This is a genomic window from Gracilibacillus halotolerans (assembly GCF_014206945.1).
GTDB lineage: Bacteria > Bacillota > Bacilli > Bacillales > Amphibacillaceae > Gracilibacillus > Gracilibacillus halotolerans.
Genome location: NZ_JACHON010000012.1, coordinates 1 through 83289, shown reverse-complemented (window position 1 = coordinate 83289; position 83289 = coordinate 1). Strand labels below are relative to the sequence as shown.

The 83289-nt window shown below is 35.7% G+C and carries 81 protein-coding genes, 2 pseudogenes and 2 riboswitches; of the genes and pseudogenes, 63 read left to right on the top strand and 20 right to left on the bottom strand.

Going from position 1 to position 83289, the window contains the following annotated elements; genetic code table 11:
• Positions 1-199 precede the first annotated feature (199 nt).
• Positions 200-598, top strand: coding sequence for a nuclear transport factor 2-like protein (locus GGQ92_RS11445; protein WP_184248797.1), 399 nt, complete (start codon positions 200-202; stop codon positions 596-598).
• A gap of 79 nt (positions 599-677) precedes the next feature.
• Positions 678-1580 (top strand): TIGR01777 family oxidoreductase, encoded by a 903-nt coding sequence (locus GGQ92_RS11440; protein WP_184248794.1) that lies wholly within the window; start codon positions 678-680, stop codon positions 1578-1580.
• Positions 1581-1730: 150 nt separating this feature from the next.
• On the opposite strand, the gene GGQ92_RS11435 is transcribed toward GGQ92_RS11440, so the two are convergent.
• The 3 genes and pseudogenes from GGQ92_RS11435 to GGQ92_RS11425 form a co-directional block, all read right to left on the bottom strand.
• Positions 1731-2930, bottom strand: a complete 1200-nt coding sequence (locus GGQ92_RS11435) for a Ger(x)C family spore germination protein (RefSeq protein ID WP_184248791.1) — start codon at positions 2928-2930, stop codon at positions 1731-1733.
• On the bottom strand, positions 2927-3784 hold the full coding sequence (locus GGQ92_RS11430) for a GerAB/ArcD/ProY family transporter (RefSeq protein WP_184248788.1): 858 nt from the start codon (positions 3782-3784) through the stop codon (positions 2927-2929). The genes GGQ92_RS11435 and GGQ92_RS11430 overlap by 4 nt, the downstream gene beginning before the upstream one ends.
• Positions 3768-5176: pseudogene (locus tag GGQ92_RS11425) on the bottom strand (spore germination protein). The gene GGQ92_RS11430 and the pseudogene GGQ92_RS11425 overlap by 17 nt, the downstream one beginning before the upstream one ends.
• 307 nt (positions 5177-5483) lie before the next feature.
• On the opposite strand from GGQ92_RS11425, the gene GGQ92_RS11420 reads away from it, so the two are divergent.
• On the top strand, positions 5484-6200 hold the full coding sequence (locus tag GGQ92_RS11420; RefSeq protein ID WP_184248785.1) for a dihydropteridine reductase: 717 nt from the start codon (positions 5484-5486) through the stop codon (positions 6198-6200).
• 424 nt (positions 6201-6624) lie between these two features.
• The gene (locus tag GGQ92_RS11415) at positions 6625-7026 is read left to right on the top strand and encodes a phage holin family protein (protein WP_184248782.1); all 402 of its coding nucleotides are present in this window, start codon (positions 6625-6627) and stop codon (positions 7024-7026) included.
• Between the two features lie 115 nt (positions 7027-7141).
• Here the strand turns inward: GGQ92_RS11415 and GGQ92_RS11410 are convergent, their stop codons facing one another.
• Entirely contained in the window at positions 7142-7648 is a 507-nt protein-coding gene (locus GGQ92_RS11410) for a spore coat protein (protein WP_184248779.1), read from the bottom strand.
• Positions 7649-7873: 225 nt separating this feature from the next.
• Between GGQ92_RS11410 and GGQ92_RS11405 the strand changes: the two genes are divergently transcribed.
• The 20 genes from GGQ92_RS11405 (at position 7874) to GGQ92_RS11315 (ending at position 23954) form a co-directional block, all read left to right on the top strand.
• Positions 7874-8854: a tRNA dihydrouridine synthase gene (locus tag GGQ92_RS11405; protein ID WP_184248776.1), complete on the top strand. Its 981-nt coding sequence runs from the start codon at positions 7874-7876 to the stop codon at positions 8852-8854.
• A gap of 30 nt (positions 8855-8884) precedes the next feature.
• The gene (locus GGQ92_RS11400; protein WP_184248773.1) at positions 8885-9235 is read left to right on the top strand and encodes a DUF2200 domain-containing protein; all 351 of its coding nucleotides are present in this window, start codon (positions 8885-8887) and stop codon (positions 9233-9235) included.
• A gap of 121 nt (positions 9236-9356) precedes the next feature.
• Positions 9357-9977, top strand: coding sequence for an NUDIX hydrolase (locus GGQ92_RS11395; RefSeq protein ID WP_184248770.1), 621 nt, complete (start codon positions 9357-9359; stop codon positions 9975-9977).
• Between the two features lie 123 nt (positions 9978-10100).
• A riboswitch (SAM riboswitch) is annotated at positions 10101-10205 on the top strand.
• Between the two features lie 225 nt (positions 10206-10430).
• The gene (locus GGQ92_RS11390; protein ID WP_184248767.1) at positions 10431-11606 is read left to right on the top strand and encodes an acyl-CoA dehydrogenase family protein; all 1176 of its coding nucleotides are present in this window, start codon (positions 10431-10433) and stop codon (positions 11604-11606) included.
• Between the two features lie 149 nt (positions 11607-11755).
• Positions 11756-12544: a methionine ABC transporter ATP-binding protein gene (locus GGQ92_RS11385; RefSeq protein WP_184248764.1), complete on the top strand. Its 789-nt coding sequence runs from the start codon at positions 11756-11758 to the stop codon at positions 12542-12544.
• A complete protein-coding gene (locus tag GGQ92_RS11380; protein WP_184248810.1) occupies positions 12534-13199 on the top strand; it encodes a methionine ABC transporter permease in 666 nt (221 codons plus the stop codon). Before GGQ92_RS11385 ends, GGQ92_RS11380 begins: the two co-directional genes overlap by 11 nt.
• A 42-nt stretch (positions 13200-13241) precedes the next feature.
• A complete protein-coding gene (locus GGQ92_RS11375) occupies positions 13242-14612 on the top strand; it encodes an LLM class flavin-dependent oxidoreductase (protein ID WP_184248760.1) in 1371 nt (456 codons plus the stop codon).
• A 33-nt stretch (positions 14613-14645) separates the two neighbouring features.
• On the top strand, positions 14646-15443 hold the full coding sequence (locus GGQ92_RS11370) for a MetQ/NlpA family ABC transporter substrate-binding protein (RefSeq protein WP_184248758.1): 798 nt from the start codon (positions 14646-14648) through the stop codon (positions 15441-15443).
• 241 nt (positions 15444-15684) lie between these two features.
• Complete coding sequence (locus GGQ92_RS11365; protein WP_184248755.1) at positions 15685-16482, top strand: MetQ/NlpA family ABC transporter substrate-binding protein; 798 nt, start codon at positions 15685-15687, stop codon at positions 16480-16482.
• A 343-nt stretch (positions 16483-16825) separates the two neighbouring features.
• Positions 16826-17194, top strand: coding sequence for a DUF1801 domain-containing protein (locus tag GGQ92_RS11360; protein WP_184248752.1), 369 nt, complete (start codon positions 16826-16828; stop codon positions 17192-17194).
• Positions 17195-17228: 34 nt separating this feature from the next.
• On the top strand, positions 17229-18104 hold the full coding sequence (gene ant(6) / locus GGQ92_RS11355; protein WP_184248806.1) for an aminoglycoside 6-adenylyltransferase: 876 nt from the start codon (positions 17229-17231) through the stop codon (positions 18102-18104).
• 102 nt (positions 18105-18206) lie between these two features.
• A complete protein-coding gene (locus GGQ92_RS11350; RefSeq protein ID WP_184248749.1) occupies positions 18207-18755 on the top strand; it encodes an NADPH-dependent FMN reductase in 549 nt (182 codons plus the stop codon).
• Between the two features lie 184 nt (positions 18756-18939).
• A complete protein-coding gene (locus GGQ92_RS11345) occupies positions 18940-19440 on the top strand; it encodes a hypothetical protein (protein WP_184248746.1) in 501 nt (166 codons plus the stop codon).
• Between the two features lie 263 nt (positions 19441-19703).
• A complete protein-coding gene (locus GGQ92_RS11340) occupies positions 19704-19886 on the top strand; it encodes a hypothetical protein (RefSeq protein ID WP_184248743.1) in 183 nt (60 codons plus the stop codon).
• Positions 19887-20014: 128 nt separating this feature from the next.
• The gene (locus GGQ92_RS16525; RefSeq protein ID WP_281380459.1) at positions 20015-20140 is read left to right on the top strand and encodes a hypothetical protein; all 126 of its coding nucleotides are present in this window, start codon (positions 20015-20017) and stop codon (positions 20138-20140) included.
• Between the two features lie 319 nt (positions 20141-20459).
• On the top strand, positions 20460-21206 hold the full coding sequence (locus tag GGQ92_RS11335; protein WP_184248740.1) for a hypothetical protein: 747 nt from the start codon (positions 20460-20462) through the stop codon (positions 21204-21206).
• A gap of 506 nt (positions 21207-21712) precedes the next feature.
• A complete protein-coding gene (locus GGQ92_RS16605) occupies positions 21713-22174 on the top strand; it encodes a PH domain-containing protein (protein ID WP_184248737.1) in 462 nt (153 codons plus the stop codon).
• A 24-nt stretch (positions 22175-22198) separates the two neighbouring features.
• A complete protein-coding gene (locus tag GGQ92_RS11325; protein WP_184248803.1) occupies positions 22199-22972 on the top strand; it encodes an HAD-IIB family hydrolase in 774 nt (257 codons plus the stop codon).
• Between the two features lie 181 nt (positions 22973-23153).
• Positions 23154-23471 (top strand): DUF6442 family protein, encoded by a 318-nt coding sequence (locus GGQ92_RS11320; RefSeq protein WP_184248734.1) that lies wholly within the window; start codon positions 23154-23156, stop codon positions 23469-23471.
• Positions 23472-23552: 81 nt separating this feature from the next.
• Entirely contained in the window at positions 23553-23954 is a 402-nt protein-coding gene (locus GGQ92_RS11315) for a hypothetical protein (RefSeq protein WP_246384383.1), read from the top strand.
• Between the two features lie 143 nt (positions 23955-24097).
• On the opposite strand, the gene GGQ92_RS11310 is transcribed toward GGQ92_RS11315, so the two are convergent.
• Entirely contained in the window at positions 24098-26167 is a 2070-nt protein-coding gene (locus GGQ92_RS11310) for a catalase (RefSeq protein ID WP_184248728.1), read from the bottom strand.
• A gap of 435 nt (positions 26168-26602) precedes the next feature.
• Between GGQ92_RS11310 and GGQ92_RS11305 the strand changes: the two genes are divergently transcribed.
• The 4 genes from GGQ92_RS11305 (at position 26603) to GGQ92_RS11290 (ending at position 28741) form a co-directional block, all read left to right on the top strand.
• Entirely contained in the window at positions 26603-27595 is a 993-nt protein-coding gene (locus GGQ92_RS11305; RefSeq protein WP_184248725.1) for a zinc-dependent alcohol dehydrogenase family protein, read from the top strand.
• Positions 27596-27690: 95 nt separating this feature from the next.
• On the top strand, positions 27691-28005 hold the full coding sequence (locus GGQ92_RS11300; RefSeq protein ID WP_184248722.1) for a YolC/YozM family protein: 315 nt from the start codon (positions 27691-27693) through the stop codon (positions 28003-28005).
• 122 nt (positions 28006-28127) lie between these two features.
• Positions 28128-28364 carry a hypothetical protein gene (locus GGQ92_RS11295; RefSeq protein WP_184248719.1) on the top strand — a complete coding sequence of 79 codons (237 nt, stop codon included), beginning with the start codon at positions 28128-28130 and terminating at the stop codon, positions 28362-28364.
• 146 nt (positions 28365-28510) lie between these two features.
• Entirely contained in the window at positions 28511-28741 is a 231-nt protein-coding gene (locus GGQ92_RS11290; protein WP_184248716.1) for a hypothetical protein, read from the top strand.
• Positions 28742-28849: 108 nt separating this feature from the next.
• On the opposite strand, the gene GGQ92_RS11285 is transcribed toward GGQ92_RS11290, so the two are convergent.
• Entirely contained in the window at positions 28850-30199 is a 1350-nt protein-coding gene (locus tag GGQ92_RS11285) for a hypothetical protein (protein ID WP_184248713.1), read from the bottom strand.
• Between the two features lie 308 nt (positions 30200-30507).
• Here GGQ92_RS11285 and GGQ92_RS16600 point away from each other — a divergent pair, with 308 nt between their 5' ends.
• Positions 30508-31263, top strand: coding sequence for a GNAT family N-acetyltransferase (locus GGQ92_RS16600; RefSeq protein WP_184248711.1), 756 nt, complete (start codon positions 30508-30510; stop codon positions 31261-31263).
• A gap of 93 nt (positions 31264-31356) precedes the next feature.
• Here GGQ92_RS16600 and GGQ92_RS11275 read toward each other — a convergent pair whose 3' ends face one another.
• Genes GGQ92_RS11275 through GGQ92_RS11265 form a run of 3 tightly spaced genes read right to left on the bottom strand, consistent with a single transcriptional unit; the run spans position 31357 to position 33872 of the window.
• Positions 31357-32160, bottom strand: a complete 804-nt coding sequence (locus GGQ92_RS11275) for a MetQ/NlpA family ABC transporter substrate-binding protein (RefSeq protein WP_184248708.1) — start codon at positions 32158-32160, stop codon at positions 31357-31359.
• Between the two features lie 16 nt (positions 32161-32176).
• Positions 32177-32854, bottom strand: a complete 678-nt coding sequence (locus tag GGQ92_RS11270; protein WP_184248705.1) for a methionine ABC transporter permease — start codon at positions 32852-32854, stop codon at positions 32177-32179.
• A complete protein-coding gene (locus GGQ92_RS11265; protein WP_184248702.1) occupies positions 32847-33872 on the bottom strand; it encodes a methionine ABC transporter ATP-binding protein in 1026 nt (341 codons plus the stop codon). Before GGQ92_RS11265 ends, GGQ92_RS11270 begins: the two co-directional genes overlap by 8 nt.
• Positions 33873-34012: 140 nt before the next feature.
• A riboswitch (SAM riboswitch) is annotated at positions 34013-34124 on the bottom strand.
• A gap of 296 nt (positions 34125-34420) precedes the next feature.
• Here GGQ92_RS11265 and GGQ92_RS11260 point away from each other — a divergent pair.
• The gene (locus GGQ92_RS11260) at positions 34421-36112 is read left to right on the top strand and encodes a methyl-accepting chemotaxis protein (RefSeq protein ID WP_184248699.1); all 1692 of its coding nucleotides are present in this window, start codon (positions 34421-34423) and stop codon (positions 36110-36112) included.
• A 54-nt stretch (positions 36113-36166) separates the two neighbouring features.
• Here the strand turns inward: GGQ92_RS11260 and GGQ92_RS11255 are convergent, their stop codons facing one another.
• Positions 36167-36484, bottom strand: a complete 318-nt coding sequence (locus GGQ92_RS11255) for a winged helix-turn-helix transcriptional regulator (protein ID WP_184248696.1) — start codon at positions 36482-36484, stop codon at positions 36167-36169.
• A gap of 150 nt (positions 36485-36634) precedes the next feature.
• Here GGQ92_RS11255 and GGQ92_RS11250 point away from each other — a divergent pair, with 150 nt between their 5' ends.
• The 7 genes from GGQ92_RS11250 (at position 36635) to GGQ92_RS11220 (ending at position 42273) form a co-directional block, all read left to right on the top strand.
• Positions 36635-37480, top strand: a complete 846-nt coding sequence (locus GGQ92_RS11250) for a VOC family protein (RefSeq protein WP_184248693.1) — start codon at positions 36635-36637, stop codon at positions 37478-37480.
• A gap of 16 nt (positions 37481-37496) precedes the next feature.
• On the top strand, positions 37497-38564 hold the full coding sequence (locus GGQ92_RS11245) for an LLM class flavin-dependent oxidoreductase (protein ID WP_184248690.1): 1068 nt from the start codon (positions 37497-37499) through the stop codon (positions 38562-38564).
• 14 nt (positions 38565-38578) lie between these two features.
• Positions 38579-39166 (top strand): NADPH-dependent FMN reductase, encoded by a 588-nt coding sequence (locus GGQ92_RS11240; RefSeq protein ID WP_184248688.1) that lies wholly within the window; start codon positions 38579-38581, stop codon positions 39164-39166.
• 195 nt (positions 39167-39361) lie between these two features.
• Positions 39362-40000: a DUF1349 domain-containing protein gene (locus tag GGQ92_RS11235; RefSeq protein WP_184248685.1), complete on the top strand. Its 639-nt coding sequence runs from the start codon at positions 39362-39364 to the stop codon at positions 39998-40000.
• Positions 40001-40187: 187 nt separating this feature from the next.
• A complete protein-coding gene (locus GGQ92_RS11230; protein ID WP_184248682.1) occupies positions 40188-40628 on the top strand; it encodes a cell wall hydrolase in 441 nt (146 codons plus the stop codon).
• Between the two features lie 229 nt (positions 40629-40857).
• Positions 40858-41637: a creatininase family protein gene (locus tag GGQ92_RS11225; RefSeq protein WP_184248679.1), complete on the top strand. Its 780-nt coding sequence runs from the start codon at positions 40858-40860 to the stop codon at positions 41635-41637.
• A gap of 75 nt (positions 41638-41712) precedes the next feature.
• Positions 41713-42273, top strand: coding sequence for a DUF4256 domain-containing protein (locus GGQ92_RS11220; protein WP_184248676.1), 561 nt, complete (start codon positions 41713-41715; stop codon positions 42271-42273).
• A gap of 46 nt (positions 42274-42319) precedes the next feature.
• Here the strand turns inward: GGQ92_RS11220 and GGQ92_RS11215 are convergent, their stop codons facing one another.
• Entirely contained in the window at positions 42320-42817 is a 498-nt protein-coding gene (locus tag GGQ92_RS11215; RefSeq protein WP_184248674.1) for a small multi-drug export protein, read from the bottom strand.
• Positions 42818-43269: 452 nt separating this feature from the next.
• Positions 43270-43485, bottom strand: a complete 216-nt coding sequence (locus tag GGQ92_RS11210) for a helix-turn-helix transcriptional regulator (RefSeq protein WP_184248671.1) — start codon at positions 43483-43485, stop codon at positions 43270-43272.
• Between the two features lie 181 nt (positions 43486-43666).
• On the opposite strand from GGQ92_RS11210, the gene GGQ92_RS11205 reads away from it, so the two are divergent.
• Positions 43667-44407, top strand: coding sequence for a pirin family protein (locus GGQ92_RS11205; protein WP_184248668.1), 741 nt, complete (start codon positions 43667-43669; stop codon positions 44405-44407).
• 51 nt (positions 44408-44458) lie between these two features.
• Here the strand turns inward: GGQ92_RS11205 and GGQ92_RS11200 are convergent, their stop codons facing one another.
• Positions 44459-45358, bottom strand: a complete 900-nt coding sequence (locus GGQ92_RS11200; RefSeq protein WP_184248665.1) for a 3-hydroxyacyl-CoA dehydrogenase — start codon at positions 45356-45358, stop codon at positions 44459-44461.
• Between the two features lie 234 nt (positions 45359-45592).
• Between GGQ92_RS11200 and GGQ92_RS11195 the strand changes: the two genes are divergently transcribed.
• The 11 genes from GGQ92_RS11195 to GGQ92_RS11145 all read left to right on the top strand — a co-directional run bounded on the left by GGQ92_RS11195 (position 45593) and on the right by GGQ92_RS11145 (position 57407).
• Positions 45593-46114: an RNA polymerase sigma factor gene (locus GGQ92_RS11195; RefSeq protein WP_184248662.1), complete on the top strand. Its 522-nt coding sequence runs from the start codon at positions 45593-45595 to the stop codon at positions 46112-46114.
• On the top strand, positions 46107-46934 hold the full coding sequence (locus GGQ92_RS11190; RefSeq protein ID WP_184248659.1) for a hypothetical protein: 828 nt from the start codon (positions 46107-46109) through the stop codon (positions 46932-46934). The genes GGQ92_RS11195 and GGQ92_RS11190 overlap by 8 nt, the downstream gene beginning before the upstream one ends.
• 80 nt (positions 46935-47014) lie before the next feature.
• Positions 47015-47386: a VOC family protein gene (locus GGQ92_RS11185; RefSeq protein ID WP_184248656.1), complete on the top strand. Its 372-nt coding sequence runs from the start codon at positions 47015-47017 to the stop codon at positions 47384-47386.
• 151 nt (positions 47387-47537) lie between these two features.
• A complete protein-coding gene (locus GGQ92_RS11180) occupies positions 47538-47906 on the top strand; it encodes an ArsR/SmtB family transcription factor (RefSeq protein WP_184248653.1) in 369 nt (122 codons plus the stop codon).
• Positions 47899-50013, top strand: a complete 2115-nt coding sequence (locus tag GGQ92_RS11175) for a heavy metal translocating P-type ATPase (protein WP_184248650.1) — start codon at positions 47899-47901, stop codon at positions 50011-50013. The genes GGQ92_RS11180 and GGQ92_RS11175 overlap by 8 nt, the downstream gene beginning before the upstream one ends.
• Before the next feature lie 335 nt (positions 50014-50348).
• Entirely contained in the window at positions 50349-51947 is a 1599-nt protein-coding gene (locus GGQ92_RS11170) for a xylulokinase (protein ID WP_184248647.1), read from the top strand.
• Positions 51948-52333: 386 nt separating this feature from the next.
• The gene (locus GGQ92_RS11165; RefSeq protein WP_184248644.1) at positions 52334-53437 is read left to right on the top strand and encodes an ABC transporter ATP-binding protein; all 1104 of its coding nucleotides are present in this window, start codon (positions 52334-52336) and stop codon (positions 53435-53437) included.
• Complete coding sequence (locus GGQ92_RS11160) at positions 53434-54372, top strand: carbohydrate ABC transporter permease (RefSeq protein WP_184248641.1); 939 nt, start codon at positions 53434-53436, stop codon at positions 54370-54372. Before GGQ92_RS11165 ends, GGQ92_RS11160 begins: the two co-directional genes overlap by 4 nt.
• Positions 54373-54374: 2 nt before the next feature.
• Positions 54375-55187, top strand: a complete 813-nt coding sequence (locus tag GGQ92_RS11155; protein ID WP_184248800.1) for a carbohydrate ABC transporter permease — start codon at positions 54375-54377, stop codon at positions 55185-55187.
• Between the two features lie 20 nt (positions 55188-55207).
• The gene (locus GGQ92_RS11150; protein WP_184248638.1) at positions 55208-56590 is read left to right on the top strand and encodes an ABC transporter substrate-binding protein; all 1383 of its coding nucleotides are present in this window, start codon (positions 55208-55210) and stop codon (positions 56588-56590) included.
• A gap of 61 nt (positions 56591-56651) precedes the next feature.
• On the top strand, positions 56652-57407 hold the full coding sequence (locus GGQ92_RS11145; protein ID WP_184248635.1) for a glycerophosphodiester phosphodiesterase: 756 nt from the start codon (positions 56652-56654) through the stop codon (positions 57405-57407).
• 15 nt (positions 57408-57422) lie between these two features.
• Here GGQ92_RS11145 and GGQ92_RS11140 read toward each other — a convergent pair whose 3' ends face one another.
• The gene (locus tag GGQ92_RS11140; RefSeq protein WP_184248632.1) at positions 57423-57881 is read right to left on the bottom strand and encodes a DUF3278 domain-containing protein; all 459 of its coding nucleotides are present in this window, start codon (positions 57879-57881) and stop codon (positions 57423-57425) included.
• Positions 57878-58078 carry a helix-turn-helix transcriptional regulator gene (locus tag GGQ92_RS11135; RefSeq protein ID WP_184248629.1) on the bottom strand — a complete coding sequence of 67 codons (201 nt, stop codon included), beginning with the start codon at positions 58076-58078 and terminating at the stop codon, positions 57878-57880. The genes GGQ92_RS11140 and GGQ92_RS11135 overlap by 4 nt, the downstream gene beginning before the upstream one ends.
• 136 nt (positions 58079-58214) lie before the next feature.
• Here GGQ92_RS11135 and GGQ92_RS11130 point away from each other — a divergent pair, with 136 nt between their 5' ends.
• From GGQ92_RS11130 to GGQ92_RS11115, 4 genes are all read left to right on the top strand, one after another.
• The gene (locus GGQ92_RS11130) at positions 58215-58379 is read left to right on the top strand and encodes a hypothetical protein (RefSeq protein ID WP_184248814.1); all 165 of its coding nucleotides are present in this window, start codon (positions 58215-58217) and stop codon (positions 58377-58379) included.
• Positions 58380-58621: 242 nt separating this feature from the next.
• The gene (licT, locus tag GGQ92_RS11125; RefSeq protein WP_184248626.1) at positions 58622-59485 is read left to right on the top strand and encodes a BglG family transcription antiterminator LicT; all 864 of its coding nucleotides are present in this window, start codon (positions 58622-58624) and stop codon (positions 59483-59485) included.
• 228 nt (positions 59486-59713) lie between these two features.
• Complete coding sequence (locus GGQ92_RS11120) at positions 59714-61666, top strand: beta-glucoside-specific PTS transporter subunit IIABC (RefSeq protein ID WP_184248623.1); 1953 nt, start codon at positions 59714-59716, stop codon at positions 61664-61666.
• A 74-nt stretch (positions 61667-61740) separates the two neighbouring features.
• Complete coding sequence (locus GGQ92_RS11115; protein ID WP_184248620.1) at positions 61741-63171, top strand: glycoside hydrolase family 1 protein; 1431 nt, start codon at positions 61741-61743, stop codon at positions 63169-63171.
• Positions 63172-63322: 151 nt separating this feature from the next.
• On the opposite strand, the gene GGQ92_RS11110 is transcribed toward GGQ92_RS11115, so the two are convergent.
• Positions 63323-63796, bottom strand: coding sequence for a DinB family protein (locus tag GGQ92_RS11110; protein WP_184248617.1), 474 nt, complete (start codon positions 63794-63796; stop codon positions 63323-63325).
• A 184-nt stretch (positions 63797-63980) separates the two neighbouring features.
• Here GGQ92_RS11110 and GGQ92_RS11105 point away from each other — a divergent pair, with 184 nt between their 5' ends.
• The 3 genes and pseudogenes from GGQ92_RS11105 (at position 63981) to tnpA (ending at position 67806) form a co-directional block, all read left to right on the top strand.
• Positions 63981-64784: a hypothetical protein gene (locus tag GGQ92_RS11105; protein WP_184248614.1), complete on the top strand. Its 804-nt coding sequence runs from the start codon at positions 63981-63983 to the stop codon at positions 64782-64784.
• Positions 64785-64872: 88 nt separating this feature from the next.
• Positions 64873-66939 carry a catalase gene (locus GGQ92_RS11100; RefSeq protein ID WP_184248610.1) on the top strand — a complete coding sequence of 689 codons (2067 nt, stop codon included), beginning with the start codon at positions 64873-64875 and terminating at the stop codon, positions 66937-66939.
• Positions 66940-67327: 388 nt separating this feature from the next.
• Positions 67328-67806 (top strand): annotated as a pseudogene (gene tnpA, locus GGQ92_RS11095) (IS200/IS605 family transposase).
• Positions 67807-68133: 327 nt separating this feature from the next.
• Here tnpA and GGQ92_RS11090 read toward each other — a convergent pair.
• Positions 68134-68934 (bottom strand): VLRF1 family aeRF1-type release factor, encoded by an 801-nt coding sequence (locus GGQ92_RS11090; RefSeq protein ID WP_184248607.1) that lies wholly within the window; start codon positions 68932-68934, stop codon positions 68134-68136.
• Between the two features lie 160 nt (positions 68935-69094).
• Between GGQ92_RS11090 and GGQ92_RS11085 the strand changes: the two genes are divergently transcribed.
• Positions 69095-69787 carry a YecA family protein gene (locus GGQ92_RS11085; protein ID WP_184248604.1) on the top strand — a complete coding sequence of 231 codons (693 nt, stop codon included), beginning with the start codon at positions 69095-69097 and terminating at the stop codon, positions 69785-69787.
• A gap of 211 nt (positions 69788-69998) precedes the next feature.
• Here the strand turns inward: GGQ92_RS11085 and GGQ92_RS11080 are convergent, their stop codons facing one another.
• A complete protein-coding gene (locus tag GGQ92_RS11080) occupies positions 69999-71459 on the bottom strand; it encodes a protein adenylyltransferase SelO (protein ID WP_184248601.1) in 1461 nt (486 codons plus the stop codon).
• A gap of 280 nt (positions 71460-71739) precedes the next feature.
• On the opposite strand from GGQ92_RS11080, the gene rlmD reads away from it, so the two are divergent.
• Entirely contained in the window at positions 71740-73131 is a 1392-nt protein-coding gene (gene rlmD, locus GGQ92_RS11075; RefSeq protein ID WP_184248598.1) for a 23S rRNA (uracil(1939)-C(5))-methyltransferase RlmD, read from the top strand.
• 202 nt (positions 73132-73333) lie between these two features.
• Here the strand turns inward: rlmD and GGQ92_RS11070 are convergent, their stop codons facing one another.
• Together GGQ92_RS11070 and GGQ92_RS11065 are read right to left on the bottom strand one after the other, a co-directional pair.
• Positions 73334-74152 (bottom strand): hypothetical protein, encoded by an 819-nt coding sequence (locus GGQ92_RS11070; protein WP_184248595.1) that lies wholly within the window; start codon positions 74150-74152, stop codon positions 73334-73336.
• 54 nt (positions 74153-74206) lie between these two features.
• Positions 74207-75106 (bottom strand): hypothetical protein, encoded by a 900-nt coding sequence (locus tag GGQ92_RS11065; protein WP_184248592.1) that lies wholly within the window; start codon positions 75104-75106, stop codon positions 74207-74209.
• Between the two features lie 1172 nt (positions 75107-76278).
• On the opposite strand from GGQ92_RS11065, the gene GGQ92_RS11060 reads away from it, so the two are divergent.
• The 5 genes from GGQ92_RS11060 (at position 76279) to GGQ92_RS11040 (ending at position 83130) form a co-directional block, all read left to right on the top strand.
• On the top strand, positions 76279-77250 hold the full coding sequence (locus tag GGQ92_RS11060; RefSeq protein WP_184248589.1) for a WG repeat-containing protein: 972 nt from the start codon (positions 76279-76281) through the stop codon (positions 77248-77250).
• A 247-nt stretch (positions 77251-77497) separates the two neighbouring features.
• A complete protein-coding gene (locus tag GGQ92_RS11055; protein WP_184248586.1) occupies positions 77498-78853 on the top strand; it encodes a PD-(D/E)XK nuclease family protein in 1356 nt (451 codons plus the stop codon).
• Positions 78854-79057: 204 nt separating this feature from the next.
• Positions 79058-80134 (top strand): helix-turn-helix transcriptional regulator, encoded by a 1077-nt coding sequence (locus GGQ92_RS11050; protein ID WP_184248583.1) that lies wholly within the window; start codon positions 79058-79060, stop codon positions 80132-80134.
• Positions 80135-80521: 387 nt separating this feature from the next.
• Entirely contained in the window at positions 80522-80845 is a 324-nt protein-coding gene (locus GGQ92_RS11045; protein WP_184248580.1) for a hypothetical protein, read from the top strand.
• 284 nt (positions 80846-81129) lie between these two features.
• On the top strand, positions 81130-83130 hold the full coding sequence (locus GGQ92_RS11040; protein ID WP_184248577.1) for a DUF2779 domain-containing protein: 2001 nt from the start codon (positions 81130-81132) through the stop codon (positions 83128-83130).
• The last annotated feature ends 159 nt before the right edge of the window (positions 83131-83289 follow it).

The following is an 83289-nucleotide window of genomic DNA, read 5'->3' as shown; positions in this document are numbered from 1 at the left end:
ACGCACTATTTTCCATCTGAGAGCTAAAATTTTGAGCGCTATAAATAAGTTTGTTTACCTTTAAAAAATTGTTCAGTTTAGTGTTGACATACCAATTTTTATGGAAAATATGGAAGATAACATATATAGTGAATGAAAGGATAGCGAGTTATCTATTATTTGTTAATGGGAGACTACGAGTAGGAGGAGGAAATGCTAAATGGATGCAGATGCTCATGAAATTAAAATTATAAGCTCTAAAGACTGTGGAAATGCGCCTAAAAAAAGAGTTTTACAAGATTTCATTGTTGCTTGCGCTAAAAAGGATGCCGATAAAATTATTCCTTTTACATCAGAAAAAATAAAATGGACGATAGTAAATGATTCTACAGTTCAAGGTAGAGATAGTTTTATCCATACATTAGAAGGCAAAATTCCTAAGGGAGTCCTTGAATTAGAGTTGCTGAATGTTATTACACATGGTCATACAGCAGCTGTTAATGGTACTTTAAAATTTAAAGACGGTACTATATATTCCTTCTGTAACGTCTATCGATTTGTTAGCGCAGGTAAAAATGTACTAAAAGAAATAACCTCTTATGTCTTGAAAAATGATTAATAGGGAAATGTAAGTTTAATTAGTTCAGCCTTGCATTCACATAGACTACTAATCATGAATTTTTAATTGGGGTGAAAGAATGCGAATTGTCATCGCGGGTGGCTCAGGCTTTATTGGGGAAAAGTTATCTAACCTTCTCGTCAAAGAAGGACATAAAGTTATTATTCTCACTAGAAAAGAAAGAGATAAATCTGAAGGTATCACGTATGTAAGATGGCTTAGTGAAGGAACAACACCAGAGAAGGAATTAGAAAACATCGATGCGATTATTAACTTAGCAGGTGTCTCCATTAACGATGGAAGATGGACAGAAAAACATAAAGAGAAAATCGTTCAAAGTAGGATGATCGCTACAGATGAGTTAATAAGAATAGTAGAGCGATTACCTCATAAGCCTTCTATATTTATGAACGCTAGCGCAATTGGGATATATCCTGTATCTCTAGAAGCTACTTATACGGAAGCATCAAAAGTTAAACCGAATGACTTTCTTGGTAGAACGGTACTAGAGTGGGAAAGAAAAGCGGAACAACTAAGTGACAAGTATAACATTCGTACTACCTTTATGAGATTCGGTGTAGTACTTGGTAAGGAAGGTGGTGCCTTACCATTAATGACCTTGCCATATAAATTACTCGCTGGTGGCACAATCGGCTCAGGTAAACAGTGGGTTTCTTGGATTCATGTAGAGGATGTTGTCCGAGCTATATCTTTTGTTATTAAAAACAATGGTATGCACGGTCCTATTAATGTAACTGCTCCTTCTCCAGTAAGAATGAAAGCCTTCGGTAAAACAATCGGCACTGTATTAGGACGACCACATTGGTTTCCTGTGCCATCATTCGCAATGAGATTAGCACTTGGAGAAAAGAGCAAACTCGTGCTTGAGGGACAAAAAGTCGTACCATTCGTACTGTTAGAAAACAAATTTGAGTTCTTATATCCAAAACTTGATTTGGCTTTAAAAGATTTATTGAAATAGTTCGAATTACATCTTAACAAATCAATTCCTCGAGCCTTCTTCTAGTAATAAAGCCTGCGACTGTGATTTATAGAAAATAGTAGCCCTATAAGCAAATGAGCCATTTGAAGGCTTAAGTTTATAGGGCTGAATGTTATCTTGCAAGTTACTTTACTCCCACTCCATTCCTGTTCTTTTAATATTTACAGTAAAATCAACCGTAATATCCATATCTTTATATACTTCTCTCCATTTCTCTATTGTTTGTATCTGTTCATTCCAATAATTTCTGTGTTTTGAGCGAATTTTGGCACCTAGTCCAAATATATCCGATTCCTCGTCTTGTAATTTTTTAATTAATTGTTCCCCTAAATCTTTTGCCTTCTTTTCTGCTTCTTTCTCTACATCCTCTACCTTATGTTTATCCAAGTTTTTCACTTTAGTTTCTTCCTCAATTGCTGCATTCACCTCCATATGAAGCTCAGCAATCGGCTTACCGTCTACTACTTTTACACTAATACCCCCTTTTTTGCTTTCTGGTTTCACCATATATACCCCCTCTTCATCTGGGAGCTTTACAGCATAGGTATATCCCCCTGGTGATCTGTCCTTCATAGACATATAAATGCCAACTTCTACTGGTGAAAATTTCCCTGCCATACTATTTCCATGAAAATATGACATACCATCTACTAAAATACGGTCATTATCTTTTACTTTAACAGAAGGAAGTGCTGCGTCGATGCCATCTGTTGTTAGATCGATCCAAAATTTCCCTAAGTATTCGGGTGGTAATTTACCGAATCGTACCGCATTATTTAAAGTTTCAGACAGATACAAAGATGGTACTGTCTCTACAGGTGGTGATGCTTCTAATACTTTTTTTGCATCTCCTTCATTCACTACCATCCACGAGGTTCTCCTTACCTCTGGATTCCGTCTAAAGAAATCATTAATTTCGGATAAATCTTTTTTTGCAATTTCTTCAGATATGATGATAATTTGAACATGACCTAAATACAGTCTTTCTGCTAATTGCTGTTGTAAGTTTGCCATCGTATCATTCACCGTATAGCCCACCGTTTCAATTGTCCATGCATTTTTAGAAGAGCTTTCTCCTTCCCCACCCTCTGGACCGAGCTTTATTTTACCAGGGAGTGCAATTTGTGCAGTTACTTTAATTAGTTCCTTCTCATCCGTATCTGGAAATTCCCCTTTTTTGTGTGTGACAGGAGTAACGTCCTCCATATCTTCTTCATCCGCTACATCAATCGCAATCCCCAAAATGTTTGCACGATCTTCTAATTCGTATTGATCCCAACAACCTGTTAGAAACACTATGAATAAAGCTAGAAATGTAATTTTTTTCATGTAATAGCTCCCTTTTTCTTACGAATAACCGCGATGAGAAGAAGAATGTACGGATATGCCAGTAGGGGAACAATACCGTACCTTGAAAACCAAAGTATGTAATCATACATCGTGTAGATATCATCAGGTAATATGGAAATAAGGTAAATAATAGGGGCGGCCAATATAGATATCTTCCGGTAATGCTCGACTTGAAACACCTCGCTAAATCCTCTTACCATAAAAAAATAATAGGAAAGGAGAGTAGTAAATACCCCATAAATCCAAGAAATGATAAGAATAGCATCTATTCTAGACAAAACATCTGCAGGAATATTAACCATACGTCCTAGATTTAAAAATGGCCAGTACATATTTTTAACCTCATTTTCTCCAAACACTCCTACCGTAACAGTGGTAAGAGAAATCACAACTAAGCCTCCAACCAACAATCCCCATAGAGCTCCCTTAATTGCTTTTTTAGGTTTTTGCATGAAAGGGATTATCATTGTTATGACAAGGATGTTTCCAATTGCTTGCGCAACAACAACTGCTCCTTTCATGAATCCTCCCCATGTTGGATGGTTACCAAGAATCGGGGTGAAATTGTATAATCTCATATCTTGGAACGAGGGAATTAAGATGACTAAAATAGGTGATAGAATAAACGGTGTATAGAAAAAATGAATATACGCAAAAGTATCTACTCGCTGGAAACTGGTAGATAAGCATAACAAAAGAATTAATATGATTGAAGCATGAATAGGTGTGTTCGGTAAGACAGAACCTTGTATAGTTTCAGCGTAATGCCTCGCCTCTAAACCGATAAAAACTAGAAACACAGTTGCGATAACGAAACTAGTTATTTTTTCCAATAGCTTGCCTAAAATACCGTATTTTATCCTTAGGTTTTAGCTCAAGGGGTCTGCTTGTTAGCAATCGTAAAGGTAAGCGGATAATCGTATCCTTCCATCCTTCTTTAATCCAGGGAGTCACAGGAATAAAATAAGGAAGGCCAAACGAACGCAGAGATAGCATATGATTCGTGATGAACAGAAGTCCAGTTGCTAAGCCAAGCAAGCCAAAGATTCCAGAAAGAAGGATTAAAGGAAATTTCAACAACGAAAAGTCACGGTCGCGTTATACGACGGTGTTACAAAGGAACCAATCGTGGCTAGTGCAATAATAACTACAGTAATAGGACTAACAAATCCTGCTGATACTGCTGCTTCTCCAATGACCAACACACCAACTATTGATAAGGCCCCACCGACTTGTTGAGGCATTCGAATTGTTGCTTCTCGAAGTATCTCCATAGCTATCTCCATTAAAATAACCTCTATCACAACAGGAAATGGCACCCCGGCCCTTCCACTAGAAGCAGCTACCAAAAATTGAGTAGGAATCATCTCGGGATGGAAAGAGAGCACCGTTAAATACAAGGAAGAAATCGTAAGAGAGAATACTAGTGCCAAATATCTTATGATCCGGATAGCACTAGAAATAATGGGATTCTGATTGTAATCCTCACTTGCATGATAAAACATATTGAACGTTGCCGGAGCAATAAGAGCGATCGGAGAGCCATCGACTAGGACTATTACTCTTCCTTCAAGAATATTTCCAACGGCTTTATCTGGACGTTCTGTAACCTGTATTTGTGGGAAAGGAGAACGTGGATTGTCCTGAATCAGTTCTTCAACGTATCCCGAATCCAAAATACGATCTAACTTAATATCTTCTATTCTTTTAGTAACTTCAGCTACTAAATCCTCATTTGCGATATTTTCTAAGTAACAAACAGAAACAGCTGTCTTTGTTTTCTCACCGATTTCTAAAGCTTTGATTCGAAACTCTGAAACAGGAAGTCGATTACGTAATAAAGCAATGTTGCTATGAATTTGTTCAATGAATCCATCTCTCGGCCCACGAACTGCTCTTTCAGCTTCTGGTTGTTCTATACTTCGTTTTTCTGGCTTGTAGGTAGCCATACCTAAAGCTACTTCCATACCATTAACTAATAAAACTGTTTTGCCTCGAAGAATTCCATCTACTAATGTTGCTTGATCTTTGATTATTGTGGTATTTGTATCAGGAAGTATATTGTTGGTTAAATATAGCTCTATCGGTATAGAAGTATCATTAGAAATAGACGCTTGTTGTAAAGGTTTAATAATTTCTCGAGCTACTTTATCACCATCTACTAATGTTGTCAGGAACAATAGAACTGCTGGAGTTTTTCCATTAATAAGAAGTCTTCTCTCCATGAAATCCTTGTCTTCCTTAAAAATCTGTTTCACGTCACTAATCGTCTCTTCCATATTAGAACCTATTAGAACTTCTTTCTTATCTTCTTGTGTTCTATTTAAGTTACTAGTTTGGTTTTTCTTACGTGTTCTTGAGATTCTCTTATTTTTTTTGAAGAAAGACATAGTATGTACCCACCAATACTTATAGTTACGTTCGCTAGTATATGGAGTTTTGCAACTTTCATACATTCATACAAGTTTAATTGAGAATTGTTATCAATTATGGTATACTTGTAAATAACGAATGTATGAAGGAGAGTATTTAATGAAAATATACTGGACGAAAATAAACAAGATAGTAGAAGAAACGTCCGAAATAAAAACATATTTCCTAGACTGTCCTGAGGATTTCACTTGGGAAGAAGGATCACATACTCATTTAGGATTAAAAGGTTTCAATGCAGGGGATAAACCAAATCGTAGCCTAGTTCGCCATATGTCCATTTCTACGATGCCATACGAAAATACAATCGGTATTACAACACGAATTAGAGAAAAGTGCTCCGAATTTAAAACGGTCTTAAGAAATCTGGATGTCGGTGATGAGGTAGCGATCTTTAAAACTCACTCGAATGTTCCTCTAAAAAGAGAGGGTAAAAATGTTTACTTACTTTCATCGGGTGTCGGCCTAGCAACGTTTAGACCGCTCGTACTCGATTATTTAGAGCAAGCAGATAACGTGAAGCAAATTCATTCCTTGAATGTTGATTCGACCAGAGACTTCTTATTCCCTGATATTTTTAAAACCGTTGCTGAAAAGAATTTCACAGCTGAGTTCGTTGATAATCGTAAAGATTATTACGAAGAAGTAAAAAGCCTTGCACAAGATAAGGAAGGGCTTTTCTATATCGTTGGGAGTGACGAATTTCTTGTAGAGAATATAGAAGTCTTGCAGGAGCTAGGCATCAAGCCTGAACAAATAATGCTTGATAAACGCGAAAACCAATTAAGCAACTTCTTTAAGGAGAATCTCACAGTCTAAGTAGTCATATAATTTAAAATGAATTTTACAATACGCTCCCTCGAAGTAATGGGATTTTTCGAAAATCTGTTACTACTAGGGAGCTTATTGTTTTTTGATTTAAAAAGATTCTTCTATACATACATCAAAATTTCCTCCCATAAATATCTACCTCTCATCAAAAATTCTCTTTCAAATCACTGCTCGTCTATTTATCATCTATTTTTAATACTTGACCACACACTATTCATAAACTGAATATAATGGATAATAAAGATAAATAGAGAATGTAAGAAATAATTCTGCTGGTCAGGAAAAATATAGTCCAAGCTAGATGAAAAATGAAATGGTCACTTAAAAAGTAGTATCCAATGATGTTCAGAAAAAATAATAAACACCTTCAGAATCTCTTTTTTTATTCTCTAAAGAGAGAGGTGAGGCTCTTATGGATAAAGTAATTCAAGGTATTGTAGGAATAGGAGGTGCGATTACTAGCTTTCTATTTGGGGGGTGGCCAGCGTTGTTAAATATTTTATTAGCATTCGTAGTTATAGATTATATAACAGGTCTGATTGCTTCTGGCATACAAGGTAAATTAAGTAGTCAGGTTGGCTGGAAAGGTATCGCAAAAAAAGTAGTAATTTTTCTTATTGTAGGTGTAGCTCATTTAGTAGATGTAGCTCTTGGTGGACAAACAAATATGTTTAGAGATACTGTGATTTTCTTTTATTTAGCGAATGAATTGTTGAGTATCATTGAAAATGCTGGTCGTATAGGTATTCCAATTCCTCGAATATTAATGAATGCAGTAGAAGCCTTAAAAGGGAAAGGGAATAAAAAATTATAATATAAAGATAAAAGGAAGGCGTCTAGTTTGTGAATGTAGGTGCCTTCCCAATTAGAATTGTATGATAAGGGAAGCGGTGGATAAAATAAAAAAGAAACTAGATAAAATCCAGTCTCTAATAAGGTGCAGATAAAGCTTTTGCAGCTAAATTCATATCGTTTTTTAATAAGCGATTTAAATCATAGGAAGGATACAAACTATTTTGGTACATATAATTATACACCGTCGCATGTAAGTCGATAGCTGCCATCAACTGCTTTTTCAATACATCTCTAAGTTGAGGTGTAGCTGTTTCTGTTATTGCAATGGCGTAGTTTCGAATCGATGTTTTAGTCAGGCTTAAAAGGTCACCCGCATAAAAAGGTAAATTATCTTGCCGATCTTCTATGTCTCGATCTGGGTGTGCTGCAATGGAGTAGAACCTAAGTAGCTCTTCGATATTCTTGCTCAATGCGGTAATTGCTTGTTGATAAATAACTTTTAATGTAGGATCTTTAATTTTTGGATGAGTTTGTTTTAATTTCATCAAACCAACCGATTGAAAGACAACCAATTCGTGTAATTCTAGTGTTTCGTGCCAAGCTAAGTGACGTTGAGTTGCTGGTGTTTTCATTTTATCCATACGCTTTTCCCCCTAAAATAAAGTCCTTAATACAATATTCAAGTCAGCCTATTGTGTGAATGCCTAATTAATATTGGGGAAATTTAACGCAAACTACGGAATCAACCATTCCTCTTCATTTGAAAAAATCCACTGTTGCTGATATAAGATAAAAGTAGCAATGACAGGAACGTGTTATAATAGTAACGTTCTAAGGTTACCATAACGAGAGGATTGAGTATCAAAATGACAGACAATTTTTGGCATGATTTACCACGGCCATTTTTTATATTAGCACCAATGGAAGATGTTACGGATGTAGTATTTCGTCACGTAGTAAGCGAGGCAGGAAGACCAGATGTGTTCTTTACTGAATTCACCAACTCAGAGAGCTATTGTCATCCAGAAGCAAGTTTTAGTGTGCGTGGACGCTTAACGTTTACAGAGGATGAACAACCGATAGTTGCTCATATATGGGGAGACAAGCCGGAACATTTTCGAGAAATGAGCATTGGAATGGCGGAAAGAGGCTTTAAAGGCGTTGATATCAATATGGGGTGTCCAGTAGCAAACGTGGCAGGTAATGGAAAAGGGTGTGGACTTATCCGTCGGCCAGAAGTTGCAGCCGAACTAATTCAAGCCGCAAAAGCAGGAGGACTACCTGTTAGTGTAAAGACAAGACTCGGCTACACAAAAGTTGAGGAATGGAGAGATTGGTTAACACACATATTAAAGCAAGACATTGTGAATTTATCCATTCACTTACGTACGAAAAAAGAAATGAGTCAAGTGCCTGCGCATTGGGAATTAATCCCGGAAATTAAAGCACTTCGGGATGAAATTGCACCACAAACTTTATTAACCATTAATGGTGACATACCAGATAGACAAACTGGTTTGGAGCTTGTAGAAAAATATGGTGTTGATGGTATTATGATTGGACGAGGAGTTTTTACAAATCCATTTGCGTTTGAAAAAGAAGCAAAAGAACATACGAGCAAAGAAATGCTTGATTTATTAAGATTACATTTGGATTTGTTTGATAAATATTCAGCTGTCGAACCTCGTCTATTTAAACCGCTGCGTCGCTTCTTTAAAATCTATGTTCGTGGTTTTCGTGGTGCGGGTGGACTGCGAAACGAATTAATGGATACAGAGTCGACAGATGATGTGCGTCAATTGCTGGCAGCTTTCGAGCGTGAAAATGCAGATGTTATGGCTGAATAAGGTAGTTTAGGAATGAAAGTAGGGTGAATAATGACGAAACATAAAATATATACAATGAGTTTTGCTAGTGTTTATCCTCATTACGTTAATAAAGCAGAGAAAAAAGGGCGAACAAAGGAAGAAGTAGACGAAATCCTTCGTTGGCTGACAGGATATAGCCAGGATGAGTTAGAAGAAGTGTTAGAAAAACAAATCGATTTTGAGACATTTTTTGCACAGGCTCCGCAAATGAATCCTTCTCGTTCTTTAATCAAAGGTGTTATTTGTGGTGTTCGAGTTGAAGAGATTGAAGAACCATTAATGCAGGAAATTCGTTATTTAGATAAGTTAATTGATGAATTAGCAAAAGGTAAAGCTATGGAAAAAATCTTACGTAAATAATTCGGATACAATCAATTAGGTGCTCTCTTCCCAAAAGAAGGAGTGCCTTTTCATATGTCGAACTGAAGTAAGTAGTCTATACTATAATGAACGTAAGATCTATAAAATAAGGGGTACATAGATGACAGATGAATTATTAAAAATTTTTGACGAGAATAGAAAGGAACTAGGTGTAGCTCCGCGTAGTGATGTTCACAGATTTGGCTATTGGCATGATACGTTTCATTGCTGGTTTACCACCCGAATCGAAGATGTTGTTTATATCTATTTGCAGCTACGAAGTGAGAATAAGGAAGACTACCCAAATCTTTTAGATATTACAGCCGCTGGTCATTTGACGAATGACGAAACAGTGGAAGATGGTATCAGAGAAATTGAAGAAGAAGTAGGTATACCAGTTTCTTATACAGATTTAGAAAAATTAACAACAATAAAATATAGTGTAGAAAAAAACGAATTTATTGATAATGAATTCGCGCATGTTTATCTATATCACTGCACACAAAATTTAGATGATTTTAGCGTTCAAGAGGATGAAGTTGCAGGTATTGTCCTCGCTAATTTTGAGGAATTCAGTCAATTATGGTTTGGCGAACGAGAATCACTTAACATAAAAGGATTCAAGATGAATAAATATGGTAACAGAGAAAGTTATGATGAGATTGTTGGTAAGGAGAAATTTGTTCCTCATCCGATCTCTTTTTATGAAGAAGTAATACGAAGAATTAAACGTAAAATCTAAGGCTATGGTCGGTTATACGATACTTCAAGAAACAATTCTAAAACTTTTTCAAAAATAATGGTTGACATTGTAAGACTATTCTGATAAATTTTATTTACTGAAAATTCCACAATTAAATAAATATTCTTATCAAGAGAAGTGGAGGGACTGGCCCTTTGAAGCTTCGGCAACAGACCTATATGGGTACTGTGCTAAATCCTGCAAGCTTGCAAGCTTGATAGATAAGAAGAGATTAGTGATTATGTGCATTCAGCCTCTTCTTATTTTGAGAAGAGGTTTTTATATTTTAAATAATTCTATAGTTATTGCTTGCTGATTAGACGACTAAAGGCAGCTTTTCTCCATTATTAATATGGCGAAGGCTGTCTTTTTATTTTTGTGGGGAGGTGCAGGTAGCGAGTTTCCAATAGTTAATCAAGAAATCACAAAATAATCGAAATGGAGTGTGGTGACATGGCTACAAGATTAGAAGTTAATCGAACTATTTCTTCTGAGGATTTCGATCAGCTACTAAATGACATTAAAGCAGATTTTCAAGAACGAAGTACGAAGGAACGTCGACAACATCCTTATAAGGCAATTCAACTATTAAAAGAATATCAAATACCTTCCATTCAAATACCTAGTGGAAAGCAGGGAAAAGGAGCATCATTAGAGGAACTATTTACAGCTGTAATTAAAATAGCAGAAGCTGATCCCGATGTCGCTCATATATTACGCGCACATTTCATGACCGTTCATAGTTTGTTGGAGGCTCCACCTACACGACTTCGTGAACGACTGTTAAAAGAAATTCAAAATGGTGCAATTATAGGTAATGCATACACAGAAAATTCAAAACACAAAGCAGGAGATAGGCAATATGATACAACGCTGCGGAAAGAAGGTGAACAGTATATCTTATACGGAGAAAAATATTTTACTACAGGAACGTACTATGCGGATTATACATTCGTAACAGCGATGTTGGATGACGATGACGTAAACGTAGTTATCCCAGTTACAAGAGAAGGAGTAAAAGTACTCGATGATTGGGATGGGATTGGTCAACAATTGACAGGAAGTGGAACAACCATTTTTGATCATGTATCTGTAGATGCTGATGAAATTTTTATTCAACAAGAAAATACGTATGCACCTTTACCACATCTATATTTACAAGCAATTATTGCAGGGATTCTAAAAAATGTAGTTACCGATGCCATTCAGTTAATTCATACAAGAAAAAGAAGTTTTTCACATGGTAATACAGAGGATTTGAAGAAGGATGTGCAGCTTCAACAAGTGGTAGGTCAACTATCAAGCTTTTCGTTTGCAGCAGAAGCTATGGTATTGGATGCTGCAAGGAGTTTGGATGAGGCTTCTCTAGATAAAACGGATCCTACTAAAGAGCATACGGCAGCATTAAAAGGTTCTCAAGCAAAAGTTGCTATAGAAGAATTAGCCTTTAAGGCAGCAACATTGCTATTCGAAGTAGGAGGCGCATCTGCAACGAAGCAATCTGCTAACCTAGATCGCCATTGGCGCAATATACGTACACTAGCTTCCCATAATCCAACCTTGTATAAAGCAAGAGCCATAGGTAACTACTTTATTAATGGTGAAAGATTACCGACACCATACTTTTAACAAAAAGAAAGGAAGTTTGGGTATGTGTGTAGACCTTGTGATAACTAAATATATGTTGACTGGATAACCAGAGACAATTTATTTCAAGTTAGGAAAATTAGCTTGAGAAATATTGTCTCTTTTTTAATTTTACTGGAGGTGTTGAACGAATGATAAATATAAACGATGTTAGTAAGAAGTTTCAGACAGCCGATGGCGAATTTAATGCAGTCTCTTCCGTTAGTTTAAATATAGAGGAAGGTGATATATTCGGCATTATTGGCTTTAGTGGTGCAGGGAAATCTACTTTAATGCGGATGATCAATTTATTAGAACGCCCTGATTCCGGAGCTATCACGGTGGATGGGGAGAATATACTGTCATTGTCCCGTAAAGAGTTGCTAAAAAAACGTAAAACAATTGGTATGATATTTCAACACTTTAATTTATTAACGAATCGAACGGTTTTTGACAATGTAGCATTGCCATTAGAATTAGCTGGTGTGAGTAGAAAGGAGAGAAAAGCAAGGGTATTAGAATGCTTGGAAACAGTAGACTTACTCGAAAAAGCGAAAGAATATCCTGCCAAGCTTAGTGGTGGCCAAAAACAGCGAGTTGCGATTGCTAGAGCGATTACGACACAACCAAAGGTGCTTCTATGCGATGAGCCAACATCAGCTGTTGATCCTCAGACGAAAGAAATCATACTAGATTACCTAAAAAGAATCAGAGAAGAATTGGGAATTACCATTGTCATCGTAACGCATGAAATGAATGTGGTTACAAGAATTTGCAATAAAGTTGCAGTGATGGAGCATGGAAAAGTGGTCGAGAGCTTCCCATTAGAAGAGATTCCAAAGATCGAACCAAAATCAGCAATTTCTAAAATTCTATTCAATGAATCGAATAGCGTGAGCGAGGAACCGAAAGAGGAGGGTGAGTTTGTCTATGTGGGATAGAATTTCACCAATATTACCAGAAATGCAACTAGCATTGTGGCAAACATTTTACATGGTGGCAGTGTCGGTTACGATAGGGGTTATTTTAGGAACCCTTGTTGGAACCTTACTGTATATAACACGGCCTGGCTCTCTATTAAAGATGCCTGCCACCAACGCTGTTTTAAATGTATTTGTTAACATTTTTCGTTCGATTCCCTTTTTGCTTTTAACGATTGCGATTATTCCATTTACGAGATTAATTGTTGGCACTGCAATTGGAACAACAGCTGCGATTGTGCCGATGACAATTAGTTGTATTCCATATTTCGCTAGACTAATAGAGTCAACATTATTAGAAGTGAATCGTGGTGTGATTGAGGCTGCAGAATCAATGGGTGCGAATCGGTTTCAATTAGTTTGGAAGATTTTATATTCAGAGGCAAGAGCTGGCTTTGCTAACAATATTACAATCCTTACGGTTAGCTTTATTTCCTACTCCACAATTGTAGGAATAGTAGGGGGTGGAGGTATAGGAGACTTTGCCATTCGATATGGCTATAACCGATATGATACAGAAATTATGATGATAACGATTGTTCTAATTATTGTTATTGTCCAGGTTATACAATCTGTCGGGAATCTCATTGTAAAACGATTAGATAAGAGAATATAAATCTAGCTAGAAAAAATTAAAATACGAAGGAGTCGAAATGTAATGACAAAAGCACTTTCTTTTTCAGCGTTTGTAATGAATACAGCTTCACATATTCTCCATGGTTTATGGAGAGATGAGGAAGGACATCAAATAGATTTTAATGATGTAAATCTTTGGGTGGATTTAGCTAAGAAATTGGATAAGGGAGGATTTGATGTTCTATTTTTTGCAGATGTTGTTGGTCTATATGCTGACCATAAGGGTGGATGGGAATACCATGCGGAAAATGGTCTGCAAATTCCAAGTAACGATCCAATGGTTCTTATTTCCGCACTTGCTGTGAATACGAAAAACCTCGGATTTGCGATTACAGCAGCCCCACTACAAGAACCGCCATTTAATTTTGCTCGACGTATATCTACACTCGATCACATCACGAAAGGGCGAATTGCATGGAATATCGTGACAAGTGGTCAAGATAATGCGTATCGAAATTTCGGTTATGAAAAAATGGTAGCTCACGATGATAGATATGCTTGGGCAGATGAATATGTAGATGTCTTATATAAATTATGGGAAGGTTCATGGGATGAGGGTGCACTATTAAAAGATCGAGAAAGTGGAGTGTATGCTGACCCATCTAAAGTCCATAAGATTCATCACGAGAGCAAGCGTTATAAAGTAGAAGGACCACATCTTGTTTCTCCAAGTCCACAGCGCACACCAGTCCTTTTCCAAGCAGGCTCCTCTACTGCTGGGCGTGATTTTGCATCACGGAATGCAGAGGCAGTATTTATTATTGCGCCTGACCCAGAGTCAGCTCGTAAAGTTATTCATGATACTCGGCAATTAGCAGTGGAAAAAGGAAGAAATCCTGACGATATAAAGTTTTTCCAAGGATTATCTTTTGTTGTGGGTGAAACAGAGGAAGAGGCACAACGAAAGGATGCAGAGTTAGACAGTAAAATAGATTTGGACATGATGGTGGCGCATATATCAAACAGCTTTGGGAAGGATTTAGGATATTTACCATTAGATACACCATTGGAAGAGGTTCAAACTGAAAGTGTTCGGAGTATAGCAGAATGGGTACGTCAAAGTACTCCTGGAAGAACGCCAACTGTCGCTGATCTAGCAAGATTTCAAAGTAAAATTACTAGAATTAGCGGGACGCCTGAAAAGATTGCTGATGAATTGACCAAATGGAGTGAAGCAGGAGTGGATGGAATAAATGTTATAAATGCCACGATTCCAGGGACGTATGAGGAATTTATTGAGCTTGTACTTCCAGAGCTTCGTAAACGAGGCCTAGCACGCGAGCTAAGTGATACACCTGGTACTTTACGTGATCGCTTATTTGGAGAAAGTCGTCTAAATGATCGACATGCAGCTACAAAATATAGAGGAGCTTTCTCTTCGGTTAAGGCATAAATAGAGAATGAGATTTGGGAGGCAAGTAGAAGGATGAAAAAACTAGTAACTTTACTCATTTTAATAATAGTTATTTTAGCAGGATGTGGAACTTCAGAAAGTAGTTCGAGTGGAGATAAAACAGTGAAAATTGCTATCACAGACTCAGAACTATATAACACGATTATTAAACATGTACAGGAAAAGGTAGAAAAAGAAGGTGTGGAACTTGATATTGTTTATATGAGTGATTGGAATATTTTTAATCAAGCATTGGCTAATAAGGAAATTGATTTAAACTTTTACCAAACGAGACAATTTTTAAAGAATGCTAATGAAGTAAATGGATGGGACCTTGTTCCAATAGCAGCGACTTATGATAATAATAGAGGTTATTTTTCTACTAAGTATAAAACATTAGAAGAATTACCTGATGGAGCAACTGTTACGATACCAACAGATCCAGTAAATAATGGGCATGCTTTATATGTACTACAAGAAGGAGGGTTAATTAAATTAAAAGAAGGAGTAGGGTTTCAAGGATCGCAACGAGATATTATTGAGAACAAAAAGAATCTAAATCTAGTGGAAGTAGATTTTCAAATGATACCCAACATGATCGAAGATTCAGATTTAAGCTTTTTGTCAGGGTACTATATTGTTCAAGCTGGGTTTACTCTTGATGATGCACTAGTCTTAGGAGGACACCATGAGGAATTTATTATGATATTGGCTGCAAGAGAAGACAACAAAGATGACGAGATTATACAAAAAGTTGCTGAAGCTTTTGAATCTGAAGATACAAAGAAGTTAATGAGAGAAAAATATCCAATCGAAATCACTTGGCCATGACATATTAAGTATGTCTTACGAAACGTAGGGCATACTTTAATTTCTGTCTAGAAAAAAGAAATAAAAACTTAAAGTATTGCGGATTGTGTTGGATCAACATAAGTAACTTTATATGGGGATGTCAGCTAATAAACGACACGTAGTTGCGAGATAAAGAGCAGCCCTCTCCCATATAGAGCATAGCTATTTAATCCAAGATTCATCATTAAGCGAATATTAGATTTTGGAGGTAGCATAGAGAATGAAAAAAATAGTTAGCTTACTCATCTTAATGATTATCATATTAGCTGCTTGTGGAAGTGCAGAGGGTAATACGAGTAAGAATAGAACAGTAACCATAGCAATACAGGATTCAGAATTGTATGAAACAATTGTTGAGCATGTTAAGAAAAAAGTAGAAGACGAGGGAATTGATTTAGAAATTGTCTATATGAGTGATTGGAATATTTTCAATCAAGCATTGGCCAATGCAGAAATTGACTTAAATTTTTATCAAACTAGACAATTTTTACAGAATGCTAATGAGACGAATGGTTGGAATCTTGTTCCAATAGCTGACACTTATTTTAATAATCAAGGTTATTTTTCTTCAAAATACAAAACACTGGAGGAATTACCTGAAGGAGCAACGGTCATAATCCCGAGTGATCCGGTAAATAATGGACACGCTCTACATGTGCTTCAGCAAGGAGGACTAATTAAATTAAAGGAAGGAGTGGGATTCCAAGGATCACAAAGTGATATTATTGAAAACAAAAAGGGTTTGAATCTGGTCGAGGTGGATTTTAATATGATTCCTAATATGATAGAGGATTCTGATTTAAGTTATTTGGCTACTCGCACCATTATTCAAGCAGGATTTGTATTGGAAGATGCACTAATCTTGGGAGATTACCATGAAGAATTTATAATGGTTTTAGCTGCGAGGGAAGACAACAAGGATGAAGAGGTTATTCAAATAATTGCTGAAGCATTTGAGTCAGAGGACACTAAAAATATTACGATAGAGAAACATCCAATCGAAATCGTATGGCATTAATTTCATATCTATTATCTATTATGTCCTTTGTTAGAGATAACGTTAGGGCATTTTTTATTTTGCTAGTTTTCTAATAACTCTTTGAATTTAAAAAGTAGGTTATGACACTTATACGAAGTAGGACAATTCAATCTGATACTATATAATAAAAATACCAATAATTTATATCTCCAAAGTAGTTATGTATACTGAAGCAAAACATATGATAGCGCCTTATTATCCTAGGAATATGAAAAGATGACAAGGTGGATTGAAGGATAAGAGATGCTGATTAATGACCGGTTAAAGCGTTATGCCAGACTTTTTATGAAACTAAACCAAGAGATATGGAAGGAGCTATAGTATGGAGAATGACGTTAGAAAAAATAACGAAGTGAGTCAGTACATCGAACGTTTGCCGGATGATATTCAATCTATTACGAATTCTGTACGAGAACTAATTCTTGAGAATTTTCCAGAACTTAAAGAAGAGTATAAATGGTCTATGCCTAACTATTCGTATAAAGGACTAGTATGTTATCTTCAAGCTAGTAAAAAACATCTGAATGTTGGTTTTCATAAAGGTAATGAACTTGAAGTTTTAGATAAGAACAAGCTACTACAAGGATCTGGTAAAACGATGCGTCATATTCGGATTAAGAAGCAAGAAGAGATTAAAACCGAGGTTCTTATTCCATTGATTCAAGCAGCTATAAAACTCAATGAGAAATAATTGTATAAATCTTCTATAACAGGGGTGAGGAATGTTGAGAACAGAAGATGAAATGATGGATATGATGATGCAATTTGCTGAGAATGATAAACGAGTTCGTTTAGTTACATTAGAAGGCTCACGAACCAACAAAAACGTACCAAAAGACCTGTTCCAAGATTATGATATTTCCTTTTTTGTGACAGAGATGGACTCCTTTAAAGAGAACGATCACTGGTTAGATGTCTTTGGAGAACGCATCTTTATGCAAAAACCCGAAGATATGGAGCTGTTCCCACCAGAGTTAGGAAATTGGTTTTCTTATTTGATGCTATTTTCAGATGGAAATCGAATCGATTTAACACTTATACCATTGAATGAAGTAGAAGATTATTTTAGAGAGAGTGATGGTCTAGTAGAGATATTGCTTGATAAGGATAATAGGATTAAAGAAAAAGTGATACCAATAGATCAAAAATATTGGATTCAAAAGCCTAGCGATAGGAAATTTGATGATTGTTGTAATGAGTTTTGGTGGGTTTCTACATATGTGGTGAAAGGATTAGCTAGAAAAGAAATCTTATTTGCACTAGATCACCTTAATGAGATAGTTAGACCGAATTTGTTAAGAATGATGTCATGGCAAATTGGAATAGAGCGGGGTTTTACATTTAGTCTTGGGAAAAATTATAAATATATTGAAAAGTATTTACCAAAGGATGATTGGGTAAGTTTACTTTCTACTTTTTCATTGAGTGATTATAAAGATGTGTGGGAGTCGTTATTTACGTGCTATAAACTTTTTCGAAAGTATTCAATATCTGTTTCAGACCAGCTAGGATATCCCTATCCAAATTATGATGATGCAATCACTAAATATACACAAGACATCTATAAGTCCTTAATACAGAGTACAAATCCTAAAGTCTGAAAGTTAAAGTACTCTTTAGTATACTAAAGGTGTAGTAATAATTTCCTGACAATTAGGAATAATGAAAAAGAAGGAAAATAATGAAAGGGATGATGATGAAGAATGACTAAAGTTGGTATTGTTGTAGGTAGTTTAAGAAAAGAATCTTATTCTAAAAAAATTGCTCATAATGTAGCTTCTCTATTCCCAGAAGGATATGAAACAGAGTTTATTGAAATCGGAAATCTTCCGTTATATAACGAAGAGTATGATGCAGACTCACCAGCAGAATATACGACATTTCGTAATACTGTAAAAGGTGCAGATGCAATTTTATTCGTAACACCAGAATATAACCGCTCCGTTCCTGGAGTTTTAAAAAATGCTTTAGATGTTGGTTCTAGACCTTATGGTGAGAGCGTGTGGGATGGCAAGCCAGCAGCTATCATCAGCCAATCTATCAGTAATTTAAGCGGCTTTGGAGCAAACCATCATTTACGTCAATCATTAACCTTTTTGAATATGCCAGTTGTTCAGCAACCAGAGGTGTATCTAGCTAATTCACAAGATTTATTAGACGATAACGGCAAATTCAAGAGTGACGATACAGTCCAATTCTTGCAAGGATTTGTTGATACGTTTGTAGGTTTAATTAATAAGTATCAAGGATAATAATTAGAAGAACTGCGGTAATATAGAAGGAATTCTATATACCGCAGTTTTTTATTTAGTTTAAAACCTTCTTTCTATAAGCCGCAAGCAGGAGCCTCCATTTTTTTGTTGAATATAATATAGAGAGTCTTTTATCTATCGAGTTAGATAAAAGTTTTTCTGGCGTGTAAAGAAGGAGAAAAGAATGAAAAGATTAATAGTGATTTTAGGTATAGCTATTTTATTCATAATTACGTTTGCTGTATGGTTTACCTTCCCAAAACAACATAATAAAGTGTTAGAAGGAATACACTATCAATTAGGGAACGATGAAGAAATTTACGAAGTGACGGTTGGTATCGATGGAGAAATACGACGTAATTTGATTGGGACGAAAACTTTTGAAGGTATTCTAGATATAGAAGATGAGGAGCTCCCAGTACCTAAAGATGAAAGAAATGTAACTATTAAATTTGATGAGTACAATCGAGGCGTTATTGTATATACTGGGTTCAGAAACGGAGTCCCATATACTCATAGTTATGGTAGTATCTTCGTAAATCATGATTTCACAAAAATAACGATACAGAAAGGCTCTTGGGATGGAGAAGAAGGATATATGATCACAGCTCCTGCTAAAGATTATTTTGATGCTAAAACCATCTCAAACGAGTTAATGGAAAAGTTTATACAAGAACCACTTTGATTTTAAAGACTAAGTAGCAAAAATATTAAAAACGGCAAAATACCATATTGAAGTTATTTTTCTGTTTTCGACAAAAGGTGCTTTAAAAATTGTTACTCGTACTACAGTTTTGAAAATGAAAAGGTGTGAGGAAATGCAACACTACGTTAGGAAAATTGAATATCGAATGTATTACCGAAAGCGTGTTTACAGCGGTTGATTGGATACTTAAGGATTAAATACAAAAGGCCGTTAAAGGTTACTTAATAAAGGGAGGTCTAAATATGTCTAAAGACGTTATCACTATAGTAATTTTATTATCTGTCGTAATATGGTTTGCGGTATCCCGTGAAGCTTTAAAACCTTCAAGTGAAATAAAGTGGCGTAAAATGATAGTCTTACTGTCTGCAGGATCTTTATCGACATTAATGATAACTATTTCGCTCTTTCAAAGCCTGCCATTTTAAAGGTTGGTTATCCAAAACAATTAGTCCCAATAGTTAATTTTAACGCATTCATGGACAGTAGAGTGGGCTTTAAGGAAAAACTGTTGCTTGACGAGGGGTGGAAAATTAGAAGAAATGAGGCTAATAATATGGAAATTATCATAACGATTGGAATTATAATAATAGCTATTACTTGTTTATCAATCGAAGGGAAATTAAAGAAAACGAGCGAACAAAACAAAGAAATTATAGAATTATTAAAACAAGGAAAATAAATATTAGTCAAGCTAACAGTTAGTTCTAATTATGGAAAAAAGTAATCCATTTTCGTATTTAGGGTTATGCCATAACGTAAAAAGTGGTCTGAAATGGGCAGGCTGGATTGCCTTAGTTTTATTAACTTATTTTGAAGGAAATTATCGAGATTGTTGGTTGATGGAGTATCGAAAATGAACTAATTACATTCCAGTAAGTAACAGTAAATTTCCCGAAAAAAGGAAACTCCCCCTTTTTGTCGAAATATAAAATAAGAGCTATTTAAGATTAGGATTAATTAAAGTATTAGGGAATTTCTGTATTTAAGGAGTATGTCATATGGAAACAAGCAAGGGAAGCTTCTTTTTAAGGAAAATAACTGCCACTTTTATTACTACAGCTTTTATATCAATATTATTCATTATTATTATTTTTAATGAAGGGTTTGAATTTGAATATAATCCTGGAAACCAATTTATTGGCTGGTTTTTAGTTTATGCAATGTATGCGGGTGTTATTGTATTAATTTATGGGAACGTTGTATCAATTGCGGTAGAGTATTTGCAAAGAAAAATGTTTCAACAAAATGACTGGCTGTATGTACTAATTCTTGGATTCTTTGGTCTCGGTATAGGTTTGATATTTCAAGAAATAACCGCTGCAATATATGGAATGATAGCTGCAATAATATATGGATTTTTTGACAAATGGATCTATAGAAGAAATAAACAAGGAAAGAAAATTAAATTATTTTGGCTTATACCAATAGCTTCAATAGTATTGAGTTGGGGTTATTTAGAGCTAACATCGCCACCGATGCCTCCATTTACAAAAGAAGATGCTCTTTCTCGCGCAAATTCATCCACAAACGGGTTTCCTGATACTGTTGGACAATTGGAAGGGACAATAGGAGATTACCAAGTTATAAGAGAAACGAGTGTAGAAGAAATAGAAGAGGAAGTTTATGTCGTGACCTTCACGGAACATCGGACGAAAGATATGGAAACCGATACTGCGAAATTATCATATAAAGTAGATCGACATAGTCTTATTCTAAATAGCAACGATAAAGATGTTAATCCATAGGAAAAGAACCTAGTGGATAAAGGTATTTATTCTCGGAATAACTTGTGTGTGTAAACTCGATAAAGGTCTTTGACGAAATATATTAAAATGGTAGCTTAGAAGTGCTATAAAGGAGGTATTCTTTGAAAAGGTTAAATGGAAAACATATGGGCTGGAGTTTATTATTTTGTCTTTCATTACCGGTCTTAATACCAAGTACTTTTCACAGTGAAGGGATGGGAGGTATACGTATGGCTTCCCGTTTGATTTTTTAACGATATATCAAAGAGAAGCTAACAGTGTATGGTTTTTCGATAACTTCTTCAATGGTAATGCTGGAATGGCGTTACATCCGCTATCCTTCGTATTAAATGTCTTTATCAGCTATGTAATTATCAGATTCATAGCAAATAAACATATGAAGAGAAAAGACTTAGAGTTTAACATATAATACCAATCACTTATTTTACACTATCGAGTGCGAAGGATTAAGAAAATACGAATCAAATTTCAAGGAGTGAACTTTAGTGTATTTCCCATCCAAGAAAGATACTTGGTTGGCAATTGTAATTTGGGGACCAATAATTTTATTTTTTCTAATTTATATTATTGCTGGAGAACCGATTGACTGGAAAGTCCCTGTTTATAAAATTGTACTAGGTTTTTTTATGACTTTACTAATAATAGGTTTACCTTTATGGATGTGGTTTGGAACAGGATATAAGATTGAAGACGGACTTATAAAAATAAAATCCGGACCTTTTAAAAGTACAGTTAGAATAAAAGAAATTGAAAAGTTGAGTGCAACGAGAAATCCTCTTTCAGCACCTGCTTTGTCGATAGATAGGATAGAGATTCTTCACGGTATGTATAATATAGCCATTGTATCCCCTAATAATAAAACTGAGTTTATTAGGATTTTAGTAAATGAGAATTCCAATATTCATGTCGATGAAAATCTTATAAATCACGTACGAGATAAGAGATAACTTTATTTGAAAGAAGTGAGATATTTGAAATTTGTTTTTGATTTAGATGGAACAGTTTGTTTTAGAGGACAGCCAATATGTGAGAAAATACTTCAGTCATTGTCTGAGTTACAATCTGTTGGAATTGAAGTCATTTTTGCATCTGCCAGACCTATTCGTGACATGTTGCCAGTTATAGATGAAGCATTTCATCATTATACAATGATTGGTGGTAATGGTTCATTAATTGCAAAAGACGGAAAAGTAATCAAGAGCCATTCATTTTCAATTAATGAAATAAACGAAATAAATAACCTAATTGATCAATATAATAGTACTTACTTAATAGATGGAGAATGGGATTATGCCTATACTGGGCCAGATAATCATTCAATATTAAAGAATTTAGACCCTGCAAACTTAGCGAACAATGTAAGTTTGGAATTTCTTAATTCAGTTGTAAAAGTACTAATCCTAACATCTGATAATATGGATGAACTAGCAGGGAAACTTTTAAAATTAGATGTATATGTAAACAAACACAGCAATGAGGATGTCCTTGATATTAGCCCGGGTGGAATAAACAAATGGAGTGCATTAAAATCTCTTGGAATAAAGGAAAATACCTATATTGCATTTGGAAACGATGCAAATGATATTACGATGTTTGAAAATGCACTGCATACCATTATGATTGGTTATCATGATCAACTTGCTTTATTAGCAAAAGAAAATATATCACTTGATGGAGATTACGAACAGAAAATTGCAACAAGGATTAGTAAACTTTCAGAGAAGTACAGACTGTTACAGATATAATTTATTTAGGTGGCTAGGTGCGTTTCTAAAGAAATAGAGACGTATTTTTTATGTAGTTTAGCTCAAGAACAAGTTTATCTGAAACGGATATATAAATAATTGCGTCTATACAGTAAATTGGTGCTTGGTAGACGGTCTCTTGATTTTTAACGCTACAAGCTTTAAACATAGGGGGAGTAATATGAATAGTAAAGACACACTAAAAAAAGCACAGCAAGATAAAAAGGATGAACGAGAAGAACAGATTAAGACAAAAGCCCTCAATATTGGTTGGTTGACGGTTACTGTAGTACTGTTACTCCTCATTATTCTTCGGCATTATTTTAACGAGCAATCAATGGATCTTATGATGATTCTCATGGCACAAAGCGCTTCCTATTCTTTTTATTTACATTTTAAGTTAAGGAAACAAAATGGATATTTAGCAGTAGGAATCATTAGTACCGTTGCTTTCTTTCTATCATTGGCTGCTTTACTTAGTCAATATGAAGTGTATTGAAAGGTGAATAATCCCATATAAAATCGTTTTGAAGTAGGATGAGTGGAAGTGAGCGACTAGTATCGCGAAAGGATGGATGATTTGAAGAAAACTATATTTTTTATACCCCTCTTATTTTTATTAATAGGGTGTGGCCAAAGTAATAGTGAACATAATAAAGACTTAGAGAACTCTATTTTTTCTATTGTAGAAGATGAAGACAATAGCAAGATAGAGATAGATTCATTGACGAGTTTCAATTGGGATAAAGCATTCCTCTTTACACCGTACAGCCCACAAGAACACATAGAAGAGGAATTAGGTACCGACTTCAAAGATCCTAGCAATATCAGTATGAGAGATGATATATACCTATTAGTTTTCCTAGAAGGGGATAAAGCAGTTCAGTATGTTGAAATGGAACGTCAAGGAGCTGACTTCTCAACAGAAGAAAAGGGTCACCTTACTCCGTCAAATGATGTTATACATATTAAAAGGTATTAAAACTTACTTGTTAAAGCTATGGGTTAAATAGTCTGAAAAGATGCCAAAAAAGGAGCTTGATATGATAATCAAACTCCCTTTCAAAGTGTTCTTTTCAATTTGTTTAGTTACCTACTTCGTGATCTAGAAAGTAATCTATTTGTTTATTTTCGATCCCAGAAACGAGCTTTACCAATTGCGGTAACAAATTCATTCGCAAAGTCTTTGCTGTCTCTAGCAAAGACTACCCCAATCATATTTTCTTTGCTCATGGATTCTACATAGTGATCTCCAGTAGTTGCTAACCCGATTGGCTTAAAGTATTTATAGTGACTATTCAAGAATTCCTTAACATGATTATCAAACATTTCTTGATTCTTACTCTTTCCACCGACAACGTATAAGCTGTCAAATAATGTTGGATGTGTCGTTAAGAATGTATCTGTTACTTGAACTTTCATTCCTTTTTTACCAGTTACTTCGCCAAGTTTTTCACTAACGAGGTGAACAAATACTCCTTTTTCTTTCAGCATCGTTATAACAGTTTCTACTTCTTTATCATCGAATTCATTGCCGATTACTACAGCAACTTTCTTTGTATATGGAGAAGTTGGCATATTTTTATCGATGCTAACCGCATCGGAGCTTTCTTCCACCGATACGTGAGACCCTTTTGGCGGTTCAACACCAATGTTTTCGGCAAGAGCTGTCGCAAATTCTTTATCAACATTAACAAACATGTCAACGTTTTGCTGACGTACTGACTTGGACTGCACTTTCTGTAAATGGAATGATAGAGTCTCGAGAAGGTCTCTTTGCTCCACTGTTGTTAAGCTGTTCCAATACATTCTTGGCTGAGAGAAATAATCTTCGAACGAATTGCTTGGAACTTCTGTTGTCTTTTCTCCTTCCACATTCTCTGGATAATATTTATATCCACCTTCTTGATCGGTTGCCTCACGTGGTGTGTTTTCAGCAAGTGAGTTATGATTAAATCGCACTTCATCTTGATTAATTGCGTGTCGCTGGTAGCTGTTTTGCTGCTTCGTATTTGTTTCGTTAATCGGTCTATTTACAGGTAGATCGTTTATATTAGCGGAATTTTGACGGTATAATTCTGTATCCCGATAAGCAAATGAACGACCTTGCAGTACCGGATCATTAGAGAAAGCAATACCAGGTACAACGCTAGAAGGATCAAATGCCGATTGCTCTGTTTCCGAGAAGTAATCGTCCACCAGTCGGTTTAGCGTCATTTTACCAATGATTTTAACTGGTACTTTTTCTTCTGGCCAGAACTTCGTATCATCAAGAATATCAAAATCGTATTTGAATTCGTCTTCCTCATCAATTAACTGTACGCCAAGTTCATACTCAGGGTATGCACCCATTTTAATTGATTGAATTATATCATTGCGATGGAAGTCTGGGTCAATTCCACCGATTATATTTGCTTCGTCAAGCAACAGGGATTGAACACCGAGCTTTGGTTGCCATTTAAAACGAACGAACGTAGATTTTCCTTTATCATTAATAAAGCGGAATGTATTAATTGGCCATCCTGCCATTGTTCGCCAGCTTCTCGGTCGACCGCGCATTGACATTAGCCACATAACCATATGTGCCGATTCCTGGTTATTAGCAACATAATCCCAGAAATTGTCGTGACCTGTTGTTGCTTGTGGTATATCGCTAGCTGGATTTGGCTTTGCGGCATGCACGACATCAGCAAACTTCATCGCATCCGACACGATAAATACAGGGAATTGTAAGGATAGCGAGTCATAGTTGCCTTCTTCGGTATAAAATTTAACTGCAAAGCCACGAATATCCACCGCAGTATCTTTTGAACCTTTATTACCTTGGAAGGTAGAAAAGCGTGTAAATACAGGTGTCTTCTGTCCTTTTTTCTGTAAGAAGTGTGCTTTTGTGAGATGACTCAATGATTCATACGTTTCAAATTCACCATACACTCCAAACCCGCGAGCATGTACGACTTTCTCTGGAATACGTTCGCGGTTGAATGCAGTTTGTTTTCTATAGAAATGAAAATCCTCAAACAATAAAGGACCGCGGTTACCAGCTCGTAAGGATGTCGCTGTGTTCGTGACCTTTACTCCGTTGTCATCTGTTAAGATACGGTCATCGCCACCGTCCACATGTCGATCTTTTTCTAGTTGTTCGTCTTTCTTATCAGTCAGATTTTCATGATGTTTGTTATCTTTTTTTGCCATGTACCTTCACATCCTTTAGTTTAAGTATTTTAGAGATTTCATCATCAGTTGGTTCATTCCCGCCTTTGTCATTTATCAAACGGGATTAGTCGGTTAATATAGAATAGAGCATTGATAAAAGGCATACACGGCAGGGAACCAGTTTTGTTGTAGAATAGATAAAAGAATAGAGGGAGAAAGAATTTCTAAAGATGAATGAGGAAAGAGGAAAATAGTATTACTATTATTTGTTGAATGATGTTAGAATAAATACAATTTAGGTTTAGATAAGGGAAGCGTTATTGGCTAATATACGTTCTTATTTAACTATGGGGTTCCGTTAATTCTAAAAAAAGGATTAGCTCAGTTTTTGTAGAACTTATTGTAGTGACGGGGAAGTCTAGTTAAAGATGGTGCAATCTAAAGAGTTGACTGATACAAAGGAGACTAATGATTTTGGATGGAAAATGTATTAAGTTCTACGAATTCGGTAATCCCAGAGAAGTTTTAAAAATCGAATATAAAGGCATAGAACCTCCAAAAGATAATGAAGTCCTTGTTCGAATGTTAGCTCGCCCTATTAATCCTTCTGACTTAATTCCGATTAAAGGGGATTATTCACATCGCATTACTCTACCTAATATTCCAGGTTATGAAGGAGTTGGGATCGTAGAGGAGGTAGGCCCTTTAGTTTCACATCATCTTATTGGTAAACGAGTTTTACCTTTGCGCGGGGAAGGGACATGGCAAGAATTTGTTAGAGCATCAGCTGAATTTACAGTACCTGTACCAGATTCTATTGATAATTTTACGGCCTCACAGATGTATATTAATCCTATTACTGCTTGGGTAGTTTGTACAGAGGTTTTAAAATTAAGACCGTATGATATTTTATTGGTAAACGCGTGTGGTTCTTCTATAGGTCATATATTTGCTCAATTATCTAAAATTTTAGGTTTTCGATTAATTGCAGTGACTAGAAATAATAAATATACAGAAGAGTTACTTAATCTAGGTGCTTCCTATGTGATAGATACTTCCAGAGATTCACTTTATAAAACTGTTATGGAAATAACTAATGGAATTGGTGCAGATGCCGCTATTGATTCTATTGGAGGTTCGTCTGGAAACGACTTGGCTTATAGTGTCCGAGCTAATGGAAACTTTATAATCATCGGTCTTTTATCAGGGATACAAGTTAACTGGGCAAACATTGTTAAAAAAGCAAAAGTGAACGTGAATCTATTTCATTTGCGGAACTGGAATAATAATGTTTCAGCAAATAAGTGGCAAGAAACTTTTAATCATATAACGAGACTAGTAGTTGATAAAAAACTACGCTTAATGACTGTAGATTCTAAGTACGACTTATCGGATGTAAGAAAGGCTATTGATGTAGTTGAAACCTCTAAATTAAATAAAGGCAAAGTATTTTTAACAAGTAATTGAGTTAGTAATTGTTCACCTATAGAGACGGAATAGGTGAATAGTGAATCATCATCTGATTTAAAACATTGGAAAGTTAAAATGATAGGGGGATAAACATGTCTAAAAAATTCAAGTTCGGGATACTCTTTTTGGTGTTTGTTGGTATAATATCAGCAGTGTTTTGGAGTGAGCAAGGTGAGTCATACAGTGTTGAGACAGTAGTTGATTCTGTATGGAGTGAATTTATGGTGCAGAGTTCAGAAATTGGTGAATATGAAAATCCAAGCGACGGAGAACCTGCAATCTTTATTGACGTTTATGATAAAAATGATATACCAAGAGTTGAGAAATATTTACAAGATAACCTATCTAAAAATGATTTAAATAAATATGAAATAGTTGTGTTTTCTAACAAAGGGATAACTTATTAAATAAGCTTTAAACAACGAATGTGAGTGTTTAACAAGGAAATTCACTTCTTATGATAAATGAGGAGTTATGATTAAGATGTAAATTTAATTAAATACTAAAAGCCACTTAAGGAGGAGATTTGGTGACATCATGGATTTCTTGGATTACTGTAGGGCTTATTGTAGCTGTATTATTCTATGCTATTTTTAGTGTGATATTGAGGAAACCGATAGGCTTATATATCGCATCAGCTTTCCATATTGTGTTAGGGATTTTAGCACTTCCTTCAATTGGATTATATGTACTAGGATTAGCAATTATTGAAATATTCATAGGAATTATAATGACTGTAAAATTTCGTCGTCCCCGTACTAATTAATAGGAAAAATATGCATTTAGGAGAAATTTCCTTAAAATAACGAAAAACTAATACACCGTAGTCTTGTATCGTTGTTCTAACAGTCGATCGTTGGTTTAAGAAGATTGAAAGGAAAATAAGTCACATAAATAGGAGAGATGGTAAAAATGGACTTATCGCTCTGGATAACTATTGGATTCATTACGGGTGGATTTGCTATTCTCTTTTCTATGAAAAAACGTATGGAAAGTAAGGTCGCTTTTATAACAGCTAATACAGGAGATGAGGGAAATTCAGCAAAAGCTTCGTCTGTAATTTGGTGGGTAGCGAGTACAACAGTTTGGGGAATAGTAAGTATGTTTTTTATAGTTTGGTGGTTCTATAATCACTTTGGATAAAACTATTAAGCGCAAGCAACCAATCAATCGAGATATTAAGTTTTTCTCCCGTACTTGGCGAAGGTGATATAGTTGCGTGCGCTTCTTTAGCTTAGAGCTTAATTTTCTTTATTTAAATTGAACGGATCCAGGTAAGCTTGTTAGAGCATCCGAAGCTAGCTCACCGAATTCATTCCCAAGATCTAAGTGTGGTTCTTGATATAATCGTTCATCCATTTCTCCTGGAAAGATTGCTACCAGTGTTAAATTATTATTACTACCAATGGTTTGATGGAAAGGACCTTCCAGTAAAGATGGGTCTATTTCTGATTGGTTTCCTTCAAAAACTGCTAACCAAAAGATGTTTCCCACAAATTCACCGTTATTTCCCATCCCAAAGGCATACATCGTAACTGGAACGTTTGTTAAATCCCTTGTAAACCATTCGGGAGTTGTTTCCCGTACGATGAATTTCTGTGCAAAGGATTCTGGAAGATTTATAGAAAAGCCGAATCGGTCATTTGTATACGTAGTAGAGGCTTCTTCTCGAACTGGGAACCCCCACATGTAATCACCATAAATAAGTTCGCCGTTTTGATTAATTCTAAATCTTGCTAACTCTATGTCCTTGTCAAAATCAAAGTCATAATCTGTAATAACGATATCCTGATTTTCAATTCCTACAATACCTCGGGCACCAAGATCCATTCCGTCAAAAATGGTATCTATTTCTCCATTATTCTCACTAAGAATATGAAAATAAAGAGAAATGGCGCTGCCACCATGTTGAAAACCTATGATAGCTTGCTCATTCATAGAATCCTCAACTAGAGGCGCAGAATCAAATACCATTAAAGAGTTTGGTCCCCCATATGTATCATGAGAATCATCTTCATAGATTTTATTCCAATTCTTTGTTTCTTCATTTAAATTAAAAACTCTAACTACACTTTTTTCGTTTTCTAGCTGAATTGTCAGCACTTGTGGAATATCTGTATCAAAAAAATTAACTAAGCTGATTTCATCTGTATGAGGCTTAAGCTCCCCATTGAAAAATTGTTCATTTATTGTATCACTAACCTGACGTCTTATTGCTACATTTGGTTCACTTTCTATTATATCGGCAACAACCCAATTGTTATCTTCTCGAGTTAGTTGATACTGTACATCTAGAATGATAAATTCTCCATTTTCATTACGACGCTCTTCTAATGTTACATCAATTTTATCTAGTGAAAAGTCATTTATGGCGAAATCAATAACGTCCATTTCTTGCTTATTGTTCGTTTCCAAAATTATTTGTTGGATATCATAATTGGAAGGGATAGAGGAGTTAGTGTTGTCTTTCTCTTCGTTTATGTCATCTTCTACCACATCTTTACTAACTGTGTTTTCTATGGAAGTTGGTTCATTTGTCGTCCCACAAGCAGCTATTAAAAATAGTGTAACGGTTATTAAATACCATGTCTTTTTCTTCAAAAAAAGTCCCCCTTGTTTTCTACTCTTGTTGTCGTTTTGCCTTATCTTATTGATATCCACTACTAATATATCGGCTCATCATGGACTTAATAAAGGGGATGAATAAGGATTTAATTCAATAAATAATATATCTCTAGCAATTTTATTAGGGAGAAGGACAAATAATGGTTGAATTATTTCCTTTTGTTCTAAATAATAGATGTATCCCTCAATGGCTAATCGACGATATGTGTAACCTATTAACGAATCTTAACAAAGAAATCATCAAATTAAATTTAGACACCTTTTATAAATAGGGAGGTAGGCTAGTGACCAATCGAATGATTGTGCAAAGAATAGAAGAATTATCGATGAATGCACTACCAGCCCTTGATACAAACCTTTACGATGGCTGGGTATTACGCTTTTCAAATGGATATACGAAAAGAGCGAACTCAATCAATCCTATTTATTTATCAAGTATAGATGTTAAGAGTAAAATAAAAGCGGTCGAACAACAATACCTTTCAAGAGGATTACAAGTGGTATATAAAATAACGGAATATTCCTATCCAAATGATTTAGAAGAATCTTTAAAGAAAGCCGCATATAGAATGGAGGGGGAAACAAGCGTACAAGTCCTAGAATTGGATAATTACAGCGAGAAGCAAACTACCAATGTTGAAATTTTTAATGGTGTCACCGATAAATGGCTATCAAGTTTTTATATGCTTAATGGGGTAGAGGAAATACATCGTCCCATCTTGAGAAAAATACTACAAAGGATTAATGGTATTACTTATTACGCTTTAATTACTGGAGAGAAAGGAACCGTATTATCTTGTGGATTAGGTGTTCTTGAAGGGGAATATATAGGACTCTATGATATTGTCACCAATAGAGAATATAGAAATCGTGGATATGGAACAGAAGTGTTGCATTCTTTGTTAAATTTGGGAAGGGAACAAGGGGCAAAATATGCCTATCTCCAAGTTGTATCCAATAATCTGCCGGCAAGAAAATTATATTCTAAGTTAGGTTTCGTAGAAAAGTATAAATATTGGTATCGAATCAAAAAAGAATAAGGAAACAAATGTTTTTAATATTTAACCTTAATTCAGCATAAAAAAACTGCTGTAAAGGCTATGTTCACCTCTACAACAGCTTTTTTCTTCTATTTACTCGTTTACTGGAACTACAGAACCACTGTACTCATCAAGAATAAATTGTTGGATTTCTTCTGAATGAAGTACATCAACTAGTGTTTGAATTTCCTCGCGCTCTTCATCACCATTTCTTACAGCAATAATATTTACGTAAGGAGATTCAGAACCTTCAATTGCAATGCTATCTTCGATTGGGTTGATCCCCGCATCTAGAGCAAAGTTTGAGTTAATAACTACTGCGTCACCTTCACCATTTTGGTAAATTTGTGGCAACAATTCTGGAGAATAGTCATAATCGAATTCTAAATTCTTTGGATTTTCTTCAATGTCATCGATTTGAGCAACTAGTGGATCAACACCATCTTTTAGTGTTATTAGCCCTTGTTCTTGGAACAATGAAAGGATACGTCCGTGATCCGGGAAGTTACTGCTAATAAGAATGTTTGCTCCGTCTGGTAAATCTTCTAAGCTATCATATTTCGTTGAATAAATTCCAATTGGTTCAATGTGAATGCCGCCTGCATTTGCAATGTCATAATCTTTTTCAGCTTGTTCTGTTTCAAAGTAAGGAATGTGTTGGAAATAGTTCGCATCTAATTCTTCATTTACTAACGCTTGATTAATTAATTCATATTTAGTGAACGTAACCACTTCTAATTCAATACCTTCATCTTCTAAAAGAGAAGCTGCTTCCTCAAGGATTACAGCATGAGGTACGTTTGTTGCACCTACGACTAGCTTATCGTCTTCTCCACCACAAGCTGCGAGCGTCACCGTTACTAAACCTAAAATTAACAATAATAATGTTCTTTTCATTTAAATGCCCTCCAATTTATCTTTTATCTATTCTTTTTGTAATAATATCGCCAATGTACTGAATTGCGAAAACAATAACTAAAATAGCAAGTGTAGCAAAAATGGTTACATCCGTACGGCCTCTTGAAAAACCGTCTGTATATGCATAGTTACCTAACCCACCTGCTCCGATGATACCAGCGATTGCCGTACTACCTACTAAAGCAATAGCTGTTACGGTTAAACCTGACACAATAGATGGCAATGATTCTGGAATTAATACTTTGTAAATAATCGTAAAAGAATTTGCTCCCATTGCCTTTGCTGCTTCAATGACACCTTTATCAATCTCTCTTAGCCCGATTTCTACCATTCTAGCGTAAAACGGTGCTGTACCAATAACTAGAGCGGGCAATGCTGCGGAAGCACCAATCATCGATCCCATTAATTTTGTTGTAAACGGGATAAGAATAACAATCAATAATACAAATGGAATTGCCCGAAAGATATTTACAAATGAAGATGTTATCCAATTCAGCCAACGAACCCATTTATTATCCCAAAGGCTTCCCTTTGAGGTTAAGAATAATAATAACCCTAATATAAGGCCGAAAACAAAGACAAATGCAAGGGAAACACCAGTCATATACAACGTTTCAAGTGTTTGGTCCCATGCTTTATCAAGTACTACGTTAGGAAATAAAGCCTCAAACATTATTTACCACCTCGATCCCGACACGTTGTTGATTTAGATATTGAATAGCTTCATCGATTGATTCTTCCGTTCCGTCAAGGTGGAGAAGTAATGTTCCATATGAGCCGTTTTGTGTCTGTGATATATTTCCGTGTAAAATGTTAACCGTTAATTGCACATTTTGTAACAGCGACTGAATAATTGGCTGTTCTGCAGTATCACCAACGAATGTCAGTTTAACAACCTTGCCAGATGGATATTTTTTTAATAATTGATTCATCGTTTCTTTCGTATCCTGCTGTTCTGTGCCCTGTCCAACAAACTTCTTTGTAATAGGAGTTTGTGGATTTTTAAACACTTCTAAAACATCTCCGGACTCTACTACTTTTCCATCTTCCATTACTGCGACGCGTTGACATATTTTACGGATAACGTGCATTTCATGAGTAATCAATACAATCGTTAACCCTAATTTCTTATTAATTCCTAAAAGCAATTCTAGGATAGAATCTGTAGTTTCAGGGTCTAATGCAGATGTAGCTTCATCACATAGAAGCACTGTGGGATTATTCGCCAAGGCACGCGCAATGCCAACTCGCTGTTTTTGCCCACCACTTAGTTGAGATGGATAAGCATTTTCTTTCCCTTCTAGACCAACCAATTGAATCAATTCTTGTACTCTTTCTTGACGTTCGAATTTAGAGACCTTTGCGATTTCTAATGGAAAAGCTATATTTTCAGCAACAGTTCTTGACCAAAGAAGATTGAAGTGTTGGAAAATCATCCCGATCTTTTGGCGAGCATGTCTCAATTCTTTCCCTTGAATACTTGCTATGTCCTTGCCGGATACTTCTAATTTCCCGGAAGTTGGCTTTTCTAATCCATTTAACATACGAATTAGCGTACTTTTTCCCGCACCACTATAACCAATGACACCAAATATTTCACCTTCATTTATTTTCAAATTCACATCATCTACTGCTGTGAGATTTCCAGTTTTCGTTTGGAAGATTTTTTTTACATTTTCAATAATAATCAATTCGTTCCCCTCCTTTCACAATTAGGCTTACCCTTCAACTATTAAATTATGAACGGATAAGTATATAAACAAAAATGCCTTTCCACAGATAAGCAGAAAGGCATACGAATCAAATTCAGTTGAATTTATCGTTGTCCTTTCCCTCATCTGCCAAAGCACATTACGCTTTGTGTGAATTGGCACCATTTCAATACGCATATTGACGGTTGCCGGGTTTCATCGGGCACATCCCTCCACCTCTCTTGATAAGAGTAAGACCTAAAAGGTAATTTATTTAATTTTACTATAGTCGAGATTTTATCATCGCCTCAGGATAAAGTCAACTAAAAAATCCAGATAGTGTGATTACTGAAATCCATTTTAAAATTAATATATATGCCAATTATTCAGGAGAATGACCAATTAATTATGGTATATAATTCCTTCAATAAATGTACATATTCAGGCGTTTTCCATTGCTTTAAGTAATTGCAAGCAGTCCGATAAAAAAGTAGTGATATTGTAATAGGACTATAAGCATCTTAAGAAAAACTAACAGGAGGAAAGAGATGAGAAAACTATTTCAGTTTAAAAGTATTAAGACAAAGATATTAGTTGGTTTTGGATTGATTATTGTCCTAGCGCTCGGATTGGGTGTTGGTAATTATCTATCTATAAATCAAGTAAATAATGACATGGAGGAAATTGTTGATAAACAACTTCCACTATTAGTATTAGATGAAGATTTACTATATAACATGTCTGAAACAGTCTCCCTTGTACGCAGATATTTTCTATTTGGCGAACCTCAAATGAAGGAGCAATTGGAAGAAAATTATGCTGCATTCGACGAATTTAAATTAGAAATGTTAGAGATAAGTGATTTAGACGTATTGCTCACTCTATTTGATAAACATGAAGCTTGGAGAAATGAGGTAGACATCGCGATTAGGGAGTTTGAGGCGGGAAATATAGAGGTAGCTTCCCAAATGTTGATAGATTTAACGCCCCTCACAAATGAAATAGTTAGTGGTTTTGAAGATTTATCTAATGAAAAGGGAAAAAATATAAATGACATTGGAGCAAATGTTATGGCTGCAGGTCAGGCTACAGTTATCTTTGTCCTCATCATTTTAGCAATTGTTATAGTTTCTGGTGTGGCTATTGCACTAATTACCTCTTTATCGATTACTAAGCCAATTAGGAAGATTATGGAGAGAATGAATGCACTAGCTAAAGGGGACTTATCGCAAGATCCGTTAACTATCCATACAAAAGATGAAATTGCAAAACTTGTTCAGGCAACAAATACATTGACAGCGAGTAATCAACAAATGGCTCGTGAAATAAGTGATGTATCTGAATCGGTTTCCAGCCAAAGTGAAGAGTTAACCCAACTATCTGAGGAAGTAAAAACAGGGTCAGAACAAATTGCTGTTACAATGGATGAATTAGCTGCAGGATCGGAAACCCAAGCGAATAGTGCGAGTGATTTAGCTTCTACCATGGCTACATTCACTGAAAAGATAGAGCAAGCAAATGAACGTGGAGAAATTATTCAAACAAGCTCCAATAGTGTATTAGATTTGACGAACGATGGTAGTCAATTAATGTACTCATCTACGGAGCAAATGACGAAAATATACGAGATTGTGAAAGATGCCGTTGAAAAGGTGGAAAACTTAGATAATCAGTCCCAAGAGATATCTAAGATTGTGTCTGTTATCAGAGATGTTGCTGATCAAACGAATTTATTAGCGCTAAATGCTGCAATTGAGGCTGCACGTGCTGGAGAACAAGGTAAAGGATTTGCAGTTGTAGCAGATGAAGTAAGAAAGCTAGCGGAACAAGTAGCACACTCTGTTACAGATATAACTGAAATTGTAACAACGATTCAACAAGATTCAGGTATAGTAGCAGATTCATTACGAGATGGCTTTTCAGAGGTAGAACAGGGAGCAACTCAAATTGCAACAACAGTTGGAACATTTGATACTATAAGCAATGCGGTAAAAGAAATGGTTGAAAATATTAGAGATATTTCAGACAACTTATCCGAAATAACAGCTGCGAGTCAGGAAATGAGTGGAGCTGTGGAAGAGATAGCTTCTGTTGCTGAGGAATCTGCAGCAGGTGTAGAGCAAACAGCTGCTTCTGCACAACAAGCAAGTAGTTCAATGGAAGAAGTAACAGGAAGCTCGGTGCACTTAGCGAAATTATCAGAAGAACTAAATAAGTTAGTTAAAAGTTTCAAACTATAAAAAAAGGGTTGTCCACAAAGTATTAGAGAGTACTTTGTTGGGCAACCCTTTATTTTAATCTTCATTAATAACCCAATTTTGAGACCAATCTTCAATCGTTCTTAAAATCGGCTCCATAGAGTAGCCCTTCTCGGTTAAAGAATACTCAATAACGACAGGTGTATCAGGAATGACGTCACGCTTCACAAGACCTTTCTGTTCTAAATCTTTTAGTCTATCGGATAACACCTTCCCGCTAATTCCAATGGAAGACTGTAATTCATTAAACCGCTGTTTACCCTGTAATAACTGATAAATAACTAACGCGGTCCATCTTTGACTTAATATAGTAATTGCTTTTTCAAATTTTGGACAAATGGTTGGTTGTGACATTGCATTCACCTCTCTTAGTTATAGTATACCACAAAAAGTAAAATGTTTATAAACGATAATTTAATAACTTGACAATATCAAATATAAAATATAAACTAAGTTACATAAAGTAACTAACTAGAAAAGTAACAGTGGAAAAGGAGAATGAAAATGAATTTTCACACGAAGCCGACAACGTTTGTTGGTCACGTTAAAATTAACGTACAGGACTTACAAAGATCGATACAGTTTTATAAAGAAATTATTGGATTTGAAATATTAGAACAGACTTCAACTACTGCAAAGCTTACAACAGATGGGAAGACTAGCATCTTGTCTTTGGAACAACCAGAAAATGCGAAACCAAAGCAAGGCAGAACATCAGGGTTGTATCATTTTGCTATTTTGTTACCTACTAAAACAGATTTAGCTAATATCGTTGTACATTTAGTCGAAAATGGAATTCGCCTCGGTTCGTCCGATCACTTAGTTAGTGAAGCATTATATCTCAATGACCCAGACGGAAATGGAATTGAAATTTATATTGACCGAGCACCATCAGAATGGACATGGAACGAAGAAGAAGTGGTAATGACAGTAGATCCACTAAACTTTGAAGCACTGTTACAACATCGTGGAGACGCATGGAAAGGTCTACCTAAAGAAACAGTAATGGGACATATCCACTTGCATGTTGCGGAACTAAAAGAAACAGAAAAATTCTATGTAGATGGTCTAGGGATGGATGTCGTGAGCCGTTATAGCGGTCAAGCGTTATTTCTCTCATCGAATAAATACCACCACCATATTGCCGTTAACGTTTGGAATGGTGTAGGAGCTCCGCAGCCAGAAAAGAATAGCGCTGGTCTACAATCTTATACACTAGTTTATGCAAACGAGGAAGCAATAAAGGAAGTTGTTTCAAACTTAAACAATTTAGGGGCAACTGTAACAGAAGAGTCTGGCGTATACGTTACCCATGACCCGTCTGGAAATCGAATTGAATTAACGATATAAAAAGGGGGTTGTCACTATGTCTAGGAATCAGCAACAGAATTTTGAAGTAGGGATATATTCACTGGCTGATTTAGGTCCGGATCCCCTTACTGGAAAAATGATAGGCACAAAGCAAAGAATGGACGAAATCATCCAAGCTGCAAAGCTAGCCGATCAAGCTGGACTTGATGTATTTGGAGTGGGGGAGCATCATCGCTTAGACTATGTCGTTTCATCCCCGGCGGTTGTTTTGTCTGCAATTGGACAAGTGACAAACCAAATCAAACTAACGAGTACAACAAGTGTGGTTAGTACACTGGATCCTGTTCGTTTATTTGAAGACTTTGCAACATTGGATGTTATATCTGGTGGTCGTGCAGAAATTCTCGCCGGTCGAGGAGCTTTTATCGAGTCATTCCCGTTATTTGGTTACAGTACGAATGATTATAATGAACTGTTTGAGGAACATATGGACTTACTTTTGAAACTGAACGAACAAGAAGTGGTTTCTTGGAACGGTAGCTTTCGTTCCTCATTAAATAAAGCGGAAATATCTCCACGCCCTGTTCAAGAGAAATTACCAATATGGATTGGTGTTGGTGGTACTCCTGAAAGTGCTGTTCGTGCAGGTAGATTGGGTGTTGGAATGGCTTTAGCTATTTTAGGTGGAAAACCGGAAAGATTCCAACCACTCGTAGATATCTATCGTAAAGCAGGTCTAGATGCAGGTCATTCTATAAATGAATTAAATCTAGGAGTAACGGGACATGCCTATATTGGCAGGACAACAGAAGAAGCGATGGACGAATTTTATCCTTATTACTCCAACTATTGGTATTACGTGAATAAACAACGAGGAATGGGTACGAAAATGTCGCGTAGTGATTTTGATCATTTAGCAGGACCTGATACTGCATTGTTTGTTGGTAGTCCAGACGATATAGTGGAGAAGGTTCTATATCAACATGAATTATATGGGCATACTCGTTTTCTAGCACAAGTAGATATTGGCGGATTGCCATTCGAGAAAGTAGAGAGAAACATAGAATTACTGGCAACAGAAGTTGTGCCAAAGTTAAGAAAATATATAAAAGAGAAAAAATAGAAGGGTTGATCAGCATGAGTTTTTTCGGAAAATTATTTAAGGAAACATCACAGGAGGAAAATACAATGAACGAAAAATTAAATATCGGGATTATTTTAGGAAGTACGAGAGAGGGTCGAGTTAGTCCGGCTGTTGGGGAATGGGTAAAAAGCATAGCAGATCTACGTGATGATGCTAATTATGAAATAGTTGATATTAAGGATTACGAATTACCTTTACTAGGTGAAGGGGACTCTCCTGGTATTGTAAAATGGAACGAAAAGCTTGCTAGCTTAGATGGTTTTGTCTTTATCGTACAAGAATATAATCATAGTATTTCTGCATCGTTAAAGAATGCACTTGATTTAGCTCAAGAGCCTTGGAACAATAAAGCAGCGGGTATTGTAAGCTACGGTTCTACAGGTGGAGCACGTGCAGCAGAGCATTTACGTGGAATTATGGGAGAATTGATGATTGCGGATGTTCGTACACATCCAACTTTATCTTTATTCCTTGATTTTAAAGATGGAGAATTTGCTCCACAAGAATTACATTTAGAAAATGTGACAATGATGTTAGACCAAGTAAATAGTTGGGGTAAAGCATTGAAAACAGTAAGATAATTGAATATGTATTAAAAATAACTGGCTCGCCTCACTTAGAGTGCACCTCTGAAGTTAGACCAAAATCTAATTTTAGGGGTTTTTTCTATTATAAAGTATGAAAGCATTTTCTTATATTTGTATGTGTAGGAATGATACTATAATTATATAGCAATAAACTAGTATGTTAGTCAGAATTGAATGGAGGTCCTTATAATGAATAATAAAATACTTGATGAAAATTTTGATAATAAAAGTTTAGATTCCTCTCTAAAATGGCATAGTGAACCGAGTGATTGGTATATAGATGAAGAGGCATCGCAACTCGTAGTAAAAACAACGGAAAAGACCGATTTCTGGCAAAAAACCCATTATGGTTTTCAAGCAGATGATGGACATTTTCTATTCAAAGAAACAAAAGAAAATTTTAGAATGACAACAAAACTCAAGCTAATTTTAAAGAATAAATATGATCAAGCTGGATTAATGATACGTTTTTCTGAAGATATGTGGATTAAGACTTCGTTAGAATACTTGCCTGATAGCTTGAGTAAGTTAGGTGCAGTAGTAACGAATCAAGGATATTCGGATTGGTCCACACAGTTAGTTGAATGTGAAGATGTAGTGGATTTATACTTCCGTGTTTCTAGAATTGGAAAAAACGGATATGTAGATTATTCATGGGATGGGGACAATTGGGAACAAATGAGAATTACTCATTTACATATTCCTGATGATGCATCTATTCAGGCGGGAGTATATGTGTGTAGCCCGCAAAAAGGTGGATTGGAAGTCCGATATGATTTTCTGACAATCGAAAAGTTAGGAAATGACCCGGATGAAGCATATTTATAAATATTTAGATTGAGTGATAAGCTAAAATTAAATTTGACTAATTTTCAGATAAGGACTCTTGAAGTTCTTATCTTTTTTTGTTTTTTCAAATGTTTTCGTGATGATAAAGAATTACTACTTACATTTTTCTTTACATTGAATAACATGATAGGAGGCTATCTCATACGATAATATGGAGGTGGAGTAAATGGCTAGAGTAGCTTATCGGAGTGCGGACGTGGATTTGATGGCTAGAATGATGAGAGCAGAAGCTGAAGGTGAAGGTAAACAGGGGATGCTATATGTAGGAAATGTTATCGTAAACCGTGCCGTAGCAAATTGTAGTGACTTTACTGATGTACGTTCGATAGAAGATGTAATCTTTCAAGTACAAGGTGGCAATTATTCTTTCGAAGCGGTTCAGAAGGGAAATGTTTTTTATCAACGATCAAGAGAATCTGAAAGAAGATTAGCAGAGATGAACTTAAAGTATTGGAGAGATCACCCTGCTAAATATGCTTTGTGGTATTTTAATCCATATGGTCCATGTCCTCCTACATGGTATAACCAACCATTTACAGGTCAATTTAAATTACATTGCTTTTACGAGCCGGCTGCAGGTACGTGTGAAAGTGTTTATTTAGGATAATTTCACCTGGAAAACGTATATGAACGGATTAATCTCAGGCTTCTAAAATAGAGGAGTCTGAGATTTTTTATGATATAAGTGTTCGAATATTACTGATGCGACAGTTTTTATGACTATGGTATCTTTATTATATGTAAATACAAATGAAATCCTATTGTCATTTAAATTGATAACGTTTTCTTGAGTGTGCTATCTGATATTAATATTGATTAGTATTGGAGTGTTGGTAATGAAAACAAATAAAGTGTTATATGAAGAGCTACTTCCAGAAGAATTTCTTAAGCGAATAAATGATTGCCCAATTGCATACTTGCCACTTGGAACGTTGGAGTGGCATGGTTATCATCTTCCATTAGGTTCCGATGGGTTACAATCAAAAGGATTCTTCATGTCTCTTGCAAATAAAATAGGTGGTATTGTTCTGCCAATGATGTATTTAGGACCTGATATCTTAGTAAAAAAAGGTGGGGACGAATACATTGGTATGGACGTTCATAGTTTTGAAGACGAACAATTTCAGCAATTAGAAGGCTCCGCATATTACGTAGAGGAGGACTTATTTATTAAAATGATAGAGGCAACACTATGGAACCTTTCCAGAGCCGGTTTTAAAATAGTAGTTGCGCATGGCCACGGACCGTCCACGCAAGCCTTTAGTAAATCTATTGAACCATTTGAAAAGAAATTTGGATTAAAGCTATTTCAATTGTGGGACTTAGGAGGAGAAGAAAATAATGGCATTATGACAGATCATGCAGCTTATAATGAGACTTCGCTGATGATGGGGCTTTATCCAGATTTGACGGATCTAGAGAAGCTTACTGACGAATCCTCTATGGTAGGAATATGGGGTGATGACCCAAGAAAGACTTCAGAACAAAATGGCAGAAAGATTATCGAAGAAAATATTAAACGTGTTGGTGATAGGTTACTTGATGAATTATCAAAGCTCAACTGGCAGCCTAGAGAAATGAATTATAGTAAGATTAAGAAGATATACGATAACTAAACGTTGAATTCCGCCCCTTTAAAAAAGGAAAAGAAAGATATACTAAGAAGTATATAAATATTGGAGGTAATTCTAATGAGGAGCAATAAAATTACATATGAACAACGTGAACAATTACTACTAATATTAGAAGAGAGATTTAACCAACATATGAATTGGCATGAAAATCTAAATTGGGATAGTGTTCAGTCTAAATTAATTCAACACGAGGAAAAGCTATGGTCCCTCTATGAAATGGAGAGAACAGGTGGAGAACCTGATGTCGTAGATTTTGATAAAGAAACGAATGAATATATCTTTATGGATTGTTCTGCTGAAACTCCGAAAGGCCGACGTAGTATATGTTACGACCGTGAAGCATTAGAATCGAGAAAAAAGCATAAACCTGAAAATAGTGCAATCGATATGGCTAACGAGATGGGAATAGAACTATTAACTGAGGAGGAATATCGCAGTTTACAAACACTCGGTGAATTTGATTTAAAGACTTCTAGTTGGATACAGACACCTGCTGAAATTAGAGAGTTAGGTGGCGCCCTTTTCTGTGACCGTCGCTATAATCAAGTGTTTGTATATCATAATGGGGCAGAATCCTACTATGGGGTGAGAGGATTTAGAGGATCACTAAAAATTTAATATTTAGGAATAGAGGCGGATATATCGCCTCTATTCTATTGAAATGCTAATCTAAATCAATGAACTCAGATAGGAAGCCTTGACGGTCTGTCTGCTGGTATAAGAAATCAATACCGTAGTAAGAAGCAATCCCCATAATAATCGTCCAGCCTGTAACACTAATCGTCATCCAGAATGTAATTCTCTTTCGTGTTCCTCCAAACCCCATCGCTAAAATAGCTCCAAAGTGACTACCGATCAAAAAAGGAGACAAAATAGCTAGACCAGGTAAGCCATATTTTTTCCAAAGGTTTGCTGCTCGTTTCTGTCTTTTCTCGGGTATGTCTTTCCCCTTCTTCTCTTTACGATTTTTCATCCATTTCTTAACGTGATCCATCATTAAGATTAAGAGCCAGATGGTAAGAATATTACCAGCGAATGCAAGGATAGCAACTGGAACTGCAGGAAGTCCAGCTGCAACTCCAATCGGAATTACTCCAACAACTTCAAAAAAAGGTGTAGCTCCTAATAGAAAAATAATTAAATAAGCAATATAGATACTCATGATGTCCTATTCCTCCGTTTCAACTTGATTGTATTTTCTCTCTTCCCACCAAAAAATCATGTACTGAAAAACCCCCATTAGTAAAAGAATTACTAACGATAACTGATTTAAGGAGTCAAATAGAACGAGCAAGACGATGGCGAAGGGAATTGCATTGGAATAAAATATATACACTTTTCTACATGCTTGAAACGTAATCCACTGCTTTCCTTCGTCTTCCTCTTTGAGTTCGTATGGTATTCAGCCGAATAGTCTTACTTTACTACTTGGATTCCTATGATTGTAGACTAAGATAGAAAGGTAGTATAAGACTAAAATAATGATGATTCCTAAGGTAATTAGGAGGGAGTACACTTGCTTTACATCTGAGTTAGGCCCACTGAAAAAAATAAAGGCTCCTAAAAGTAGAATAAGAAATATGTTGCTTAATGGCGATCGCGCAATCTTTTCAATCACTTCTTTTTCACCTCTTTTTCATTAATCCTAAAAACTTCTTCGACGCTTGTTTCAAACGTTTGAGCAATTTTTATAGCTAAGACGACGGATGGAGCATAGTCACCCTTTTCAATTAAACCAACAGTTTGACGTGTGATTCCAACGCTTTTAGCTAGATCCGTTTGTGTCATACGAAATCTTGCTCGAAGTTCACGTACGCTATTTTCAAGCATAATTAATTTCCTCTCTTTTTTATTCCTGGAAATAATGTAACAAAAGCTAGTCTAAATGTAAAGGATGATTTGCATTTTGTTAAAGAAAGATTACTTTTCTAAAGGTGTTATTCTGTATTAAAGTTCGAGAAAAGGTATAATAACAGTAAGAATGCAAATAAGGACAAGCGGGTGATAACGGATGATAAAAAAACTATCTAAGGACACGCATACACAACCTTTTAGAGGTCCGATTGCGATTACACGTATTCCCACTGGTGCAATACTAGAAGATAATGACGATTCTGCTTTTGGTCCATTAAGTTTTATTGACTATGCTACGATGCAAAAGGGTATCACGATTAAGATGCACGAACATATCAATGATGAAATCTTTAGTTATGTTTGGAGTGGAACAATGTATCACCGTGATTCAGCAGGATATGAAGTTCCAATCAATCGAGGTAATTTAATGCTAATGAATGCAGGTTCAAGCTTTTGGCATGAGGAGAAAGTGAAAGAGGACCATGTAGAAATGCTACAGATATTTGTAAGACCGAGGGAAGCTAACTTAGAACCGACCATTCAATTTCATGAGAAGCCGGTTTCGAATGAAGATTGGTACGTAATGGTAGGTCCAGAAGGAAGCGAGGCACCTTTACATGTAAGACAGCAAGTTTACATAATGGATGCACATCCGCGTAAAGGCGATACATTAAACGTGCCTAAAATGAATGGTTATAAGCCGTTTCTCTTTGTAATGGATGGTTCCATTATAATAGACGGAATAAATGTAAATAAATTAGAAGCCATAACTGATATTGATCAACCCTTATTTTCTATTGAAGTAATAGAAGATGCAACTGTTGTTTTATTTTTTGTGGATATGGATGCACCAATGTCTTTATCCGGTACAATTAGTGGAGGAACGATGGCTAAATAGATAGATGTAAAACGCCATTTCCTGGGTTCAAGGAAATGGCGTTTACTTATCTTAATTATTTAGGAAATCTGGGTTTCTATAAGAAGGGTTTGGATATTTATAAAATCCTTCACCAGATTCTATACCTAGTTTATTTTTGTCAATGTAATTCATTTTTAGGAATTCAGCGATATTTTTATACTCTTCGTTATTAGTAGCTTTTGCTTTTGCTTCTACAATGTTATAAGCAGTTCGTATCCCGACAACATCCAAAATAGCGAAAGGTCCAAGCGGCGCACCAGTGCCAATCATCCATGTTTTATCAATAGTTTCCACGTCTGCAACATCTTTTACAACTAATTTTTCCGCTGCATCAAGGAATGGAACTAAGAGAGAATTCAAAATATAGCCAGGCTGCTCTTTATGAAGAGGCAAGGCAACCATTCCAATCGCTTTAGCAAAGTCTATCACATCATCAAATACTTTCTTATTTGTTCCAGGATGCTTCATGACTTCAGCAGTATTATTTTTCCAAATCTCGTTAGCAAAATGTAGAGCAAGGAATTTTTCTGGACGTCCTGTAGCCTCTGCAAATTGACTTGGTAATAGCGTTGAAGAGTTCGTAGCAAAGACCGTTTTTTCTGGCGCAACTGCAGCTAACTGCTGGTAAAAGTCAGTCTTAATTTGAACTACTTCAGGAACTGCTTCAATAAGAAAGTCAGCGTCTTTTACTGCCTCAGCTAAATCAGAATGGAAGGATAGGCGGCTTAATGCCTGATTTAAGTCTTCTTCTGATGCTCCTAAGTCTTTTATGTATCTTGATTGAAGATACTCCATTCGTTCCTTGGCTTTTTCAATTGCTTCATCGTTAATGTCGTATAAGGATACCTTAAATCCTTTATAGGCAGTTTGAAATGCAATTTGACTACCGAGGACTCCACCACCGGCAACTGTAATATTTTTAAAATTCATACGTAATCTCCTCCTAGATGTAATACTTCCTCTATTATTATACAGGAGAAATAGAATATACGCGGGGATTTACTCCTATGTTTATAGAGAAAAAGACTTATTTTTTTATTGGAGACTCACCAGTAGTGATTTTCTTTACAATTAAGCTAGTAAATTTGCCTTAAATTTTATGTGTCTGTAGAAAACTTTTTAGCCTGTTTATTCGTGTTAGAAATGAAAGGGGGAATCCATTCGATGAAAAATTCTTTAAAACACGAGCGAGGTGTTACCATTTCGGAGAATTATCGATTTGAGAATGTCTATAACGAACATGTGGATACGGTTTATAGGGTTTGCTTTTCAATCATGGGAAATATTCAAGATGCCGAGGATGCGGTGCAATCAGTGTTTCTCAAGTATGTAGAAAGTAAACAGAAATTTATAGATATCAATCATGAGAAAGCATGGTTAATTGTTACTGCTAAGAATACTTGCTTCGATTTCCATCGAAAATGGTGGCGTAAGAAAATAGTAGACTTTGATCTTAATTCTATTGGATGGAAAGGAACAGAATCATTTCAATATAGTGATTTAGAAGAGGGTTTGAAAAAATTACCGGCGAAAACGCGGTTAATTATTTATCTCCATTATTATGAAGGGTACAAACAAGTAGAAATAGCAGAGATGCTAAAAATAAATATTAATACGGTAAAAACAAGGTTGAGGAATGCTAAAAAACGCTTGAAAATAGAAATAGGAGATGATTATCTTGAATAAAGATAAATTAATAGACTATTTTGATACAATGTCCCCAAGTGAAAATCAGAAAGAAAGAATGAAACGGGATATTATTGCTCATCAACAAGTCCCTGCAAAAGTGATGAAGAAAGGGCGTAATAGGAAACGTACTACAGTTTCTATTGGAACTATAGGTTTCAGTCTTGCCATTATATTATTATTATCTTTTTTAAATCCATTTGGGGGAAATGACATAACATATGGGATTAATTTCATTCATTCAAATGGTACATCTATAAAAATGGAGGATTATCGAGATTCCTATGAAAATTATGAAAATGGTTTTAGTACATCAGTGAGCAAAATTGAATCAAGACCAGATTTAGAGTTTTATATCGAAGGTGAAAACATTGCTAAGATAGAAATGGAATCGGAAAACGAATATTTGTATGCTGTGGACTGGACGGAAACACAACACGAAAAGTTTTGGAATACAGAGTACTTCCAAGATTTCGATGAAGAAAAACAGATTTCTATATTCTATCCGGAAAAACTATATGATAAAAAGCTTACGATGGAGTTTGATAAGGATTTTACTGAATATGATCAAATTTGGTATCGATGGTTCGCATGGGATTTATATGAGTGGGCAGCTGAAAATGATTTTGCCCAATTTACTCCTCAAGGCCACATTGATATCACTGGTTATCCTGAGGATTTATTAAAAGATACAATTACAATTACGATCACGAACCGAAATGGTGAGGTTACGACACAAGAGATTAATATAGAGATAAGTAACGAAGTACACAATGAATTACTTAGAACGATTGTAACCGCCTCTCTATCAACGGAATAAGGTACTCTTCCACCTGTAAAAATATTCCTCTTATTAGTGTATAATAGAAAGGAATACAAAAAGGCGGGGAGTGAGAAGGTATGATTATTGGATTACATCATGCGCAGGTAACAATCCCTAAGGGAGCAGAAGACAAAGGAAGAGCTTTTTATTGTGGTGTGTTAGGACTAACAGAGGTAGAAAAACCAACTTCGTTAAAAGATAGAGGTGGCTTTTGGTTAAAACTTGGTAACCAGGAGTTACATGTAGGGACAGAAGATGGATTTGATAGAACGAAAACAAAAGCGCATATAGCGTATCAAGTGAATGATATAGAATATTGGAGAAACCGATTAAAAGAGAATCATATAGAAATACTCTCCTCTATTCCGATTCCAGGCTTTGAAAGGTTTGAATGTAGAGATCCTTTTGGCAATCGGCTAGAAATGATTCAAGTAGTAGAAGCTAGATGAAATTCTATAAGATAAATACGTTAGACTGGCAGTGCCGGTCTATTTTTATTTGGTGTGCAATTCGTTATCATTCAAACATTTATTTGATTGATATAAGTTTAAGGTATACAATATATTCAAATGAATATTTGAATAGGCTTGGTGATTGGATATGAGTAAGAAAGATACGTGTGATGTTTTTTGTTATGATGAAGAAAAAGTTAATCGAATACGTAACGATATAGAGCAAACGAATATTACGGCTGCAGCAAAATTGCTAAAGGCAATTGCGGACGAAAATCGCGCTAAAATTACATACGCCTTATGTCAGGAGCAAGAATTATGTGTATGTGATATAGCAAATATAATTGGTGTGTCAGTAGCGAATGCCTCACATCACTTGCGAACTTTGCACAAGGAAGGGCTTGTGTCGTTTCGTAAAGAAGGTAAGCTTGCTTTCTATTCATTAAGTAATTCACACATCAAGCAAATTATGATGCTTGCATTAGCTAATCGTCAGGAGATGAGTGAATATGTCTGAATTAATGGAGAAAGAAATGAACACTTACCGTGTCCAAGGATTGTCTTGTACGAATTGCGCAGCCACTTTTGAAAACAATGTAAAAGAATTGCCTGGTGTGAAGGATGCTAAGGTGAATTTTGGTGCATCTAAAATATATGTACAAGGAAATACGACAATTGAAGAAATAGAAAAAGCTGGGGCGTTCGAAAACCTAAAAATCCGAGGAGAAAAAGAACGCCAAATAAAACGTGTCCCATTTTGGAAACAAAGAGAAACGATTAAAGTGTATATAGCGGCTCTTATTTTAATAATTAGCGCTTTGTATACGGGTGAACATAGTGTGATATCTACAATTGGGTATGGTTTATCTATCGTAATTGGCGGATACACCCTTTTTATAAGAGGTTTGGAAAATTTAGCTAAAGTTCACTTTGATATGAATACACTAATGACGATTGCTATCATTGGAGCTGTAATAATTGGTGAATGGCTAGAAGGCGCAACAGTGGTCATATTATTTGCTATTAGTGAGGCGCTAGAGAAGTACTCAATGGATAAAGCTCGTCAATCTATCGAATCACTAATGGATTTATCACCAAAAGAAGCTCTCGTAAGGCGAAACAACCAAGAGCAACATATTGCAGTAGAGGACATCCGCGTTAATGATGTAGTCATTGTTAAACCAGGAGAGCAATTACCGATGGACGGAATTATTATTGAAGGGAGTTCAACGATAAATCAAGCAACAATAACAGGTGAGAGTTTACCAGTTGCAAGAGATAAAGGAGAAGAAGTCTTTGCAGGAACGTTAAATGGAGAAGGCCTTTTAGAAATTAGAGTGACAAAGAGAGTGGAAGATACAACGCTGGCAAAAATTATTCATTTAGTGGAAGAAGCGCAGGCTGAACGTGCTCCCTCTCAACAGTTTGTTGATAAATTCGCTAAATATTATACACCCTTAATACTAGTAATTGCCTTATTGATTGCCGTTATTCCTCCATTGTTCTTCGGAGGAGTATGGATGACATGGATCTATCAAGGATTAGCAGTATTAGTTGTTGGTTGTCCATGTGCGTTAGTTGTGTCGACACCTGTTGCAGTAGTTACAGCGATAGGGAATGCTGCGAAGCAAGGTGTGTTAATTAAAGGCGGAGTCTATTTAGAAGAAATGGGTAGAGTGAAGGCAATTGCATTCGATAAAACTGGTACATTAACGAAAGGTAAACCAACTGTCACGGATAGTATTGTTTGGAATGGAGAAGAAAAAGAATTGCTATCGGTAACAGCAGCTATGGAACAAAACACAACACATCCACTTGCAACTTCAATTGTTGAAGAAGCGAATAGACAAGGGATACATTTTGAATCCATAGAGGTAAAAAACTTTCAATCGCTGACTGGAAAAGGCGTGAAAGCAACAGTTGATGGTACGGAATATTTTATTGGCAGTCCAAATTTGTTTCGGGATATTATTGGTTCCATTCCAAGTCAGATTGAAGCAAAAATAACACAGTTGCAAGATGAGGGGAAGACTGTAATTTCATTAGGGACAAAACAAGAGTTACTGTTAACCCTTGCTTTAGCAGATGAAATAAGAGAGACAGCGCGAGAAGTAATAGCTTCATTAAACGAGCGGCAAATAGAAACTGTGATGCTAACAGGTGACAATCGAAAGACAGCAGAAGCAATTGGTATAGAAGCAGGAATATCTACGGTTCAATCGGACTTATTACCTGAAGATAAACTATCCGTGATTAAGAAACTTCGTAGCCAGTATAAGCAGGTAGCAATGGTAGGTGACGGGGTTAACGATGCGCCTGCATTAGCCAGTTCTAATGTAGGGATAGCAATGGGTGGAGCAGGAACAGATACAGCGTTAGAAACAGCTGACATCGCATTAATGTCAGACGATTTAAGACAATTACCATATACGATTCAATTAAGTCGACGTGCTTTATCGATAATTAAACAAAATATTACCTTTGCCCTAGGAATAAAAATAGTAGCTCTATTACTTGTCATTCCTGGCTGGTTAACATTATGGATCGCGATAGCTGCGGACATGGGTGCAACTTTACTAGTCACATTAAATAGCATGCGTTTATTGAAGGTAAAAAATAAATAGACAAAAAAACGGTAGGAGCAAAATTCCTACCGCTTTTTGTTATCGGGATGTGTAACAATCGTCTGAACGAACAATAATATACAAGCTCATTAGATGATTAACCACATTGTACGTACATGATTAAAAAGACGATTGACGCTCTAAGTTAATTGATGATATGATAAGTATAACGATTACACTAAGAAACTATACGTGAAACATAATATTGTAGAGTTATAAAACATACGTACAAGTTAAGGGTGTGTGCAATCCGCTAACATATTACATTTCGTTAGAAAGTATATGTAATATAACGGGATTAACATCAATTATCTAATGGAGTTGGAGGAAAACAAATGAGTGTTCAAGTACAAAGGTTTATTGAAGATGGTAATGCAGTGCTGGGAATAGAGCTCGGATCAACACGCATTAAGTCCGTACTTATTGGAGAGAATGGTGAACCAATAGCTTCCGGTGGTCATGAATGGGAGAATAGCTATGTAGATAATATATGGACATATAGTGAAGAAGATATTTGGAAGGGTGTCCAAGATAGCTACCGAGACATGGCTAGTGATGTACAGAAACAGTACGGGGTCCAATTAAAGAAAATAGCAGCTATTGGTTTTAGCGGGATGATGCATGGTTATATGGCTTTTAATCAAGAAGGTGAGATGCTTGTTCCATTTAGAACGTGGCGCAATAATTTTACTGGACAGGCTTCAAAGGAATTAACGGAATTATTTCAATACAATATCCCTCAAAGATGGAGTATCGCTCATCTCTATCAAGCCATCCTAAATAAAGAAGAGCATGTGAAAGAAGTAAGTTTTATAACAACGATAGCAGGCTATATACATTGGAAGCTAACAGGAGAAAAAATTCTCGGTGTTGGGGAAGCGTCGGGTGTATTTCCGATTGACTTAGAAGCAAAGACATTTCATCCTACAATGATTCAACAATTTGACCAATTAATAGAGCCAACAAATGTACCTTGGAAGCTGGAAGAAATTTTGCCTGAAGTACGTGTTGCCGGTGAAGAGGCTGGTTCACTAACGGTTGAAGGTGCAAAGCTGTTAGATGTGAGTGGAGAATTGGTAGCAGGGATTCCTCTATGTCCGCCTGAAGGAGATGCAGGAACTGGAATGGTAGCAACGAACAGTGTGGCGAAACGCACTGGTAACGTGTCCGCTGGTACATCTGTATTTGCAATGGTTGTGCTAGAAAAAGAATTATCAAAGGTTCATACAGAAATAGATTTAGTTACGACACCAACAGGGAATTTAGTTGCTATGGCACACTCAAATAACTGTACCTCTGATTTAAATGCATGGGTTGGATTATTTGGTGAGTTTGCGGAAAATATTGGTGTAAACTTAGATATGGACACACTGTATGGTACATTGTACAAGTTAGCACTCGAAGGTGACAGTGATGCTGGTGGCCTATTATCCTTCGGTTATCTCTCAGGTGAGCACATGACTCACTTTGAAGAAGGCAGACCATTATTTGTTCGGTCCTCGGAGAGTAATTTCAACTTGGCTAACTTCATGCGCGTTCATTTATTCTCAGCATTAGGCGCACTTAAGATAGGTATGGATATTCTTTTAAAAGAAGAAAAAGTTCAATTGGATGAAATCCTAGGACACGGTGGTTTATTCAAAACAGAGGGTGTTGGTCAAAAAATTATGGCCGGAGCACTTAATGTACCGGTGTCAGTAATGAATACTGCTGGTGAAGGCGGAGCGTGGGGAATTGCTCTACTAGCTTCATATATGATCAATAAAGAAAACAATGAAACCTTAGATGATTTTCTAAATAATAAAGTATTTGCTAATCAAGAGGTAGCTACGATTCATCCAGATCAAGTAGATGTAACAGGTTATGAACAATTTATGGATCGTTACGTAAAAGGTCTAGCAATCGAAAGAGCTGCTGTAGAAAATTTAAAATAATTTGAATCGTGAGGAAGAGGCTTATAATAAGCTTCTTCTTTTTTTTGTTGGATCTTATGTGTAAGGGAGTTATCCGATGTTGTGTGTTATGAATCTAATGTTCACGAGAGTTATCTGATGTTGGGTGATGTGAATCTAATGTTTGATGAAGATTAATAACGGTATACCAAAAAAATTTCCTCTAACCTATATTAAATATTTCTACTAGAACCTCTGAAGCAGGACTTTTCTCACTAGTAAATCAACTATTTTATTAATTTTATAAAGGTTATGTAACGTTTATGGATAGAAAGTAAAGTTATAGATTAATTCCTGTAAATTTCCCCAAATGGTATTTTTTATATGTTTTAATGGCGTTAGAACACGTAGTGAGGAGGGAGATTTACATGAGTCATATTGAAATGGAAAATCTCAAAAAAACATATGATCATCAACAAAATGTATTAGATGGTATTAATCTCGAAATTAGCGAAGGAGAGTTTTTTGTTCTAGTTGGCCCATCTGGATCTGGTAAAAGCACTCTACTACGAATGATTGCGGGTCTCGAAGAAATTTCAGGTGGTTTATTAAAGATGAACGGAAACGTTGTGAATCATTTACGACCGAAAGAAAGAAATCTCTCAATGGTATTTCAAAATTATGCACTTTATCCTCATTTAACGGTTGAACAAAATATACTTTTTGGCCTTCATGCTCGTAAAGTGAGTAAGAGTGAACAAAAGAAACGATTAATGGAAACAGCGGAGATGATGGGGTTAGGTGACTTGTTAAAACGAAAGCCTAAACAATTGTCAGGTGGACAAAGACAGCGGGTTGCATTAGCTCGTGCAGTTGTTAGTCAAGCACCAATTTGTCTAATGGATGAACCACTATCTAATTTAGATGCAAAGCTACGTGCACACATGCGTATGGAAATTAAAAGATTACAGCAGCAATTAGGTTTAACTCTTGTTTACGTAACACATGATCAAGTAGAAGCGATGACAATGGGAGACAGAATTATGGTCCTTCATGACGGAGAAATACAACAAGTGGGAGATCCTATCACGTTATATAATGAGCCAGCAAATTTATTTGTAGCATCCTTTATCGGCTCACCAAAGATTAATTTAACACGCGCTAAGGTACAAGATAACCAGCTTTATATTACAGATGAATTGAAAATTCCATTGAGAGATACCTTCCTACCAAAAAAAGAGTTGATTGTTGGCATTCGCGCAGAGCATATTCAACATGCCACCGATGAAACGGCGACACATGAATTAGAGGTAATAACTGTCGAACATTTAGGCAATGAAACATCGATAACGTTCTCTGTAGGAAACGATTATTGGACGGCAAAGTGGATTGGACAATGGCAACTAAAAGCAGGAGATAAAGTAAAAGTTTCCCTTACTGAAGAATATTTAAGCTTCTTCGATCCAGTAACAGAGGAGCTTATTCAGCCTGCTAGAGTTCATGCAAAAGAAGATGAGGTTGTTGCAATATGACAGAGTTTGTAATCCAATCAGAACAAGCTTATGCGAAAGTATGGAACAAAGCTAGGAAACGACAGCGACTTCATTCATTCTTAAAAGGGTTATTATTCTTACTACCTTCAATTCTATTATTTAGTGTGTTTCTATTTTATCCATTGGCTAAAACAATTTACTTAAGCTTTTACTTGACAGATGCTAGTGGTGCAACGACTGTCTATGTTGGATTAGAGAATTATAAACAACTCTTTATATCCCCAATTTTTCAGAAAAGTCTAGAAGTGACCTTCTTGTTTGTCGTTTATACGGTGCCTGGAACGATTGTAATAAGTTTGTTTCTCGCATTATTAGCAAATGAAAAATTAAAAGGAATCGGGATATTTCGAACGATATTTTCCTCAACAATGGGAATATCCGTTGCCGCTGCTTCTGTATTTTGGATGTTTTTATTCCATCCAACGATTGGCTGGTTAAATCAAATGTTAGCCACATTTGGGGTCGATTCAATAGGCTGGTTAACGGATCCGGATTGGGCATTGTTTTCCGTCTCAATTTCTACCATTTGGATGAATATTGGGTTTACCTTTCTCATCTTATTAGGCGGATTACAATCGATTGATCGCTATTTGTATGAAAGTGCTGATATTGATGGTGCGGGCTACTTTTATAAACTGCGACGAATTACAATACCGATGCTTTCACCAACACTATTCTTTGTTATTACGGTTTCATTTATTAATGCATTTCAAACGTTTGGACAAGTAGATATGTTAACACGCGGCGGTCCGCAAAATGAGACAAATGTGATTGTTTACTCGATTTATCAGGAAGCATTTATGAATTACAAGCATGGAGCTGCGAGTGCACAAGCTATTATTCTTTTTATACTGATTCTCCTTCTGACATTTATTCAATTCAAACTTGGTGAAAGGAAGGTGCATTATCAGTGAGGATGCCAATCTATCAAAAGCTCACCTTTTATGCATTATTAGTAGTTTCAGCTTTTCTAGTGTTTGCGCCAGCTATCATTGCCCTTTCAATGAGCTTTATGTCTAACCAAGAAATTATGATGGGAAATTGGCTGCCATCCTCCTTAACACTAGATAACTATGTACACGTATTAGAAAATTCTCGGCTGCTACATTTTTTTATTAATAGTCTCATCGTCTCACTCGTCATTATGCTAGGACAGCTAACACTATCAAGCCTTTCTGCGTATGCGTTTGTGTTCATTAATTTTAAAGGAAGAGATTTATTGTTTTTTATCTTTATAGCTACTATGATGGTACCTTTTGAAGCTTCTATTATACCAAACTTTCAAACAATCCGAGATTTAGGTTGGATGAATACATACTCTGGCTTAACGATTCCATTTTTTGCGATGGCTTTTGGAACCTTTCTATTGCGACAGTCTTTTAAACAAATACCAAAAGAGTTAAAAGAGGCGAGTGAAATTGCCGGAATTGGTGATTGGAAATTTTTCTTGACCGTTGTTTTACCGATGGCTAAGTCGAGTATCGTCACGCTAGGAGTATATGGATTTTTGACATCATGGAATATGTATTTATGGCCTTTATTAGCAACGACAGATGATACAACAAGAACTGTCCAAATTGGTTTACGCCAACTGCAGTCCCAAGAGCAGTTAAACGATTGGGGAATGATTATGGCAGGAGCAATTATTGTAGTTTTACCAACGTTAATCTTGCTTTTCCTCGGTCAAAAAAAGCTGCAACAAGGACTTGCAGAAGGTGCTTTAAAATAAATGTAATGGGGGAATGTAACATGAAGAAGTGGTTAACAGTAGGTTTCGTTATTTTTTTAACACTGGTATTAGCAGCTTGTACAAATGCAGAAGCAAGTGAGGATCAAGCGGAGACGGAAACATCTACAAATCAGGAGACGGAAACTCCTACTCCTAGTGAGGATACAAATGAAAAGCAAGTCGTCACCTTCTGGCACGCGATGGGTGGAGCGGCTCAAGGAGCACTTGAGAAAATTGTAGATGATTACAACAATTCTCAAGATGACATTCAAGTAAATGCAGAGTACCAAGGTACGTATGACGAAGCACTGACGAAGTTTCATACTGTTGCGGGAACGGAGACAGCACCCACCATGATCCAGGTGTTTGAAATTGGAACGATGTCAATGATTAATAGTGGACATATTGAACCTATTCAAAACTATGTAGATAAAGACAATTACGATATGACTGGATTAGAAGAGAATATTATTAATTACTACAAAATTGATGATACGTTTTATTCGATGCCATTTAACTCTTCAACACCCGTAATGTACTATAACAAAGATGCATTTGAGGCAGCAGGATTAGATGGTGAAACACCACCACGTACATTCGAAGAAATTATGGAGGCAAGTAAAGCTATCCATCAAAATAACTCAGAAATGAAGGGATTTGCGCTTCAAGCATATGGTTGGTTATTCGAACAACTATTAGCAAATCAAGGTGCGCTCTTAATGAACAATGATAATGGCCGAACAGATACTCCAACAGAAATTGGATTTACAGAGGAACAAGGAAAATCCATTTTCCAATGGGTAGAAACAATGATAGAAGAGGAGACGTTTGCTAACTATGGAACGGATGGAGACAGCATGGTTTCAGGTTTTCTAGCGGGAGATGTTGCTATGTTTATGCAATCTTCAGCTAGTGCGAGAGATGTGATTGATAATGCAGATTTTGAAGTCGGAGTAGCATTCATTCCACACCCTGAGAATACCGAAAGAGAAGGGGTAGTAATCGGTGGAGCAAGTCTGTGGATGGTTGACGATAAAGACCAAGCGGAGAAAGATGCGGCGTGGGAATTTATGAAATACTTACAAACTAAAGAAGTGCAAGCAGAATGGCATGTAGAAACAGGCTATTTTGCAATTAATCCTGAAGCTTATAACGAAGAATTAGTGAAAGATGCATATGCGGAAATGCCTCAATTACGAGTAACCGTAGATCAATTGCAATCAACCACTTCCTCTTATGCGACACAAGGAGCAATCATGGATATGATTCCAGAAGGACGTCGAATTATCGAAACAGCTTTAGAAACCGTGTATAATGGTGGGGAAGTAGATGAGACGTACCAAAATGCTGTAGACCAGTTGAATCAATCGATTGAAAGTGCGAATGCTGCAAGAGGCGAATAAATAAGAGAAGCCAGCAAGGGAGTTCCTTGCTGGCATTTCTACCAAATCGAGAGGTGAGGAAATGACGAAAATATATGGACATCGTGGGAGTAAAGGGAATTATCCAGAAAATACGCTGTTAGGTTTTCAAAAAGCAATCGAACAAGGGGTGGAAGGCTTAGAAATAGACGTACATTTAACAAAAGACGGAGAGATTGTTGTTATACATGATGAGACGTTAAGTAGAACAACTGATGGAGAAGGAGCAATTAAGGATTGTACACTTGCCGAAATTCAGCAGCTTAGTGCAGGAAATAAATTTCAGCACTTTGCAAAATATGAATCGACTTGGAATCAGGAGAAGGTACCGACATTACAAGAAGTAATGCAGTTATTAGACGGTACCGATATTGAATTGAATATTGAATTAAAAACGTATATTCATACGTATCCAGGTATTGAGGAAAGATTACTGAGCGAGGTCCAGCGATATGCTCCAAATAGGAAAATCATCTATTCTTCGTTTCATTTACCGACATTATTTCGATTAAAACAGTTAGATTCAAATGCAGATATAGCATGGTTATTACAAGATCATGTACCGCATCTTGCTGATTATATGACGACATTTCAGCTGGAAGGTTTTCATTTGGATAAAGATTTAATGTTAGATGCAGATGTTGTTATGTCAAAACAACTGGCAAGCTATACTCGAGTATGGACAGTTAACAAAGAGGAGGAAATAAACCAGCTCCTTCAACTAGGTGTAGAAGCGATTATTACCGATTATCCGGAGATAGCAGTAGCAGCTAAACAATCCATTATCGGGGTGAAGTAATTCACCCCGATACATTTATTCGATTAAATCTTTGTTCTTCTCGTAAGAACGTTTTAGAGAAATGTATTCAAATATAAATAAGACAACTCCCCCGGAAACAGACATACCAATTATGTCTACCCATTCATTTAGATTGGTGGGAAAATTCACAAATAGAACTTGAAGAGAGAGAAAAAGAACCACAAAACCGATCGATTTTATTCTCGTTACACGAAGTTGTTTTTTATAGTCGACCTTCGTTGCAATATCGGTATATTCTATCCCTGATAGGATATATCTTGAAAATACATAAAATCCAAATATACAGATGGCTATGACTATAGTAGGCTTCGCACTTATCTGAAAAAAATTACTCATAATAAACATGACAATCAAATAAAGAATGACGATAGTAGCTCCTTCTGAAATGAAATAAAGTAGCTTCTTTTCTTTGTATTCATCCTCCGGCAATAAGAAAGAAATCCAGGATTTCATTCTGCATCTACCTCCCAAAAAAGTTCGTCTAACGTTTTATTAAGTTCTTTAGCAATTGAAATACATAGCTGAAGACTGGGATTATATTTCCCTTTTTCAATCAGTCCAATTGTCTGTCTTGTCACACCAACTTTTCTTGCTAATTCCTCTTGTGTTATAGAGGCATTCATTCTAATAATTTTCACATTATTTTTCATAATCAATCCTCTTAATGCAATATATATGTTACTTATGTAAGATATATATTACATGCATAACGATAATAAGTCAAGAGGAAAAAGGAATGAGAGTGATAAGACAGGTAAAGAATAAGGAGAAAAAGGAGGGAAACAAGTGGAATCCAATCAGCCAAAGCAAACGACAAATAAGGTAGAGCAGAAAGAAATGTCCTATAACGAAGCAATTCAATGGATGGCGGAACATACAGGAGGAAGAGGAACATCGATTTTTAGCAATACCGATGCTGAAGAAGTAAGAAAAAAGAATCAATCAAAATAATGTGTGTTTATATAAATATGATGCGTGCAAGTGCACGCTTTTTTGATTATTAGAAAATTTTCACTAAGAAAAAAATCATGAAATAAATGTTATATAAAGTTATGTCAAATGCAACTTTCAAGTAAAAAGTTACAGTAGAAATCAATCTATTTTCCCTGCCTTAAAATTCTTCACTATTGCAAAAATAAAAAATTCATTACACAATAGGTATTAAAATATAGGTAAAAAGGGTGGTGAGGAAAATGGAAATTAAGAAAGTATTTAACAACAATGTAGCATTGACGTCAAACGAAAGTAACCAAGAGGTCGTTGTTATGGGGAAGGGATTAGCTTTTCAAAAGAAACCCGGAGACACGATAGACACAGATAAAATTGAAAAAACCTTTATACTCCAAGATAAAGAGACCTCGGAAAAACTAAATCAATTGTTAAGCGGAGTTTCCGAAAAATACTTGGGTATCGTTTCAGAAATCCTTGATTATGCGAAATCCAAATTACCTTATAGCCTTAATGAATTTTTGTATATCGCACTAACGGATCATATAGACTATGCCATCACTAGACACCGCGAAGGTATTTCGCTTAAAAATACACTTTCATATGAAATCAGAAAATACTATAAAGCAGAATACCAAATTGGTTTAGAAGCGCTAGATTTGATTGAACAACATACAGGAATAAGGCTAGAAGAAGATGAAGCAGCATCCATTGCTCTCCACCTTGTAAATGGTGGCTTTTCTGAAGAAAATATGACGAATGCTATCCAAGTAACAGAGATAGTAAATAATATAATTAATATTGTAAAATACCATTATCAAATGGAATTAGATGATACTTCAATAAATTATGAACGCTTCCTAACCCATCTTCGATTCTTTGCAATTCGGTATATTCGACAAGAGAAAATAGAAGATACTGTTGATGACTTTTTCTATGAACAAATTAAACAAAAATATCATATAGCATTTGATTGTGCCAAGAAGATAGAAATCTATTTAAGAGAAACTTTTAATTGGAATATTTCACGTGATGAAGAAATTTACTTAACGGTTCATATATCAAGGGTTACCCGTCGACAAGCGAATGTCGATAAAATTCGAGATTAGTTGAAAACGGTTGATAATTTTGTTGACACCAAAAAGAAAGCGTGTTACATTGATAGTGAAATTGTTTTGCAAAACAATAAATAACTTTAGTTTTAGGAATGTTACCTAATTTGGGCATAACCTGGACTAATTTGAAACACACTATGGCCGTACTATACGTACGGAGTGTGCCTTCAGATTAGTTCAGGTTTTTTTATTCGAAAAATTGAATGAGAGTTGGTGAATACAATGAGTTATGAAAAGTTAGCTAAAGACATTATCGAAAATGTTGGCGGAGAAGAAAACGTCAATAGCGTTGTCCATTGTATCACTCGTCTCCGCTTTAAGTTAAAAGACGAGGAAAAAGCAAATACAGATGTACTAAAGAATATGGATGGCGTTGTTACAGTAATGCAAAGTGGTGGACAGTACCAAGTGGTTATTGGTAATCACGTTCCAGATGTATATAAAGCAGTTGTAGCAGAAGGTGGATTCCAATCAGAAAAATCGGTTGAATCAGATGAGTCTTCATCTGAAAAGAAAGGTAACTTGTTTAGTCGATTTGTTGATATCGTTTCCAGTATTTTCACTCCGATTTTAGGCGTATTAGCAGCCTCAGGGATGATTAAAGGTTTTAACGCTTTATTTATAGCTTTAGGATGGTTGAGTGAGGACTCCGGAACATATGCGATACTAAATATAATTGGAGATGCCTTATTTTATTTCTTACCTGTATTTCTAGGCTACACTGCAATCAAGAAGTTTGGCGGAAGTCCATTTATAGGAATGGCAATAGGTTCGGCACTTGTGTATCCGACCGTTAGTGAATTAATGGCTGGTGAAGCCCAGTATACGTTATTTACAGGTACGTTATTCGAATCTCCTGTGCATGTCGAGTTTTTAGGAATACCTGTAATTTTAATGTCTTATGCATCCTCAGTAATACCTATTATACTTTCGGCTTACTTCGCTGCTAAAGTAGAAAATGGGTTAAAGAAAGTTATTCCAGATGTGATTAGGACATTCGTTGTACCGTTTTTAACATTACTAATTATTATTCCATTAACGTTCTTGATTATCGGTCCTATCGCAACATGGGCAGGACAAATGGTAGGTTCCTTTACGATTTGGATATATGAATTAAGTCCGATAATTGCGGGTATTTTCCTAGGAGGACTATGGCAAGTCTTTGTTATCTTTGGCCTTCATTGGGGACTAGTACCAATTGCAATCAATAATTTAATGGTTATCGGAAGAGATCCAATCTTAGCTTTAATGTTTGCGACGACTTTCGCACAGACTGGTGCTGTATTAGGTGTTTGGCTAAAAACAAAGCAACAAAAATTAAAAACTTTAAGTATTCCTGCGTTTATCTCGGGATTATTTGGAGTAACAGAGCCTGCTATTTATGGGGTAACACTTCCGCTTAAACGACCATTTATTTTCTCTTGTATCGCAGCAGCGGTTGGTTCAGCGATTATTGGTTTATTCGGTACACTAGGTTATACAATGGGGGGGCTCGGAATTTTCCAAATCCCTTCCATGATTCACCCTGAAGAAGGTCTTAACTTTGCATTTTGGGCTGCTATAGTAGCGATGGTTGTTGCATTCGCACTAGCTTTCTTATTAACTTACTTCTTTGGTGCTGTGAACCGTCAAGAACAAACAACTCCTGTTACGGATGAAGTGACACAGCCAAATTCAGAAGTAGAAAAAGCAAAAGTAGTAACTACTAATCAAAATGGAGAAGAGAGCATCATTCAAAGTCCTCTTACAGGGCTCGTAATTCCATTATCAGAAATTAAAGATGCAGCCTTTGCATCTGGCGCTTTAGGGAAAGGGGTAGCAATTGAGCCTACGATTGGAAAAGTAATTGCCCCTGTATCTGGTACAGTTACGGCTCTTTATCCTAGTAATCACGCAATTGGAATTACATCCGACCAAGGTGCTGAAGTACTAATTCATGTTGGAATGGATACCGTACAACTTGGTGGAAAGCACTTCGTTTCTCACACAGCTCAAGGTGAACGAGTGGAAAAAGGTAAGCTATTAATTGAATTCGATATAGAAGCTATTAAGCAAGAAGGTTACGAATTGACGACACCAGTCGTAATTACAAATAGTGACGCTTTTGATATGACAATAGCGGATACAAAGGAAATTGAATCAACAGAAAATTTATTAACTTTACGTGCAAAATAAGTGGTTATCATAGAAAGGTATTTCTATTACAGAAATGCCTTCCTATGTACTAATATATAGAAGGAGGAAGCAACATGTCTTACAAATTTCCAGAAGGTTTCTTATGGGGTGGCGCAACTGCTGCTAACCAATTTGAAGGTGGATTTCATGAGGGGAATAAAGGATTAAATATAGCTGACGTATTACCAGGTGGTAAAGAGAGAATATCTATACTTAAAGATCCAGGGTTCGATTTTGAAATTGATCCTGAAAAATTTTATCCAAACCATGAAGGAATTGATTTCTATAATAGATATAAAGAGGATATCGCACTCTTTGCAGAAATGGGCTTCAAAGTATTCCGTACTTCCATTGCATGGACGCGCATTTTCCCTAATGGAGACGAGCTAGAACCAAATGAAGAGGGTTTGGCATTCTATGATCGAGTATTTGACGAACTATTGAAACATGGTATCGAGCCTGTAGTTACAATTTCGCATTACGAGATGCCTGTTCATTTAGTAAAAGAATATGGTGGCTGGCGTAATCGTGAAGTAGTTACATTCTTTGAACGATATGTAAAGGCAATTTTTAATCGATACAAAGACAAAGTTAAATATTGGATGACATTTAATGAAATCAATAGTGGTCTGATGATGCCAATTATGGGTCTTGGTTTCTCTGTTCATAAAGAAGAAGATAAATACGGACCGACTTTCCAAGCATTCCATCATCAATTTGTAGCAAGCGCAAAAGCAGTGAAGCTATGTCATGAAATGATGCCAGAAGCAAAAATAGGCTGTATGATTATTTACGCGCCAGTTTACTCTTATGACAGTAACCCAGAAAATGTTATGCATGCAATGGAAGAATCTAATATCTTTAACTATTTCTGTGCGGATGTTCATGTGAGAGGAGAGTATCCAGGATACATTAAACGATACTTTAAGGAAAATAATATTCAGCTAGACATAGAAGATGGGGATTTAGAGCTTCTAAAAGAAGGAACGGTTGATTATATCGGTTTCAGTTATTACATGTCACGTACTGAGAAAAAAGATAAATCAGATGTAGAAGGTATTAGTGGTAATATTATGGAAGGTATTAAAAACCCATTCCTTGAGGCGAGTGATTGGGGTTGGGAAATTGACCCTATTGGTTTACGTATATCATTAAATAATCTATATAGCCGTTATCAAGTACCTTTATTTATCGTAGAAAATGGACTTGGCGCTTATGATAAAGTTGAAGAAGATGGGTCCATTAATGATGACTATCGAATTGATTATTTACGCAAGCATATTGAACAAATGGGTGAAGCGATTGAAGATGGTGTTGAATTAATGGGATATACTAGCTGGGGATGTATTGACCTTGTAAGTGCATCTACAGGTGAGATGTCGAAGAGATACGGCTTTATCTATGTAGATAGAAATGATGATGGTAGTGGAACACTTGAAAGAAGCCGAAAAAAATCCTTCTATTGGTATAAAGATGTTATTGATTCAAATGGTGAAAAGTTATAAAAGAAATTCAGATTTCCTATTAGTCAGTTGATATCATAGAATAGAGAAGAACGCTTGGAGTTGGAGATTATCCAAAACTCTAAGCGTTCTATTTCTTTCCTATTATATAGTAGGTAATATTTGACTAGCGTAAGCAGTTTACACGCAAGTCCTATTTCATTTCTTGCGTTGGTCCCATAATTGGTGGTACACCTAGTCCTGCTTGACGCAACAATACAGTCATTTGTCCACGATGGTGTGTTTGATGATCGATTAAAATTCGAAGTAATTGTCCTCTTGGAACTTTTCCACCCAGACCATCAACCTCAGTTAACATATCTTCATCTTTAAAATTCTCGATTGCATTTTTTTCAATCGAAACTGCTACCTTTTTATAAGAGTCCATAATTTCTTTGATGGTGTCTGGAGCTTGATCATCTGCGGACACTCCATCGATTTGTAAGCCAGCAAGTCCACCGAACATTGCTGCAGCAGTAGTTAAATGCCAAGCGAGCCACCCTAACGAACTATGGCCTTCTACAATAGATTGGCTTAGCTTCTCATCGGTAATTGATTGGAAAACGTCTAATGTACCTTTTGAGGAATTTTTCCAATCTTGAACAAAGTCAGTTGCATTTCTATACATTCTATCAGCCCCGCTTTCTAATATTCTCTTATTATGATAGCCAGAACTAGGTATACAAAACAATGATTATGCTTTTTGTTAATTATGCTAGGAGTATGCGAGGCTTGGAAGTTGTAAATAATCAAAATAAATGTGTAACTATTTTCCTTCTAATACGACAAATAGTATAAAGGACGGTGATTTTATGAAAAAAATTATAGTATTTCTATGTTTCACTTTATTCATTTTATTGGTGGGGTGTGGCGTAGAAGAAAACCAAGCAGCAATATCGGAAGAGAGTCAAGATGAAACTTCATTCACTCATGAAGATGTTGGGTTAAAATTGAATGCAGAAATAAAAACAGGGCAAGAGATTGTGGTGGAAGCCAGTTTGGAGAACATCACAGAGGAAGATATTATCTATAACAATCGATGTGAAGAGCCTTTTTATATCACTATGAAATTAGAAGGTTCGTCGGTGTACTTGAAAAGTGATGAGGAACCGATGGCATGTATCGAAATATTCGATCCAAATGATTTAGTAGAATTACCACCTGGGGCAAAGATTAAAAAGACAGTTACATTTTCGAGAGAATTTGGATTACAAGGAGAGGAAACTATAGCAGCCTTAGATGGAACATATTCGCTAGAGTTTTCTTTTACCACATATGGAACTGGTCATTTCTATGCTGTTACTCCAATCGATTTGAGCCATTCAAGTGACCCTGTGATCCTTACCTTGGAGGAAGCTACAGAGAAGGCAATGCAGAATAAAGAAGTGGAAAACTGGTGGAAGGAGCAGGAACAACAAGGCCGGGAAATCAGGAGGGAAGAAGCATTTATAACGGATGAAGATTGGTACGTAATGTTCCATGCGATCGGCGAGGAATCCGTACATCGTATTATAATTCCGGTAAATATTCATTCTGGAGAAATTGGTGACATAAATAAAGAGGAATTGCCTAAAGATGATGGGACTCTTCAATGGCTAGAAAGCCAAAGTCGTTGAACACTCTTGTAGAACATGCATAAGCGCCTATTTAACCTCATAGTATCTAATTAGCATATTAAATAATATGGGGAGAAGGTGATTAGTGGTGGATGAGAAAAACGATAAAAAGGAACGGGTCACGAAAGATGAAAAAGATCAACAGTTAGAATACTATCGTCACAAAAATACAGGTCCAGGAAAGAAAATGACAGATGACAATGGTATTAAAGTTTCTAATGATGAGTGGTCCCTAAGAGCAGGAAAACGAGGGCCAGCATTATTGTCTGATTTCCACTTTTATAGAAAGCAGACACATTTTAATCGGGAAAGAATCCCTGAAAAGGTTGTGCATGCACGTGGCTTTGGGTTATATGGAGATTTTGAAGTTTATAAATCATTAAAGCATTTAACGAAAGCTCATTTTTTAGGAAAGGCAGGAAGGAAAACTCCTGTATTTGTAAGATTCTCTAATTTTATAGGTAATAAAGGCTCTAAAGATACTGCTGTAGACATAAGAGGCTTTGCTACCAAATTTTATACTCAAGAAGGCAATTATGACATGTTGGCTCTACAGTTTCCCATCTTCATTCTTGCGGATGCGATGAAATTCATGGATGTTACTCATGCTGCGAAGCAAAATCCAGTCACGGACATACCACAAGCTACCGTAGCGCATGATCGTTTTTGGGATTATGTTGCCAATAACCAAGAATCTGCTCATATGGTCATGTGGCTAATGTCAATGCGTGGGAGACCAAGAAGCTGGAGAATGATGGCGGGTTGGCCAATCAATACATTCCGTTTTGTTAATGAGCAAGGTAAATCTACTTTTGTTCGATTTAAATGGACACCAAGATTAGGAGTGCATTCTTTACTAGTAGATGAAGCAAATGTGATAGGTGGAGTGGACCCAGATTTTCATCGTCGAGATATTATAGAAGCTGTGAATAAAGGGGCCTATCCAGAATATGAGTTAGGTGTTCAACTTATTGAAGAAAATCACGCAGGTAAATATGATTTTGATGTATTAGATGATACGAAATTATGGCCAGAAGAAATAATACCGGTTCAACCAGTAGGTAAGTTAACGTTAAATCGTTTAGTAGATAATTTTTTTGCAGAAGAGGAACAATCTGTCTTTGACCCAGCAAGTGTTGTGCCTGGTATTGATTTTACGAATGATCCAGTTCTGCAAGGAAGAGCTATTGCCTACCGTGATACAGAATTATATCGTCAGCATTCCGCTAATATTGAGGATATACCAGTAAATCGTCCAATATCAGAAAGAAATTACAATCTGAGAGATAGTTATCAACGACATCGAATTGATGTAGATGAGATCACTTACCATAATAATTCCTTGGCAGGGAATACACCTTCTGAAGCTTCATTTGAAGAAGGAGGTTTTGTAAACTATCCTGAAAAAGTAGAAGGAAACGTAACAAGGGAACGTCCGAGCGCGTCTTTCTTTGATTTCTTTTCCCAAGCAAGGTTGTTTTGGAATAGTCTATCTGCACCTGAAAAAGATGATTTAATCGAGTCATTCAGTTACCATCTCGGTTTTGTAAAGAGTAAATCGGTTAGACAACAAAATATCGACATGTGGGGGCATGTTGATACACAAATGGCAACGATAATTGCTGATAGAATCGGTGTAAATCCTCCGAAAACAGAACAGATTAATGTTCAATCTGTTTCCCCATCTATAAGTCAGTTAAATACACCTCATTCTGCTTACACGCAAAAACTCGGTGTATTAATCGATAATGGTTTTCCAAGTGAAGAAGTCTTAAACACCTTAAATACATTAAAAAGTAATGGAGTATTTATTGAGATAATAAGTGAGAAATTAGGTACTGTGACAGGGACAGGGGGAACATCAATCAAAGTTGATAGAACCTTTCAGACAGCCTACCCTGTTTTATATGATTCAATCTATGTGGTTGGTGGAAAAGCGGATAATCAGGTGTATTTCTATCAGCATATTCAGGAGTTTATCCACGAGGCATACAAACATTATAAGCCGATAGGGATTGCAACCACAGCAGAAGGATCAATTCAGGCTTCTGATTCGAATAATCTAGCTGGTGTTGTGTTTGCTACAGGAAATCAAAATTTTGCGAATGATTTTCTTGCTGCCATTGCAAAGCAGCGTTTTTGGAATCGATTATAATAGGTTACTTACAAAGCTCGAGACAGAAGTATTTTATCATAGTAGATACCGAACGATTTGTTAGAATTCGTTCGGTATCTATGCTTTTTTATAATTACTTCGCTAAAACACTTCGCTTTCCGCAGGCAACGCCTCAACTAACTACAAAAGTTTTCTAAAACTTTTGTAGTGGATTTTCGGCTGTTGCTTTTCCTGCAGGAGTCTACGTGTTTTTGCTGCGTAATTTATATCTCAATTTTTAATTGTTCGCCTTTATTATTGTAAGATTTAGTTATATCCAAGCTTCTCTGGAAAGCTTTCGGCGTGGATTAAAAAAATGCCTCTCTTCATGGTAAGATAATGTTGGTTTCCCGACCGCAACATCTCACTCATGAAGGAGGTACGTCCAATGAAAGACAAGAATAGTTTAGCACACACAACATGGAAATGTAAGTACCATATCGTCTTTGCTCCAAAGTATAGGAGACAAATAATATATGGAAAATATAAGAGATGTATCGGTCAAACTATAAGTTATTAATCCGAACGCAAAGCACTATACATGAGGCAAACGGATGTCGAGATCATATACACATGTTAGTGAGTATCCTACCGAAATTAAGCGTATTTCAATTTATGGGATATTTAAATGGGAAAAGTAGTTTGATGCTATTTAATCGTCACGCCAAGTTCAAATATAAATACAGAAATCGCAAGTTTTGTTGCTGTGGTTTCTACGTAGATACAGTGGGTAGAAATAAAAAGAAAATACAAGAATATATTAGGAATTAGCTAAAAGAAGATTATATGACGGGCCAATTAACTATATTCGAAGAGTTTGATCCGTTTACAGGGCAAAAAACAATATACAATAAGGGATTCTTTTAGAATCAGTGAGTAAATGTGGTGCAAGAGGGAGAATCATTCGATAGGACTTTCAGGCCGAGGTCGGTAAAAGAGGCTTTCAGCCGCAGAGCAAAGAGGCCAAGCACAAAAATCCAACCAAGTCATGGAAAGGATATAAATAGCCAAGTCAAAATACAAGACTCCTGCAGGAAAAGCAACAGCCGAAAATCCATTACAAAAGTTTTTATATAACTTTTGTAATTAGTTGAGGCGTTGCCTGCGGAAAGCGAAGTATTTTGACTTGGCGTTAGTATTACATTCGGATTTTGTATTAAGAAAAATTACTTCTGTCCCAGTCTCGTTACATTTTTAATATTTCAACACAACATCTACAATTTTAGAGTCCTCATGGTCTAACATGTTTTTATGTGTTACTTCGAAAATTTCCTTCTGCATTTTAGACTTTAGGCTATTTACTTCGTCTGGTTCTCCTACTAAATAAATTCGCTCCCATTTACTTTCCTTCGCCATGCGGTCTAATTTTGAAGCGAGTTGATTGTACCAACGCTTTTTATTAGCTTGAAATCTTTCCTTGAACTGGTCTGTTTGTGTTAACTTACTACCAACCATACTTTCAGATGGGACTGGTCCAGCATAATCACGCCAATCCTCCGTATCAATATCTAACTCAAAAAGGTGCTCACCAGTAATCTCACCTAAATCTGTTTTAATTACTTTTACCATGTTTTGTTGAGTAAGGATAATTCCTGATTTAGGAAAGTTTTTGTGCAATGTGCTTAATTGCTCTAATTTCAGTTCGTTGTCCCAGGAAAAGTCCGTCTCAACTGGTAATTGCAATTTCTCTGCAAACCAAATAGAATCATCCGAAGAGGCGAAAATGACGATACTCTTCTTTAAAGATTGTTCTTCTTCATGGATGAATTCTTGAACCTTTTTCTTCACTTTTAGAAAACTTTCTAGTTCTTCATGGTTTTCATCTGTTTTTAAGTAATTTTCAAATCCATTTAAACCATTTTTTAAGTGGATTTTCCACTCGCCTCCCTGTTGGTCAGGGTCTGATTTATCAGTATTAAGATACATGGAAAATAACCGACTATCCTCTTGAGGAGATACATGACGCCATTTGTTCAATAATTCTTCAATGTTCATCAATTAAAAACTCCTTTTCCAGTAGTCTTTGCTCTGTATTTCCCCTATAACCGTAATTGAACTTCCTCAAACGTTAAGTATCATTGGATAACTGTATACATTTAGGTTACAATACAGGGAATGATAGGCAATTGACAGAGCGAAAAGGAAGGGTGGTCAAATGGCGATACAAATTGGTCCAAATAATCCCTGTCCGTGCGGTAGTGGGAAGAAATACAAAAATTGTTGCATGAACGAGTTTTCTTCCTCCGAGAAAGAGCTTATTATCCATCATATAAAAAAGAAAATAGAACAGGGCTATGTACACATAGCGGATAACCAACTAATAGAAGCGTGTGATAAGTGGTGGGAAGCATGGCTTGACGTTAAAAGATGGTTAATACCACACTATCAAACTACTTCTATTGAATCTTTTAGTGATCAAATTAGTGATGATTTTTTAATGTACGATTGGATCCAAATTTTTGAAGATGAGTTAGAGAAGGCTGGAAATACAAATAATCGTTTTTATGAATTGCGTTATATATTAGCATTTGATTTCCGCAAAAATTTTCCGCATTCAGATGAAATGATTCTTATGAAAATGGGAACTGCAGCGGCACAAGCTTTATTCTATCTAGGAAGGATAGAGGAGAGCGAACGATTGTTTAAAAAACTTCTTGTAGGCGATTATACAGAAGGTGCAAGAGGATGGATTTATATTCATTGGGGAGATATATATACTAATAGTGATAATAAAGACATCGCAGAGATTAAGAAAGCAAAAGCACTCTACTATAAAGCATTGGAATTGCTCGATAAAAAAGATCATGAATTTGCACTCATGCGAATAAATGAATTAAAAGCGAACTGAAATTGGACAGTCGATAGATTGTATTCGACTGTCCAAGTCTGTTTTTATTAAGCTTGCCGGGGGTGAACAAGGCGCCTGCGCTTTTCTTATTGTCTAGCACATGCGCCTACCCCCTCGAGGTCTTAAGTAATGCTATTCTGTGGCAAAGAGGCGCCACGTCAAGCCTTACTTAAGCTTGTCGGGGGTGAACAAGGCGCCTGCGCTTTTCTAACTACGTCCCACAGAATGTTTGTTGTGGTCGTAGATCCTTAGGTGGAAGGGAGGCATACTCTTTTTGCTCCTCCGTATGCGCATAAGGATCGGTGAGTGCATGAAGAAGCTTTTCAACTTCGCTCATATCGGTGTGTTCCACTGCTGCATGAAGAGCATCCTCTACATGGTGGTTGCGCGGAATTACCGCTGGATTACTACTTTTCATTAAATCCAAAACTTCCTGGCTTGATTTGTTCTCCTTCTTTTTCCGAGTCACCCATTTTTGTTTCCAGTTTTTGAATTCGTCTGTGCCAAATAAGACCATGCTATTCATATCATCAAACGTTAGAGCACGAAATGTATTCGTGTAATCTGCTTTGTATTGATGCATAAGTTCAAGCAGTTCATGGACTAGTTCTTTATCTTGTTCTTCTGACTGAAAGAGTCCGAGCTTACCTCTCATTCCCTCTAGCCATACTTCTTGGAATATATCTCCAAACTGGCCAATCGCTTCTTCGGCTATTTTTACTGCTTTATCTTGATCTTGATCCAATAGTGGTAGTAAGGTTTCCGCAAACCTTGCAATGTTCCATACACCTATATTTGGTTGATTTCCGTAGGCGTATCTACGATTACGATCGATGGAGCTGAACACGGTATTCGGATCGTATTCATCCATAAATGCGCATGGACCATAGTCAATTGTTTCCCCACTAATGGTTACATTATCGGTGTTCATGACGCCGTGAATAAATCCAATTAACTGCCACTTGGCAATAAGAGAAGCTTGATTTCGGATAACTTCTTTTAACAATTGCTCATAAGGTGTGTTTGCTTCCTTAATGGAAGGAAAGTGCCGCTCAATTGTATAATCAGCAAGTTTTTTTAAATCGCCATTTTCTCCCCACTTTGCTGCATATTGAAACGTGCCAACACGAATATGACTTTTTGCAACACGAGTTAAAATAGCGCCAGGTAATTCTATTTCACGCTGAATTAATTCACCAGTTGTTGCGACTGCTAAGCTTCTTGTTGTAGGAACACCCAATGCATACATAGCTTCGCTAATAATAAACTCTCGTAACATGGGTCCTAATGCGGCTCTGCCATCTCCACCTCGTGAATAGGCTGTTTTTCCCGCACCTTTAAGTTGAATATCGTATCGTTCACCTTCATGCGTCACCTGTTCTCCAAGGAGAATAGCTCGTCCATCACCTAACATCGTAAAATGTCCAAACTGATGACCAGCATATGCTTGTGCAAGAGGTTCGCTGCCAGTAGGTAATTCATTACCGGCAAAGATTTCTGGGTTTTCCGATACTTCTTCCTGTAACCCTAAATCCTCTGCTAGTGAAATATTAAACAATACCAGTGTGGGGTCTGATACAGGTTCCGGCTTCATTTTATCGTAAAATTTTTCTGGTAGGCTTGTATAGCTGGACTCCAAATTCCATCCATTGTTCGTTGTATTATTGGTCATTTCATCTACCTTCCATCATTAGAGTATTGTTTCCAAAAATTAATTATTAAGCACTAATCGTCACAAGTGGTTCTTATTATACCCTAATCTAGAATGTAAACACATGGAAGAATCTTTATGACCATTCCAATAGATGGTTGTATCGTTAGAAAAAATTGTCTTTGCTTGTCCCATTGTGCGAGTTTCCAATGTGACGTTGTTCCGCTATAATAGGTAAGTACTAAAGAATACAATTTATCTTAAGATATATTAGAAGGTTATTTAAGGAGGAAGAATCTTCGTGCATGAAAATAGTGAAACATACGTGGCGGAAGTCCACGGTTTAGATAAAAAAGGTTCCGGACAAGCTGTAGTTTGGCGTGATTTAGGTGAAATGAATCCCAAAAAATTAAAATTAACAATCCCACTTACGTTACCTGGAGAGAAAGTCAAAGTGACGGTCGAACATCCCATTCGCCGACGTAAAAAAGTTTTTCCTGAAAAAATTGTCGAAGCACATCCTGAACGAGTGGAGCCACCTTGTCCACATTTTGATCGCTGCGGGGGATGTGTGTGGCAGCATTGGGCATATGAAGGTCAGCTGAATAGTAAAACAAACTATGTGAAAGAATTATTAGAGGAACAAGGCTTTCAAGCTGACTTAGTACAGGATACAATCGGAATGGATAATCCATGGTTTTACCGTAACAAAATGGAATTCACTTTTTCAAAAGAAGGTCACTTGGGCTTACATGAACAAGGTAATTTCCGAAAAGTAATTTCGCTAGAAACATGTTTAATCGCAGGTAAAGAAATGGTGGAAACTGCGATGGAAGTAGCAGATTGGGCAAAAGAACATCAGTTGTCAGGTTATGACAAAGACAAGCATGAAGGACTTCTTCGCCATTTGATGGTAAGACAATCGTTCGAAACAGATGAAATCATGCTTGGTGTTTTTGCAACAGAAGCTCCAACAGGGGAGTTGGCGCACGTAGTAGAGAATCTTGTAGAAAGAGTAACAGCAAAGTTCCCAAATGTGAAGAGTCTACTTTGGTTAGAAAATCGTGATTGGGCGGACAGAACACAGTCTGAAAAAACGCATCTATTAGCGGGTAGAGATTTTATTTACGATGAAATGCTTGGATTCCGTTATCGACTTTGGTTCGATACTTTCTTTCAAACGAATCCTGTACAAGCAAAAAAATTAGTTGAGCTGGCGATAGAAATGGGTCAACCGAAAGAAACAGAGAAAATGATTGATTTATTCTGTGGAGTTGGAACATTTTCTTTACCATTTGCAACTCGTGTTAAAGAACTAGCTGGTATTGAGATTGTGGAAACGTCGATCGAATCAGCCAAACGAAATGCAAAAGATAATGAAATATACAATACTCACTTCTTAGCAAAAGATGCACGTCGAGGAATTGATCAAATTTTAGAGGAGTTTGGAATTCCAGAATTATTGTTACTAGATCCACCGCGTTCAGGAGCTGGTGGAAAGGTAATGAGAAGAATTGGTCGTGCTCAACCAGAACGTGTTGTGTATGTTTCGTGTAACCCAGAAACTTTTGCTACAGATATTAAAGAATTAGAGCCATTCGGTTACCAATTAAAAGAGGTACAACCTGTTGACTTGTTCCCACAGACGGTTCATGTTGAATTAGTTGCATTGTTGACTAGGGTGGAAGAATAAAGGTAGTTAAAATGATGATATAGAAAGGCTCTCCTGTAGTTTGGTATGTTTCCAAACCCGGAGAGCCTTAATTTCATTTGGATCGGAGAATGAATTAAGAGGATTTGGTCTCTTAATGATTATTTAAATTAATTTGAATGGTGTCATATTTTAAGTCCTTAAAGATTTCCTATGAAGTTGTCCTACTTGCTAAAAACTGTGGCTATCTCAACTTTTTCTCATTTTTAATTTCATACCTATATTTGAGTTCGTATGGAACAAAATCGATTGCCATAAGTTCGGCTGCAGGAATATCTGTTAAACCTCTTGTACCGAAGAAGAAATTATCATCTTTCCATTCTTCGGTTTTTTCATTTCTGTTATGACTATGCACTATCATAGAGTAAGGGAGTCTATCTAGTTTATCGATTTCATTATAGATTATATCGGAAACGTATGCTTTACTTATATTTGGATTTCTAAAGGCAACCGCACGCATCGTCATATCTTCATCTTCATTTTCTATTATTGAGACTAAATCCTTGTGACTTAAAGAACGATTTAAAACTAACCAACGTCTTGTTGTTATGTCAAACTCTTCTGGATATTTATATAGTGCTTCATTTAAGAATTTTTTAGATATATATGGATTCTGTAGAGCAACACTGATGTATGTCCAGTCTCTACCTCCATATATTTCGCCTTCAATTACTCCCATGACAACATCTTCATTATCAGTATGCATGATTGCTTTAGCTATCTCAAAGTTGTCCTTTTTAAGTAGCTTATTGATAATATCCTCTTTAACTCTCTTTCTTGCTTCGATTTTTCTCAATATTTCATTAGTGTCTTCTTCTATATTAGAAGGAAACTGACGATGCGTTTTTTTGAAGACTTCCTTTGAATACTCTTGAGCTTCGCTATATGTATTGAAATGATTTTCATTCCCACTTTCTCCACCATAGGGACAATTGTTTACTTCTCTACAGATCGTTGGCACTCCGATTACAGGGTTAATGTGATACATTATTTTATTACTCATAATCTCACCTTTTTTGAATAAATTTCTATGACTTTAATTCCGTAAAATGGAAACCTACATCCATTTACCTTCAGCCAACATTTCTCCTACAACACTATCCGGCCTTAACAATGTTCTTCTGTCTATTTCTTTAACAATTTCCATATATAACAAGACTCTTCTAGGTGTGTTGATTTTCCAAGTTTCATATATTTCTCTATTCCTATTATACCAAGCTTCCATTTTGTCATTGGCCTTCTCGGTTAAGTCTCCTCTTCTCTCATACCTAAAGTAATTTGCCTTTCTGACGTTTTCCTCAATTTCCGTGTCAGTCAAAGAGTAATCATCAAAGATTGATAATAGTTCGTAGTTGTCCATATGTCGTATCGTTTCTTTAGCATTCTCAAAATCTCCGTAAAATACAGGTTGGGTAATCATTTTGCTCGTATTTAAATCGTGAAAGAATTTTTCAAAACTTTTCTGTGTCTCAGTGCGTACTTTCATGAAATTAGTATGGTTTAATCCCCATTTATAGACCCTTTCATACTCATAAAATTTCTGTCCTTTACTTTGTAACCTCTTCTTAATTTTACGTAGATTCTCTTCTATGTCTGATTCTAAAAGCCTTCTAGGGACACCTTCATCTTTTTGGTCAAAAAGTGATACTCCCAATGCTCTTATTCGCGCAGGAACAGATTTAGGCATAGTATCTTGCCCATTAAGATACGCTAGCCTAACTTCTTCAGCAGCTTCCTGCTCAAATAATTCCCATTTCCTCACTGTTTCTATCGTTTCTTGACTATTAATATGAGCAAGAGCTTTCCAAAAAGTCGCAACCACGACATCAACTGGTGAGTTAACTTGTTCAATTGCTTCTGAAAGTGAGTTAAAATCCGCAAGCCGATTTCTAGCTTCAAGTTCTTTCATAGCTAAATCTGAATGCTCAGCGTCCAGCCCATAATTTTCTATTAACATATCATATAGCCCTGTTATAGTTTCAGAGTGGTAATCTTCTCCATAAGGACATCTAAAGATTTTGGCCTTGCAAGGGTATATTTTCCCTTCATAGTTAAGGTGATAGCCACCTTTATTTATATGAACTTGCGTTTTATTGTTCTCATCTATCTTGCTATGATTGGTTTTCTCTGTTTTATTATCCTCATTTGTCTTGCCATTAGTGATTTTCTCTATTTTATTGCCTTCAGCAGTCTTGCTATTATTCTCCTTCCCATTTGTTTTATTGTATTTCTAGGCTGTCTAAGTCGTGGAAAATACTATCGACTAACGTTATAAATGTTATCATGAAGTTGTCTCCAGATTTTATATCTCTATGTATATCTTCACTACCTGAACCTCTCATTGTATAACTTACTCCCATTAAAAGGTCGATATCGTATCGTCTAACATAAACTTTAGTATTCTTAAGGTTTGTAAAGATAGCAATGCCTGGTCTGTCGAAGTTTCTTTTTTTAAGCTCATCTTTTAGTTTATATAATTTTTTAGCATAGATGGTATTTTTATTTAGTAATTTTGTTGTTTCAATGAAATCATTTATATCTATTTCAGGTTTTCTTTTTGTATGTTTGCGTAAGAATTTAACTACCCAAAATATTAAAAATAATATAATTATTAATTTAATAATTTTAACGCTATGTAAAAGCTACTAAGTAAAAGTTTCTGTTGTTATTCATCTAATAACAATAACTAACTGATGAATCGAAATTACGCTATAGTAAGTAGGCAAGTTATACACTCAATTTATAACCCGCTTATTAAAATATATCAAGCTTGTTAGCCGGGGAATTAACTTCAATTTTAACATACAGTAAAATTTTTAATGTATAAAAAATGACACATTGAAAATCGTACGATGAATATAACAAGCAAAAGAAAGCATCAAAGAGGGGGTTAATAATTGGAACGTAAATTATATGAAGTAGAAATGAAATTCACCGAGGATATCGCAAATGAAAGAAGGCAATCATAGACTCAATTAATAACCCCTTATTAAAATATATCAAGATTGTTAGCTGGGGAATTATCTTCAATTATAAAATACAAATAAAATTTTAATGTGCAAAAAATGACACATCGAGAATCGTACGATAAATATAACAAGCAAATGAAAACATCAAGGAGAGGATAAAATGATGAATAGAGATAATATGATTAAAGCTGAGAATGGGAAGCCATGTATTATCGACAGTAAAGGAAAAATCTTGGTCCAGCCTAAGATTGATATTGATACATTATATTATCCAAGTAACGATTTCTGTCAGGTTGAGAAGGATGGGAAATATGGTTATATCGACTTGAATGGCAAATTGGTTATACCAATGGAGTATAGGATGGCGTATCCATTCTCGGAAAATGGCTTAGCTTTCGTTGTAAGTGATAATGGATTAGGTGGATATATAAACATAGATAATGAGTTCGTGATTGATCCAGTATACGATTCAGGATCCACTTTCAAATTCGGATTTGCTGCTGTGTCGAAGAATGGTGAATATAAGTACATATACAAAAATGGAAATAAAGCTATAAACAACACATTCAAATATGCAGGTGGTTTTTCTGAATGTGGACTTGCGAAAATTCAAGAATTGGATGGAAGACAAGGACTTATGGATACGACAAGTCGTTCCATACTTATGTTGAAGCATGGTTGTGAACTAGCAGAATTCATAGAAGATAGTCGGATTACTAAATTCAGAAAAAATGGAAGAGAAGCATTGATTAATGCTGCTGGTGAAATTATTACAGGTTTTTATGATCGAATTATCATTTCACCATACTCTCGATTAAATCCATTTTTGCGAAATGGATTATGGGGATATATAGATGATAGAGGTAAGGAGGTTATACCTAATATATACAAAGAAGTATCAGAGTTCGAGGAATATAAGGATGAAATGATAGCTTCTGTTAAATCTTATCACCCTCTCGCTGAAAATAATATTGTAAATCTTTATATAAATGAGAAAGATGAAATAATCGATAACAGTATAGTAGAAGCAAGTAAGCAACACTTAAAGGATAAATTCTCTAAGGTAAATAGGGTAAAAAAAGCACTAGCATTAGCGGTACGAAAAGAGAGAAAAATCTATGAGAATATCTAAGTGATGATTGAATGATAGGAATATTCATATGTTAATTGAGTAGTTCTAAACACCTAATTTAAATGGGATTATTAAAGTTTATTAGGGATATGTCGATATTAACAAATAAATTTTATATCCTTCACGATGTTAAATTAGGAGAATGTAATTATTTGAATATTAATTCACATTACGAGATGATAAGTATAATGTACTACATAATATAGTTAGAGAAATTATAATTATAAAGAAGAGAGGAAAGATTTATATGACTTATAGCTCAGTTGATTATCAAACATACTTAGAAAAGATTAAAACCTTTAAGGAATTAACCTGGGTAAGAAATCATCTCCAATTAATGAAAAAACCAAACTTTTGGACAATATTAGAATACGGTGAGAGTAAAGGTACACAGGATCGATCCGCTCATGAAACTCGCTCGTCAAGAATGTTGAGATGGCTAGTGGACGCGAATGAAACGCATAATCTTGGAAACATCTTTGCTCATAAACTAGTTGAACTCATTGGTGGAAACTATAACTTCCAACCAGAAAAAAATAAGGCAATAAAAGCTACAGCGGAAGATATGGATATTGACGTATTATATATGGACCTCTCGCAAAATATGTGTCTAGCGATAGAAGTGAAACAATATGCGAAAGAAGGTAAAACAACAGGATTCCAATCACAATTAGACAAGTATGAAGTGTTATTAAATAAGAGGATAAGGCAGCTTAATCAAGACATTCATCCTCATTACATATACTTAACTCCATTAAAAGAAGAACCATCAAATAAGAATTGGCATCCTGTGAGTTATCAGGAACTGATCGACATCATTCAACAAGTGTTCGAAGAATATCTCTTAGAATCAGATGATCGGTATATAGAAGATACCAAAAAGATTATCTCTGACTTCAAGGATGATTTACAAAGAAGCATTGACTACTTACAGAAAGATCACCAATATATTAGGGAAACTCTTACCGATAAGGAAAGAGAACTAACACTTGAATTAGCTAATGAAATTCAACATGAAACAGATTCTAAGTATCTCGATCAATTGCTGGCACTAGATGATGACAAGGATTCGGAAATAAAAGATCTTATATTAATCATAAAGGATTATACAAAAGCACAAATCCAAAACCATAATCCGAATGATGCGGTTAGAATTCTGATGCGAAAAATATATAATTACCTGTCTGCAGATAAAAAGTTAGACACCGACTTTCTTAGAATGTATAAGGTCAGGGAAACAATCTCTCCTATAAAGACGGAACTCATTGAAAAATACAACTTAGATTATGACAAAATTGAATTAACAAGAGGAAAAGGTCAAGGACTCTACCTCTATCAGAAAGATAACAAATATCGAATCTACTTATCAGGAGATTCACATGGCTATTTTCCAAACGATGGAATTCAGCTATTAGCAAATCCAGAGAAGACTATTATTCACTTGTCGAAACATGTAGCAAATAGACAATTCAGCGTAAAAAACGAACAAATTCTAGAAGATAGAATAAGCCACAAAGACGGTGGAGATATAGGTTTAGAGACACTCATGGAAGAGTATGTATTGAAAGCGATTCAAGAGTTAAATAATAAAGTAGTAGAGTAATAACGGTGAGATAAGGAAGGTTATGATGAAAGAATATCACACGCCAAATTTATTAATCAAGTAATTTATAATCTATCTGGCTCAATGCATAACCTTCCAGATTTTTCTATATAGTTTCCAACATCGCCTAGTAGGTCAATACCCCTGTTCAATATGTATTGAATGATAGCACACCCAAACATAAAGTAAGTGATGGTGATTTATTTGTATACGGCAGAAAAAATACTAATACTAGATTTATTGAAAATATTACAAAAGCATACTGATGAAGATCATAGAATCACTCAGAATCAAATTATAGAAATATTGGAAAGAGACTACGACACATCGGTTAAAAGAAAAACTGTTAAAAATAATATAGAAAAATTAATAAGGTATAGTGAGCGCGAGGATGCAAATGAAATTTTATATAGTACTAAAATACGTAAGAGAAAAAATAAAGATGCTGACGAAGAAGAGATATCAGAGGTATTTTCTGATTTCGGTTACGTTCATGATTTTAGCAATGGAGAACTCCGTCTTATTATAGATAGTATTCTTTTTTCCAAACATATACCTAATAATCAACAAGAAGAATTAATCGAAAAATTGGAGAATCTAACGAGTAAGCATTTTAATTCAAGAATGAATCATATACGCAGCGTTCCGAATAGCGGACTTAAAAATAATGATTTGTTTTATAATATTGAAATTCTAGATGAAGCTATTAGTAAATCTAAGCAAGTATCTTTTCAATATAATAGGTATGATGTTGATGAAAAGTCGAGGTTAGTTTTGAAGCCGCAAACAAACCAAGATGGGATAGAAAGAGAATATATTATTAATCCTTATCAAATGGTTGCTACAAATGGTCGCTATTACTTAGTCTGTAACAACGATCGTTACGATAATATCTCCCATTACAGAGTTGATAGGATTACGAATATAAAATTGCTTCAAGAAAATCGAAAGCCAATGAGAGAAGTAAATGGGCTAGAACATGGACTTAACCTACCGAAACATATGGAAGAACATATATATGTGTTTACAGGGGAGTCTACTTCGGTGCGATTAAGATTTCATAGGCATTTCCTCAATGAATTTATTGATTGGTTCGGAACAGATAATATTAGTTTTTCAGATCAAACAGAAGAGGAATTAACAGCTAATGTGAGAGTGAATAGAATTGCTTTGAGGAAGTGGGCTTTGCAATATGCCCTGCATGTTAGAGTATTATCACCTGAAAGTTTGGTAGATGAGATAAAGAAAGATATCGATCAAGCTCGGGCAAACTATCAATAAAAATCTTTTGTCTATCTATTGAATCCATTAATTTTAGAAAAATAAGCATTGCGATGTGTCAAAAATGACCCAACACGAATTATATAATTAATAATGTACAGAAGTTAAGCAAATTTAGCCAAAGTGAGATTTGTAGAGATTAAAAAAAGATTTTGATCAAGCTCGGGAAAACTATCAATTGAATTTTTGACTATTTAATGAATCTATTAACTTAAGAAAAAAATAAGCATTGCGATGTGCAAAAAATGACCCAACGCTAATTGTATAATTAATAATGTGCAGAAGTTAAGCTAAATTAGCCAATGGGCGATTTGTAATGGAGATAAAGCTCATCTAATATTTGGGCAATAATTGCCCCACTTTAAACGTTATAGGAGGAGTGGAAAAATGGAAGAAATTATTATTAATGGATGCAAGATAGATGATGACTTCATTACAGAATATGAGCTGTATAAAGAGTCCGTTAGGGGTAGATTGTATGGAAAGATGTATAAAGTTTTCATCGAGCTGAATGAAGAGGGAATTAAAGCAGGTAAGATGGAAGAATTCGCTGCTGAATATCCATCTATACAACTCAATGACAGGGCGATAACTGTAATCTGGGAAGTTCCTGATGATGAAGGAGTGCATGAAATAGAAATTGCCTTGTATTATGATCTGGAAAATGGAGAGTACGGAACCTATTCTTGGGAATGTATAAAGGCAAACTAAGATGACTAAGTAAGTTAAAAAAAGAGTATGCGCTCAATTATCTTAGCGGTTATAGAGATAATGAAAGATTTTATGAATTAGAAAATCCTTAAATATTCATTAAATGGAGCTGAATACGGAACTTAAACTTGGGAGTGTTTAAGATAATTTCTTTGTTTATCTTGAACTACTCCTAAGAAAGTTCTAAGCAAATACATAGATTATAAAAATCTCAAAAGGATCATGATTTCATAAATGATTTATAAGAATGAAAACTTTCATATAATGACTAGAGGGAGAATGAAATGGAAACTAGATATTTAACCAAATCGCATTTTAAACTTGCCATGGAATGTCCTACTAAACTCTTTTACATAGGGAAGGAAGAATATTCGAATAATAATCTTGAAGATCCATTTTTAGAAGCTTTATCTAAAGGAGGATTCCAGGTTGGGGAGTTGGCTAAGGCTTACTACCCAGGTGGACAAACTATAGATACCCTTGACAATAAGAAAGCCGTGGAAGAAACAAGTGAATTACTTAAACAAAAAAACTGCATTATTTATGAAGCGGCATTAAAATATGAAGACTATTTGATTAGAGTAGACATTTTAGTAAAACAGGGTAATGACATTAAATTAATAGAAGTGAAAGCTAAGTCGATAGATTACAATAATGAAAATAAAGATACTATATTTGTTAAGACAAGAGGTAAGGATAAAGGTGGTTTAAAATCAGATTGGAAACCATTTATACAGGACGTAGCATTTCAAACGTATGTCGCTGAGAAGACACTTCCTGATAATGAGATTACACCATACTTGATGCTAGTTAACAAAAATGCAAAAAGCCCTAGTGATGGCCTAAATCAAAAGTTTAAAATATCAAAAAATAGTGATGGAGCAAACGTTACATCACGTGCGGAATTAACCGAAGAAGAGCGTGCTGAAAAGTTATTGATAGAGATAGACATGAACGATAAGTGTCATCAAGTTATGTATAAAGATAAATATAAATATTTAGATGAAGAAATTACTTTTTCTGAGTTAATCAAGAACTTTGCGGCGAACTATAAAAAAGATCAATTAATAAAATCAAAAGTAGGTTTTAATTGTAAGAGTTGTGAATTTAAAGCAAGTGACAACGAAATGGAAAGAGGGCTTAAGAGCGGCTATCATGAATGTTTCAAGAGAGATTTAAATTGGAAAGATGAAGATTTTGAAGAAGATACAATCTTTGATTTATGGAAATTGCATTATCAGAAGAGGGATTTATTCATAGAAGAAAACAGGTTAAAGTTTTCGCAGTTGAAAAAAGAGGAAATTGTTAAGGACTCAACTAATCAGCTTCCATTAGCTGGTGCGAATAGACAATGGATTCAAATAGAAAAATCAGTAAATAATGATACCTCTTATGAGATAGATAAAGAAAACCTTAAAAATGAAATGGAAAAATGGACATTTCCACTTCACTTTATCGATTTCGAGACTGCACAACCAGTTATCCCGTTTAATAAAGGGAGAAGCCCGTTTGAAGGGATAGCTTTTCAATTTTCACATCATATGGTTCATGAAGACGGTACAATTGAACATAAGAGTCAATATTTAAATACTGAACCAGGAGTTTTTCCGAATTATGAATTTGTTAGGAATTTAAAATCCGCACTAGAAAATGATCACGGCACCATATTCAGATATGCAACACATGAAAATACATACCTAAATGTGATCTATGATCAATTAAAAAAAGATATGTCATACATAGAAGACAAGGAAGAATTATGCGAGTTTATTCGTAATATTACTCAAAAAGGACCAAAGAACAACAGAACAGAAGGTCCAAGAAATATGGTGGACCTATGGGAACTTGTGCAAAATTATTACTACGACCCTTATATGAAAGGTTCCAATTCAATTAAAGTAGTATTACCAGCTATCTTAAACAGTTCAGATTATATTAAAGAAAAATACTCTAAACCAATATACGGTGCAAAAGAAGGGATAAAAAGTCTAAACTTTGAAAATCAAGTTTGGGTTCAATTTGAAGAAAATGGACAAGTGACAGATCCTTATAAACTTTTACCGCAACTATTCACAGACCTGTCAGAAAAGGACCTTGAATATATTGATTTACATGAAGATCTAAACAATGGTGGAGCAGCTATGGTTGCTTATGAAAGGTTACAATTTGAAAATATTCCTCAGTATTTAAGAGAAGAAGTGGAAAAGGGAATGTTGAAATATTGTGAGCTGGATACGCTTGCTATGGTGATGATTTATGAGGCATGGGCAGATATGGTTAAGTAAGATTAATTCAATCCATGGTATGTTAAGAAGTATTTTGATGACTATAGGAAAAGCTCCCAAGCAGTATGGATAGGTTACACTTGATTGGACAGATTCGTTAAGGTCATATAAACTTGATTCATAAAAAGTCGGGAGAGAATTAATTATGGCCAAAAGAGA

What these genes read in the sequence shown, in the direction of transcription:
- GGQ92_RS11445 (WP_184248797.1), top strand. Translation starts at nt 200, where the DNA reads ATGGATGCAGATGCTCATGAAATTAAAATTATAAGCTCTAAAGACTGT.
- GGQ92_RS11440 (WP_184248794.1), top strand. Translation starts at nt 678, where the DNA reads ATGCGAATTGTCATCGCGGGTGGCTCAGGCTTTATTGGGGAAAAGTTA.
- GGQ92_RS11435 (WP_184248791.1), bottom strand. Translation starts at nt 2,930, where the DNA reads ATGAAAAAAATTACATTTCTAGCTTTATTCATAGTGTTTCTAACAGGT.
- GGQ92_RS11420 (WP_184248785.1), top strand. Translation starts at nt 5,484, where the DNA reads ATGAAAATATACTGGACGAAAATAAACAAGATAGTAGAAGAAACGTCC.
- GGQ92_RS11415 (WP_184248782.1), top strand. Translation starts at nt 6,625, where the DNA reads ATGGATAAAGTAATTCAAGGTATTGTAGGAATAGGAGGTGCGATTACT.
- GGQ92_RS11410 (WP_184248779.1), bottom strand. Translation starts at nt 7,648, where the DNA reads ATGGATAAAATGAAAACACCAGCAACTCAACGTCACTTAGCTTGGCAC.
- GGQ92_RS11405 (WP_184248776.1), top strand. Translation starts at nt 7,874, where the DNA reads ATGACAGACAATTTTTGGCATGATTTACCACGGCCATTTTTTATATTA.
- GGQ92_RS11400 (WP_184248773.1), top strand. Translation starts at nt 8,885, where the DNA reads ATGACGAAACATAAAATATATACAATGAGTTTTGCTAGTGTTTATCCT.
- GGQ92_RS11395 (WP_184248770.1), top strand. Translation starts at nt 9,357, where the DNA reads ATGACAGATGAATTATTAAAAATTTTTGACGAGAATAGAAAGGAACTA.
- GGQ92_RS11390 (WP_184248767.1), top strand. Translation starts at nt 10,431, where the DNA reads ATGGCTACAAGATTAGAAGTTAATCGAACTATTTCTTCTGAGGATTTC.
- GGQ92_RS11385 (WP_184248764.1), top strand. Translation starts at nt 11,756, where the DNA reads ATGATAAATATAAACGATGTTAGTAAGAAGTTTCAGACAGCCGATGGC.
- GGQ92_RS11380 (WP_184248810.1), top strand. Translation starts at nt 12,534, where the DNA reads ATGTGGGATAGAATTTCACCAATATTACCAGAAATGCAACTAGCATTG.
- GGQ92_RS11375 (WP_184248760.1), top strand. Translation starts at nt 13,242, where the DNA reads ATGACAAAAGCACTTTCTTTTTCAGCGTTTGTAATGAATACAGCTTCA.
- GGQ92_RS11370 (WP_184248758.1), top strand. Translation starts at nt 14,646, where the DNA reads ATGAAAAAACTAGTAACTTTACTCATTTTAATAATAGTTATTTTAGCA.
- GGQ92_RS11365 (WP_184248755.1), top strand. Translation starts at nt 15,685, where the DNA reads ATGAAAAAAATAGTTAGCTTACTCATCTTAATGATTATCATATTAGCT.
- GGQ92_RS11360 (WP_184248752.1), top strand. Translation starts at nt 16,826, where the DNA reads ATGGAGAATGACGTTAGAAAAAATAACGAAGTGAGTCAGTACATCGAA.
- GGQ92_RS11350 (WP_184248749.1), top strand. Translation starts at nt 18,207, where the DNA reads ATGACTAAAGTTGGTATTGTTGTAGGTAGTTTAAGAAAAGAATCTTAT.
- GGQ92_RS11345 (WP_184248746.1), top strand. Translation starts at nt 18,940, where the DNA reads ATGAAAAGATTAATAGTGATTTTAGGTATAGCTATTTTATTCATAATT.
- GGQ92_RS11340 (WP_184248743.1), top strand. Translation starts at nt 19,704, where the DNA reads ATGTCTAAAGACGTTATCACTATAGTAATTTTATTATCTGTCGTAATA.
- GGQ92_RS16525 (WP_281380459.1), top strand. Translation starts at nt 20,015, where the DNA reads ATGGAAATTATCATAACGATTGGAATTATAATAATAGCTATTACTTGT.
- GGQ92_RS11335 (WP_184248740.1), top strand. Translation starts at nt 20,460, where the DNA reads ATGGAAACAAGCAAGGGAAGCTTCTTTTTAAGGAAAATAACTGCCACT.
- GGQ92_RS11320 (WP_184248734.1), top strand. Translation starts at nt 23,154, where the DNA reads ATGAATAGTAAAGACACACTAAAAAAAGCACAGCAAGATAAAAAGGAT.
- GGQ92_RS11310 (WP_184248728.1), bottom strand. Translation starts at nt 26,167, where the DNA reads ATGGCAAAAAAAGATAACAAACATCATGAAAATCTGACTGATAAGAAA.
- GGQ92_RS11300 (WP_184248722.1), top strand. Translation starts at nt 27,691, where the DNA reads ATGTCTAAAAAATTCAAGTTCGGGATACTCTTTTTGGTGTTTGTTGGT.
- GGQ92_RS11290 (WP_184248716.1), top strand. Translation starts at nt 28,511, where the DNA reads ATGGACTTATCGCTCTGGATAACTATTGGATTCATTACGGGTGGATTT.
- GGQ92_RS11275 (WP_184248708.1), bottom strand. Translation starts at nt 32,160, where the DNA reads ATGAAAAGAACATTATTATTGTTAATTTTAGGTTTAGTAACGGTGACG.
- GGQ92_RS11270 (WP_184248705.1), bottom strand. Translation starts at nt 32,854, where the DNA reads ATGTTTGAGGCTTTATTTCCTAACGTAGTACTTGATAAAGCATGGGAC.
- GGQ92_RS11260 (WP_184248699.1), top strand. Translation starts at nt 34,421, where the DNA reads ATGAGAAAACTATTTCAGTTTAAAAGTATTAAGACAAAGATATTAGTT.
- GGQ92_RS11255 (WP_184248696.1), bottom strand. Translation starts at nt 36,484, where the DNA reads ATGTCACAACCAACCATTTGTCCAAAATTTGAAAAAGCAATTACTATA.
- GGQ92_RS11250 (WP_184248693.1), top strand. Translation starts at nt 36,635, where the DNA reads ATGAATTTTCACACGAAGCCGACAACGTTTGTTGGTCACGTTAAAATT.
- GGQ92_RS11245 (WP_184248690.1), top strand. Translation starts at nt 37,497, where the DNA reads ATGTCTAGGAATCAGCAACAGAATTTTGAAGTAGGGATATATTCACTG.
- GGQ92_RS11240 (WP_184248688.1), top strand. Translation starts at nt 38,579, where the DNA reads ATGAGTTTTTTCGGAAAATTATTTAAGGAAACATCACAGGAGGAAAAT.
- GGQ92_RS11235 (WP_184248685.1), top strand. Translation starts at nt 39,362, where the DNA reads ATGAATAATAAAATACTTGATGAAAATTTTGATAATAAAAGTTTAGAT.
- GGQ92_RS11230 (WP_184248682.1), top strand. Translation starts at nt 40,188, where the DNA reads ATGGCTAGAGTAGCTTATCGGAGTGCGGACGTGGATTTGATGGCTAGA.
- GGQ92_RS11225 (WP_184248679.1), top strand. Translation starts at nt 40,858, where the DNA reads ATGAAAACAAATAAAGTGTTATATGAAGAGCTACTTCCAGAAGAATTT.
- GGQ92_RS11220 (WP_184248676.1), top strand. Translation starts at nt 41,713, where the DNA reads ATGAGGAGCAATAAAATTACATATGAACAACGTGAACAATTACTACTA.
- GGQ92_RS11215 (WP_184248674.1), bottom strand. Translation starts at nt 42,817, where the DNA reads ATGAGTATCTATATTGCTTATTTAATTATTTTTCTATTAGGAGCTACA.
- GGQ92_RS11210 (WP_184248671.1), bottom strand. Translation starts at nt 43,485, where the DNA reads ATGCTTGAAAATAGCGTACGTGAACTTCGAGCAAGATTTCGTATGACA.
- GGQ92_RS11205 (WP_184248668.1), top strand. Translation starts at nt 43,667, where the DNA reads ATGATAAAAAAACTATCTAAGGACACGCATACACAACCTTTTAGAGGT.
- GGQ92_RS11200 (WP_184248665.1), bottom strand. Translation starts at nt 45,358, where the DNA reads ATGAATTTTAAAAATATTACAGTTGCCGGTGGTGGAGTCCTCGGTAGT.
- GGQ92_RS11195 (WP_184248662.1), top strand. Translation starts at nt 45,593, where the DNA reads ATGAAAAATTCTTTAAAACACGAGCGAGGTGTTACCATTTCGGAGAAT.
- GGQ92_RS11185 (WP_184248656.1), top strand. Translation starts at nt 47,015, where the DNA reads ATGATTATTGGATTACATCATGCGCAGGTAACAATCCCTAAGGGAGCA.
- GGQ92_RS11180 (WP_184248653.1), top strand. Translation starts at nt 47,538, where the DNA reads ATGAGTAAGAAAGATACGTGTGATGTTTTTTGTTATGATGAAGAAAAA.
- GGQ92_RS11175 (WP_184248650.1), top strand. Translation starts at nt 47,899, where the DNA reads ATGTCTGAATTAATGGAGAAAGAAATGAACACTTACCGTGTCCAAGGA.
- GGQ92_RS11170 (WP_184248647.1), top strand. Translation starts at nt 50,349, where the DNA reads ATGAGTGTTCAAGTACAAAGGTTTATTGAAGATGGTAATGCAGTGCTG.
- GGQ92_RS11165 (WP_184248644.1), top strand. Translation starts at nt 52,334, where the DNA reads ATGAGTCATATTGAAATGGAAAATCTCAAAAAAACATATGATCATCAA.
- GGQ92_RS11160 (WP_184248641.1), top strand. Translation starts at nt 53,434, where the DNA reads ATGACAGAGTTTGTAATCCAATCAGAACAAGCTTATGCGAAAGTATGG.
- GGQ92_RS11155 (WP_184248800.1), top strand. Translation starts at nt 54,375, where the DNA reads ATGCCAATCTATCAAAAGCTCACCTTTTATGCATTATTAGTAGTTTCA.
- GGQ92_RS11150 (WP_184248638.1), top strand. Translation starts at nt 55,208, where the DNA reads ATGAAGAAGTGGTTAACAGTAGGTTTCGTTATTTTTTTAACACTGGTA.
- GGQ92_RS11145 (WP_184248635.1), top strand. Translation starts at nt 56,652, where the DNA reads ATGACGAAAATATATGGACATCGTGGGAGTAAAGGGAATTATCCAGAA.
- GGQ92_RS11140 (WP_184248632.1), bottom strand. Translation starts at nt 57,881, where the DNA reads ATGAAATCCTGGATTTCTTTCTTATTGCCGGAGGATGAATACAAAGAA.
- GGQ92_RS11135 (WP_184248629.1), bottom strand. Translation starts at nt 58,078, where the DNA reads ATGAAAAATAATGTGAAAATTATTAGAATGAATGCCTCTATAACACAA.
- licT (WP_184248626.1), top strand. Translation starts at nt 58,622, where the DNA reads ATGGAAATTAAGAAAGTATTTAACAACAATGTAGCATTGACGTCAAAC.
- GGQ92_RS11120 (WP_184248623.1), top strand. Translation starts at nt 59,714, where the DNA reads ATGAGTTATGAAAAGTTAGCTAAAGACATTATCGAAAATGTTGGCGGA.
- GGQ92_RS11115 (WP_184248620.1), top strand. Translation starts at nt 61,741, where the DNA reads ATGTCTTACAAATTTCCAGAAGGTTTCTTATGGGGTGGCGCAACTGCT.
- GGQ92_RS11110 (WP_184248617.1), bottom strand. Translation starts at nt 63,796, where the DNA reads ATGTATAGAAATGCAACTGACTTTGTTCAAGATTGGAAAAATTCCTCA.
- GGQ92_RS11105 (WP_184248614.1), top strand. Translation starts at nt 63,981, where the DNA reads ATGAAAAAAATTATAGTATTTCTATGTTTCACTTTATTCATTTTATTG.
- GGQ92_RS11090 (WP_184248607.1), bottom strand. Translation starts at nt 68,934, where the DNA reads ATGAACATTGAAGAATTATTGAACAAATGGCGTCATGTATCTCCTCAA.
- GGQ92_RS11085 (WP_184248604.1), top strand. Translation starts at nt 69,095, where the DNA reads ATGGCGATACAAATTGGTCCAAATAATCCCTGTCCGTGCGGTAGTGGG.
- GGQ92_RS11080 (WP_184248601.1), bottom strand. Translation starts at nt 71,459, where the DNA reads ATGACCAATAATACAACGAACAATGGATGGAATTTGGAGTCCAGCTAT.
- GGQ92_RS11070 (WP_184248595.1), bottom strand. Translation starts at nt 74,152, where the DNA reads ATGAGTAATAAAATAATGTATCACATTAACCCTGTAATCGGAGTGCCA.
- GGQ92_RS11065 (WP_184248592.1), bottom strand. Translation starts at nt 75,106, where the DNA reads ATGTTAATAGAAAATTATGGGCTGGACGCTGAGCATTCAGATTTAGCT.
- GGQ92_RS11060 (WP_184248589.1), top strand. Translation starts at nt 76,279, where the DNA reads ATGATGAATAGAGATAATATGATTAAAGCTGAGAATGGGAAGCCATGT.
- GGQ92_RS11055 (WP_184248586.1), top strand. Translation starts at nt 77,498, where the DNA reads ATGACTTATAGCTCAGTTGATTATCAAACATACTTAGAAAAGATTAAA.
- GGQ92_RS11045 (WP_184248580.1), top strand. Translation starts at nt 80,522, where the DNA reads ATGGAAGAAATTATTATTAATGGATGCAAGATAGATGATGACTTCATT.
- GGQ92_RS11040 (WP_184248577.1), top strand. Translation starts at nt 81,130, where the DNA reads ATGGAAACTAGATATTTAACCAAATCGCATTTTAAACTTGCCATGGAA.